Source organism: Azospirillum sp. UENF 211521 (assembly GCF_058780535.1).
Genome location: NZ_JBSNCF010000004.1, coordinates 1 through 115,343 on the forward strand (window position 1 = coordinate 1; position 115,343 = coordinate 115,343).

Below are 115,343 nucleotides of genomic sequence, written 5' to 3' on the forward strand. Positions count from 1 at the left end.
TCTGGATGATCATTCCGGCCATTCTCGCCATCGTTGCCGCTTCCGGACTGGCGATGGCGTCGGGCTCCGGCGCCCCCGTCGACGACGGCATTCCGGCCGAGGACGCGGTGGAACGTGCGATTCCATCGCCGGTGCCCGGGCCGAAGTCATCCGGTTCCTCCCAACGCCTGATCCGGCGAGGACGTGTCCTCCAACGGGCGGGATTGTGTCTCGCCGGATTCGGGCTGCTGTGGGGCGGCAGCCTCGGCGGTTGCGCGATTCTGATGGCATTGCTGGGGGGCATCCTGCACGAGGCCAGCGTGCGCCGGCCGCTGCGCCGGCTCGCCGGTCGAAAGGCATCCGGGCGTTCGCAATCTCCGGCCTCCTAACACAAGAGCCGCTGTCCGGCGTCGACCGCCGGTGCCGCCGACCGTCGACCAGCCATGCCGAACAACGAGGCGAGCGGATTCAGGTCTTCCGACCGTTTCAGGTACATGCCGGCGAGCATCTGCGCGCGCGATGTTCGGATCTCATGCGCCGGACGATCGCCGGCGACCAGCGCGCACAGCGCCGCCCGGACTTCGCCGTGCCGGTCCACCGCCCGGCTCCACGAAACGTCCGACAGCCCCAGGCGCAGGGCGGCGATCCGCCCGACGATCCGAAGATCGTCCAGATCGGCGGATTCCGGCCCGGATTTCCCGGTCCGATACTGCGCGAACACGCTGGCGAAGGTGGGGCTGACGGAAGCGAGCAGGCGTCCGTTCCAGCGTGGAGGGGGCATGGCCGGCTTCTGCGATTCCGGAACGAACGGGAACAGGTCCGGGGACGGTTCGTCGTTCCCGCCACCCTTCTCCCGGGTGGAGTTATCCACAGACCTGGACGCTACATCACCCGCATAGCCATACAGAATACCATCCTGCGGATGGTCTAAGCTTGTAGTGTTATGCGTCTCGTTGCTGGGATGCGCGCATATTGTTTTCTCATCCAAAGCCTTGGAAACGATGGCTTCGGCGAGCGCCCTGGACCTCGTCTCGACCAGCCGGATTTCGGTGTCGATCGCCGCGAGGCGGCCAAGATGCTCGGACTGCCCCTCCTCGTCGACCCTCGCATCGCGGCGCAGGATCATCCTGGCCTCGGCGATCAGCGCGTCCGCGTGCCGTGCGTTGGCGACCAGCTCGACGCACTCCGGCTCATCAGGTCCGGCGCCGGCGGCGGATGCGGCATCCTCGTGCTGGCGGGTCAGATCGGCCCGGCAACGGATGCCGGCGACGATGCTGCGCAGCGCCCGGCCGCGCTCGGCCTGGTGCCGGGCGACTTCGACCATGCGCCGATGAAGATCGACCAGGGGGGACAGGTCGAGCCCGTACAGCTCGACGATCTGGCCCGTACTGTCACGAACGGGCTGACGCCGGTTGCCGGGACCGATCTCCAGCTTCAGCGCGGAGGCCGCGCGCAGCCAGGCAAGGTGACGGTTCACCGTGGCGATCGACAGACCGGTGGCCTGGGCGATTCTCGCGTTGCCCGGCCAGACGACGGGGCGGCCGCCAGGGCGCCAGTCCTCGAGCCTGGTGTGATCGAGCAGGAAGGCCAGCGTATCGAGAGCGCAGCGGGGGAAGGGCAGGTGACGCCCTGCGGCGCGGAGCGGTTCCAGCAATTGTTTAGGATGGGACAGCGAAGCTGGAAGCCCGCCGAACGCGGCGGCGGCGGCGGCGGCGCGGTAGTCGCCCGCAACGAAGCGCGCCCGGCCGGGAGGGGGCTTTCGGACGAAGGAGGATTCTTGCATGCACATCTCTCCCGTGGCGGGACCTTGTCCCGCGATCGGTGGAGCGCTCGGGCACAGAGGCAGCGTTACCGGAACCGTGAAATTCCAGTTGACGGGCACAAATGGCTGGTGCAGTGTCTAGGAGCTGATTACCTGACACTGCTGCCGGTCATGTGTTCATGTCGGCTCGTCTAAGCCCAGGCTCTCCGGAAGGGGGGCTTGGGCTTAGTCGTTTCTCGTGCGCGTTCGATTGGCCGTTGGCATGTCCTGTCCGATGGCGTGATCGGGCCTGCTGAAGACGCGCGCATGAATCGTCATGCAGACGCGCTGAAGGCGCGACCGTAATCAAAGGGGAGTTTGTGATCGACGAGCAGAGCCGTGGCGGGCGAATGTCAGCACCGCGTGAAACCACGGAGTTTCCGAACTGCCGGAAACCCTCGAAAGCTTCTGAATGGATTGCTCGGAGAGAAGGGCGATTACACGGTCATTTGGGTTCTCCAACTCTTCCAGTTTCTGGTGACGGTCATCACCCGAATGCAACTATGGACTGGAGTCCCCACACAGCGCAAGCGTAAGAGTCTATTCCGCCATCACCGCCTGGAATCCGGATGGTCGATTTCCCAGTTCAAGCGGAAAGCGCAGCCTGTCCCCTACTCAACAACGCCGTCCGCTCGCGCAAAAGCGATGTTTTCCATCGCGGGTTCGCCGATAAATCATTCTCTTTTTCCTCGAATCGGCCGTGCATTTCAACACATCGAGCCAGTGCAACCGAATCAACGCAATCGGAGGGTTAGAAACCCTTGTGGGAGCGTGGGCCCCGGGGGACCGCTCCGACCAGGAGTCGCGCGCCACGTCCCCCACTTGGCCCCTGCACCTCACAGCGGTGGCACCTGAACGCGCCACCGCCAAGCCCCTCTCGATCGACGCCATGGCATTGAATCACCGCAGGCTGGCCAGGACGCGGACGGGAGCGGCGCCATCCTGAGCGATGGACCCGGCGGACGAATTCGCCTCGGCGGCGGCGATCCGGACGCGCAGATCGGTATAGCCGGATTGAACGGCGTTGGCGGCGAAGGTGATGGCGGCGACGGCGGCCAGAACGGCAATCGACTTCATGGTCAATCCTTTCAATTTGAGCGGCTGAGTGGCGGCTGGCTGTCCCGGTGCATCCTGTTGCACGACGCCGGGCGGCCTGTCTGACATCAACGATGCGCCGCACCCCCCGCCATTGCAAGAACTTTTTTCGCACTCTCCAAACAAATTATTCGCCGATATTTTAAATAAGCGGCCGTCGTCTTTGGTCAAAGATGATATTTGCATGCGGAATGACAGGACATTACATGAGCTATTCTATTTCCCTCCACTCATTATCATGACATGACGGCACATTTCCTTTCGTCACGATGTATCGACATATCATGCTGACCGTTTCGCAGTGGCCCGGCGGTTCGGCGGCTTTTTTTTGGGGGGGAGAATGGCGAATACATGAGGCCACAACGAATGCCGGCGGATGGACGGACAAGGACCGTGACGTGGCTTATGATCAGAGGCCGACTCCGCGTTGCCGGGGCCCGACGGGCGGCAACCGAAAAAGCGACGTCGGCACCCTGCCGGCACCCTTCGGGCACCGACCTGGGGCACCACCGCCTCCGGCACCCTTTGGGCACCGGAGGCGACTGCGGCTATGGTTGGGCCTCAAACGTGCGCTGCCGGTGCCCGTAGGGTGCCGGCAAGCTGACAGGGACCGCCAAATGCTTGCGGCCCCGAATGCAGCGTCCTGCCGGCGCCCTTCGGAACACCGGCAGGACGCGCCATAGGAAATCCGGACGCCCTCGGCACCCTTCGGGCGCCTGCGGGCATTCCTGGGCACCCTCTGGGCACCCAGGGACGGTGCGGGCCGCGGTCACCAAGCAGGCAAGGCATGCGCCGCCGAATGGCCGGTATGGCCAACAGGAACGCGCGCCGCCGATCATGCGCTGCCGGTGCCCGGAGGGTGCCGGCAGGAAGGATGAACGTCGCGACGGTCGTGCGACGCCGGCGCACCAGCAGACGCTTTTACCACCCCCCTTGCAGCACCCTTCGGGCGCCGCGCCGGGGAAACCGCCCCGCCTCCGGCACCCTTCGGGCACCGGAGGCGGGGGCATTGAAGGCGGAGACAGGCCGACGGCACCGAAGGCACCGTCGGCCTGTCGGAGCATCGTGGCCGATGGTCCGTCAGGGACCGTGCGTCGGCGCCCCATCGGCATGCCCGGGCACCACCACGAGGTGTTGGGCCAAGGCGTGGAACGCAACCCGATGGATCGGGGACGCTATCGCCGCGGGGTCGATGCTGTCCGGTCTCCGGGCCGTCATGATGACGGGTCCGGCAAAACGCTCCACCTCGTTGGCCAAAGCAGCGGATCTGAGCAGATCTTCGTAGCCGGCCGGATAATCCGGCCGAAGCAGCAGAAGATCGGCCGCCTCCACCAGCAGCAATGCGCCGATCCGCTCGGCGCGGTCGATGAACGTCCGGAGATCCTGGTCGCGGAGCGTCCGCACCTCAGACGGCCCCAGTTCCACGACAGGCAGGCCATGGCGATGGGCCAGGGCGCGCGCGCAGGTGCTCTTTCCGCTGCCGGCCGGACCGAGGAAGAGACAACGAGCAGAGCCGTGAAGCCACCGACGGCTCTCGAACCAGGGCTCGACCGCAGGCACCGTCCGCCAGCGGCTCTCGGACAGTTTGTCCGGCAGGGGCCGCTGGGGGAGGGAGGCGGGATCGTGGAGTGCCAGCAGCCGTTCGGCACGCCCGAACAGCGACACGGCCTCCTCGTCGGCCCGGAGTTTGCGCCATTCCATCGGCGAATGCCGGATGCCTCCGAACTGTCGGCCGAGATCGCCGAACGCCAACCGGTCCATCGACGTCGCCGCCCCGGCGCCGATCAGATCGCCCAGGCGGATGATCTCGGCGGCGAGATCGAGACTGGAGCGGCAATCCGCAAGGTCACCCATGCACGGCGGCTCGGCTGCGGCGCCGGAGGAATGCAGCGTCATCCTGCGGGGATCTCCTGGCCATTGGACGCGGGACGCCGAAACGGCAGCGCCCCCTCGCCCCGATCATGCCGATGGCCCGGCCGGCGGGTCGAGCACGCCCATGAACGCCGTCGGCGACCTCGCCCCGATGCCGCTACCTGGGCCGGCCGTTCGTGGAGGCTCGAATTGATGGATTACCACCCGGTACCGTCGTGTGGAGCACACGCACGACGGAGACTCACAGGGCATGACCGACGGACTTCTCACCGAGGAGGAGGCACACACCGCCATCGCGGAGGACATTCTCGGCGCTGTCGAGCGCAACGCCGCCGGGGAGTGGGTCATGCCTTGGGCCGGCTTTTCCGCCCGCCCGACCAACGCGTTCTCCGGCCGCCCCTTCAAGGGACAGAACACGCTCGCTCTGTGGGCGGCTGCGCGACGGAACGGCTATACGGCTCACCTCTGGGCATCCCCGGAGGCATGGGAGCGGAACGGCGGCGCCATCCGGTCCGGCGAAACCGGCACCCTCATCCTGGTCCCGATCTTCGATGAGGAGGCTCCGGCGGCGGCCTGGACCCGTGAGACGCCGGGCATCGCCAGGAAGCTTGGTCCCATCGGTGGGGATGCCCTGGGCGGGCAGCTCCGTCCGATGATCGGCTTCGAACGCCAGCGGTGGTTCAACGTTCACCAGGTCGACGGTGTGCCGATCGCAACGCCGGCGGTGCCGTCACCGACGCAAGCCGCCCTGAAGCTGGAGAATGCGCTGCTGTCCTGGCGGCCCCTGCCGGACGATCCCGTCGGCGGCCCCGCCCTCATCGAGGGGGGCGTCCGGGCGTTCTGGAACCCGGCGACCGACCGGGTCAACATGCCGCCGAAAGCCGCCTTTCAGCCGCGCGGCGGTCTGAGCGGCTACGAATATTACGTGCTGACTTTCGCCCATGAATGCACGCACGCCACCGGGTCGGCATCCCGCCTACGCCGCGACACGCTGCTCAACTATGGCAAGGGCAACAACCGCCCGAAGGAGGAGCTGGTGGCGGAGATCGGCGCGGCCTTCCTCTGCGCGCAATTCGGCCTGCCGGCCCAACTTCTTTCCCATAACACGGCCTACATCGCGAGCTGGATGCAGCATCTCGGGACCCGCGGCAAACGGAAGAGCTTCTTCTGGGCGGTGGGGCAGGCGGAAAGCGCCTGCGCCTACATCCTCCGCCGTGCCGGCGGCGACCGCCATCGGCCTTTGGCCACCGCGGGAGCGTGACGGATGGAGAACGGAATCCACAGTCGGGAACGCAGCACCTTGCCGCCCGCCTTCCTTCAGTTGGCCGCCCAGGTGACGGCAACGGTCTTGCGCAGCCATCCCGGACTGGAGATCGGCACCTCGCCTGACAGCCGGATCGTCCGACTGACCCACGGTCCTCGGGCGCTTCCGCCGCCACCGCCGGCCGCTTGCGAGGGCGGGATGGCTCTCCACCTCGTCGACGTCGCTCTGCGAATGAACGGCGAGGACGCGCTCTACGGGATCGCCAATCTCGGCTGGCACAGATCCGCCCAGGACGTCCTCGACAGCGCCGTGGAGCATCTCCTCCAGAGCCTGCCCGTCCGCTTCGCCGGACCGGACGATCCGGTCGTGCAGCGGCGCATCGTCGGGCGGATCGATCTCTGCGACTGCTGCTACGGGACCGGGCGCCACCCCGTCTTCCAGCCGGACCGGCCGCCGGAGGCGTGCCTGCTGTGTTCGGGGACCGGCGAGAAGATCGTGCCCGACGACGTCTGGCGATCGTTCCTGCGCAGCATGAGGCATGGGCACCATGATCCGGTCGGGGCAGACGCGCCCGCGCCGGTGCTCGAATGGCCGAGATGAGGAGCGGCATGCTGGTCGGCATGCGTTTTCCAACAGCGGAGTTGTCCTCATGACCGTCTCCCCCTTTCCGATCGAACAGGCTTCACTGGTGTCGGCCGGCTTCTTCACCGGCCTTCCGCCTTCGGTCGAGACGGAGGCCCGTGCCGCCCATGCCCGCGCCTACGCGTCCGGCCGCACCTTTGGAGTGGATGAGGCCCATTGGAGGATCACGGCCGAGCATTTCATCGCCGGCGTCGCGCTGCTGGCCGCGGAACGAAGCGACCGCGATGCCGGCGACGCGGACGACGGCCAGATCGCCGCGCTGATCGAGGGCATCGCGTCCGGCGCTTACGGCCTCGACGACCTCATCAAAGAAGGGCAGGCCCTTTCCTATTCCAAGACCGTGATCGATGGCCTTCAGCATGTCCTGCTGTTGCCGTTCGGTGAGCGGTCCGCGGTCATCGCCACCGCCATCTTCGCGTTGAAACACTCCTCCCGTGGCCAAGCGCCGGCGGCGGCATAGCTCTGCCGGTTCGGAGACTGCGTCCCCATGACCAGCCCTTCCGCCGCGCCAGGGCCGGACCGACACACGGCCCTCCTCACCTTTGCCGAAGGATGGTTGAGGATGGACGTGCTGATCGAGTGCTTGGCCACGCCCGAAGAAGCCGAATGGTTCGGCCGATCCGCTCGCGCTCTTCGCATCAGGCCCTCGCGGTGCGGTGTCGTGGCTGAAATGGATCTTGGCGGCCGCTTGATCGAGATCGATCCCGCCACGGTCCGCGTCAGCGCCATGGCGGTCGATGAAGGTGCCCCGTTCGTACCCGACGACATCGAGACCTCGCCGGATGGCGGCGTGACCAGTCTTGCCTGGACAGCCGCCGATGCGTTCAACCGCCTGGGTGGCGCCGTCCGCCTCCTTCATAGACAGGCCGGCGTTGCGCCAGACTGAATGCCGAGACTGTCTTTCTAACCAGGATTACATCATGAAGCCGCAGCACCTCGTCACAACATCCGTCTCTCATGTGGCTGCCTTGGGCATCCCCTCCCGCATCGTGAAACTGGCAGAGGATGGGGACACTGACATGGCTACCCTGCGAGACCGGCTGCGTGCCGTATCGTCGGTCATCACTCTGCGCCCGGCGGACGCCGCTGAGGCTGACGAGTAACGAGGGAGCTGATCCAATGGGACATGCCCTGCCACCGTTCACAATCACATGGCTTTTTGTCGCACTCGCCTGCATGACAGCCATCGCCTTGAAGACTGTCCACGGGCCGCACAGCGACAACCTGCTGAACCCGGTATGGTGGTCGTTCACGACCATCTTTTCCCTGATCGTCGGCGGAGCAATCGCCATTGTTGCCGCTGTCATCCGCCGCCAACGGAAGTCGTAAACGAGCCCCCAGCGGCCAGCCAGCCCCGCACGTCAGCCGACGACGGAGCTTTAGGCGGCAGAGAGACCAGTACGCCTGCGCTGCGCCGCCCGCGGGCACTGGATGTATTACGTTGTCGGCTGAGCAGCTTCACGAACGCGGACAACCAGCATGGCAAAGACCGTCATTCTTGAAGACCCGCCGGCTCCCTTCGCCGGGAAGGCCCCGCCGGGCACCGAGGTTCGGACCTATGCCCCGGTCGAACTGACCGACCAAGGCCGGCGTCAGATCATGGCCGACATCGAGGCCGGCACCATCACGGTCACCGACCTGCGCCTGACATCGCGCCGGTAGGCTCATAACCGAGGGTTCGCCAATGCTCCGTCTGTTCCGACGCAACGAACAGAAACCTCCTGCCGGCATTGGCCCGCACGAGGGACGCGAGCTACAGCTCATGCTCGCCGGCATGAAGCCTCTGGCGCTCGTGTCCAATTCGTACAGGTGGAGCCCTTTCGATAAAGCCGTGGCCAAGGGCCAATTGATCGTCGCTTCGGTGCAGGTCCCCATGCACCAGCTTCGCCGGGACCTGCTCGGGCGTCTCTTCGGACTTTTTGAGCCAGGACTGGCGGAGGTTCGGTTCTACGCGCTTCCGCAGCATGAAGCCCGGCTCAGGGCTCTGTGCGAGATCTACGCGCACCCGCGGCCCGCCTTCGGTGAGTTCCAGCACGCTACCATCGGGTGGTTGCTCGGCTACACGGACGTCGAGATCGCCGCCTTCCTCGACCACTGGCACTGCCAGCCGATCACCTGATCCTCAATTCAGAGCGGACCTGTTACCCAGGTCATCCGCTGCAAACCGACGAAGCCCCACCCTGGTCACGCCGGACCGGCAAATCGCAGGGCCAGGGCATGCGCTCCGGCGCACCGCTCAAGAGCCCCCTCGATGCTGATGGGACGCGCAGAGATGGCGCCGATGCCGTCCAGATCGTCACCCGTTCCGATGCCGGTGAGCATGCCCTGGGGCATCATGCTCACCAGTGAGGGGCAGGCGCGTTCGGGAACCTCAAGATACCAGGTACCGGTTGCCACGTTAAAGCGTTGAGGGCCGCCCCACGGGTTGGCCAGCTCGATCGCCCCGCCATTGTTCAGATGAACCGTGACCGCACCGTCCGGAGCCGTCTCGGCGCCGGCGACGTCGCCGCGCGACAGGGCGTAACCCACGGCCGTGGCCATGGACACGCCCGCCTGCGTGCGTGTCATCGCGCTTATGCCCTCGACGATCTTCTCGGTTTGCTGAAGGTGGTGGGCGCTGAGGAGGCCAATCGTGAGGAAGGCCCCAAACAATGCACTCATCCCCATGAGGCACAGAATGGTGACCAGCTTCGAGGCAGCATCCAGAACAGGTCGCGAGGTGCTGAAGCGCTTGAACATGCCGAACTCCGGTGCGGTGCGTCGAAGCTGCAGCGTAGGGCCCGTGAAATGGCCGCTTCGAGCACCCACACGAGAAGGCACTCATGAGTCCGCGATTTTGCGCCGGCCGAGGTGCTCGCCCATGGGCGGCGATCGCCTGACCAGGGCCTGCTCGGCCTGCTCGAGGAGACGTACCTGGTCGATCGTGACGTAGAAGGCCAGGGTGCGGATCAGCCCTTCGATGTGGCGGTCGCCACCCCAGACGACGCCGCGGCGCCGGAGGAAATCGGCGCGAGCCGTGATCGACCCGAGGGTGCGGCCGGACCGGTCGAGCAACAGAAGGGCGACGTCGGCGGCGTCCGTCCGCCGAAACGCGACGTCGGCGATGCGGTCGCTGACCGCGTTGATCAGCGCTTCGGCGTCCAGGTCGATGCGATGATCATCCGGGCGGCCGTCGGGATGCACATGCTCCATCCGGACATGCCGCCGGCCTTGTGGGAGCAGGCTCAGAGAAAGATCGTCCAGCTCGGCCTCGGCCTGCTCGGTTGGGTGGTCGGGCATCGCAGCATCCGTGAAGGGTTGCGGAAACAGTTGGGTGGTGTGCGGCCAGCACGATGGGCCGAGCGGCAACCCGCGATCCGCCGCGAATACCGGCGCTCGCGGCGCGGCCGGGAAGAGCGCTATTCTCACGTCATGATCCCCCGTCATCGCATGCTCTCCGTCCATCTCATCGCCGCGGTGTGCGTGACCGCCGCCGCGTTGTCCTTCTCCTCGCACGCGGGCGAACCGATCCGGCTCGTCCCGCGGGGAACTGCGGCGTCCGAGGACCCCGGAACGCAGATCGGCCGCTGCGCGCCCATTCCCTTTGCCCCCCGCTCTGCGGCCCTTGATGGACAAGCCGAGACCATCCTGCAAGCCTGCGCCGACGCCTTGCACGGAACGACGCTCGATCTCGTCGTGCAGGCCTGGGCCATACCCGTCCCGGACGCTCCGGAATACGCCGCCGGCCTCGCCGCTTCGCGGGCCGACGCGGTGAGGCGGTGGCTCACCAGCCACCGCGTGCCTCCGGCGCGCGTGACGGTCCGCGGGGAGGTCGGCGGCGTTCACCTCGCGCAGATCCGTTTGCGGCTGCCCGATCTGGACCGTGGGCGCCCCGGCCGCCGTTAGTTCTTTCATGCTCCCGGCGCTCCATTCCCGCGGGTGCCGTGGTACGCCGCTCTGAGACCCGCCGCGATTCCGCGCGCACCGGCCGCTGCGCCGGCGCCGGCCAGCCCGACGAGACCACGCTGCGCGACGACGTCGGCCATCTGCTGACCGCCTTTGGGCAGAGCGTTCAGAATGGCGCCGCTCAAACCGCCCGTCGCGACATTGCCGGCGCTGTCGAAAATCGAATTGCGCGCGCCGCCGCCGAACAATTTCCCGTGGGCCATCCCCCCCGCTTTCGCCGCGCCGGCCTGTCCCGCGGCGGTCACCATGGCGGCGCTGGTGGCGGAGTCCGTAACGCCCGCGATGTTGCTCGCGATGCGCGGAGCCGCGAGGTGCAGCAGGACGGACACCAGCCCGACGATGAAGGTGTACCAGTATTCCGGATTGGTGACGTCGAGCAACTTCTGCAGCGCCGCGGGGGAAGGATCGCCGAGCGACACATTTTGAAACTGCGACTGCAGCATGGCCGATGTCGTGCCCATGGCCACCGCGGCGAACACGAGCGTTAAGCCGCCGCCCAACATGAACTTCAACGCTCCCCAGAGGTAGGACCGCGTTGTTCCCCAGGGAAGCCCGACGACGAGCAGCGGTCCGATCGCCGTCACGGCGGCCGTGTAGAAGATCACCTGCACCATGAAGGCCATGAAGATGCCGAGGACGAAGCCGAACGGCGCGACGATCAGAAGCGTGAGGATGAGCCGAGGAAGTGCCGCGATGTCGTACCAGGCGCCCGGAGCCCCCGCCCGTATCAGCTTCAGCACGAGCGGAAAGACCGTGCCCTCGACCTCGCGCCACAGAGCCGTGTACCAGGCGCTGTCACCAACCGGCGGCACGCTCGCCGTTCCGCCGAAGGCCGACTGCGCGGTGCCCAGCACGTAGGCGGCCACACCCATGAAGGTCTGCTCACCCGCCGTCACGATGTTGTCGAGTATCCACTGCGGCGCCGAGAGGATGCCGACCATCGCCAGCAGCCAGCCGACGCGGCCGAGAAAAGTTTCCAGGAAGCGCGGGATCTGGCTCGGCTGGAGAAAGATCTGAACGGCGAACAGGTAGATCCACAGGAGGCCGAGCATGCGTCCGAAACTGGACGCCGGGCCGACAAGGTTTTTGAAGCTCGCCTCGCGGAACGTCCGGCTCGCCTTTTCGATTCGCTCGGTCAGGCCGCAGGCCATGCAGGACACGTCGGAACTCTGCGCCTGCGCGGTGTCGGGAAGCAGGATCACCAGCGCCACGAAAAAGGAGCAGGCGATGGCTGTGGCGAGGACCCGGTCATCGCTTTTCATGTCTGGCTTCCTTCGTCCGGCGGAGACGGGCGTGGATCGCGAATGCGGCGCACGGGCCGAATGATCCAGCGTTCGATGAAGGGCACGCGCAGCATGCCGCGGTCGACCGCGATGACGATGATGGTCAGCACCAGCAGCACGGCGAGCGTGATCGACGCCACGTCGAAGATCCACTGCGCCATCCGGGTCAGCCGGAGAAAACCGTCAACGGGATCGAATGGCCGGGGAATGGTGGTCGCGTCCATGGCGCCGTCATCCCACCAGTTGCCGGGTGAGATCCGCCACCAGCTGCGCATCGCCGGCCCTTTTGGCCGCCGCGAGGCGAAGCAGCAGATCCGCGCTGATCCCGACATCCTCGCAGAGGGCCGCGGCCTGCAGGCGATGCGCGTCGCGCCGGCGGTCACGTTCGGCCTGCAACTCGTCCATGGCCTTGCGCTGATCGTCGCGGGCCTGGCGCAACGTGTCGCGGAACTGCGCCAGCTCATCCGCGAGTTTCCGAACGCGGCGGCTGGTGCGGTAAACGGCACGCTCGCGCCCGTCGGCCGGTTCGTCGCCGTCGAGATCGATTCCCATCACCTCCTTGTCTGCGTCTTCCTCACGGTTCTTCGGTGGCCGGCCGCGCCCCTGACGCGGCCGGTCCATGAGCGTGCCGCCGCTCGGACGATCGTCCTCCTGGCCCGTCTCGTCGCCGTTGTTCCGGATGTCCATATCGCGGATATCTCCTTGGTGCTGACCGATGCCCGGCCAGCCTACGGAGGTGTGCCCGGTGTTTTCGAGCACCGGCGGAACGCTGCGGCGGCGCATCATCGGTTGGCGTTGATCCATGCGCTCATTTCCGCCCGGTCGAGACCATCCGGCACGGACAGGCCGCGACGCTCTGCAATCCTGCGCGCAAAGTTCATCTGATCGGTGCTGGGCGGCTGCCCCGCCGCCGCCCCTTCCACCGAACCGCGCCGCCGCTCAACCGCGCCCCTTCGCTCCATCGCGTCGCCTTCATGCCGGCCCCCGGTGTGACGCCCGTTGCGCAGGGATTCCTCGCCATCGCCGCCGTCCAACGGTGTTGCCGAAAACCTCGCGGGAACTCCGGCGTGATCGGCACGAGTGTTCTCGTCCCCGAAGCCGGCGCCCAGCATGCGGCGCAGGCGGTCACGAAACTCATGATCGTCCGGAGCGTTGCGCAGGCGCCCGATCAGATCCGCAAGCAAGGCTCGATCGTCCGGCCAAACCGCTCCTTCAAAACGCACAAGCCCTCCGGCTTTTGATCGTGCACGGTACCGCCGAACACGCGCGGCGTTCTTGGACAGAAACCGGTCGCCCATCACGCATCCCCGTTCCGCCAAGTACGCCACCACTGCATACCGCTCCTCGGCCATCTCAAGATCCCGGCCTGCGCGTCGCGATCCCCGTCCATCGTCGGTGCCGATAAACTCGCCGCCGCCGCTTCCCCTCGGCCGGCTTCACCGGCGCAATCGCTTTCGTTTCCGAAGCCGTCGCCCAGCATGCTGCGCAGGCGGTCACGAAACTCATGATCGTCCGGAGCGTTGCGCAGGCGCCCGATCAGATCCGCAAGCAAGGCTCGATCGTCCGGCCAAACCGCTCCTTCAAAACGCACAAGCCCTCCGGCTTTCATCCGTGTGCGGCATCGCTCGATGCGTGCGGCGTTCTTGGTCCGCGGCCGGTCGCCCATTACGCACCATGCCGGTCGGTTTTAGGCCGACACGGTCCGCGGACCGCGCCTTTCCGGGGCGTCCACCGCACTACGGCAGTCATCGGCGCCGACCGTGTATTACATGTCATACGGAAGCAAAATGGTGGCATGGGTGTCCTCCACGGTGAAACCTGGCCAGCCTACGGACATGCAACCTCCGTGTTCGAGCACCGGCGGTTTCGAACCGCATGCCGTATGTCGACGCCAAACCTGTGGTCACACCCGACGCCCGGCGGAACACGCCGTGATTTGCCTGTCATGACAGAGCCCAAAGCATTACCGGTAATGACATGATCGCCCCTTGAAGGGCCGTCATGTGTAATGTCAGGGAAGAGGTGTTTGCGCAATTAGCCATTGTCATACAAAGGCGCATTACCGGTAATGGCTTATCACACTACCGATAACATTACCGGTAATGGTTGGAAGGCTCGTGGGCACCCACTTGGCTTCTGTTAGGCGCCCAACTCGTTTTTATTGCCGTGGGCGGCGTGACAAGCAGCCACGGCACCAAGATGGCGAAGGGTAAGGACGGCAGGCATGGTGACGTTCGCGAAGGCGTTGTCATTGATCGGCGAAGCCGAATGGGACGACCGGCACCGGTCCGGGCGACTGGACGAAGGCGACGCGGTGGAGCGCGGGCTGGCGACGGGACGTTACTTCAAGGTCGGCCTGCGATCCCTCCTGCTGCCGGCTCCCCGCGGCCGGAGCGGACCGCCACCGCGCGTCGAACCGCTCCACATCCGGGTGTCGTCGGTGTCGAAGCGGCCGCCGTCGGGAAGCGGTGGCCTCTCGCCGAAGGAGACGGAGGCACGCCGCGGCCGGGTCTATGTGAAGGCGAAGCGCGGACGGGTCCGTGACCTGCAGGCGGCGGGCGGCGCCTACGACCGCAAGGCGCGGAGCTGGTACGTTCCCGAGGCCCAGTTCGCCGCGGCGGCGCGGGCGCTGGGCCCGGCGATCCAGCGCAAGAGCGGCGGAGCGGCGCGAACCAGCCGCGGTCGGGTGCGCGCCGGAGCGGCGGCGTCGTTCCAGCGCTATGTCGAGCGCGCCGACCTGCCGCAAGATGAGCGTGTTGCGGAATTGATGGCCGACGGCGACGGCGTGCTGATCAGCTTCGGCACCATCGGCGACGACGCCGACGAACGCGCCGCCTTCTGGGACGCGGTGGAGGCGCGGGAGCGCGTGGACGGCTGCGTCCAGAACCGCGCCATCATCGCCTTGCCCCACGAGCTGGACGGCGACGAGCTGGCGGCGCTCGCCCGCGACCTGATGCGGCCCCTCGCCGAGCGGGGGCTGCCCCATCACGCCGCGGTTCACCGCCCGGACATCGAGGCCGGGTCCGATCCGCGCAACATTCATCTGCACGCGCTGTGGAGCGAACGCCCGGCGGAACGCACCGCCTCCCACGCCTGGACCTTCGCCGCGCGCAAGGACCGGACGGCGCGCGGGCCGTCCTGGGTCCGCGAATTGCGCGAGCGGTCGGCGGCGACGATCAACCGCCATCTCGACGCCGCCGACGAGCGGCGGCGGGCGGACGGACGGCCGCTTGTCGGCCGGCGGTTCGACGCCCGCTCCTACGCCGAGCGCGGCGAGGCGACCCTGCCCGGCGTGCATCTCGGACCGGGACGCTCGGCCCTGGAGCGGGCCGGCGTGCCGACGGCGGCCGGCGTGGTCAACGCGCTGCGCGCCGCGGTGAACGAGCGTGTCGAGACGGCGAGCCGCGCCAACGGGCGGCGCGGCCGGGCGGCGATCCTTTCCGGGTCCCCCGGCGTGCCGGCGGAGGCGGCGGAACGTCTCGTCCGTGCCCTCGACCGCCTGGACGAGATCGAACGCCGCCCCGATCCGGCGCTTCGCGCGCGGCGGCGCGCGGCGTGGGCGCGCGCTGCCGCCACGCTCGCCGACGGCCGCCAGGAGCTGGCCGCTTCCGCATTTTCCGAAGCGTCGCGGTTGCTCGGCCTGCTCGGGGACGACGCCCGCGCGCCCGACGCGGCGGAAGCTGCCGCGGCGGTGCGGGCCGCGGGCTGGACAGCGGCGCGCGCGGCGGCCGACCATGCCCGCCGGCGGGTCGAAGCGCACCACAACGAACGCGCCGCCGACGCGGATGCCCTTCGTGCCGGGCGGATGTCGCCGGCCGAGGCCATCGCCCGCGAAGGCGAGCGGCGCGGCGACGAGCGGGAGGCGGCGCGGGGGCGCGTGATGCTGTTGGAGATGATGGAGCCGGACGCCGACACCGCCCGCCGCCGGCGCGCGCGGCGCGATCTCGATCGGGCGGAGGAGCGGTGTGCCGTGGTGGCGCGGATCTCCGGGCCGGCACCGCTTGAGCCCGCTGCCGTGCTGCGGGAGCTTGGCGCAACCCCTGCCGGTCCGGATGCGATGCCGGAACCGATCCGGCGCCGTCGGTCCCGCGACGTGGAGCGATGAGCGGAAAAAAACGCATCGCCGGTGCTCGAAACCCGGCGACGCACCTCCGTAGGCTCTGGGGCACCTTCCATTCTTCTGCACAGGTGTCCCTCTCATGAACGAGCGTTTTCCTGATCGCCATGCGTCCATGGCCGCTCTGGTGATCCTGATCACCGTGGCTTTGCCGTCCGCGGCGTTCGCAGTGACCGCGGACCCGTTCGCACCGACGGTCAGCGCGGGCAATGCGGTCACAAACTTCGCGATCTGGGTGGTGCGAATGCTCGGGTTCGGCGGGCTCGTGGTCGCCGCGGTGAAGGCCTACTTCAAGAAATTCGACTTCGTTTTCCTGGCAAGCGTGGTGGCCGGAATCATGCTGGTCGCGTCAGCTCCGCTGCTGATCAACTATGTCTTCGGATTGGGCGGCTTGTCCGACGCGTCGTCGGTCGGCACCTACACGCCGATCAAGTAACGGCGATGGCCGCGGCCCGGCGCCTGACGACCCCGGTGTACACGGCGGTCGCCTATCCGCTCCACATGCTCTGGGTGCCCCTCCAGCTGTGGTGCCTGAACATCGTCGCCGGCACGGTCGCCGGGGTTGCCGTCGGCCTGGCCGACGGCACGCTGGTGCGGACCGAGCTGACGGCAGTGCTGTGCATCGGCATGCACCTCTATTTCGCGCGCTGCTTCCGACGCGACCGCCACATCGTCGCGGTGTGGCGCGCCCGCTTCGATCCCCGCGCGCCGATGTCTCCGGCCTCGCGCCCCCGCATGATCCTGATGCGGCGCGGACTCATAGGAGCCGATCCATGAGCGTCTCGCTGGCCGCCCTGGACGACCTGCTCCGCGGAGGGAGTTCCTGGTGGGAAGTTGCGGCGACCTGGGTGTCGGTCGTCGGCATCGCCGTCGGGTTGGGCATCGCCCTGGTGCCGCCTCTCGGGCGGCTGGCCGTGCCGCCGCTGCGGCGGACGAAGCTCAGCGAGTATGTGCTGTTCGACAAGATCCTGTCCGACGGCCGGACGCTGCGCAGCCGCAACGGCACGCTCAGCGTCGCGATCGAGCTCGCCGGCCTCGACTATTCCGGCGCCAACGAGGAGGTCCGCTACGAGCGGCGCGACCGGCGCCGGCAGATGTTCCAGCTCCTGTCCGAGATCGACGTGCATGTCCGCGTGTTCGACCTGCGGCAGCGCGTCCCGGCATCGCCGCCGCAGCGTAGGCCCGCCCGCGGCAACGCGGCGGGGCTGGCGCTGCGCAGCCGGGTGGTTGGGCGGTGGGAGGCGCAGTTCAAACGCGCCTACCGCAACCGCCACGTCGTCGTGCTCAGCGTGCGCGGCAACGGCGACGACGCGCGCGCCCGGCTCGAGAGCGCGCGCGCCCAGGTGTGGAAGGCGCTGGAGGATTTCCAGCCCATGGACCTGGGCGAGGTGGGCCTGGAGGAGGGAAGCCATCCGGCCAGCACCCTGCTCGAATTCTGGGGGCATCTGGTCAGCCGGGTGACGCGGCCGTCCCCGGTCGGACGCCAGGACGTGGCGCGGCTGGTCGCGGTGGATTCGGTCGACCTGAACCCCGACAGCGGCCTGATGATCCATTCCCATGGCCAGAGCAAGGCTTACGCGCAGGTGATCACCCTCAGCAGCTGGGGCGGGGCGACGCCCGAGGAGCTGGTCGCTCGGCTGCAGGCGTTGGACGGCGAGCTGCTGGTGCTCAACGCCGCCTATGTGCATTCGGAGATGGGCGGGACGTTCACGCTGGACCAGCTCGAACGCGGCGCCGCCTCGACCTGGGTGTCCCAGCAGGCGGCGGCCGAGTTCCTGGAGGTCAAGGAAATGATCGCGCCGAATTCCCGGGAACGGGAGCGGCTGGTCCGCCATGCCCTGACCGTTTTCGCCTTCGGCGACAGCCCGGACGAAGCGGCCCGCGTCCAGAAGCAGGTTGAGGCGGTGTTCCAGACCTTCCATGCGGAAACCGTGGTCGAGCGGGACCTCGCCGGCGTGCTGTGGTGGTCGATGCTGCCCGGATGGGAAGACTGGAGCTTCATCCGCGAGGTTCGCGCCGTTTGCCAGAACGTCGCCGACCTCGTGGTCTTCGAAACGCCGAAGGCCGGGCTTCCCCGCTCGGGCTGGGGGAGCGGCGCCGGCGACAGCTGGATCTTGCGCGCTCTGACCGCGTCCGGAACGCCCTATTACGTCAACCTTCACGAGACGGCCAAGCGCGACGCGCTCGCCCACACCATCATCTTCGGGCGCACGGGGTCGGGCAAGACGACGGTGGCCGACCTTCTGGTGATCGGCGCCCTGGAGCATTTCCCGGGACTGATCGCCACCCTGTTCGATTCGCGGTTCGGCCAGTATGTCGCCACGACGATGTGCGGCGGGCGCTACGTCAGCTTGCTGTCGGATCGCCCGGGCGGGGAAACGGACGCGCAGCTTCAGCCGCTGCAGCGTCCGCCGACCACCGCGGTGCGCGCCCATCTGGCGAAGCTGTTCCGGCTGCTCACCGGCCTGTCGGACCCCGACAGCGAACGGATGTACCAGAAGGCGGTCAACGCGCTCGTGCGCATGGAAAGCGCCGGCACGCCGATGGACGAACGGACTCTGGCCACGGTGGTGGAGGCGGGGTTCGATCCCGGCTCGCCGGCCTTCACCCAGATGCAGCGTTGGCTTCCCGGCGGGACCTACGGATCGGTGTTCTCGGGCACCGAGCGCGTGCCGATCGGTGAGAGCGACCTGCTCGCCTTCGACTTCACCACCGTCCTGAAGGACCCGGTGCTGGCGCCCCCGCTGGTCGAGGATGTGGCCTATCTGGTGACGGAGCGCGTGCGCCGGGAAGGCCGCGGCGGAATCATCCTGATCGACGAGACCGCGGCGCTGTGGAGCAGCGACGAATTCCTGAAGAACGGCATCGACTGGATGCAGCAGGTGCGAAAGGACTTCATCGCGGTGATGACGCTCTGGCAGCGGCCGTCGTCCCTGTCGGAGATCCACCCCAACCTGCCGAAGATCATGCGGTCGCAGACGGCAACGTGGATCTTCCATCCCGACCGCGGGGCGAAGTACGCGGACTACGAGGAGTGGCTGACGCCGGAGGAGTTCGCCTTCGTGGACGGGTCGGACCGCAGCTATGACCACATGGAGCACCCGGTCCTTCTCAAGAAACCGAACGCCGGGGAGTCGGCGGTGCTCGAATTCTCGACGGCCGCTCTGGGAGACTTGGCCTGCTGCTTCGCCTCCGACGTCGGGTGCGTCGAGCGGGCGCGGCATTTGAAGGACTGGGACCCGGTCGATTGGCGCGACGCGTATCTGGACGAATTCGGAACGGAGAGGGCGGCCTCATGACGGCGTGGTGGCGTAGAGCGGTCGGCGGCGCGGGCCGCCTGTTGATGCGGGCGGCCGGCGAGCCGCGGGACGAGGTGGCGAAAGACCATCCCGGCGGGCCGCCCCAAGGCGGCATGGCGGGGGTCGGTCGGCGGGCCGTGCCGGCTCTGCTGCTCGGCGTCGGGGCAACGGCGCTCTTTGCGAAGCCGGCGCAGGCGGTGTGCTGCCCGCCGACGGTCTACGACCCGCAGGTCGATGCGTCGGTCCAGGGTGTCAACGCGACCTTGAAGGGCGTGCTCGACAAGCTGGCGGAAACCCGCGCCCTGCAGTCGCAGATGCTCGATGGCCAGGGGCGCGGCTCCAGCGTCGCCGATCTCGCGCCTCAGGTTCAGAGCATGTTGAAGAGCGTCCTGGGCGGGGCGGGCGCGGTGAGCCTGGGCGCGTTGGGTGGAACGGCGCGGACCGCGTCGGGCGCATCGATGCCGCTCAACCTGCAGCGTGGGCTGACGGCGTTTCAAGGCGAGCCTTCCACCGTCTTCAAGACTCCGGCGGATGGAGCCGTCCGCTCCCGCCAATGCTTCGCCCCGCCCGCCGGCTCCGACTTGGCTGGAATCGAACGGGTGCAGCGCCGACGGGTGGCCGAAGGGAGAAACGCGGCGTTCGACGGTCTGGGCACCGCCTATCACGGCATCGCCAGCAGTCAGGCCGGAAACGAGCGCCTGGCCCAGCTCAGCGACGGGATGAACAACGCGGCGAGCGAACGGGCGCAGAACGCGGCCATCGGAGCGGCGCTGATCGGGCTGGTGGAGGAGACCCAGGCGACGAACCGCCTGCTGGCGGCCCTGCTGCGGGTCCACGCGGCAGAGGCTCTGCGCCGGGAGGACATCGGGCCGGGCTACAAGCCCCTGCTGGAGGATGCGTGAATGCGACGCGCGCTGCTGGCGCTGTGCGCCCTGATCCTGGCGGGCTGCTCGTCCGGCGGGTCCGTCGACCTTCCCCGCCAGAGGATCGGCGGCGGCATGGACGACCGGCAACGCAGCCCCTGCGCCTGCGCCGAACTGCCATTGTCGCGGTCGCCGGCCGGGCTCCTGCCCGCGGCTTCCACCGTCTGACGTCTGGGGTTCTCATGTTCGGCGCCGGTTCACGAAACAGCGAAAGCAACCTCGTCGCGGTCGAGCGGGTGTGGGACAAGCACGACAGCGGCGACGGGATCGGCGTGGTCGGCTGGGTCGCCCGCCTTCTCGGCATCCTGCTGTGCCTGTCGATGGCCCTGAACATCACGCTCGGTCAGGCGCTTGTCCGGCTCACGCCGCTGAAGGAGAAGATCCCCTACGCGATCACCGTCGCCCCGGCGATGGATGCGGTGGTCGAGGCGGCGCCCCTGCGGCGGCAGACCACCAGCTTCGCGGTCACCGAACGGGCGTGGGTCGCCCAGTATGTCCGCATCCGCGAGGGCGTGGTGGCCGACGAGGGGCTGATGAAGGTGCGGATGCGGCCGACGGACGGCTGGGTCGCCCGGCGGTCGACGACGGAGGTCTACGAGGGCTTCCGGGCGCGCAACCAGAAACTGGTGATCCAGGCCTTGGCGCGCGGGGCCGAACGCGCCGTCAAGATCGAGTCCATCAACCTGGCGTCTCCGGGGCTGTACTACGTCGACTTCACGGTGCGCGACACCGAGAAGGGCATGGAGCTGGGCACGCAGTCCCTGCGGGTGCTGCTCCGGATCGGCTATCCGGAGCTGGTGGAGCTGGACGGGACCATCGTGGAAGGCGAGGGGCTTCTGCCACAGGACAGCGACCTCGCCTTCGGATTTCGGGTGATTCAATATGACCTTTCGCGCCGTTCCTGACCGAGGGATGCCGGCAAGGCTCCGGCATGGCTTTGCACTTGGCCTCGCCGCCGTCCTGCTGGCCTCCTTGGTGTTTGCACACCCCGCGAACGCGCAGGCGGTGCCGCCGGGACTGGCGACGCCGGACGGGGCGCCGCTTCCCGGGTTGATCGACAGCGTCGCGGAGCCGGGAATAGCGCTGCCCAAGCCGAAGGCCGAACCCGCCGGATCGCCGGACGGCGGGCTCACCCTGCCGCGGCCCGCCGAACGCTCCGGAGGGGGTGCGACGGCGGCGGTGGCCCCCTCGACACGGCAGCCGCGCGGCCTCGACGCCGACGCGCAGAACCGGGGCGACTATCCGGTGCTGCAACGGTCGGGCGAGGCCGGAGCGGCGCCCGAGGGCACCGGGCCTTACCAGGAGGCGATCCTTCGGGGAGTCTCGCTCGGCCGCATCCAGCCGGCCTGGGACGACGCGGTGCCGGCGCCGGGGCAGGTCGAGCCGGGCACCGTCCGCTTCGCTCACCGGGTCAACCGGGTCATGCCGCTGCGCCTGCGGCTGGGCATGACGACCTCCGTGGTGCTCCCGCCGTGCGAAACGATCAGCCGGGTCTCCTTCGGGGACGAGGAGAGCTTTCCGTGGGAGATCCCCGACGGGCATGCGAACCTGCTCCTCGTCCGGCCCGACCGGGCCGGCGTGGACACCGCGATGCAGGTGATCGCCCGAAGCGGACGGCTCTACACCTTCTACCTGCGGTCGGAGACCGTGAAGGCCGCGCAGGTCACCGACCTGACGGCCTTCATCGACGACGACGCCTATTGCGCCCGCTCGGGGCGCACGGCGCGCAGTCCGCTGAGCGTCGAGGTCGGACTCAACGGGGCAATGGGGGGAGGTTCCGTCCCGCCGCGCGGCGGCTACGACCGCGCCAGCCTGCGGCGGGAGGAGCGGGTCGAGGAGGGCGCTCCCGACGGCGGGGCCGGCGGGGGCGACTTCGCCACGGTGCATCCGTTCCGGGTCGAGGATCTGTCCTTCGACGACATCCGGGTGTTCGCTCCGGACGAGGCCTCGCGCGTGCTGGGTCCGCTGCGCGCCTTCCACGACGGTCGGCGGACCTTCCTCGACTACGGCGAGCGCCTGGGATCGACCCGTCTGCCGGCCGCCTTCCTGCTGGTCGGCGGCGTCGACCAGCCGGTGGCCGTGCGCTGGGGCGGTTCGAAAGGCCAGATCCTGATCATCGACGCGGTCGGCGACCTGACGCTGAAATCCGGCGACCTCTATCTGTGCGTCCGCAACCGCTTCAAGCCGGCGGCGTCACCCGCCGCCACCGTGGACGCCGCCCTCGGCCGCGGGGGGAGCGCGCCATGAACGCCCCGGCGCCGTCCTGGCGCGCGCTCCTGGCCAGAACCTCCCCGCGGCGGCTCGGGCTGGGCGCCGGGCTGCTCGGGGCCCTGGCGGCCCTTGCCCTGTCGCTGGGCGGCGAGGGCGAGAAGCCCGCTCCGCCGCCACCGCCGACGCCGCCACGGGAGGCGCCCGAACCGCTCGAGCTGTCCGCTCCTCCGGTCGCAGCCGCTCCGGCACCTCCGCCGGCGCAGGAACCGGCGCCGGCACCGGGGCGTCTGGTGTCCATTCCGTCGTCGGTCGAGACGATGCCGGGAATGGCCGCACCCATCGTCGTGCGCAACGTCGGCGGAACCGCAGTGGTGCTCGGCGAACTCGTCGTGACCGGCGGCGTGGCGGCGGCGTCGGGATGCGGCGGCGCGCTCGAGCCCGGGGCCTCCTGCCGGATCGAGCTGGCCGCGACGGCCGCCGGCGCCGGCGAGGTGATCGGGGTGGGCGGTTCCGGCGTCGCGCTGCGCGTGCCTTACCGGGTCGCGGTCCCACCGGCCGAAGCGGCGCCGCCGCGCGACCGCTACGCCGAGCTGGTGGAAGCGGCGCGCGCCGACCATCTCGCCGGGCTGGGGCGGAGCCGCATCGTGGACACGGCGGCGCCGCGGAGCGACGGCCGTCTGTCGCGCGGTCCGTCCCGCAGCGCGAAGGCCGCAGCCGCAGCGCCGGAGGCGGCAAACTACGGGGAAGACTATCCACGGGTGGTGTCCAGCCAACCAGTGGACCTCTCCCGGACGGTGCTCCAGGACACGCCGATCCCGCTCGTCCTCACACGGTCGGTGAATTCCCAGATCGACGGGCCGGTCACCGCCATGGTCGAGCGCGACGTCTACGGCGCCGACGGAAAGACCGTGGTCATCCCCGCCGGCAGCACGATGCACGGGCGCTACGAGGGCATGCGTCGGGGCGAGACGCGGCTGCGCACGGAGTTCACCCGGTTGGTGCGGGCCGTCGACCACGCGCAGTTCGACCTGCGCGCCAGCCCGGGCGTCGGCGCCGACCTGATGGGCCGGGCCGGCCTCGTGGACGATCTCAACCAGCGCGTCGCCGAGCGGTACGGCGGGGCCGTGATCGCCGGGGCGATCGAGATCGCCGGCAGCGTCATCGAGCAGCGGTTGGCACGCCAGGGCGAGGGCACGGCCGATGGTCAGACGGTGGTGGTGGCGGGTGGCCAGGCCAACCGGAACGCCCAGTCGATCGCCCGCCTGCTGCTGGAGCGGAATCTCGACCTGACCGACGTCCACATCGTTCATGGGGGCTACCAGTTCCTGGTGTCGCCGTCGGTCGATCTATGGCTGGCCCGCCCCGGCGAACGGTCGGCGGACCAGGCTGTGCGCACCGCCGGGGCAGGAACCGCGACGGGCGCGGGCGCCGCTGCGACGACCAGGCCGGTCGCGCTGCCGCCGCCCCAGTGAGGAGAAGATCATGTCACAGCTCGTCCTGTTGCTAGCCGCCGTCACCGCCGCCACGCTCGTCCCGCCCGCCTCCCAGGCCCAACAGCGGACGTGGTTCGGGTGCGGCGATCAGATCGTCTACGAGAGCGGCGTGGCGCTCGGGCAGTCGCGGATCGTCGAGGCCGGGGCCGGCCACACGGTGTGGAGGACGGCGTGCCAGGCCGACGGCCGACAGTTCGAGATCCGCCGGACGAAGGCGGGCTGTTCCTGGGTTCCCGACCCGGCGCAGGGCGTCGCCCGGCGCGAGGAGCGCGAGGTGTACCGCGACGCCGCCGGCGAGGAGATCGAGGTGAAGCCCTGTTCGCTGCGCGACGGCGCCGAAACGGTGCCGCTGCGCCTCACGGTCTCCGGCTGCCGGATGCGCAACGACTTCGAGGCCGGCGTCACCATGGGGGAGTCGCGGGCGGTCTTCAGCCCTCCGGAGGACGGCGGCGGCGCAGCCCCCCGTCTGGCGCAGGCCTGCGCCGAACGCCGCGACGCGCCGCTGGTCTGGAAGCACCGCGTGGAGACGTGCACCCCGCCGAAGGAGAGTGTCGTGGCCGGCGCTCCGGCGCTGAGCTGGACGCAGGTGACCGTCGAGTCCGATCCGCCGCGGGTCATCCGGTCCTGCCAGCCGCAAGGAGGCGGAACGCTGCGCACCACGACGGAGGGATGTGCGGGGGTGTATGTTCACGATCTGGCAAGCGCCACCTCCTACGGCACCCGCCGCTGGTATCAGGTGACGGTGTCCGGGGAGGCCGGGGAAACCTTCGCCGGTTGGGTCACCCGCTGCGTCCAAAATCCGGACGAGGCCTACCAGCACCTGACCGTCAACACCGGCTGGCGCCATGACGACGCCGCGCGCACCAGCCTGCAGCTGTCGGACACGGTCGTCGATACCCCGACCGGCCGGATCGTGCTGGAGACGGGCGTTGCGCGGGAGCGGGCCCGTCCTTACGCGCTTGAGGAGGACCCGGCGCCGCGGGCGGCAGGGGCGCCGGTGACGATCGGCTGCGAGCGGTGGCAGGCGTGGCGCCGCATCGGCCTGGTCACCCGCGGCGACGGTTCGCGGATCGAGATCGACCGCGGGCCGTTGCCGGCCACCCGCGTCGCGGCCTGCGCCCCATGAGCGCCGTCCCGCCGATGAACGCCGCCCTGCGGGCCACGCTGGACCCGCTGGTGCCGTTGATCTACGGTCGCGACGACGTGGTGGAGGTCTCGCTGAACGGCCCCGGCGACCTCTGGGTCGAGATCGCCGGTCGCGGCTACGAGAAGATGGATGGAGCCGGCCTCGATCTCTCCTGGAGCCGCGACCTCTGCGATCAGCTCAAGAACCTGTTCAAGCGGCCCTACGACCCGAACCGCTTCCCTCTGCTGGCTTCACCGCTTCCCGGCGGGCACCGCCTGCAGGCTGTGCTGGGGGCGAACACGCGCAGCGGCATGGTGCTGAGCATCCGCGTTCAGCGCCACAAGAGTTTCGATTTCAGCGACTTCGGTTTGCTGCCGGGCCGGCCGGTGGAGGGCGGGGCCGCCTATCGGGCGGCGCGGTTCGACAGCGGTCATCCGATCGGGACCGTCGAGGATCTGGAGGCGGTGGTGGCGGCCGAACTGCCCGTGCTGGTGTCGGGTGGAACGAACAGCGGCAAGACCAACTTCCTGAAGCGACTGCTGCGGTGCGTCCGCTCCGACCGGCGCGTGGTGACGGTGGAGGATGTGGAGGAGCTGGTGGTGGCGCAGCCGAACCAGGCCGGGCTCCTGGCGGAGGAATCGCAGACCGGGACCGCCGTCGAGCCGATGCATCTCCTGAAGGCGGTGCTCCGCCTCAACCCCAGTGTGGCGGTGCCGGGCGAACAGCAGCTCGAGAACACGCTGCCGAGCTACCGGCTGCTCAACACCGGCCACAGCGGCTGGATGTCGACCATCCACGCCGACAGCCCGCTGGACGCGCTGGAGGCGTGGCGCACGAACATGACCATGGCGCTGAAGTCGGCCGCCGCCGCCGATGCCGCGCTTCCCGTCCTGGTGCGCAAGATCGCCCGCATCGTGCAGCTTTCGGAGCAGCGCAAGGTGGTCGAGATCGTCCGACCCGCCGATCTGCCCTGGCGGGAGCTGATCGGAAGAGCCGGAGGAGCGGGATGAACTGCTGTACGCCTTCTTACATCCTGGCGGACAAATAAAGGAATAATCAAATGTCAATACATGAAAACTCATACATTTTGATCGATAAATCGATTGCCCAACAAGTAGATTACCCGTATCCCACACCAAATCTCACGTTCGACTTCCCACCACACCTCATTGAAACCTGCAGGGTCCACAGTCGCCCTTGGGTACATAGGGGTGAAACGCTGGCTCGCTTCGCGAATGAGTTTGATCTTCGCGTCATTGTGGAGCTTGGTGTCTGGCGGGGGGAAACCTTCGAACGTCTCTTGGAGCAATGCCCGGCAGCCAAGGTTTATGGTGTCGACCGCTGGGCACCCGCGCCGGAAGCAGCGGCCGGCGCGCCTGAGGATTGGGCCGAATGGCCGCACGAAGATCACTTGGCCAGGGTGCAAGCCATTGCATCCGGCCACCCCGGCCGAGCGCATGTGTTTCGCATGGAAACAGTCACCGCCGCCACATTCTTCAACACCCGTAGTGTGGACATGGTGTTTGTCGATGCCGACCACAGCTATAACGGAGTAATCTCGGATATAGACGCTTGGCTACCAAAGATCAGATCTGGCGGATGGATTGTTGGACACGACATCGACTGGACCACCGTTAGGGCGGCCGTACACGATCGAATTGGTTACGATCTCGAGTACGGCATGGATGCCCTGTGGGCGTGGCAAGTACCTTAACTTCAAGCCCATGTCTCTTGGAAACAGGAGAACGTGTGCGGCAAGTCTTCGGCGCCCTGACAGCATCCCCGATCCTTACTTGCCGCGGCGTGCCGCTGCCTCGAACGCCACATCCGCAATCAGCCCCATCGTCAAGGATGACAGGGCCGATTTGATGGTCGGCCAGTGATTCATGCCCGCCGCGTCTGCCGTCGCGGCAGTGCGCGTCTGGAGGACCAGACGGCGGACGCCATGCGCGACGTCCTCAACCCGCAACGGCGCCAGCTCGTTGAGCAGCGGCGCCGGCACCTTTCCCTTCAGCGCGTGCAGGGCAGCGGCCCACAAGGCGTTCACATCGTCCGCATCGGGGAGCGGCCCCGGCTCGATCGTTGCCGGGATGGCCAGACGTTCGACGGTTCCACTTCGGCGGGCGCGCCGACCAGCGCTGTGCCGCTCACGCTCCAGGAAGGTTTCCACCACCTCCTCCTCGTCCTTGGCGGCAAAGTCCAACGTCACGGCTTCGATTTTTCGCCCGCGCCGTTTGATCTTGTCCTCGGGCATGCTGACCCGGAAGGGAGCGAGATGGTTGACCTCCGCGATGGCGCGGTCGATGGTGCGTGTACGCAGAATGCCAAAATCTTTGTAGGCGCCGTCCGGTACGTTTAGAAGTTTACGCAGAGTGTCGATGTCCAACTCCAGCGACGGGTAGTCCATCTGGTAGCGCTGCATTCCGATTTCGTAGAGCTTCAGCGCATAGGTGCTGGTCACCTTGACCATCGCCGGACCGGACAACTTGGCCCACAGTTGCGAGGTGCGCTGGATCTCCAGGAAGGCGTCGGTGAATTGAAAATGGATGTCAGCGGCGTCGGTGTCGTCCTCCTCTTCCGGACGGACGTAGCTGCTCAGTATCCGCAACTCCGCACGGGATCGGCGCCCACGAAATGGACCGATGACAACAAGGCTTGAGTCGAAAATTTCCTTCAACGCATCGAAGATCCGCTCATTGCCCTTGTGGTTGCCACGGACCACCCGTTTGGGCAGTCGGTACAGTCTGTTCGCGAAATTCTGGCTTCCTGCCAGATGAATCATGAAGTTCAGCATCTTCTGCGCCGGCAGCGACAATCGCGCGCCGTTTGCGGGATAGCTGTAAACGGCTTCCGCCGCCTTGATCAGATGCTTGTAGCCATCGCGCTCGAAGGTGGCGCTTGCGACACGCGCCGTCAGTCCCACCTCGGTCGGAACAGACGCTTCGCCCGAAACGGCAAGAGCGGAATGTGCGGAGCCGGACCCAGGCTCGGGGATTGCATCGATGATCGTTTTGCCGTCAAGGCTGCCAGGTTCGACGATCAACATGGACGGACCGCCGGACTCCGTCCGAGGGGCTTCCGGCGTGTGCAGGTCCTTGGTGCGTCGCGCTTTCGGCATGCCCGTCCTTCCTGTCGGTCGGGCAATGGTAGGTCAATCCTTACGTCGATAACAAGTAAGGAAAGGATTTCCGGATCAAGAATTCGCCATCCTTACGTCTTGGGGGCATTCCCTTACGCCCCGGGGGGTGTGGCAACCGCCCCCGCCAAGTAAGCGATGTGCCCCCGATCCGTAAGGATCACAGCGCGCGACTCGCCAGAATCCGTGGGGTTTCAGGGTTACGAATCTCTTTTGAATCCGAACAGATCAAAAATGACGTTTGTCGAGACGGGATGTGGGAGGTGCTCCGACATCATTCTGAGGCTCTGATCGGCACACAGGCCTTACCGACAGCGACTCAGCCCCAAGATCCTTACCAGCTGGGGGACCATGGCCTGCCGTGCTTCTTTGGCCGGATGGTTCTACCCTTACGTCTTGGGGGCCGTATGACAAAGCAATGCCCCCAAGACGTAAGGATGGCGCTTTAAGCGCCTCGTCGGAAGCCCAAGTCCTGACAGGTCAATGCGCGCCGCGCAGCCCCTCGCCCCCAAGCGGTAAGGATCGCGTCGACCTGACTGGCCCTTTGCCCCCCGAGCGGTAAGGATAGGAGAGGCTGGCCCCCAAGCGGTAAGGATCAAAGCGCCTCCCAGCGGGAGCTGCTTTGGGAAACCAGCCCATTGCTTGTTCTATTTTTGTTCCCATTGTAGCCTTGCGAACCCAGGTCGAGCGCGGGGCGGAGGAGCAGGATGGGTTTGATACCGTTTCCGACCATGCGGATTCGCGACACGTTGCGGATCACGGCCTCTGTCGACCTTTTCTGCCTATCCTGCGACTGGAGCGGGCCGCTGGACGTCGTCGCGCTCATGTGCCGATACGGCCCGAACTGTTCCGTCATGCGGGCCATGGCGGAAAGCGCCTGTCCGCTGCATGGCGCTGAGAGCATCCGCTACCGGACCATCGGAGCGCCTCCTGCGCCTTATTACCACCTTCACCTCGGTGCCGTTGGCGAACCGGCATGCACCGTCGTCGCCCACTGCCGGGCTTGTCACCGGCAGCGTGCGATCGACGTCGTGGAATTGTGCCGGCGCGGGCTTGCCGGGCCGGACGATCCGCTGACCACCCTGCCAGACCGCATGCGTTGTCAAGGTTGCGGTCAGTCGGGGTGGGTGCAGATCAGGCTCGGTCGGTAGCGGCGGACCAAGCCTCCACAGCCCAAGCCGGCTGAAAGCAGCCACGCGGCCCTGTGATAGGTCCCTGTTGCGCGGACGGTGCCGGTCGCGTTAACTCATTTTCGAAAAGCCGGAGGGGATCACACCGGCTTCTTTCGCACATTAAGGGGCAAGAAATGACGAAGGCCGACCTCATCGACGCGATCGCCGGCAAGCTGGGCGGCACGAAGGCCGACGCCGGCAAGGCGCTGGACGCGGTTCTGGAGAGCCTGCAGGACGCACTGGTCAAGGGGGAGACGGTCAAGCTGCCGGGCTTCGGCCAGTTCGAGATCGCCGAGCGCGGCGAGCGCACGGGCCGCAACCCGCAGACCGGTGCGGAGATCAAGATCGCCGCTTCCAAGGCGCCGAAGTTCTCCGCCGGCAAAGCCCTCAAGGAAGCCGTCAACGCCGAAGCCGTCTGATCCTGGGACGCTCCTTGGACGCCGGGTGCGCTGTCGGTCCATTCCTGGATGGGTCAGCGCTCTCGGACGGGTTGGGGCGCCCGCCGTCGGTGGAGTTCTGCCAGCACATATCCAACCGCCAAGATCACCATGCTTAAGCCCCATCTCCCACCCGTTTCCAGCGAGCGCCGGCAGTGCCAGCACCGTGCCGAGGAACAGGAGCAGGAGCGATATTGCCTTTAAGGTCATGGCCTAAGCTTCCCTTTCTGGACGCTCAGGCAGCCTTGCTGACATGCGGCAGCGGTTTGATCGCGTCGATGGCGTCGCCGATCTCCGCGTGGGCCACCTTGGTCTCGTAGATGCTCTGCAGGTTCGCCCAGTAGCGCGGATCGGTCCCGAAGGCCTTGCCAAGTCGTAGAGCCATCGGCGCGGTGACGCGCCGCTCGCCCTTCAGGATCTCTGTCACCGCGTTCGGTGGTACGCCGATGTGCTCTGCGAAGCGCCTGGCGCTGAGGCCGAGCGCCTCCAGTTCGTCGCGCAGCATCTCGCCGGGATGGATCGGCGGCAAGTTGTCGATGGCGGGATAGCTCATGGTGCACCTCAATGGTAATCGGTGATCTCGACGTCGTAGGGCTCCCCCTGGATCGTCAGCAGGTCGACGTCGGCCGGGACGTCGTCCGTGAAGGACCAGCGGAAGCAGACGCGCCATTGGCCGTTGATCCGGATGCTGTACTGGCCGTTGCGGTCGCCGCCCAGCGCCTCGAAGCGATTGGACGGCGGGTGGCGGAGGTCAATCAGCCGGACAGCTGCCTGAAGCTTGGTAAGCGCCTTCGCGGCTTGGCGGTCGAACGCCTGGAATTCTTTCACCCGCTTCCCGGCCATGAAATCGGCCGTCCGCTTGTCTGCACAGCTCCGTATCGGCATCCGCATTCTCCCTGCGATGCATTATGTGTTATGTAACGCATAACAGTCAAGCCCCGTCTGCTGGGCTGGCCTCCTATTTTGGACAGGTGATGTCGTCAATGATCCGATGCGGGACGAAGCGGCTGGTGTTGCCGGTGATCAGGGCGCGATCCTCGCGGATGCCCAAGCCGCAAGGCGTGCCGTTGGCCATCCAGACGCCGAAGACGGCGTGATTGCCGTCGGCTTCCGCCAGCGGTGTGAAGGCCTGATACACCCAGCCGTCATCGACGTAGGGGCCTTCGGTCTGGGCGATCAGAGGCCCATCTGGGAAGCCGGCCGCATCGAGGGTGGCGATGCTGACGTTGCGACCCTCGCGGCCGAGCAACGGCTTGGCCACCACAGTGCTACCGGCCGGAAAAACGGCCCGGTCGAGCGCGGTGGGCAGCAGGTTCGGATGGCCGGGGTTCAATTCCCACAACAGGGCGAAAAGACCCTTCGACGCCATCACCATCTTCCAGGCCGGTTCGATCATCCGGATCCGCCCTTGTGCGGCGGCGGCCACCAGTTCGCGGCCGGTCGCCTCCTGGATCATCCAGTCCCAGGGATACAGCTTCATCAGGTGCCGGATCGGGCGGCCGGAATCGTCTAGGAATCTCCCTGAGGCGTCGTCGTAGCGAATCGCCTGGATCGGCATCGCTTTGGTGGTCATGCCCGCGCGCAGCGCCAGCGTCTGGAGATAGGCGATGGTTGCCTCGTCCTCTGGATGCGGCATCAGGCAGGCGAAATGGACAGCTTCCTCCTGCGACGCGAGGCCGGGGCAAGCCCGCATCCGGGCTTGCCACTGTTCGACCAGCGCCTCTTCCAGGCTGTTGAACTGATCGTCCTCAGGGTGGATGTCCTGGAGCCAGCACCATTGCGCAACGGCCGTCTCGTAAAGCGAGGTTGGCGTTTCAGCGTTTAGCTCCAGCGCCTTGGGCGGCCCGCCCTTGCCGTCCCAGGCGAAGTCGAAGCGTGCGTAAAGCGCCATGTCCGCCCCGTCGCGCCCAGCCCAGCTCGCCTCGATGGCGGGCGCCGCCCAGAGGGGGATTCCGACGGCCTCGTACAGCCTGCGCGTCACCACATGACCGACCGCTTCCTTGCACAGGCGGTAGACCTCCTCGGCGGCGGCCTCCAGCGTTTCGATCTCGGCGAGGGAAAAGCGCCAATGGGCGCTTTCGTCCCAATAGGGCGTGCCGTCGGCGTCCGTGTGGAACGGGAAGCCGATCTCTTCGAGCTTGGCCTGCCAATGCGGGCGGGGCTGCGTCCGGATACGGTCCATCGGGTCAGCTTCCCGAGAAGCCGCGCGCCGAGCCGGTCGAACCGAAACCCGCGCTGCGCCCGGTGGTCGGGACCGTAATGGATTTGCCTGCGGTCCCGTCGCCCGACCGGTAGTAGGATCCGAAACTGCCGACCGAGCCACTGCCGCTGCTTGTCTGCCGCGAATCATCCTGGCGCGCAGGCATGACGGGAACCCGCCCGATCTGCGTGTTGCCGCTGCGGGCGTATCCCTGGCGGTCGAAATAGACCGGCTGCGCATGGCTGCCGGTCAGGCTGCGGCCGATCATGAAACCGACGAGCGCCGGGACGAAGACGTTGCCCGCGCTCGTTCCCTGGTTCTCGTTCGTCGGAGTGCAGGCCCCGTCTCCCATTTCCGCCTCGCAGGCATCACGGCTGGCGAAGCGGGGGGCACTGGCCTGATGCTCGTCGCGGGCGGCGGCGAAAGCCGCCGTGCAATCGCTCGCCGCCTTCTCGGCGGTGCATGCCTCGACAGAGGGATAGACGGTCACAGCGTCGGGATTGTCCTCGCCGCAGGCGACCAGGATCGGGCTGATGCCCCCAAGCAGCAGGGCCGCCACGGTGCGCGAGCGCTTCATCGGAACCCACTCCTTGAGGTCAATAGGTCAGCGATCCGTAGTTCAGCAGCCCGACGGCGATGGACAAGCTGCCGAGAAGAACGCCATAGGCGGTGCGGTCGGCTTCGACCCCGGCGCGGAAGTCGGGCAGCAGCACCCGCGAGCCGATGACGTAGACCACGATCTGAGAAACCAGCGCGATCACCCCCCACACCGTGAGATCGACGAGGCTGGTGGTGTGGGAAGCGACGCTCATCAACGGCAGGGCAAATCCGATCATGGCGCCGCCCAGGGTGAGAGCCGCTGTGGTGTTCCCCTGGCGGACCAGCACCAAATCGCGGTATGGCGTGACCGCGGTGTAGGCCGCGATGAACAGCAGCAGGAAGCCCAGCATCACCGCCGCGAAGAGGAGATAGGACGGAAGGGTCGTCAACGACTGGAGAATCAGAGACATGCGGTCATCCGTGACTAGTTATATACCCGTAGCGTTGCGCCTTTTACGGGTATCCGGCAAGCGCTGACCGGAATGGTGGCTGATTAATCCTTCCTTTGATGGAAAGCAGTGATCAGGCGCCAATGCCGACGCTATAGACGGGCCAGCCGTAGCTCGCCCACCAGATGGGGTCATCTGCCGGCGTGCATGGCTCACGACGTTCTTGGTGAGGCCATGAGTCATGCCACGTCCGGTTTGTCGTAAACACGACCGCGCGTTGCCCAAACTGATCTCCAGTTATGTCGACGATAACGTCAAGCACCTCAATCCAAGCGTGACTTTCTCGTCTGTCTCCTACAGTACGCTCACCACAGACATACGTTGCGGTGATACCCTGGGACCTCAGCGCTTCTGCCAATGCTTCACTGACGATGCCGCAGCAGCCCGCTGGAAAACGTTCGGAGACCAAGCGCGGCAAGCGTTCCCGTGCTGCGTCGAGGTTCGCGCGGAACTTCGTGGCAAGCTTGTTCGCAGCACGGAGCTGATTCCATTCAGCCATCGTCCTTATGATGGCCTCTTCGGGAACTGGAACGCCCCGCGCTGCCCAAAATGCAACGCTGTCGGGGGTCAGTTCGGTCGAGGGCACGATCGGTCGGCCAAAATGCTCTTCAGCTTCCTGATAAATGCGACTTGCAATGCCACGGCGGCGGAATCCCTCAGCCACATCGACACCGGTCGCGAATGGTCCGCGATCCCCCATACAGAAGCTCGCCCACGCAACTTCCTGGTCATCACAAAGCGCGACATAGCTAGCGCGGCCACCCCCGCCGAGACCGCGAGGCATCACTACTATGCTTTTCTTGTCTGGATCTGTGCTGATCATGCTTTTGGCTTTCATTTTTCTTTTTCTGTCGAGTTCCGTCGGTCCGGCATGCTGCGAGCGCGTGAGGGCTATGGCGTGCGATGCCTGCGCTGTGTCAGTTCGGCTGGCATCACATAGACATATTTCATTAAGTCCTTCATAAAGCCAAGCATCTGGCGTGCGTCCTCGATGGATACTTCATCCATAGGATCATAGTGAGCGCCTGCGTTTCCAATAATTCTCATGTCCTTTGCCCATTCAGCCAATGTTCCTAATCTGGACTTCAGACTGCGTCGACGTCGGATTTCGCATCCGCTTCGGCAACGCCAGCGGTCACCTCGAAGCGTGCACGAACGGCTTCAGAGTGTGCAGCCACCACGTTGGTTCCGCTACCTGCCCAGCTGTCGAGCAGCTGGCGGTAGGAGCAGTGGCGGAACTCGACTTCATCTCCAGCGACCAGTTCGGCGAAGCGGCGGATTTCTGCCCGATGCTGAGCCACATCAGGGCCAGGCACTGGCCTGCCATCCGGCCAGATGGTCGGTTCTGCGTGCAGGTAGAGGAGCACCGGCCGTTTGCCCATGGTGCTTCCCGCCCGGTGCACGGCCGTGCGCAGCCCAAAGGCATGCTTGACCAACTGACCTGCGTCGAGGTGACGGAATAAGGGCGCACCGGCACGTAGCCCATCACGGACGAGGCAGAAGCCGGCCATCGCGTTGCCCCACACTGGCCGCCAATACGCGTCCGATAACGCTGTTTCCCCCTTTGATCGAAACGGCTCGAAGCGCTTGGATTCAATGCCGATCAGGGCTGTGGGGGTCTCCACCAGCACATCCAGGCAGGGGTGGCGCCCGCCGGCCCAGGGAAAGCGCACGATGGCCTCCAGACGGACCGATGTCGCGGGCCAACGAAGATCGTCGCAGCCCGGCAAGGGGGGCAGAGCGTCAGGCCGATCAAGGAACAGGCCGAATGCGTTGGCCACCAGCGCCGACGATGATTCAGGGCTGAGGAATTTGCCGCTGGCGATCTCATTGCCCGGCGCAGCTTCATAGGCGGCACGGATCAGGTCGATCGGCAATCCCGGCAGTAGGCTACGGTCCATTCCAGGCCTCCCATGCCGCTCCCACGCGGCCTTCGCTTTCGGCGACCGTAGCTAAGCACGCGCAAATGCGCAATGTTGCAGGTTGTTTCTACCATCAGCATTCACGCTATGAATGTAGTATGGTCAGACGCCCAGAATGGTGCACGGAGATGAGGCACCGGCCTTTTCGTCCCTTCCTATTCTGGACAGTTGAGGTCAATCAGGCGGCGGCTACCGCATGAGCGCTTGGCCAGTACAAGCGTTTGGATTCATTCTTGGCCCTCTCCAGGGGAACGTGGACCGCCTAGACTTGCCAGCACCTCCCTTCGGTCACGCCGCCGGAAGGCAACATCCGACATGGGGGCGCCGAAGGCTCCTGGGTGGCTGAGATGACAGAGCTTACCATTGCGATAGAATTCCACTGCTGCAATGGCAAGAACTGCGATCTCACAGAATAAAATCTGAGCTATGATTAAAGGACTGCAGCGTGTTAAGGAAATTTGCCGCAAGTTAATCGCATACGCCAAATGATGATGCTGAGTGCATGCCCACAAAATCTTAGACGGGTGTCCGGCACATCTATCCCGCAAGTTTTTGATGCCCCGTAGTAAATCAATCATCACCTCCTGTTCCGTACAGAGAGCTATATTGTTTCCACTGCTGAAGTGTAAACCAGTGCAGTTAAGACGCAGAAAGCCACGCGGGGAAAGCTTCTCGCTGCCCCAATTGGAAATGTTAAAGTGTGGGTGCCAAACGCCAAGAACCAACACAACTGCATTCAGCATGAATATGCAGACAGCGGCAGCAAAAAAAATAAGAAAAAGATCAGATCTTGACATACCAGAAAAAAAGAATTCCACTGGATAATTACTCTGAACTACTCTTAAGAATACGATAGCATTAGCCAGGAATCCAAATACTAACGAAAATAATGGGGCTATTATCATTATAGCGGAGATAACACGAAAAATATATGACCACCCTAACCGGCTGGTAACGATGGAATGCCAGAACGCGCGCATGGTATTATTCATGTATAAATCCCCTAATATCATCAAAATGCGCCAAAGAACCTCTCATGGAATGACAGTTGTTAGGCCTTATTGCTCAAAATTTCAATCCCCTCTTTGCTATGTTCCTAAAATCGACGCCAGGATTTTGACCAAATTCGCCACGATCGGTAGTCCGACCAGAATGGACAAACACGCGATGTCGCCGGCACGGCTGGGAAGAAGGAAGCCAAGCCCAACGCCAACCGGCTCCTTGGGAAGCAGCAGCACGGCAGAGACAACCGCCCAGCCTCCCGCCTGAAGCATCAGCCAGAACGCCGCCAGCGTCGAGACGTCCGCAGCATGGTAGGCCGTGACGCCTCCCGACTGCCTGACCACCACCGGCTGGCCGGCGGTCAGGCCGAACAGCATCGCCGCGCCGATCAGGATGAACCCTGTTGTCATGAGACCCGTGGCCCAGCGTTGGCGTCGATTCATCTGTGCTTCCCTTGTTGGACGTCAGCAACAATATCGCACGCCGCTTTGGCCTCAGGTCGTCACCTTCCAGAATGCCAGAACATCCCGAACTTGATCACGCGGGTAGTGGATAAGTTCGGGGTTGGCCAAATCAGCACGCCATTTCGCTTTTCGTTTCGCAATTTCTGCAGCAATCCGCTCGGAGAACGGCGACACACCGGGTGGTACAAGGTTCGGCTGCGCAGGGCTCGGCCACTGGTCAGGATAATGCGGAGGAAGCACCCCACCACGGATTTCAGCAGCCGCATCCGCTACAGAGGGGTGTTCGCAAGCCCACCCGTACAGATGAAAAGCACAGGTCCGAAGGAGTGTCTTCACCTCAGGCAAGGCATCGGTAAACGCCTTAAGTGCAGTTGGAACCCAAACCATATTGGCAATACAGGAGTAGTAGCGTGGATCCTGTACGATGCTGCTGCGCGTGGCGAAAGTTGGATCGTCGTAGCCCCATATATGACAAACAGTCCAATTGTTCGGTTTGGGCGAAGCAACGTCAAGCGCGGCCACTAGAGCTTTCAGCGCGGCAACATTACCTTCGGCTTTTTCCAACGTGATTTGTGAGCCCTTCTTGGTGTTGGTTGCCGGGCGCTGCCATCCAGCGCTGTACAACGGTTGTCCTCGGGCGATTTCTGGGCACCAGACGGGCAAGCGGCAAAATGTGTCAGGAGCTACCCAACGAGCAGTACGAACAATCAATTCGACGACAGCCGGTATATCGTCGTGTATTGCTGCGTTTCCATCGGGAATGATGATACCGCCTCTGGTCAAAATTTTTCGCTCCTTTGCTGAACGCGTCAGAACAGGTGCACGAAAGCTGCCGTGAACGCGGAGAACGTCATCGAGGTTTGTCCATGCTCCGTCTTGGCGCCTCTTCCGCGATACCGGCCGCGGTGGACTCCCCTCGGCTCAGTCAAACACCCTGACGCGGCGTTGATCAAGTGGGTCAGGAACCCAAGGCGGGTGAGTGAAGCCCACGATCCAAGAAGGTGGCACGTCATAGCGCAGACTGAAGCCGAAATCCTGGGGGTACGTGCGCACTTCGTCCCAGGCTGCGATGCGAGCCCAATCCCTGAGTAATAGCTTGGTCAATTCGTCCTGGAGTGTCGGAGCCAAGCGGTCGATCGGCACATCCACCTCGATTATCGTCGGCCGCCCGCGGGTGGTCAGTACCTGCCTTTGACGGCCGAGGCCAGCCGTCAGGAACTCGCTTCCGTAGATCAGGTAGTGGCCGCAATGTTCCACGAGGAAGCGGTCGTCCAACCCGAAATAAACATGCCCTTCCCGTGTCGCCGGATCGACCCGCTCCGTCATGCCGGAAAGCAGCGGAAGCAGGTCGTCATTGCCGGGATCGGCTTCGAGCCATTCCCGCGTTTGTGCGATAATCGCAGCACAATCCAGCACCCGGATTCCGTGCTTCCGATAGCTGTCGAGGTCGACAGGCCTGCATCCGTGATAGACGCGCAGGGTCTGGCTGCTCAGGCGCTCTGCAAGATCATCGACCAATCCATCGGCGTCCTCGTCCAGGCAGTGTGCCAGCAACTCCACCCATTCCGAATCATCGAGGTACCAGTCCTCGGTGTCGGCCAGTTTGATCCGCGGCCCAGCCGCGCAGGCGAGCCTGCCGCCCAGAGCGGCGTCGATCATTCCCATCCACGACGTGGGATCCTTCCAGACGATGGCGGCCATAGTTTGTCCGTGAAATTGTGGTGCCTCAGCACCTGTCATTGGGCTTTCTGAGTGAACAGGATCGTGCCGTTCCGACTGTCCAGAACTTCGAGCGTCACGTCGCGAGCCTTCACCAAGCACATGTCCGTCCAATTCTCCTATTCCATGCGCGGCTCAGAGCGCCTCAGGGTTCCCATTCTGGAGACGTCATTACGTCATGCGCCCCGCGGGCGATCAGCGGCGTCAGGGCCGCGTGGGGACCAGTGCCCTCTACGCTCCGCGTGGTGCGCGTGAAGGTAGGCCTTGAAGTCGATGACCAAGCCGACCAGGGTGACCATGGTGCCATAGAAGAGAATTAGCCTTTCATTACAGGACATCACTTCTTTATCCAATTAACTCCAATAAGAGTTTCTGATATTATAGCTGTCCCAATAACGACGACCACCCAAATCCCCAGGTAAGCCCACGACGCTATGTGTATTTTCAATGATCTAAATCTATTTTTGTTGTTAACTTCCTTATTATTATCGTTTTTGCTTTTCTTGCTGTCTTTCAGGCCGGCGAGGTAATGCTCCCACCCGAATTCCTTTGCTCCTACAATTTCTTCTATCTTCTTGCAGCATTCGCCTGCGCGGCGAACCATATAAAAATTTTCAATTGATTTCACCAAGCCAATACCTGCTATTGCAATTGGCAGTCGCATGATCAATGCAAACGTCCCTGGGTTCTGTGCTTTGATCCACCCACTTTGCAATACTTGCGCTATCACAAAACCGTACACCGCCGCTATAGCAAAAATCGAGTAGATAATAAAAGTATTGCCATCTTTGAAGCGGCTGTCGATTTCTTGTCTCAGCGATTTATACTGCTCAATTGCGAACTCGAATAAAGCGGAATCTTTTTCGAGTGAAGGTTTGCGGTCATCGCCCAAGTTTTTGATTTCCGTCATTTTGCCATTCCCCTTTCGGAAAATCACAGTGTCGCGGGGCGACCGTCGTCACCGAAGCGATAGCCGCCCGGACCGTCGGTCACCTCGATCAGCTCGACGGCGGGCGACAGATCGACTTCCGCCTCAGTGAACAAACGGTCGATGGTGTGGCGGTCGCCCGTGACGATGGCGATCACCGTCAGACCGGACTGCACCAGCGCCGCGAAGGCGCGGATGCGGGCAATCCGGCACGCCGGCGCCGCCTGGCGGTCATCGAGGCGCACCACCACAGGCATGTCGTCGACGTAGAGCTTCGACGGCCACAGGTCGCGCTGCATCTCGAAGGCGCGGGTGTGCTTCGTCTGCCCACATCCCTCCATAGAGGATGTAGGCACCGCCAGCCGGGCCACCTTCCCAATGCCCATAGGTCGTGTTTGTCATCTCTCGTTCCCTTCCCGGACGGTGTCGGTGCGCATTCACCGCCGACACCGTCCGGTGTTGACTCAGATCAGTCTTCGGTCTTCTTTTCGAAGAATGTCGCGAGCTTGTTCGCTTCGTCGTGCAGGGATTGTGCCGCAGTGACATAGCTTCCCTGGCTGCTCTTCAGCCCTATGATGAGGCATTTGAGCAAAGGATTGCCCTCACGAAGCTCGCTATCTGCAATGATTTCAAAATCGGCGATCAACTCCTGCATTCTCTCATGAAACTTGGCGGTGGAGGCATAAATGTCCTGCTCCATCTTCATGACGCCAAGAAGCGAAATGAAGTGATCGATATTTGCACGACGCTTCAATTGTTTCGCGTGACTCTCGTGCCAACGCTGAAGCGTCTTTAGATCAACATCACTCATGAGCTTCTCCTGCTATCATAATGCATGTCTCCTTTGATAGGTCGGCGCCTGATCCGCTCCATAGGCTCATCAGGCCAACAGCCAGCCGTCAATGCTTTCACAGTATACGGCGATCTTGCCGGCCGCCGTCACTTGATTGAGAAACGACTGAACCTGCGCCAGGGGACCGGCACCTAATAGGGCGTTGGCAAGCACGACTGACGAGGCGATGCCTTTGGGAATATGCAGTCGATACCGAATGGTGCCCCAGTTGGCATGCATAACTTCAAAGTATGCTAGCCAGTAGTTGTAATTAGGAGGCGACTCATAAAGCGTGGCATCAATAGTGAACTTCTCACCATCGGGTCGATTGTAGGTGCCAAATGAACTTTTATGTTGTGGCATGTTAGCGAGAAGCATGGTGTACTCCTTTGCTGGATAACTCCTAGACCTTCCTATCCTGGAGTCTGCAAGTCAGTCGAAGACTGGGTCGGAAGTGAGCTTGTAACCTAAAGTAGGATCATTGGGCACATTTGGTTTAACAGAAATAATCTTGTATTTCTGCCCCGTATCTGTGTCAGTATAGATATCTCCATAACGCAGGTTTTCTATGCTCTCAATGATTATGGATTGGCCGTCACGGATAACATGACGCCAATGCCCTTTATCTGGACTGGAAAAGTTACGGGCCATAGTTCTGTTCTTCCTTCCTTTACTGGAACCGGTGTGTGTTGTTGGCGGCTGCCTCGGCGAAACTGATCGCCGCGGTGCGTGTCGGGACTGGGCCGACATCGTGCTCAGGCTGATCGGTCAGCCACTCAGCCATGATTGGCTCGCTCAGAATAGAGTTCCTCGATCGGCTGGTCGCCAAGCAGCTTAAACCCCTCTACTGCCGCGGCGCCGTGCGCCGTCAGGCGGCAGAGCACTCCAGCCGCATCGGCTTTGACCAACTTAAGGGCCACCAGCTCCTCGTACGCCTGCGCATCGGCTGGATCCGGAGCATCCTGCCAGTTGCGCCAGGCGCGCAGATCAAGATGGCGCAAGGCAGCGACGTGTCTGCTGTCGAGATCCCGAGGCATGTCTCGCATGGCGGTGCGGCCAGTGTCCGTAATGGACAGGGTCCATTCGGCCAGATTTCCGTCGCGCTCCCCGTTTTGCGGTAGAGTCCATTCGATCAGCTTTGCCGCAGCGTCGGTCATGCGGAACGCGGTGGACCGTTCACGGTTAGACAGAGATGCCCCAGCCAGCGAACCACCGGCTTCAACCAAGCGCCGAAGCAGAGATCTACGGGCGGCGGTCAATGAACCTCGGAAAAGGTTCAACCGTTGCAGCTCGCGAATGCTCATAGTCGGCTCCTATTTCAGACCGAACGTCTTTTTCGCGGTCTCGGAGGCGACGTCGGCCACCACCTTCACAGCGATGTCGTATAGGGGCTTGCCGAGTTTTGCGAGAACGCCCTTCAGCTTGAAGGCTGCTACCTCTGTTCGAGGCGTATCCCTAAGGACATCGGGCAATGCCTTTTCGGCTGTCGCCAAATCCTGAGCCTCTAGGTTTCCCTCAGCCAGGATTTCATTTAAGCTCGCGACGGCACCGTCCTGCCAAGGAAAGGGTTCCCCGCAATTAATGCAGTAGCGAGGTACCGGTTTCTGACTTGTATGGAAGACTCCGGATATGTGCCGATATCCTTGTATCTTGAAGGTGCACCCTGGACATTCTGTAATGGTGTTTGCGCCACACTCTGCGCAGAACTTTTGAGTAGATTGCGGCTGACTCTCTGCATATTCCGTAATTTTATGTCCGTTTAAGCAGACCTGCATCGTGTCATGCCAGTCGTCACTTTTATGCATTGAGAGTGCTCCTATTCCTGATCAGACTTCACCATCTGGCGTTTCCATGCGTAGATGGTCGACTTGTCCACGCCCCACCGGGCCGCCACTTCGGCCGCCGAAGTCACGCGCGGATCGCGTTCGTCCATTTCCTTTATTGCCTGCCGCTTCTGTGCGTGGCTCAGCGTGGGGCGCCCGAGTTTGGCACCGTTCTTCTGCAACTCCGTTCGCGCACGGCCCATGGCCTCGCGCTTCAGCGTCGCCTCCGCTTCCTTCACCGCGGCGCCGACAGCCAGTGGTGGGGTTTCCGCGCTGTAGACCGTACCGGTCAGGGCGTCCCCGCACTTCCGCCCGGTCGAGAATAGCAGGTCCATCACATCGCGGATGTCCAGCCCGGAGAAGCCGAGCCGAGCCAAGCCGGGCACCCACAGCGTTGCACCGTCGCGCAGGTCAACCAGCACCCGCGCTCGCTCGCCCAACATCTCCGCCGTCATGGCCCGCGGACGCTTCGTGGGCGCCGGGTCGACGTAGAGTAGGCGTTCCTCTGCGATCCGCCGCAGCACCAGGGGGCGCAGTTCGGCATCGGAGGGGCCACGCTTGGTCAGTCGGTAATAGGCTCGGTCCAGCGCCATCTTTTTTGGTGTGGTGAAATCCAATGCGTTGACAGGCTACCACTGCCATCGCTACAGTACAACCCATGAGTTTTGCGAACACTTTTTGTTCGCGCATGTAGTTTTCCGATCCGGCCCAGCATGTACTGTTGCGACGCCTGATCCATTGAGAACCCCAGCCAAAGGACATCCCGCCGATGACCACCGTCGATCACATCGCCGCCGCGGCTGCGGCTCTCGACGAAGCCCGGCGCAAGCTGGAGACCCTGACCGCCTCCCCCTGCGGCGATGACGAAGTGGACGGTGCCATCGCCGGAGCGCTGGACGACATTGAGGGGCAGATCGGCGTCCTTCAGGCCTTCGCCGTCGAGTGCGCTTGATCCTGCAATCCCCCGAGCTGGAGCTTGCCCACTATGGCTGCCTCTCACCAAGTCACCGCCACTATGCCGCCGACGGCCGCCATCACCGAGGAGCAGCGTCTGGCGATCCTGTCCGCCGCCGGCGTCCTGCGCTCGATGGTGGAGCAGCTATCGCCCGTCGCGCATCTGGTCGGTGGCGAGTTGGTTGCGCAGGGGAAACAGGCCCTGGACGGCCTGACCTCCTCCTGGGATGTCGAGACGTCGATCGCCCCGAAGTCGACCACCAGCTCCACCTGATCCAGAATACGCCCGGTATGTGAATTCCGCCGGTGCGCGAAATCGGTTCCAGCCTTCCCGTAGAATGATCGGAGTGAAGCCGCGCTGCAGCGCGCAGCCAGACCGGAGCGGAGACAGGCCAATGCATGGACGCGTGAGTTCCCGGCTTCCCGAAGGGCTGGCGGCATTCGTGCGCGTTGCTCCTACGGACCCTTGGACGCTGGAAGCTATCAGGCTGCTGAACATGAACGATCATGATCGGCATCACGCGATCTCATGCTGGAGCATACCGTATCGCGGCGTGTTCACGACCGAGCTGGAACGGATGGCCAAGGCGTTGCCACAGGATGGACTGGCAATGGCAACCTTGCGCACACTGCGGAACTCCATTCGGTCAGCAACCCCGGCGGATGGTTCGCCTGGTTTGCTGCGCGAATCCGGCTCGGGAAGCGGCTGGTGCTGAACCTTCCTCCAGCCCGACCATAGCAAGTATCCACATCGGCCACACAGACTTGATGAGCAGGGTCACGCGGCCTTGCTCTGATCGTCGCCGGCGACGAAGTCGGCGCCGCTCGCGGGTTGGAAGGTCGAGCCTTGGGAGGGGGGCGCGGCGCCGGCCGGAGCCTGGCCCAGGACGGCGTTCTGGTTGGCCACCTTCTGCTCCTGGGCGGCCACCGCGGCCGCGATCGCCGCGGCGGCGGCGCGCTCGAACTCGTCGTCGGTGCGCGCGGCGCCGACCAGCGGGGCCGGAGAGGCGGTGCGCGGCAGCATAGCCGCGACGAACCGGCCGAACCGGGCGAGGCCGCCGGGCCGCTCGCCGGTAAGCCGCTCGGTCATCACCGGGTCGTTGAACCACGCCGGCGACGAACATTCGATCGGCCGACTCATCATGCCCTGATAGAGGACGTACTGCTCTTCCAGCTTGCGCATGGTGAGCAGCCGCTGCGCGGGCAGGAGCGGAAGCCCGGTGGCCGACCGCGAGGTGTTCCACTGGAACATCTTGACCTCCTTGCCGGCGCCCTCCGTCTGGCTGACGTTGGCGGTGATCGCCGTGTAGTTGCCGACCGCCTTGCTGACGGCTTCCGCGGTCTCGCTGTCGTTCTGCTGCAGGAGGATCTGCGCGCCGACCGCCGATTTGAGGATGCCGACGGCCTCCTTGTTGATCTTGAGCGCGATCTGGCCGTAGCTCTGGCCGACCAGCAAGAGCTGCACCCACTGGCCGCGACCGAGCGCCGGGATCTGCAGGAAGCTCTCCATACCGGTGGGCAGGGTCCAGAACTCGTCGGCGAGGTAGATGATCGGGCGACCCTTGGTTTTGATGTCCTTCTCGTCCTGACTGATGAAACGCGCGGCGCTGCTCTCGAAGAACATGCCGGTGATCTTGCCGAGCGCCACGGCGTCTTCCAGCGGCGTCACGATGAACAGGGCCACGGGCTTCTTGGAGAAGCGCAGCTCGTCCAGCCCGAAATCGGAGGCCGACGTGCGGCTGCGCACGGTGGCCACCTTGAAGATGTCGATGCCGCCTTCCATGGTCGACAGGACGGACCCGCGCTCCTTCGACGGCGTGCGGGACAGCGAGGCCAGCTCGGTGATGACGCGCGCGGGGTAGCCCCGCTGCTCGGCCTCGGCGATCCAGGCCTGGAGCATAGAGGCGACCGCGTCCTGGTCCTCGCCGGCGGTGGGATCGGCCTGGAAGTTCTTCGTCGCCTCCGTCATGAAGTCGATGAGGCGACCGAAGGACGGCTCGCCGAGCTGGGGATCGGCCTCGCAGCGGTAGATGGTGAACAGCGAGAAGCCCTGGAGGGCCGCCCGGCCCTTGTCGCGCCAATGCGGCTCGATCTTCTCGTCGATGGCCATGGTCGCCAGACGCTTGACGTACTGCTCGCGCTGCGCCTGCCAGGTGAACAGCTTCATGATGTCGCCCAGCACGTCCTTCAGAGTGGCGCGGGCCGGCGACGTCCAGGTGGCAAGGGCGTTGGCTTCGAGCGCGATCACCTCATCGCGGATCACCAGGCGGCCGCCGAGCGTCGGGTCGGCTCCCAGAGCGGCGACCCAGTCCGTCCGGTCGCGGACCTCGACCATCAGGATCTCCAGGGCGCGGATGGGATCGGCGTAGACCCGCCCCAGGGCGTCGAGGATGCGGGTGCGGGTCCGCGGCACCTCGCGGCCGCCGGGAAGGCTGTCGAACCCCAGCGGGTTCCAGCGGTCGCCGTCCATCGATCCGAGGCTCAGCTTGATGACCTTGTAGCCGGCCTTGATCAACCATTTGAGGGCCTTGGCGTACAGTTCCCCCTTAGGATCGTTGACCACGAAGGTGGGCTTCGGGCAGTAGGTCTTGCGCCCCAGCGCCCAGCCGAAGGTCTCGAAGCCCAGGATCGGCTGGTATTCGGGCCAGTCGGCCAGCAGGTTGGGGAGGATGATGCCGGCGGATTTGCCGGAGCCGGGCGGCGCGATGAGGATCGCCGACAGCGTCTCCGGCATCCGCAGCAGGCGGCCGTTGGGCGCCCGTCCCAGCACGATGCCCGTCGGCGAGTAGAGCCCGCGCTTCTTGACGTAGCGGTCCTTGGCATCCCAGGCGGCCTTCCGGATGTCGCGGTCGGTGGCGAAACGGGCGCTGCCGTGACTCTTGCGCTGCAGCTCGTAGGGGCAACGCTCGGCCACGCGCAGCGCCACGAGGAGCCCAGCGGCCAGGGACACCATCACGCTCCAGTGCGGCATGCCCCAGACCTCCAGGGGCGCCTGCACGAGCAGCACCCACAGGGGCTTGGCCCAGAGGGTCGGGTATTGCCAGAGCCCGATGGCGTAGTAGGCCCCGGTGTCGCGCAGCCAGCGGAGGGAGAAGCCGGGCCGCCAGCCCGGATCGTGCAGCGCACCCAGCGCCGGCCAGGTCGCTGTCGACCGGGAGAAGTCGAGCCCGTTGAACAGTTTGTAGAGCGGGAAGGCGCAGGTCAGGAGCGCCGCCGCGGCCAGAAGGCCGATCAGGGCGCTCATGACGAACCAGGCGATCGCTTTCTGACGTTCGATTTCTTCGACCATGCCGCCAGTGTGACGGCGGCATGGTCGGGAAATCGAGCACCGGCGTCCTCAGCGCTCGGCGCCGCCGCGCGCCGAGCGCCTCTGCCGTGCCGCCGGCGTCGCCCCCTGAACAGGGGTTTCGCGCCGGTTGGCCTCCTCGAGCATCGTCATGTGGACGCGCTTCAGGTTGATCTCCGCCGCCCGGAACAGCTTGCCCTCGTCGATGTAGGCCTGGGAGCCCTTGGGAAGGCGGGCCATGGCGTCGACGTGGGCGCGCATCGCGTCGACGGTGTCGGCGTATTGCTCCAGCGGCGTGGGGTCCTGGCGGCCGCCCTTCGGGCGGATCTTGCCTTCCTCCTCCAACTGGCGCACATGCGCAGCGAGGCGTTCGCGGACCGGATAGGGGTCCTCGCCGCGGTTGCGGATGGCGGTGTAGGCGTGGATGAGCCCGGACCCGTAGGTGAAGGGAGCCTCGAGGCGCATCCGCTCCAGCAGCGCGTTCGCGTCGACCGCAGGCGGCGGGCCGCCGGATCGCTGGTCAGGTCGCATGACGCATCATCTTTCCATCCCCCCACGCCTCGTCGGCTTCCTGGTGTTGTCCTGAGGCCGGTCGAGAGCGGCCCGGCGCGACGTTTCGCCTTCGAGGACCGCCACGCCGCGCTCCAGCGAGCCGCGCACACCGGCCGAGCCCCCCGCCTCCGACGGTTTGGCGGCCAGCATGGCCTTGGTCATGGCCAGCCGGTTCGCCAGATCGGGAGCCGGGATTCGGCTGGCGCGCAGAACCGCTTCGTTGCGGCCGGCCTCGCCCTCGGCGACGAAGAAGGGCTGGATCGCCTGAAGCCCCGCCTCGCGGCGCCGGACCTCTTCCCCGAGCACTGCCTTGCCCGCGCGCAGCGCCTCCAGCGTCGCCGAGTTGGCGGCCGGGTCGGCCTCGCGGCGGACCAGCAGGGCCGCGGTCACGGCGGCCCGGTTCGCAAGGTCGTCCGACGGGATGCCCTGCGCACGGACGCGAGCCTCGGCAAGGCCCTGCTCATCGTTGCGGGCGTAGAAGGGCTGGATCGCCGCGGGTGCCGGGGTGGAGGCGGACGCCGTGCCGCCACCGGTGGAGAACTGGAGATTGCCGACGCTTTGCGCCACGGCGCGTGCGGCGTCGAGGGCGCCCTCGTACCAGCCCGTCCCACCGTTGCCGGGCTCGAGCGCGCTTCGGATCGTCTCGGTGGCCCTGGCGTCCACTTCGGCGATCACTCCGGCCAGGAGTGGGCCGGTTTCCACCGGTGCGGACTCGGGCACTTCCTGGACGGGAGCGGCGATCCCGGCCCGCACCGCGTCGATCCGGGCCAATATGTCCGCGACGGCCTGCGGTTCAGCAGGGTCGGACGGAGTCAGCAACGCGCCGACGCTGCCATCCCGGATCGCGGCTTCGGCCTCGCTGACCCTGGCCAGGTCAGACGGATCGACCTTGGGCGATTCGGCCGTGACGGCGGGCAGGCCGACCGCAGCGGATGGCGCGGTGCCGGCCAACGCCTCCTCGATCATCCGGCGGGTTTCGGCGAGGGACGCGCCGACGTCGGCCGCATTCCGGGTCAGCCGTTCGGCGATCTGGCCGGCATCGGCGAGCGCGGCTTCGGCCAGCTCGCGCGCGTTCCGGATCGGTTCATCGACGGCTTCGGCCGCGGCGAGCGGCGCCGGAACATCGTCGCGGCCGGCGAGGTGGACGGCTCCGGCCGCGGCCGCCACTCCAACGGCGGCACCGACGCCGGCAAGAGCGGCGCGCGACCAGTTCCGCGACTCCGCGGTGGCGGTCAGATCGGCCTCGACGATCGGGACCGCGCTGAACCCGCGCAGGACGGGCAGGGCAGAGACCGGGACGGCGACGCCCTCGGGCCCATGATCGGCCAGGGGAAGGTTGGCGATCCGCGTAAGGGCGCGCAGTTCGTCCGCCGCGACCCCGGCGGCGAACAATGCGACGTCGTCGCCCTGCGCGAAACGGGCGACGGTCAGCGCTCCTTCATCGCCATCAGCCGCCGTCTGGGCCGCGTCGGCGTAGGCGGCGCGCAGGGCCGGATCGGAGAGGGGAAAGCTCTTGCCGGACAAGGGCTCGGGCAAAAGCGAGGGTTCCGCGACGGTGGCGGCGGTCAGTGTGGACATCCGATGAGTCTCCAAGGCAAGTCCGGCGCCCGTGTCTCGGTCCCGGACAGACAGCAATTTACCACAGGCCTCATCCTGCCGGATAGCACGCACCGGACCGCTTTGCGCGTCCATAGCATCCGATCTCATAGCATATTGACGAAGTCCCGCAGCAGGAATGTCGGCAGATGGGGCATAGCCCAGGATGCCGTTCCGCTTCTCGATAGCGGCGGTTTCCTTGTCCTGAACTTGGACCAGGATGGTCTGCGCCTTGATCACGGCGGCCTGGGCCTGCCGCACGGCTTTGCGGGCCTGCCCGACGGCGTGGATCGCCGCACCGGCCTCGCCCCAGCGGTCGGCGGCGGCGCGGTAGGCGGGGCTGCGCAGCAGATCGGGCAGGCGGCCGAAGGTGACCTCCGCCCAGGGCCAGCCCGTTCCGATGGCGTCCACGACCCTCCGGCATTCGTTCTTCGTCGGAACGGCGTGAGCGGCCGTGACGAGGGGCAGGCCGGTCGGCAAATGGGACACCACCCAGCCGCGGCCCGACGTCCGCGTTTCGGTCAGCGGCGCCGCACGGCTGCCGAGCGCCGCCGCAAGGTCGGCGCGCGGCATCGCACCGCGCGCGCGGGCGATTTCCCGGGCGGCGGCGGGCCGATAAGCCGTTCCCCCCTCCATGTCCGCGGCGATGCGGTCCAGGGCCTCGGCGAGCGCCGTGGCCTCGTAGCGGCGCATGGCGCCGTCCACCGCTTCCGACCGTCCGCGGGCGGCTGCGGCGGCGTTCCGCAAGGCGGCGGCGTCCAGGTCCGGTCCGCCGGCCAGGCTCCAACCGACGATGCGGAGGTCGACGGGGCGATGGACCGCGAAGGGGCCCCGGGCCTCGACCGTCATGGTCACCTTCTCCCATCCGTCCGGACCGGACACCGCCAGGACCGCGGGCCGGGATGTCCAGTCCTCACCGGGCTCCGGCTCGTTGACCGGCCGCGCGCGGTCGTTCGGGGCCACCGCGCGCGCCGCGGCGTCCATCTGCACGAGCATCGGGTGCCCGGCGAGCACGCGGTCCGGAACCGGCTCGCCCCGGGCGACGGCGTCGAACACGGCGGCGGCGTGGCGGCGGGCGAGCGGCTTGACCAACCGCGGGTCGATGGCCTGGAGATCGAGATCCGCCAAGTCCGGCAACCGGCGGGCGACGTACTCGCCCCTGGATAGCTGCCAGGGCGGAACGTTGCCGAGCGCGTCTCCTTCATCGAGGACGCGGACCGGCGGCATCGCAGCATCGCCGGCGAAGGATGCGGCGGCCGCCACGGCTTTCTCCATGGCCGGGTGCGCGGGGCGTTTGCCGGGCTCGCCTTGCTCAAGACGGCCGGCCGGCGCGGTCCAGGGCAGAGCCTCCGCCGCGTAGGCGCCGTCCGGTGTGGGCCGGAGCCGCACTTCTCCGACCGCGGCGCTGTAGGTTTTATCGGTGAAGATGCGGCGGCCGCGGGGATCGGCGCCGGGGAGGGTGAAGCCCCAGGACAGGCCGGCGCCGGACAGATGACGCGAGAGCGCCTGGACGGCGTCGCGGTCGGCGGGGGACAGGGGCGCGTCCCGGCCGGTGGCAACGCTGTACTGCCGGGGAGGAACCGACTCGAAATCCTCAGCGCGGAAAATGCCGGGATCGGCCGCGCCGCCGTGCCGTCCCATCTCGCGCAGCCAGAGTTCCCGGGCCTCCGGAACCGCCGGGCGGGCACCGACGGTCCCGTCGGCCAGTGCCTGGAGGACGGCGGATGCCCGGTCCGGGAGGGCGAGATCCGCTACAAGGTGATCACGTAGGGCAGCTCCCCGGACACCACGGACGTCGTCACCCGCGGACCGCCAGGCAACGGGGGTGCGGCCAGCGGGCCCTGCTGCGGCTTCAGCATGCGCGTGTGCGGCAAGTTCCTCAGCGAATCTTCGAACGGGGTATCCGGCGAATCCGAATCGCTCCGCTCCAAGGCGGCAAGATTCGGGATCGCAGAACGGAAGGAATTCGTCGGCGGAGAGGCGGCCTTCCCGGAGGTTGACATGGACGGACTCATGAAAGAGGGCGTTTGCGGGGTTGGCGTCCGTCATCGCGACGAACGCGTGATGATGGACCGAACCGTCGCCGGATCGCAACGGCGCGGTGAGCCCGGAAAGCGGCTCGATCGGCCCGCCGGCACCGCCGACCTTGGCGACAATCGCCCCGGCCACATGGACACGCCCTTCGGCAAGATCGGTCGGCAGGCAGGATGACGCTAACGGACGCAGCGCGGTGGCCAGGAGATTTTGCTGCGCCTGGTACGCCGCGTCGGGATTGACCCATGATCCGACGGCCGCTCCTGGCGTCACCGCACGGTAAAGCCACTTCTGGCCGGCTCCCTCGACGAAAACAATCTCACCAGGAACGGGGATGCGATCTGGAATGGGCGGTTCGGGTTGGCGGCGGTAGGAGACGAGTTCGGGCGGAATGCGTGGAACGGCGCCCAGACTGAATGCGACTGACGGCCCGGAGATCCGCGCACTCCTCCATCCGAGACAGTACTGAGGGTCATCCGTCCCGACGTCCTGCCGCCGTTCCGGACGGCGCTTCGCGATCACCGGGCGCAGGGCCTCGACGGCACGGTTCACCCGGTCCGGGTCCGGGTAGGCGGGCATTTCAGGATGGAAGAGCGCGCGGATCTCCGGCCTCTCCGCGAGCGGCGGTCGCTTTGCGACGGCGCGGGCGGCGGCTCCGCGCGCTTCCTCCAGCCGCGTGTCGGCGATCCCCGCCGCGTCGATGCGCTTCTGCATCCGCCCGGCCGCCTTGGCGAGATCGGCGCCGGCGGACGTCTCCCCGCCCCAGAAGCCGGCGAGGCTGACCGCCTCGTTGCGCAGTTCCAGGACGGTCCGGGCGCCGAGGGCGCGGGACAGAGCCCGCGCGAAGGCGCTGCGCGATCCCGCCGCCTTGTCGATGCGCTTCAGCACCCTCTGCGACCGCCTCCAGCGCTCGTCGAGCACGTCCTGGGCGCGGGCGCGGGCGACCTCGGCCAGCCGCGCCAGCGGGTCGGGGTGGTAGCGGATGCCGGAGGACAGCCGGCGGAACTCCGTGCCGCGTTCGAAGGGCCGGCCGTCGGGCCGTTCGAGGCGCAGCTCGTCGAGCGGCGAACACAGGCGGGCCGCTGGCGGCGGATCGGAACTGGCGATGCGGGCGATCAATTCCTGCGGCCGGCCACCGATGGTGACCGTGATCGGGAAGCGCAGCGGCGCGCTCAGCGCGGCTTGCGCCGCGTCGCGCCCGGTCTCCGGCCGGTCGGGGACCGCGAGGCCGCCGACGGTCCAATCGTCGCGGCGGCAGTCTGGGGCCAGCGGGTCGCAGAGGGGGGAGGGCCGGTCGGGATCGGCCTGCAGCGTCACCGTACGGTGCTCGGCATCCAGGACGGCGGTCAGCCGGTTCCCGGCGACATCGATGACGGCGCGCCGCTCGGCGGGGAAGACTGGGGTCAGGTCGCCGTGACTCCAGCGCAGGCGCCGCACCGCTGCCCCGCTGTTGCGGAGGGCGGCGTAGGCCGCCGCCGCGCCGAACCGGTCCATGACCAGCGCCGGAACCCGGTCGCCGCCGAGAAAGGCGAGGTCCCCATGGCGGCCGGCGAGCCACACCCCGCGCCCGCCGCCGTCCGGCAGGCCGAGAGCCCGGTCGAGCCGCTCGACGTCGCGGCCGACCAGGAGCCAGCGGGGGCCGGGAATCTCCACGAGCCTCGCCCATGGGGCGTCCTCATCCACAGGGGGGAGAGCGGCGGCGTTCTCCAGAGCTTCCCGCAGCTCCTGCTGGTCCGCGTCGAAGGCGGCGAGGTCGCCGGCCGCGACGGCGACGGACAGGCGGGCCAGCAGACGGTCGAGCGGCTGCCCGTCGCGGGCCAGCCACAGGCGGTCGGGCGGGCTGTCCGGCAGCGACGTCCAGTCGGCCAGCGGAGCCGCGCGCTCCGCGAAGAGGCGGGCGGCCTGCCGGGTCTTCTGCCGGCCGACGACGCGTCCCCCGGCCGTCACCATCCAGGGATCGAGGGGGACGCCGTTGCGCTTCAGCCCGGCCCGTCGGGCAACGGCCAGGGGGGTGCCCTCCATCACCATGCCGGCGGCCTCCTCGGTGCGCCCCTCCGGGGTGGTGAAGCGGACCGCCGGCGCCGGCCGCCACCGCGCCGCCGCGGCGCGCGGCGCCGTCCTGGTCTCCATGTCAGCCCATCCCCTGGCCGAGCGCCCGCCCACGGGCGGCCCGTTCGCGCCGTGCCGTTTCGGCGGTCAGGACGTCGAGACCGGCGCGCAGTTCGGCGCGTTGCCGGGCGCGGCCCGGATCGCCGGCGCCGCCCGACCCGCCGGGCAGGGCCAGAAGCATCGCCTCGTTGACGGCGATGCGCGCCGCGAGCTGATCCGCCGGCAGGCCACGCGCCCGCTGGATCGCCTTGGTCCGCGCCTCCTGGTCCGGCCCGTCCGGCGCCGGGGCGTAGAAGGGCTGGGCGGCGGCGCGGACCGGCGCCGGAGCCGGCGGTGGGGGTGGAGCCGCCGCGGCCGATGCCGGGGTCGCCCCCACGGTCGCCTGGTTCTCCCGCAGCGCGTCGGCCACCGCGCGGGCCTGTCCCTCGTCCGCGGCGTGGATCGTCACGGTGGACCGGGTCGGGTCGGTCGTGACGACGGATGCGACCGGCACCCCGACCGCTTCGGCCTGCGACACGAAATCGGCGGTCGGGCGGCTCGACGGGAGGCCGTCCGACCCCGCCGCCGCGACCTTGACCGGGTCGAACCGCACCTCGACCACGGCGCGGTCCTGCAAAGCCGGGGCTCCCCCCGTTTCCGCGGACGCCGGCTCGCGGCGCGGCGCCCCGCGTCGCGGTTCCGTCCGCTCCTCTTCCCGGCGCCCGAGGGAATAGAGGACCGCGCCGCGGCGCTCGTCCAGAGCCTGGGCGGCCGCCGCGGAGTCCAGGCGTCCGGTGGCCGGGAAGCGCCGCTCCAGCCGCTCGATCGCCCGCTCATCCAGGCGTGGGTCGACGTACCAGCCGTCCACCACGGGATCGTGGAGCGCGCCGGCGGCCCGCGCCTCGCGGGCCTCGTGCGGCGGCACGGCCAGCCATTGCCGGCGGGCGAGCGCTTCCTCGTACAGATCGAACCGCGCGTGAAGCATGGCGGCCCGGTCGGAGGACAGGTCCTGGGGCACGTAGACCATGCCGGTGCGGGGGTCGATACGGCCGCCCATCGTCACGGCCTGTTGCCGCTGTCCGGCCTCGACATCGAGGAAGGCGCGGGGCTGGACCGCCGCCTGGGCGTTGGCGATGCGCTGCATCAGGGCATCGGGCGGCTGACCCTGGTTCCGCCGGTCCGCACCGCTCAGGGGGGTGGAGCGCGGGTCGAGCGGCGGCATGGCCTGGACCCTCGGAGCGGCGTCGCGCTCCATGACGGCGACCGCCGGCGCCGGCCCGTGGGGTGTCGGGCTGTGCGGCTCCGGGGCCGCGTAGGACGGGCGGTCCGCCATCGGCCTGTCCGCTGGCCGCCACAGCGGATCGGCTTCGGGTGTCGACGCCGCCAGGGAGCGGCCGTCCGGCGTGCGCGCGGCCACGCGGTCGCCGCCGGGGCGCCGGGCCGCGCCGGGCACCGCCGGACTGTAGGGCTCCGGAGCGCCGAGGCGGGAGGCCGTGTCGATGGCCGCGTCCGCCGCGGCGAGCGCCCGCGGCAGCAGGTCCGGGTGCGCCTCGGCGACGCGGGGCGGAACGGCGTGGCCGGCGTCCAGGGCCTGGCGGAGCACCTGGTGGTGCAGCACCCGCGCCGCGGCGGACGCGTCGCCACGCACCGCGGGGTCGTCAACCCGGACCTCCCATTGCGGCGCGTCCGCCGGCCAGCCGAACACCTCGATCTGGTTCTGGTACCCATGACGGTTGGTGTCGGCGCGGGCGTAGCGGGCGAGCGGTTCGCTCGCGCAGAACTCGACGAGGGTCTTTTCCCAGGCCGGGCGCTCCCCGGTTCGCCCGCCGACACCGAGGCGCACCGGTCCGTCGGCGCCGCGTGCCACCGCCGGCTGCGTGCCTTCGACGGCCACCGGCGTGGCCTGGGAGGCGGTGGTCAGATCCGCCTGGAGCTGGCGGTCGCGGTCGACGAGCAACCCGGTGAGGCGGGCGCCGTCGCGGATGGAGTGATACCCCGCGCCTTCCACCGCCGCGCGGATGTCACGGTCCGAGGCGTAGCGCCGCAGAGCCCGGTAGAGCTGTTCGCCGGTCAGGGGCGGGCCATCGTCCCGCGCCTCCTTGCGCCGGCGGCCGAGCACCGTGTTCATCGCCGAGCGGGCGGCGTTCGCAAGGCCGTTCTGCCAGCGGCCGGTGAAGGTCGCGTAGGCCTCGTAGGTATCGGCCAGCTTCTCCAGCCCGGCGCTGCGGGCGATCTTCGCCGCCTCGCGGACGGGGATCTTCGCCGTCACGTCGAAGACGCGCGCCCGCTCGGCGACGCGGCCCTCCACGGTCCGCTGGTAGATGTCCTCCCAGCTCTGGAAGCCGTTGCCCTCGAAGGCGTTGCGCATGCGGTCGGCGAAGCGGGCAAGCCCGCTCATGCCGGCGGGCGGCTTCTGGCCGGCCTTTCCGGCGAAGTACCGTTTGGCCGCCCATTTGGCGAAGGCCTCGGCCGCCCGGTCGTTGTAGCCGTGCTCCTGCGGGCGACCGAAGGCGGCCTCGACCACCCGCTTCTCCTCCGGCTTCAGCAGACCTTCGATGGAATGGTAGATCTCGTGGTAGCCGGTCTCGACGGGGTCGCCGAGCCGGATGTCCTGGCTGATGGCGCAGACCTTGTGGGTCTCGAACCACAGGCCGAGGAGGGGCCGCCGTCCGGCGTCGGCGATGCCCCCGATCGACACGTCGTCGGAGCCGTACAGCCGGTCGACGACGCGGATTTCCGCGTGCGGGTTGACCTGCCGGGCGATCTGCACCAGCTCCGCCCGGACCTGGCGCAGGGCGGCGGGGAAGGTTTCGTCCATGCCGCGGACGTGTTCGCCGGTGTAGTCGGCGAGCAGATCGAGGGCGGAGGGCGGAACGATGCCGGCCAGTGCCCCGTCCGGCCCCGCGGTCTGGAGGAAGTTGGCGATCGGCGCGCCGCGGTAGCGGCCGTCCAGAGTCGGGTCGCGGTAGAGGACGTAGCCGTTCTGCAGCGGCACCACGGTGCCGAAGGAGGACCCCAGCTCCAAAGCCAGATGTTCGTTGAGCATGCCCGCCTGACGGGTCTCGGTGCGGGCGACCTCGGCGTCTCCCGGGGCCGTGTTGATGCGCGCGAGCAGCGACTGGACTTCTTCCCGGATCATGTGCGCGTCCGTCTGTGGCGGGGTGGGGGGCGGCGGGGCGGACGGCCGGACCGGTCCGCGGTCGGGACGGACGACGGCCGGCGCCGGCGGGGCCGCGGCGGGGCTGCGCGCCGCGGAGGGCGCGCCCGGCGTGATGACGACCGGCGCCGGACCGGACGCCGCCGGGGCGGGCGGGCGTGCGGGCGCCGCGGCCGTGACCGGGCGGGCGGCGGCCGCGCCGCTCTCCGGCGTCCGGACCAGCGGATCGGAACGGCGCTGAAGCGCCTCCAGCCGCTCCGGGGTGGGCGGCATGGCCTGAAGGGCGATGAGCCGGTCGACCCGCGGCGTCACCCCGGTCATCCGGGCCACGGACGCCGCCGGTTCCCCGACGGCCTGGAGGGCGGCCCCGAGATCGCCGGCGAGCCGGCTCCGCGCGGTGGCCAGGGTGTGGGCCGACAGCACCGAGGCGCCACCATGGCCGCGGGCGATGCGGGCAAGGTCGGCGACGGCCAGCAGACCGTGCTCGTCGGCGACATCGTTCCACGGGGCCCCGGCGTGCCGGAGGCCGGCGGCCAGGTCGACCGCGGCCGCCTCGTGCCGGCGGCTGACGGCGTCCGGCCCCTGCTGGACCAGCGGCGCCAGATCGCGCAGCGCGGCGTCGCGCGGCCGTCCGCGCAGATCGGTCTCCACGAGCAGGAGATCGTCGAGCAGGCGGCGAATCTCCGGATGGGTTCCGGCCGGCCAATCGAGGGGCGCCGCCGCTGCGGCGGCGTGGTTCCGCTCGACCGGGCGCGCGGGCTGCGGCGGGTCCAGCGGGAGGGACGTCTGGGCGGGATCGGCGGCGAGAAGGCCATGCCGGCGCAACGCCGCCGCGACGTCCGGCACGGCGCCGGCCACCGACGCGGCGTCGGCCCGCGTGAACCAGGTCTCGACGCGCCCGCTCGGGCCTTCGCCGAGGCGGGGGCGCAGCCAGTCCACGGCGTCGGCGGCCCGTTCGGCCAGACGGCCGTAGAGCACGATCTGCTCGCCGTCCACCTCCAGGTCGGCGGCCGGCTGGGGCGCGGCCTGCGGAGCGGCGGGAGCCCTGGAGCCCGGCGCCGCAGCGGAGGCGGGCGCCGCCGGCACGGGACGGCTTTCCACCGCCTGGTCGGCTGCCCGGCCGGCCGGCGGCGCCGCGCCGTCCACGGCGACGAAGCGCCATTGCCGGCGGTCCGGGGTCTCGGCGAGAGCGAGGCGGGTCTGCGCGGCGGCGAGGTCGCGGGCGACGGCGGGGCCTTCCTCCGCCGCGAAGGCCACCGTCGCCGAAACGCCGGTTCCGACCAGCCGCTCGGCCAGCAGCGGCGAGGCGGCGGCGGCGCGTTCGGCGTTGGTCCCGGCGATGACGTAGCCGCCGGCCTCGGCCAGGGCGGGCATCTCGCCGCGCCGCGCGCCCATGGCGACCGCCCGGTAGCGGTCGGCGACGGGGCGCGGCGGCGCCGCGGACGGCGCGGCGGCCGGCGTTCCGGCCTCCGGACCGAACAGCTCGTCGGCGGTCATCGAGGCGTACAGAACATGCACCGCGCCGGTGCCGACGCGGTCCCAACCGCGCAGCTGGATGTCGGTGGCGTTCTCCTCCAGCGTGGCGACGACGACCGGAACGCCGGCCGCCGTCAACGAACGGGCGGCGGCGAGGGCCTCCTTCAGCTCCAAGGTCATTTCCGCGAAGGAACTGCCGTTCTGCTCCATTTCGGAGAAGCCGGGCAGCGACGGCACCGCGTCGTGCGCCCGCCGCGCGTCGTCGTCGAAGGCCCGCAGGATCGTCGCCGGCGCCGCTCCGGGAGCGACGAAGCCCGCCGATGGGATCTGCCAGAAGATGACGGCGTCCCCGCCGAGCCAACGTTGCACGCCGGCCACCACCTCCTCCGCACGGTCGAGAGGGCTGTTCAGCGGCGGAACGTCCGGCTGCTCCAGGCGGATGCCCAGACGATCGTCGAGCTGGGGCATGACGGCGTCGGCGACCTCGCCGCGGAAGCCGAGGCCGCGCCGCGGCTCCGTCCCGGCGAGGGCGGCCAGCCCGAGGTCGACGCCCGCCTCGTGGGCGCGCTTGGCGAGGCCGAGCGACAGCGTGCCGTTGGCGTCGGTGGCGAGGGCCTGGCCCTCCGCATCCCGTCCGAAACTGCGCCGGTGGGGCCCGACGCCGTCCGGCCGGTCCCAGGCGACGCGCAGCGCCTTGGCCGCGTTGTCCTGGGCGAAGCGCACCACGACGGTGCCCGCTTCGGGACGGTCGTGCATGACGACGCTGTCGAAGCCGGCGTCCTGCAGGCCGTCGAGGAAGCGGTCGGCGAGGTCGCGGCCGTCGGGGATGCGGTGCCAGGACCCGTCGCGGGCGGCGGTCACCAGGGCCTGGAGGTCCGCGACGCCCCGCGCGCGCAGCAGGTCGCCGTTGGTCGGGTGGTTCGACGGGTTCGGCGACATCGGCCGGGCGTCGAGCCAGACCGAGACGGCCTCGCGAAGATCCTGCGGCCATTCGGCGGCGGTGAGATCGGCCCGGCGACCGGCGTCGAGGTAGACGGCGACCGGTGCGGTCAGCCCGTCGGCGGCGCCCGGCGCGAAGGCCAGGCAGTCGGCGCGCTCGGTGTAGAGGGTGATGCGCCGGTCGGCGTCGGCGAGGTCGCGCAGCTCGGGCAGGTCGGGGTTGGGCACGGCGACCCACAGCGGGCGGGCGACGTCGAAGCCCTGGCGGCGCAGCTCGGTGACGTTGAAGGCGGCGATCTCGGCGTCGCGCCGGGCGGTCAGCTCGGCCACCTCGGCCTGCGAGCGGGCGGCGAACCACGCCTGCTCGCGCTCCGCCGCCTCCTGGGCGCCGTACAGCGCCTGCTCCATGGTCTCCGGAAGCTGGTCCGGCGCGAAGGCGAGATTGCCCGGGTCGAACACCGCCAGCATGGTCGGGTTGTCGCGCCAGTAGCAGTCGGTGTAGATGACGCCGCCGAAGCCGGCCGCCTCGAACGATCCGACGACGCTGTCGACCGCGTCGCCGGAGTATTCGTGGTGCATGTCCACCCATTCGCCTTCGGCGACCATGTGCAGAAACTGGTCGAACTCGAAGCCATGGGCGTAGGCGTTGAACAGCGCTTCGTATTTCTGATCGTCCGTCAGTTCCCCGAACGGACCCCAGGTCGCCTCGAGCGTCTGCCGGTCCTCGCCCGGCAGACGCTCGAACAGGTCGTCGTAGTCGTTGTCCTCCAGATGACGAGAGGCGATGGCGTCGGCGACGATCGGGCCGTTGTGCGCAAACCACTCGCGCAGGACGGCCCGGACCTCCGCCTCGCTCCGCATGCGGGACCAATCGGTGAGATCGGCGAAGGGGCGCGTCTGGCGGACATAGACCGGGGCGACGTCCTCCTGACTCTGCTCGGCGGCGTCCTCCTTGTTGTCGTAGAGGAAGACCGGGCGCCGGTGCAGGTCGATCTCCGGCCGTTCGCCGTCGGAAACGCCCACCCACCAGGTGTCGGCGGTGTCGAAGCCGCGGGCATGAAGCGCATCGAGCGCCGATCCGGTGAACGCCGGATCATTCGGAGACACGCGCTCGCGCCAGGCGGCGGCGTCCTCCGTCTGCGCCGCCTCCAAATGCGGGCGCACCTCCTTCATGATGCGGTGGCGCACCAGGGCGTCGTTGCTGAAGGAGCCGTCGGCGTCCAGCCGCAGCCAGTCGGTGACGCCGGCGATGGCGTCCGCCGCCCGCGCCGCGGACTCGGGCAGGCGGAAGTCGCCCGACAGGCTGCCCGACCGCAGGCTGATCACCGATCCCTTGGACTCGTGGACGAGGCCCCAGGTCATGTCCTCGGGGCCGAAGGGCGGCAGCCCTTCCACCGGCGCCACCGTGGCCATGCCGGTGATGCCCTCCGGCGGAACGGTCAGGCTGCAGTAGGGGATGACGGCGATGCCGAGGCCGGGCTTGACGAAGCCGGGCAGGCGCATGTTGCCGTAGCTCGTCGCGATGCCGACGTCGCCGCGCTGGAAGCCGCGGTTCCACATGTGGCCGGCGACGATGTCGCAGGCCTCGGCGTACAGGGCGTAGTCGGGGTCGGCGGGCAGGGCGGCCAGGGCTTCGGCGTGCTGCTGCCAGGCGTCCTGGTAGGCCTGCCGGGCTTCCGCGCCGGCGAGCGCGCCGGTGCGCACGCGCTCCACCGCACCGCCTCCCAGGGAGAATTGCGCCGCGCCGCGCGCCGCCGGTTCGGGGGCCACGGGGGGACGGCGCGCAGCGCCTCCTCGCGGGACACCGGCAGCGCCAGCCCGCCGTCGATCCGCAGGAAGCCGGATTCCCGGCCCGACCGCCCGAAATGCCGGTATTCGTAGACGCCGTCCTCGCCGAGCGCGAAGCGGGCGCGGTCCGGCGTGACCGGCTCCCGCACGACGAACCGGCGCTGCGGCGAACCGTCGGGACGCATCCCCTCGATCCGGGCCAGCCATGGGCGGCGGCCCTCGGCGCGCATCGGCGTCGAGGCGGCCCGCGCCGACACGGCGGCGCCATCGATGGTCAGGGAGGGGGCGATCCAATCGAAACGCCGGTCCTCCTGGACGCGGTCGAGAAGGGCCTTGAGGGCGGCGCCGTCCGGAAGCTCGAGCAGCAGCTCGGCGCTGGGAAGCCGCTCACCGCTTTCCGTGCGGTCCGGGGCGCGCCGCCGAAGGACGCGCGCGCCCCAGCCCACCGCCATCTCGGCCACGCCGTCGAGGGCGGCGGCCTCCGCCGCGCCGAGCGCCAGGCGCGGCGGGGCGACGCGATACTGGACGGGCTCGGGCGGGGCGACCAACTCGGCGACCTGCGCCGCCGTCGCCGATGGCGTCAGGGCCAGTTCACGCCGGGCGCTCCGGAGCAGATCGAGATCCGCGCCGAGCGAGGCGAGCACGGCGGCGGGCACGGCGCCTCCGGCGTCCCGGCGGGCGGCGACGGCGTGGAGATGGATCTGGGCGGCCGCGCGGGCCGGGTCGGCCGGATCGAGGCCGACGGACAGCCGGCCGTCGGCGGCGTAGAGCACGCCGCCCCTGGGAGCGTCGGCGAAGGCGGCGAGATCACCGATGGCCGCCTCGGCGCCGAACTCGGCGGCGCGCCGGCCGGCTTCCTGGACGAACTCGTCACGGGGCAGACGCCAGGGCGCGCTTTCGGCAAGCCAAACCGGCGATGCGAAGGGCAGACGGCCGGTCCATTGGGCGAGCGCGTCGCCGATGCTGAACTGAGGGCGCTCGGTCGTGCCGTCGCGCGGAACGTCTTCCCCGCCCTCGGCGAGCCACAGCGTCGCGCCCACCCCTGCCGGACCCGACAGCGCCGCGGCCGAGGCGGGGTCGAGCTGCGGCAGCAACGGTCCGACCAGGGTGGCGACATGCTCCGCCGCCCGCGCCCGGCGGGCCGCCGGTTGCGCATCGAGGCGCCCGCGGGTGTCCGAGAGCCATCCCGGCTCGCCGACGGCACGCAGCAGCATCTCCGCGGCGGACAGCCCGTGGACCGCGAGATCGCCGGCCAGATCCGGGCGCCCCCGCTCGGCGGCGTCGACCGCCGCGGCCCAGGCGTCCAGCAGACGCGCGTGGTTGGCGATCAGCGCCGCTTCCGCGGCCATCCTTTGGACGTCGCCGCCGAAGGGCACGGACTCATGGGACGCCGACCGGCCGGTGGAGAACTGCACGGTTTGGGCGATGCGCCCGGCCGTGTCGGCCAGCGACGCCGGATCGATCCCGGCCTGCTGGAGCAGGTCGGCGCCCCGCTCGACGGCCTGACGGCCGAAATCGGCAAGGTCATGGCCGAACGCGGCGAGGCGGGCGAACAGACCGCTCGCCGTCTCCCCGGCGGCCCCCGCCTCCAGCCACGCCCGCGCCCCCTGCAGCAGGGTCTCTCCCTCGCGCATCAGGCCGTCGGCCTTGGCGCCCAACTGTTCCAGCAGGCCGGGACGCAGGGCGTCCGCCGCGGCGCCCAGGGCGTCGGACAGGGTCTGGCGGGCCTGGAGGGAGACATCAATGATGGAATTCGCGGCCTGTCCGACCGGGTCACCGGAGAGCCAATGGTGGAGACCGCGAAGGTCGGCTGCGGTGTAGTCCGCCGGCGATGGCCGGATTCCGTCGGCGATGGCCTCGAGAAGGTCGGCGCCGGTCGACCGGGATCCGTGCACAAGCTCGGAGCCGGCAGTCATGGCGCCGTCGAGGTCGACGCCTGGAACGGTGGCGGCCACGGCGTCGAACCCGTCGCGCAGGATGCCGCCGGCTTCGGCGGCCAGACGGTCGAAGTCGGCGGCGTGGGAGGTCCCGCGCGCCCGGTCGATGCTGGCCAGTCCCTCGCGCAGCCGGTCCGCCGTCGGCAGATCGGCGACGTTCAGGAAGGTGCGGGCGAACAGGCGCAGATCGTCGGCGCCGGTCCCGGGCAGCAGATTGCCGAGAACCGCGTGAAGGTCGGCGGCCAGTTCCTCGGGCGAACGGTCGGACCGTTCCATCGCGGTGCGGAGCGCGACGGCCGCCTCGTGGGCCATCGCGGCGGCGGCGTCGATGCCCGCATCGACATGGGGGGAGACCAGAACGACGCCGTGATGAACCAGCTTCCCCGCCTGCACGAGCATCGACACGAGGCCGATCGCGCGCAGCGTCGGCATCGCCCGGTCCAGCAGACCGGCTTCAGGAAGGAACTGGGGGTCGGCGCCGTCAGCACCGAGGGCGAACTGAGTGCGGGCGGCGTCACGGGACCGCGACGGTGAGCGCTGTCGTTCGGACATGGGGGCCTCGAACAGGTTCAGGCGGACGATGGGCTGTCCCGCGGCCGGGACGGTGTAAGGCCGGCGCGACGCCGCTGCGGCCTCGGCCGGCGCCGGCCGGCTCTCCGCGGCGACGGGTTCGGCCGCGCCGCGGTCGAGGCTCGCCGAGCGGACCCGCTGGGCGATGTGGCGCCACAGCGTGCCGAGCGGCGTCGCCGGGTCCTGGACCTCCGCGTCGGTGATGCGGTCGCCGCCGATCGACGACCACAGGCCCGACACGGCGTCGACGGACAAGGGCCGACCGTCGGTCAGCAGCGCCCGGCGCTGTGCGTCGCCGGCGGCGGCGCTGATCACCGCCCAGGCGTAGAGTTCGTAGGCCTCCTTCGAACGGGCGCCGGCGACGATGGCCGGGCGCATGGCCAGGGCGATTTCCGCCGGCGTGGCCGCCGGCCCCGGTTCGCCGTCGGCGGCGCGCTCGGCCATGATCCGCTCGATCCGCTCGGCGGTGATCATCGCCTTGAGAGCCGTCGCGTCCGGGGACTTCAGCTCCGCGTTGGTCCAGCCGCAATCATGGACGGCGATCGGGCCGGTGAGCCAGGCCCGGTGGGCGGGGTGAAGCGGGCCGTGTTCCGGCGAGGCGAGCGCGATCAGGTCGGCGACGGCGGCGCGGTCCATGCCCATGTTGGCCAGCAGGATCAGGCGGGCCATGGTCGGCGGCTCGCCAGTGTCGGTGCCGGTGTCTGCGGCTCCGAGGCTGTATTGAACGCGGGTCCGGGCCGCCCGGCGCCCCTCGTCCGCATCGAGAACCCGCATGGCGGCGTCGATGCCCTCGGCCTCCATGACCTGCATGAGATCCCGATGCCGCTCCAGGTCGGCCTCCTCCCGCCGGGCGCGTTCGACCGCACGGTCGATCACCCCCTTAGTCCGGCCGGCGCGCAGGTCGGCGAGGTCGGCGTCCACCGACGCGGTGTTTCCGCCGGCGCCCAGAATGCCGTCGCGCATCGCCGTCACGCGTTCCGTCAGCAGGTCATGGGCGACGAGGGCTCGGCCCAGCTCCCAGCGCTGCCGCACCATCGCCTGGGGATCGCCCGCGCGGTTGAGGGCGCCGAGCGCGATCGGGGCGTGCATCGCCGTCTCCACCTCGGGATGGGCGATGAGCTGGAGGGCGTGGCTGAGGCCGGGTCGGTAGGGGTGGCGGAGCGCGTCGTCGAGGCTGTCGGGCTCCGGGGCATTGAGGCCGAAGGACTGGAGATGGACCAGTTCCGGGGACGCGTGCAGCGCCTCCGTCGCCACGGCGAGCTGGTGGAGGAGGAGGCGCCCCCGGTCCTGCTCGCCGTGCGGGAGGCCGGCGGCCAGGGCGTCGAGGTCGCGGGCGAGGAAACCGGCGTCGCCGGCGTAGAAGGAGGGAAGCTGCCGCAACGCGCGGGCGGCGCGGCGCGGGTTGGCGGCGTTGTCGGGCTCCGACGCGATGGCGTGGGCGGCCCGGTAGGCGGCGGCCACGCCGCTGTGCTGGCGCGGATCGCCGAGCGCGAGCCCGAAGGGCAGGACACCGTCCCGCGCCGCCTCGCCGATCAGCCGCTCGGCGAGCTTGGCGCCCTCCTCGATGACGCCGGGCGGCGCCAGGTCGGAGACGGCCTTCAGCGGCGCCGGGGTGACGTAGGCGGAGAGGTCGGCCATTCCGTCTTCCGCCGCGGACAGGATCATCCGGTCGAGGTGCGCGGGTCCTCCCAGGCTGTATTGCCGGCGGACCCTGCCGTCCGCACGCCGCGCCTCGGCTTCGGCCGCCTGGGGTTGAGCGCGGGAGGCAACGTCCCGGTCCTGCCCGGCTCCGATCACCAGTCCGAGGTTGCGGGCGAAGCGCGCCTGCGCCTGGGCGCGCAGGACCTCCGGCGCCTCGGGCGACAGGCGGAAAAGGCCGGGGACCCGTGTGGTGACCGCGGTCATCGCCCGCTCGCGGACCTCCCCGGTCAGTGCGTTGCCGTGCGTCACCGTGGCCGGGACGCCGGCGCCCGCCATCTGCAGGTAGGTTGCGTGGTAGAGGGTGGGGTCCTCGACCGTGGCGTCGACGTAAAGGTGCTGATGGGCGTCGATGCCCAGCTCGCGCAGCCGTTCGGCAACGGCGAGCGCGCCGGCACCGGCGCCGGCCGACGGGTCGGCGACGGCGACGTAGCCCTTGTCGTCGATGATCCTCTGCACGGTTTCGGCATCCGGAAACATCATCCGGGCCATGAACTCCGCCACCGGCGGCGGCGTGAGCGCTTCTTGCGCCACGCCGCGTTCCGCCAGGATGGGGGTGAGGAAGTCCCGTCCCGTCGCCTGGACCCCGGCGAGGGTTTCGGCGACCATCTGCGCGACGGCGATGCGGTCCTCGGGCCGTCGGTAGCGGCCCAGCGTCTTCAGGTAGCGCTCTTCCGACCGCCGCCAGGCGTCGCTCGGGCCGAAATAGACGCCGTTGCGCATCGCGTCGTAGCCCATCGACAGCGTGTCGGCGAGCACCTCCCGGTCGGAAAAGCCCGTGCTTTCCGCCACGAGGTCGAGGCGTCGCTCGAAGCTGCGGCGCAAGGCGGCGCCGCCGTCGATGAGGCTGGCGGACGGTTCCGGGGGAGCGCTGACGCTGCGGCGGACGGACTCATGTGCGGCCTGCAGCTGCTCCGGGGTCAGCGGCTCCAGACCGGACAGGCGCTGGGCTTCCCCGGGGAGGAGTTGAACGATCCGCGACCGGCCGTCATCACCATCGCCGAGCAGCGTGTCGAGGTCGATGCGCGCCGTGCCGTCGCCGACGCTGAACTGCGGCGCCGGCGACAGGTGAGCGTCGCGGAAGCCGGCGCTTGCCTTGCTCAGGCGCAGGCGCGCCCAGGTCACCGCGCGGTTCAGGAAGCCTTCCGGCGTTGCGGCCGCATCGGCCGCGGCGCGGACCGCTTCGTCGACGAGCGCCCGGGCGGCCTGCTCGGCCTCGCGCTTGCTGTCCGGCGACAGGGAGGCGAAGCGCCCGACCGGCCAGGCGGCCGGCGCGACCGACGGGGCGTGGCCCCATTCCAGCACCGCCTTCAGGGCGAGCTGCGTCGCCGCCTGCCGGTCCTCGGCGCCGCCGGACGCCAGGACGGCGATGCGCTCCAGCGTGGCGGCCCGGTCGGGCAGCGCCGTGGCGGCGCCGAACCCCTGGCGGGCGAGCGCGGTGGCGAAGTCGTCCATGGTCACCACGCGGGCCTGCCGGCGGGCGGCGGCGAGGGCGGCCTCGTTGACCAGCACGTCGAGGTCGGCGCCGGAGGCCCCGGCGGTCGCCTCGGCCAGCCGGACCACATCGATGTCGTGGCCGGCGATGCGGGCGGTGTGACCGGCCAGAATGTCCCGGCGGTCGTCCATGGTGGGCAGTTCCAGGCGGACCGTGCGGTCGAAGCGCCCGGCCCGGCGGATGGCCGGATCGATGTCGTGCTCGCGGTTGGTGGCGGCGAGCGTGAGGACGCCCGGCGCCGCGTCGAAGCCGTCCATGGCGTCGAGCAGAGCGTTCACCCGCTCGGTCACCGTCTGGGCGTTCGGCCCCTCCGCAGTCTCGCGGTTGCCCAGCGCGTCGATCTCGTCGATGAAGAGGATCGCCGCCCCGTGCTCGCCGGCCTTGTGGCCGACGGTCTCGTAGAGGCGCTTGATGTTCTTCGCGCTCTCGCTGATGTAGCTGCTCATCAGGTCGGTCGCGGTGACGGCGAAGAACGGCACCTGCGCTTCGCCGGCCAGGGCGCGGGCGGACAGGGTCTTGCCGACGCCGGGCGGGCCGACCAGCAGGATGCCCTTCGGCGGCTTGGCGCCGAGCGCGGTGTAGCGGCCGGGGTCGCGCAGAAAGTCGACGACCTCCAGCAGCTCCGACCGCAGCGCGTCGGAGCCGCGCACGTCGGCGATGCGCTCGGCGATGGCCGACGGGTCGATTGGCCGCGGCCCGGTGTCGCCGGCACCGGCGAAGGTCCGGCCCTCCTTTCCAGCGCCACGTTTTGCGGCAGCATCGCGTTCGGCGGCCGCGTCGGGCCGCGGCACGGCCGGCATGGTCGGGAAGACGTTCGGCGGGGGCGCCCAAGGCGAGGGTGGGGCGGCCGGCGCCGCCGAGGCTGCCGGCGGCTGGTTTTGCCAGGGCATCGGCCGTTGCGGCGCCACGGCGAACTGGGGCTGGTGAAGGACGGCGGCGAGCCGCTCCCGGCCGGCGGACGTCAGGCGGACGCCAGCCCCTGCTCCGGCATGGCGCGCGCCGTCGTTGACGATCAGCCCGTTCGTGTAGGCGCTGCGGACGACGCGCGAGTCATGGGCGGTGAGCGTCGCCGGCGGGGCGACGCCGAACGGCGCGGAGGCGGTCGCGACGTCGTGCAGCATCCGCTCCAGGGGGCCGAGGTCGATGTCCCCGACGCTGAATTGCGGACCGTCGATCGCCGAGGCCATCGGAACCTCGGTCACGGCCGCGGCCAGGGCCTTCGGGGTGCCCTGCATGCCGCGAAGCGCGCCGACCGCGCGCCCCAGGTCGGTGGTGTGCAGAACGGCGACGCCGAGGTCGCCGTCCGGGTCGGCGACGAATCGCGTCACGGTGTAGCGGGGCAGCAACCTGCTCTCGCGCATCGGCGCCGGGTCGCCGGGCAGCGGATCGCCGGCGTCCGTGGAGATGGCCAGGTCCGCGCAGTCGGGGGGCGCGAAGTGACGGCCCGCTCCGTAGTTGCGTTGCCGGCCGGCGTCGGTCCATCCGGCCTCATCGACAAAGGCGGCGAGCCGGTCGCCGAGCGGGCGCACCCATCCCTGAATCGTCGGGTCCGAGGACAGGCTGTATTGGGGGCCGTCGATGCTGTTGGCGAGCAGCATCTCGCGGGCGTGGCGCTCGCCGTCCTGACGGGCGAGGACCATCGGGTCGGGATGGAACCCGTACTGCGCGAAGGCGCTTCCGGTCAGGGCCTGCACGACGCCGACGGCGCGGACGAGGCTGGTGGTTTCGAGAACGACGTGATCCCGGAGGTAGCCGAGGTCGTCGATGACCGTCTCCACGACGGTGTAGCGGGGCAATGCACGCGAGTCCTCCCCGTCCCCGTCCCCGGAAATCGGAACGCCGTCGCGGACCGTCACGTTGAAGCGGCTCGCCTTGTCGGGAGCGTAGCCGGTGAGCGGGTCGGGGCCGATCTCGACCCCGTTGGTCATCCAGCCGGCGCTCTCCGCGAACCGCGCCAGCCGGTCCTCCAGTGGCTCGACCCAGGCGCTCAAGGCGTCGAACCGCCCGAGCGAGAACTGCGCCTCGGCGTGGGCCTGAAGCACCGCGGGCTCGCCCGACGCGACCGGGACACCGTTGCGGACGGCGATCCACCCGCCGTCGGCGGGCTTCACCTCGATGGAGAGGCCCTGCGTTTCGGCGAGCATGGCCCCGCTGTCCACATCGTGTTCCCAGGTGATGGGCGCGCTGCCGAGCGGCAACGGCACGCTGTCCGTCGGCGGAGCGTCGGTCAGGCGGGGCAGCGCGGCGGATGCGGCGGGGACCGCCTCGACGACGGCGTCCGCCGCCCCGCTCTTGACCAGACCGAGGTCGTGGGAAACGGCGCGGCCGTTGCGGACGTCCTCCGCGATGGAGGCGAGCAGGCGCCCGGCGATCACCCCCTTGAGGCTGGTCAGCGGGGCTTTGAACGCCCGAGCCTCGGCGGCGCCGACCGGCGACAGGCGGGCCTGCTCCGGCACACGGTCGTGCAGATCCCGCGCCTTCGCCAGGCTGGTCAGGACCAGGGTTGGCTGCGCCCAGGCCGCGTCGCGGTGCGACAGGTCGAGAGCGTCCAGATAATCGGCGCCGAGCGCGACGATGGCGGAGTCGTACCCACCGCCGCTCAGCAGCGCTTTGACCCGCATCGGCGCTCCGGTGCGGACCGCCCAGGCCGTGCGCTCCGGCGGGGTCATGTCGCGCAGCGCGACGTCGTAGGGAACGATCGGGCGGGCGCCCGGCAGGAGGCCGTAGCCGGCGGACAGGATGTGGACGTCGACCGTGGCCCCGGCCGCGCGCAACGCGTCGACGCCCGCCATCAGCGCCTGGTGATGCCGCCCGGCGTACATGCGCTCCGCCGGCATGGCCTGCTCAAACAGGGCGGCCGTCCGGGCCGCCAGATGGTCTTCGCCGGAGCGGAAATCGGCCGGCAGCAGTCGGTCGGGCGAATCCGTCGCCTTGGCGGCGCCGCATTGGGTGATGACGAGCAGGCGCGGCGCCGCCGCTTCGTCATTCGTAGTGATTTCGTTGGTCGTGATTTCGTTGGTTGTGGTTTGGTTCTTCGTGGCTTCGTCGGTGTTCCGGTTCTCGGGATTCCCGTCAATGAATGCGTCGGACGCGATCGGCCCGGCCGCCGTCGCGGCGCGGTCACGGGCGCGGGTCCATTCGGAACGCACGGCGTCCTCGGGCAGGCCGCGGAAGGCGGCCCAGGCCGTCAGCGTCATGTCCGTCGGGCGAGGATGGCGGGACCGGCGCTCACGCTTGCGCGCCGCCGCCAGCGTGGCGTGCACGGCTCGCTGATCGTCCGCTTCCCGCAGGGTGTCCCACGCCGGTCCGCCCAAACCGGTCCCGGGCAGGGCAAGCCAGGACGCAACGGTGGGCCAACCCAGGTCGCCGGGATGGCGGTGCAGCGCCGCCGCCTGCCGGGCGGCCGCCCAGGCGCCGATTTCCCGCGCGAGGTGCCGCGCGTAGGTCTTTTCCGCCGCCGTGGCGCCGTCGTCCAACCAAGCCCGGGAGTCCAGCTCCCGCGGGTCGAGACGGGCCGGATTTCCGGTCAAGCGGGCCTCGACGGCGGAGCGGCGCCCGTCGCGGTCGAGCGTTGCGTTGGCGGCGTCGGTCTGCCGGGGCGACCCGGCGCGGAAGGTGCCGCGGGCGTGGGCCATCAGCGCCGCGGGCACTCCGGTGAGGCGGAGCGGATCGGGGAGGGGGGTGGCCGGATCGGCGCCGAACGCGGCGGCGGCACGGTCGCGCGCGGCGTCCCGGGCCACATCGGCGATCGTCGCGTCGTAGTGGCGGGCGGGAACCGTGGTGCCGTCGGCGAGGCTCTGCGCCGGGAGCGTCGCGCCGACCCAGCCCTTCGTCACCTTGCGCGGCCGATCGGGGTGGCGGCCGTTGACCGACACCCACAGGTCGGGATCGGGACGGTTTCCCGCCATTCCGGAGATCCGCCCCTGCGCGACGACGGTCCGGCCGGCGAGCTCGGCGACCGCCTCCGCGGTGGCCGCGTCGGACCCCGCGGTGTCGATGTGGCCGGCCACGAGCGCGCGCGCCGCGCGCGCCAGGCGCAGATTCACCGCCTCATCGGCGGTGCGATCGCCGGCGGCCGCGGCGCGGGCGAGCGCGGCGCTGCTTGCCGGACCGTCGGCGAGACGGGCCGCGGCGGCGGCGGCGAGAATGCCTTCCGGCCCGCCGGCCAGAGGGTATTCCCGGCGCCAGGGCTTGACGCCGTCCCGCACGGGCATCGCCACGCCGATCTTGCCGCGCGGCACCTTCCGGCCGGTGCGGTCGGCCATGCCGATGGTCACCTCCACGCTCGCCTCCGGATCGTCGGGGGCGCCGTAGGTCCGGGTGAACGGCCCTTCGGCGATGGTCTCCGGGGTCAGCCCCGCAGCCAGCAGCCGGCCGGCCAGATCGATGGCGAAGCGGTCGCCGGCCGCGTCGGGACCCGCGGAGAACTGGGCGTCGTCGTTCTGCATGGGGGTCACCTCGTTCGCGGCGCCGGTGGAAGGGAGGGGCGCGCGGTTGCGGGGAAGGGGTTCGCCGCCGAACAAACCGAGGCGGCGCGGCGGGGCGGCCTCGGACGGCACGGCGTAGCCGACGGCTCCGGCGCGCGCGGCGTCGGTCGTGGTCACGAGTTCGGCGCGGACACCGTCGCCGGCCTCGGCGAGGCGCAGCGCGAGGGCCCGGGCGACGCCGGCCGCGCCGGTGCCGTCTCCCTCGCGGCCCGGCCCGGACAGCGCGGCGGCCAGGGTGCGCGCGGCGTCGGCATCGCCGGCGAGGAGGGCGTCCTGGAAGGCCAGCTCGGCCAAGGCCCGGCGGCGGGCCGGCTCCGACCGGTCGGCGCCGGAGACCGGATCGCGGTCCAGTTCCAGGAACGCCGTCCGCGGCGCGGTCAGGACGGGCTCGGCCGCCATCCGCTCCAGCAGGGCGATCCGCGGGTCGGCGGGCTCGGCGGCGCTCAGGGCCGCGGCGGCGTGGTGCAGGAAGGACGCCCGCGTGGCCCCCGGCCCCTGGTTCAAGCCGGAATCGATGACATGCGGGACATGGCCAGCGGCGACCGGGGTCTGCCCGGCCTCCAATCGCGCCGCGTAGCGTTCCTGCAGTCCAGCGACCAGCATGGCGCGCGCCCCGGCGAGCGCCGCGAAGCGTGCACGGGGATCGGACACCCGTTCGCCATAGTCGCCGGAGAGGATCGCCGAGCGGTCGCGCTCATGGAGCGGGAAGGGGCTGGAGGAATCGGCCGCTTCGACGCGGAACAGCGGGTAGCCGCGGTTTTCCGACGCCGGGGTGAAGCGGACGCGGATCGGCGAGGCGCCGAACCGGCCGGTCCAGGCACGCTCGGGCGCCGGCGACCACACAGCGTCCGCGTCGACGCCCTTGGTCAGGACACCCCGGACGGATGCCCGGAGCTCGGCGGCGACGCGGTCGAGGCGGTTCCGCACAAGCAGAACCTCGCCGCCGCCGGGCATCGCCACGGCGAAGCGCTCGGCGTCGCTCAGCGCGGCCGCCGCGTCGCGGTCGCCGGCGACCGCCACCATGCCAGGGGCGACGTCGACGACGGCCACGCCGGGGGTGCCGCCGTCCGTCCGGGCGGCGGCGTCCGCCGCGAGCCCGGCGATCTCCGCCTCACGCCCGCGAAGGGCGGCGGCGGCCCGGGACAAGGCGGTCTCCTCCTCGATGACGGCGGCGATGGACGGCCCGCCGGAGCCGCGCTCGGAAAGCCGCCGGGACAGACGACGCATCACGTCGTGCAGGCCGCGCCCGTCCGGCAAGATCTCCGCGGCCAGATGGCGGGAGCGGACGGCGCTCCAGTCGTAGGCCAGGGCGTTGAGGACGGTTGTCCAATCCCGGGCTTCCTGGCGGGTTTCCCACCGGTCGACCGGACCGGCCGCGTAACCGGTCGGCAGATGGGTCACCGTCCACCGGCGCACCGGTTCCTCACCCTCGCCGACGATCATCCGATGCACGCCGAAGCTGCCACAGACCTCAGCGGCGACCTCGGCGGGGGCCTCGACACGCTGCAGGGGCACGCGGATCGTCCGGCGTTCCCAACGGTCGGCGGGGCCGGACTCGTTGAGCGGGTCGGGCCGCTCCGGATCGGTGTCGCCGACCTTGTAGACGGCGGGCGGCGGTGCTGCGGCGGTCAGCTCCTGCTGCTGTCCCCGGCGCGGCGCGCGGGCGCGCTCGACCACCTCGCCGCCGAACAGGCCGAGGCGGCGTGCGGCGGCCGTGCCCGCCACCGGCGCCTCGTAACGGCGTCCGGCCGCCGCGGTCGCGGCCGCCGACCGGCGGAGTGCCTCGGCGATGTCCTCCACCGTCCGGGCGTCGGACAGCGCGCGATGAAGCGCGCCTGCGACCTCCCGGATCGGACGCCCGTCGTCGAGGCGTTCATCGGCGGGGAGCGTGTCGCGGACATCCTCCCATCGGTAGGGCAGCGCCATCAGGCCGTCCGCCCAGGCCCGGGCGGCCTCGACGGTCGGCAGCGGAAGGTTGGCCCGCAGGCCGGACGGCAGGTGCGAGACCGACCAGGACGGGGTTTCGGGCCGGGGGTCCTCCTCAGGAGCCCAGGTTTCATGCACGGCGAAGCTGCCGCGCACCTCGCCGGACAGGGTACGGCTGTCCACCTGGTGCGGGAAGCCGATCAGGATGCGCACCGTCCCGGCGCGCCACGCGTCGGACGGGGCCGGGTCGTTGAGCGGGGCGCCATCGTCCGGAACGCGGTCGCCGGCCTTGAAGGCCACCGCCGCGCCGGCGGCCGGCGTCACCGCTTCGGGCGCCGCGCGCCCGGTGGCGGTCTTCCACACCGCCGCCGGAACCCGCTCGGCGACGGCGCCGAGGACGTCGTCGACCGGACCGAAGCGGGCCTCGAACTCCTTGACCGCCGCGGCCCAGTCGCGGCGCCGGTCGGCGTCCGGCAGGCCGGACCGCGCTCCGTTGACGATCCGTTCCGCGAGCCAGCCGCGCCGAACGGTGTTCGGCCCGACGGCGGGCTCCCAGCGCAGGGCGACCCGCGACCAGGCGTCCCCGCCGCCGAGGATCTCGCCGAGCGCGGATTCCTCCCCGGACAGGCGGTCGCGGTAAAGCGCGCCGCGGCCGGTGGGCCAGCCCAGCGCGTCCGCCCAGCCATCGCCGCGACGGTCGATCTCGGCGGCGACGGCGTCCACCGGGACGTCGGCGCGGTGGCCGACGCGGGCGAGACCGAGCAGCTGGCCGGCAACCGCTTGGTCGGGGGAGGGGTGCGGCCCTTCGGCGCCGGCCGGTTCCGGCCGGACCATCGTCGGGACATCCGCGTCCGATCCCGCTTCGGCGCCGTCGGGCACGGGCTGCGGCAGGGCATGGCCGACCGGCAGCAGCACCGGCGCAGGCCGGACCTGCTCCGGGTCGAGGCGGCGGACCGCGGCGGCCCAGGCGGCGGCTTCCCGCCGGGTGGCCGGGGCGTTTTCCGCCCCGACCAGGGCGAGGTCGAGCCGGCGCGCGGCCTCGGCGTGATCCAGCATGCGGTTGGCCAGGATCGCGTCGACGCGCTGCGGGTCGGGATCGGGGAGCTGGAGGATCTGTTCGATCTTGCGCAGCTCGGCCTTCATGGCTTCGATGGCCGATGCGTCGCCGAGGCTGCGCAACGGAACGGCGCGCAACTGCGCGATCTCGGCCGCCGCCGCCGCCCGCATCCGCTCCAGCCCTTCCGCCCTCTCCACGACGCCGCGCAAGGCGGCTTCGAGCGACCCCGCGGCCCCAAGGGGCGTGCGGAGATTCAAACGGATGTCCGTGGCCCCGTCCGGCGTCGCCAGCACCATCAGCGGGGTCTGGCGGTGACGCAGCTCCGGATCGGCGGGGAGCAGGATCGGCCAGGGGCCGGCGGCGCCGACGGTGCGTTCGCCCGCCGGAGGCACGGAGACGTCGGCGCGGAACGCCTGCTGCCGGTCGGCCTCCGCCTTGAGCAGGGCGGTGAGCGCCTCGCCGAGCGCGCGGCGGTCGGCCGGCTCGGCGCCGTCGACGGTGACGGGCAGCCGGCCGTCGAGCACCCCGCGCGCCGTTTCGGCGGCGTCGCGGGCGCCGGGCAGACGGGCGTCGAGGTCGGCGACGGTGCGGCCGAGGCGGGCGATCTCGCGGTCGAACCGGTCGCGCTCACGCTCGACGGCCCGCCGCGCAGCCTCTGCCTCGACGATCTCCGCCTCGAGCTGGGCGCGCCTCAGCAGCAGCGGGTTGCCGGTGGCGATGGCCATGATGTGGGCGGGCGACAGCTCCGCCGGGTCCTCGTCGCGCATCGACCGCAGCCCCAGCGTGCCGCGCAGGAACTCGCGGATGAAGCGGTCCTTGGCCGCCTGGAGCTGCCAGCCGAAGGCGTCGAAGGTTCCCTCGGTCACGTAGCGCAGGCTGTGGACCTCGGGCAGGGGGTTGCCCTGGCGCTCCGCCCTGCGGTCGCGCTGGTTGACGTGGGCCGGCAGCCAGGGGCAGTCGAGCTGGTGGACGGCGATGAGGCGGTCCTGGACGTTCACGCCGGTGCCCAGGCGTTCGCTGCTGCCGATGCCGACGCGCATCGTGCCGCGCTTCAGCGCGTCCTTCAGCCGTTCGCGCTCGCGCCCTTCGGCCTCCCAGAAGTCGGCGATGTCTTCGGCGGGCACGCCCGCCTCGACCAGCAGGTCCTTGAAGAGCTGGCGGAGCGTGAAATCGCCGCTGGTCTTCGTCGGGTGGATGCCGACGTCGAAGAAGGCGAGCTGGGTGGTTCCCGGGTTGTCGCGCGCGATGCGGGCGACGTTGTCGGCGGCCTGGTGGATCTTCGACTGGGCGAACTCGCGTCCTGCGGGATCGACCAACCGCATGTCGAGCGCGGCGAGCCGGCCTTCGGTGGCGATCTTCAGCATGTTGTCGTCGCGCGGATCGGCGGACTTCAGGTTCGCCGCGCGCGTGCCCAGGCGGGCGATGAAGTCGCGCTGCGCCTGGCTCGGCGGGGCCGAGACCACCTGCACCAGCTTGCGCGGCCGCTTCACCCCGGGGATGTCCTCGACGAAGACGACGTCCATCACCCGGTCGGACAGGCGGCGCAGCTCGAGGAGGTTGTCGTAGCCGGCCAGGCGGGTCACCGGGCGCAGGCGGCCGACCACGTCGATCTCGAGCGTGGTGTCGATGTCGGCGAAGGTGTGGGCCCAGGCGTCGAAATGCTCGATGCCGGCCCGCGCCAGATCCTCGTACTGGAGGAACCGCTGCAGCGTGTACAGCTCCGCCACGCTGTTGCTCAGCGGCGTGCCGGTGCCGAGGAGGACCCGGTTGCCGTGGTCCTGGAGCCAGCGGCAGCGCGCGAACATCCGGGCGGCCCGCTGGCTGGCCTGCGAGGGCAGGCCGCGGATCTCGCCCAGCGAGGTCGGCACGTAGAGGTTCTTGTAGCGGTGGGCCTCGTCGACCGCGATGTGGTCCACGCCGAGATCGTCGAAATACACCGCGTCGTCGCGGCGCCCCTCCTTCAGCAGGCCTTCGATGCGCGCCTCGATCTCGGCGATGCGCGTTTCCATGTGCTTGACGGTGCGCTCCGACTCGTCCGGGTCGAGCCCGTGCAGAGCCTCGCGGTACGCCGCCTTCTCCTCCTGGAGGAAGCGTTCCTCCTGGGCCGGGGAGAGCGGGATCATGTCGAAGGGGTCGTGGGGGACCACCACGAGATCCCAGTCGCCGGTGGCGACGCGCCCCCAGAAGCGGCGGCGCTCCTCGGGCGTCACGGTCTGCTTGTCCGGCCAGGCGAGGATCTTGGCCGCGGGATACATCGCGCGGGCCGTCTCGACGACGCTGTCCGGCCCGTAGAGCGTGGTGGTCTGCACGGCGAGCAGGGGCTTGCGGTGCAGCCCCATGCGCTTGCCCTCGACGCAGGCCGCCACCAGGGCGAAGGTCTTGCCGGCCCCGGCCTCCCAGCCGAGCAGCGTGGAGCCCTGCAGGGCGCGCCAGACGCCGTTCTTCTGGATGGCGCGCGCCCGGGCGGCCCATTCCGGCGCCATGGTCGGAAAGGTCAGATGGCCGCCGTCGTAGACCCGCGCGACCGACCGGTTGAAGCGTTCGTTGTAGACGCCGGCCAGCTCGGCGCGCCGCTCGGGGTCGCGCCAGATCCAGTCGCGGAACGCCCCCTGGATCTCGCGCACCTTCATCCGCGCGGCCAGGGTCTCCTCGGCGTTGATGACGTGTCCGCCGTCCTTCGTCTTGTCCTTGATCACCGGCGGCCGCCCCGAGAGGGCCGCCAGCATCAGCTCGGCGCCGTCGGCGCGGTCGGTCGCCCAGGTGGTGGCGACGCCGGGCGCCGTCCGGTGGCCGCCGGTGACGCGGAACTCCCAGCGCCCGTCCACCGGCGAGTAGCCGACCTCGACCGCCTCCGGCGGGATCTGGAAAAGCTCGGCGGCGAAGCGGCGGATGTGGGCGGGGGCCACCCAGGGCGCCCCGAGGCGGGCGGCGATCTGGTAGAAGGGGATGGGGTCGGGCTGCACCGCCTCCAGCGCCTGGACGTTGCGGGCGAAGCGCTCCTCCGTCTGGGCGGCGAGACGCGCCACCTCAAGGCGGGACCGCACGTCGCCGGTCAGGTAGTCGTCCCGCGTCACCAGGCGGCGGGTCGCCGGGTCCTCGAAGGCCAGACCGGTGTCGACCAGGCGACTCTCGACCTCCGCCGGCGCGGTGCCGAGCAGAGCGGCCATGCGGGCGCTGTCGATCGCTCCGGACTCGTTGAGGACGATGGCCAGGGCGTCGTCCAGCGTGGCCGCGCGGTCGGGCGGCGTCACGGCGGCCAGCACGTCGCGCTCGAACACGTCCGCCCGGTGGATGGCGCCGTCCGGAGCCACCTGCTCGAGGGCGAACAGCATCGGCCCGTCGGGGGCGGCCGCCAGCAGGCGGACCGCCCGGCGGCCGCGCATGGCGCCGTGCGCGGCGACGAACGCCTCGTAGGCTTCGCGCAGCGCGGTGCGCCCGGCGTCGCGTTCGCCCTGCGGGCGGCCCTCCCGCTGAGCGGCGAACACGCGGCGCAGCGCGTCGCGGACCGCCAGCCCGTCGCGGACGAGCCGCTCCTCGGCGGCGGTGAAGGGGCGATCGCCGATCGCCGGAACGGCGAGGGCACCGTCGACGACGACGCGCAGCGCGCCCGCGGAGTCGAGCAGGTAGGAGCCTTCGCGGGCGGTCGCCGGCGCCGTCTCCACGGCCTGGACCGGAGAGCGCTCCACCGGCTTCCACAGGTCGGTTGGGAGTGCCGCGAGGCGGTCCCGCAACTCGGCGGCGGCGCGCTCCGGCACGTTGGACGGTTTCAACCGCGGAAGGCGGGCGGTGACGTCGGGATGCTCGCCGGCGTGGTTGGTGCCCGATCGCTCCAGGCGTCCGATCACCCGGTCGGGATGGTCGGCGAACCAGCGGTTCACCTTCATCTCCGGCCCGCCGAGCGGGTCGCGCACGGTCTGGACCGCGATCCAGTCCGGCTCGGCGGCGATCACCGCGTCGCGGTCGGCGGCGCGCAGGGACGACAGCGGTTCGGCGCGCTTGCGCAGGACCAGCAGATCCGCGGCGACCTCGGTGCCGGCGGATTGCCCGGCCCAGTTGGCCGGCAGCCGCACGGCGGTGACCAGCTCCGCCTTGTCGCGCAGGGCCTCGCGGACGCCCGTGTCGGCGGCGTCGAGCGTGAAGGTGCTGGTGATCAGCGCCGCGACGCCACCGGGCCGCAGCAGATCCACGCTCTTCAACAGGAAATGGTTGTGGACGGTGGGCTTCAGATCGGCGTAGCGCGCGTCGAACAGGTGGTACTTTCCGAAGGGGACGTTGCCGACGGCCAGGTCGAACCAGTCGTCGGGAATCGCGGTCCGGGCGAAGTTCTCCAGCCGGATGTCGGCGCCGGGATAGAGCAGGCGGGCGATGCGGCCGCTGACGCTGTCGAGCTCGATCCCGGTGACGGCGGCGTCGCGCAGGGCCTCCGGCATCAGGCCGATGAACCAGCCGGGACCGCAGCCCGGCTCGAGCACACGCACCGGGTGATCCGGGCTGGCCGTGACGCCGGCGGCCGCGAGCGCGTCCCACATGGCCGCGGCGACGCGGCCGTCGGTGTAGTGGGCGTTCTTCACGCTTTCGCGGAGCGCCGCGTATTCGTCCGGGTCGAGCAGCGCCTGCAGCGCGTCGGCGTAGGGCTGCCAGCCCTGCTCGGCGGCCCGCCACGGTTCGAAGACCTGGGGCACGCCGCCGAACCCCGAATAGGCGGCGAGAAGCCGGCGCTCGTCGTCGGTCGGCAGCCGCCCGTCGGCCTCGACGAGAAGCAGCGTCTCGATGGCGGCGATGTTGTCGGCGGCGCGGCGCTTGGGGCTGCGGGTGCCGAGCCGGGCGGGGTCGGCGATGACGTGGTTGCGCGGCGCCGCCGGGGCGTCCGACAGCACGCCGGTGCTGTACTGGAGACGCGGGCGGAGACGCGGGGACGGAGCAAGCTCCGCGCTGCGGGCGACCATCTCGGCTGGCCAGGCGGGGGTGTCCGGCATGGCGACGCGCGCGCGTCCGCCCGGATGCTCCATTCCGGCCAGGGCGGCCGGACGCCAGGGCATGATCCCCCAGCGCGGCTCGAGCGGCCACGGCACGGCGTCGTCGCGCAGGTGGAGGCGGACCGGCACGCGCTCGATCCCCATCTCGCGGGCGAGGTGGACGATGCCGATGGCACGGCACCCGATGACCTCGGCGGTGCCCGCCGGGGCGTCCCCTGGCCGGCTGAAACGCCCGGGGGCGGCGGAGAAGCCCTGCGCGCGGGCTTCCGCATCGGGCATGCGCAGGGTCAGTTCGGGAAGCGCTTCGGCGCCGCCGTCGGCGATCTCGCCGCGCAGGCGCTCGAGGTCCGGCGGCGGCCGATCCAGGCCCGGCCGCGGGTCCGCGGTGAGGGCGAGCAGCGCCGAGGGAGCCATGTGCACCAGCGTGTCGCGGCACAGCGGGTCGGCCGCCTGGCGGCGGGCGGCGTCGAGCGCGGCGGCGGCGACGAGGCGGTCGCCGTCGGCCGCCGCCGCCGCCAGACGGGCCTCGGCGGCCCGCCAACGCGGGTCGTCGGAGCCGAAGCGGTCGGGGGGCTGCCAAGGCGCCGCGCCGAGGCTGTATTGGCGGGGGTCGGTGGCGTCGCCGATCAGCGGCCGTTGGGTCCGCAAGGCCTTCGGGTCGCGCCGGGCGAGCTTGGCGGCCCGGCGCCCGTAATCGCCGTCGTAGGCGCGCTCGAACAGGTCTTCGGCCGTCTGGAAGCCGCGGGAGTCCAGCCAGTTGGCCAGCCGCCCGCAGAAGCGTCCGACCCGCTCGAACACCCGCTGGGCACGCGGGCCGCTGCGGTCGCGCCGCGCCGCCCAGGCGCCGAAGGCGTAGGCGACCCGTTCGCGGTGCGACAGCTGCTCGGTGCCCGGGAACTCCTCGGCCAGCACCTGCTGGTCCTTCTCGCTGAGCAGCGCCTCCAGGCTGTGCCAGCCCTCGTGGTAGACGGTGTCGAGCGGGTCGAACCGGGCGACGTCCATGGAGATGGACGCCAGCCCCTTCGCGCGCTCGAACATGCCGGCCACGCGGATGCGGCCGTCGCTCGCCGCACCGCTGGCCACCAGGGCGGCGCCTTCTCCCCACAGCTCCTGGACCGCCGTGACGCCGATGGTCGGGTTGAGGCGCCGCGCCGCCTGCAGCAGTTGCCGGCGGAAGGCGGCGATGTCGCGCGCCGCCTCCTCGGGCACGCGGACGCCGAGATCGCCGAGACGGGCCACGGCGTGCGTCGCCTCGACGCTCGCCGCCCGGTAGAGGTGCGCGGCGTCGTCGAAGGCGGCGACGGCGTCGTGGGGCACGCCGGCGCGTGCCAGCACCCTCTGGGCGCGGCGGCGCGCCTTGGGAAGGCCGCCCTCCGCGAGGACGGCGAGCGCGGCCTCGACCGCCTTCCCGCGGCCCCGCTTCGCCGCCCTCCACACGGCGCGCCGGGCATCCTCGCAGCGCGCCCAGGCCGAAGATTCCGACGTCATGGACAGCGCGTAATCCTCCGCCGGCGTGCGGTGCGGCGGGCGGCGAAGCGCGAACGTGGTGTCCTCCGAGTCGCCGGAAACGGTCATCGAAACGTCGCTCATCGGTCTTCTCCCGCCGCGAAGGCGTTCGTGGGGTCGTCGGAATGGGGGGCATCGCCGGGCATCGGTCCGGCGGCTTCGAAGGCGGCGCGCTCCAGCGCCGCAGCGGGATCGGCCCCGGCGGCCAGGGCGGCGGCGAGGTTGTCGGCGTAAGCGTCGGCCGCCGCCTCGAGTGCGTCCTCGGGCAGGCCGAGACGGCGCAGACGGTGGAGGAGCGGATCGACGGGCGCCGGCTCGCGACGGGAACCCCCGGAAGCGTGCATCCGGCTTGCGTCCTCAACGCGTATCATGCTTTTGCTCATGCCGTTCGGCCCCGCTTGGCCGAGAGACGTGTCAAGGACCCATGCTCAGTTACCTGCCCACCGAGTCCGAGCGCCCGCCGGCCGATCCCCCGCGCCCCTGCCTGCTGCTCATGCCGGCGGAGATGGCGCTGCTGCTGGAGGACCGGCCCGGCCCCCGCGCCCGGCCGGTGGTCACCGAGCGCGCGACGCCGGGCGGACCGCGGCGTTGCTTCCTCGGCTTGGCCGTCAGCGCCCAGACGGCGTGGGAGGTGGCCGCCCATGGACGGATCGATCCCGGCCTCAATCCCGGCCGCCGCAGCGAAAGCGGCCTCGCGCCGCGGACGCTTCAGCCCGCCGCGGACATCCGGCTCGACTGGTGCCGGATCGCGAGCATTCTTCAGCCGGCCCGGGAAATCGCGGCGCTGTCCTGGATCTGCGTGATCGACGAGGACGAGCCGGACGCGACGCTCCGCTCCGGCATTCGCGGCACCCGCTGAAGCGCTCACGGCCGGCGGGTCCCGGAGGACCGCCGCCGCCCGCCGGACGGTTCGTCCCGCCGCCGTCCGCCGCGAGCCGGCCCCGTGCTGCGGGACGAGCGCGAACGCCCGTTTCCACCCCGGCCGGCGCCGCCCGTCCGCCCGCCGCATTCCTCGAAGCGCGCCTTGTGCTCGTCGATGAAGGCGGAGGCCTCGCCCGCGCTCATCGCTGCGAGCCGCTCCGGGGACAGCGTTAGGCCGAGACGCTCCGCGATGGCGGCGACGAACGCCCGCTGACCGGGCGCGGCGGGACGGGACCCCGATGGTTCGGGTGGACGGCCGTTGGCGCGGATCGCCTCGAACTGGCGCAGGATGCGCTCGCGGGCGTCCTCCAGCACCTGTTCGGCCAGCCGGTCGGCGCCGCGCGAGTCGCGCGCCCGCTCGATGCGGTCGAGATCCATCTCGAGAAGCGCCGTCGTCTCGGGCTGCACCAGCTCGGGGACGATGGGCAAGAGGGCCTCCACGAGCATGATGCCCTGGCCGGAGAGGTCGATGGGCGGCGTTCCCTTGCCGCGGGCCCGGCCACGCTCGACCAGCTGGGACGCGATCAGCTCCTTGATCACCGTCTCGCGCGTCGCCGGGGTGCCGACGCCTTTGGAGCTCTTCAGGATCTCGCGCAGATGCTCCTTGTCGGGCGGGACGAGGCGATGCACCTCCAGCATCGCCTCCAGGATGCTGGTCTCGGTGTAGGGGACGGGCGGCCGGGTCCGCTTGTCCTCAAGCCGGGCGGCCGACACGGTGCCGGTCTCGCCGTCGGCCACCGGCGTCAGGCGGTCGGTCTCGCCGCCCTCCTCCGCCTCGCCGTCGTCGGCTCCGAACAGCACGCGCCAGCCCGGCTCCGTCTCGACGGTGCCGGCGGCCCGGAACAGGCGGTCCCGGCAGGGGCCGGACCGCGGAACCATGCTGACCGTCGTGCGCAGACCCTGCGCCGAGGGCATGAAGGCCGCCACGTAGCGCTGTGCGATCAGCCGGTAGGCCTTCGCCTCGTCCTCCGTCAGGCGCAGGCCGTCGGCCGGAACGTCGGTGGGGATGATGGCGGTGTGGCTGGCCTCCGCCACCTCCCGGTCGTTGACCACGGAGCGCCGCACCGTGAGGCGGCCGTCCAGGCGGTCGATCGCCGAGCGGAACGGTTCGCCGAGGCCGCGCAGCTGCTCCATGATCCGTGGCGCCTTCTCCACGTCGGAGGAGGCGACCACCGTCAGCTCGGCGCGCGGGTAGGTGATCAGGCCCTTGTCCTGGTAGAGCCCCTGCAGGATCTCGGCGGACTTGTCGCCCGACCACCCCCACAGCGCGCCGGCCCTGGTCAGAAAGCTGGTCTTGGAGAACAGCTTGGGCGGCGCGGTCTCGACCGGCTTCTGCTCCACGGTCAGCGGTTCGGCGATGCCCCGGACCGCCTCGGCGAGGGCCAGGGCGGCCGCGCGGTCGGTCAGGCGCTCCTCGGCGGACGGGGCGTGGCGCAACGTGACGGTGCCCGCCCGCACCCGGACCTCGGCGAGGATCTCGAAGTAGGCGACCTCGCGGAAGTCGCGGATCTCGACGTGCCGGCGGTGCAGGATACCCAGCACCGCTCCCTTGACCCGGCCCATCGGCCAGTAGCCCTTGCCGAGATCGCCCGGGCGCAGGAAGACCGAACAGGCGACGGTGTGGTTGGTGCCCTCCCACAGGTCGATGACCGACCGGGCCCGGCCGGCGACGAAACGGCCGTAATACTGGTCGGGGTGCTTGAGGGCGAGGAAGGCGGCGCGCTGCGGTCCCGGATTGGATTCCGCGCAGATCATCCTCTTCACGGCGCGCGGTCGGGCGCCGGTCAGCTCGAGAAAATGGCGCCAGATCGTCTCGCCCTCGCGGTCCGGATCGCTGGCGCCGATCACCATGGCGCACTGCGGCAGCAGCTTCTTCGCGGCGGCGATCTGGCGCTTGCACTTGGGATCGTCGGAGGGCAGCACGCGCGGCCGCGCGTTGATGTGCGGCCAGACCTTGGAGCGCCAGTCGCGGAACTCCTCGCCTTCGTCGCGGGGTTCCTCCAGACGGTCGACATGCCCCCAGCCCCAGATGATCACCGCCCGCCCGAGCGGGCTCCTGGCGACCTCGATGTAGCCGTCGCGCATCGCTCCCCCGCCCAGGGCGGCGGCGTACTGCTCGGCCTGGATCTTCTTCTCGGCGAGGATTCCGACATCGAATTGGGGAGCGGCCATCACGGGTCCTTCTTCAGCAACCAGGGGCGTGCGGGGCGGCATCCCGGCGCACGCGGACGAAATGCTTGTAGACGGAGCAGGCGTAGCCCCGTTTGCGGTGCTCGGGACCGGCGCTTCCGGCGTGGTAGCGGCCGATCGCCTCGTCCCAGCTTCCGGTCGACGCGTAGAAGGAGAGCAGGAAGCGCGCTCCATAGGCGGCGTTGAGATCGGGGTCGAAGGCGTCGTCGAGCGTGGCGAAGGCGTCCGGGTGATGCTTCAGGTTGATCTGGACGCAGCCGACATCGATGCTGCGGACGCCGCCGGCGAGCAGCCGGCGCACCGTCTGGACGGCCATGCGCCGGCTGCCGAAGCGCATGGGACGCCCCGCGGCGTTGATGGTCCAGGCCCACACGCGCGGTTCGCCGCCGGTGCTGAGGCCGGACTCGACGCGCCCGACCGCCAGCAGCAGCCCGGACGGAATGCCGACGAGGCGCTCCACCCGTTCGATCGCCTCTTCGCAGGAGCCGGACGGGGAGCGGGCTTGCGTTTCCGTGACGGACGACACCGTTGCGGCGAGAACGGCGGCAAGCAGCCCCGTCACGCGCGGGCGCGCTGCCCGCCGCTCACCGGCTCTGTTCTTCCTGTTCGGCCACCACCATGAGTTCATGCTTTGAGCATGCAGGTACGGCGGTGCGGGGTTCGAGCACCCGCGAACAGCTTTTATCGGCGGGAATTTTAAGCTGGTGGAGGGGCGTCAGGCCTCACCGTTTGGGAGCGGTAGGGGCTGGAGAGGCAAGCTTTAACGGTCGTTGGCGCGTGGTGGAGGCGGTAGCGGCTGGAGCCTCTTGGGGTCACTTAGGCGGCCAGTGCCGGAACCGCTCGGGTTCGGCGCCGTGCAGTCGCGGAAACAAGGGAGATTGAGGATGGCTGAACCGCTTCCCGGCAGCACGGTGCGTATATGCGAAGGCAGCCTCTGGGTGGAGTATTACGAGCATCCTGACGGGCGCCGCTCGATCACATGGCGGTCGCTGCCGGGTGATCGGGAGGCGGCCCAGCGGTGGGTCGATGAAAGGAACGCTCCAGCGGGCCGGTGGGTGCCTGCCGGTGAAATTGCGGCCAGTCTCGAATAGGAGCCCTCTTCGCGACCGCGTACCGGAGTCGGACGTTCTACTTGGTGCAGGTGTAGAGCGCGGTCCAGTGAGTTGCCAGCGTGCCGGGGGGGCCGGGGATTTCCTTGGCGCTGATGACGCTGGCGGAGCTGTCGCTGTCGGCCTTGCAGAAGTAGTTGGCGTACTTGGTGGCGTCCCGCTCGATGCACCCAGGCTGATTGCAGGTGGCGCCTGAGAGATTCCAGAGGACCTTGCCGTCCCTTTCTCCGACAAGGCGTGGGCCGCCGTCGAGGTCGCCGCACGCGGCGAGCCCCACGGAGACGGCGAGAGCGAGGATAATGGTGATGGTACGCATGCTGGGCCTCCCGTTAGGGCGGTAGCTTAGCCGTTGTCGTAGCTTTGTAGAAGCACTGGATGGCGCGGGTTGTCGCCATACTGCCAGCCGCCGAATGGGACGTTTGTGACACGGACAGCCAGAGCGGGGCGGGGCAACCGTGGGCGCTGCCTGTGACACGTGCCAAAACCTGTGTCACAATGGCCGTGCCATGCTATGTTGTCGCCCACGGATTTTGGCACACAGGGCACCATGCTACTGGGCTACGCCAGGGTATCGACGACTGACCAGATTTTGGACGCACAGATCACGGCGCTGACCGAGGCTGGCGTGGACCCGTCGCGCATCTATACCGACAAGATCAGCGGCGCGAAGGCAGAGCGCCCCGGCCTATCCGAACTGATGCGGTCACTGCGCCCTGGCGACGTGGTGGTGATCTATCGACTTGACCGCCTCGGCCGATCGCTGCGAGATCTGCTCGACCTGGTTCACAGGATCGAAGCGGCCGGCGCCGGCTTGCGCAGCCTGTCGGAGGTGCTGGACACCACCACACCCAGCGGGCGGCTGCTGTTCCACCTCTTCGGGGCGGTGGCCGAGTTCGAGCGAGGGGTGACCCGCGAGCGAACCATGGCCGGGCTGGCTGCGGCGCGGGCGCGGGGCGCCAAGCCCGGCCGCAAGTCGGTGCTGACCGGGGAAAAGCTGAAGATGGTACGGGTGCTGTGGAACGATCCCGCTGTGCCGGTCAGCCACATCATCAAGGAATTCAAGGTGTCGCGGCGCACGCTCTATCGGGAGCTGGGGCCGCGTCTGGCTGAATAGTCCTAACAGGGGTGCGAGGGATTCTAGCCGGCGCTTAAGCGCGGCGCCGGCTTTTCTCGTGTTCCATGTAGGCACGGAGCACCGCGTTGATCTTGGTCTGGTAACGGTCGCTGTTGTCGCGGAACCACGTCAGCACGTCCCGATCAAGGCGAATGGAGACGGCTTGCTTGGGACCGGGCTCGACGACCTCTGCAGACTTGAACCACTCCTCGTCGACCAGCGGAGCCGCATCGGGGTCGCGAGCCACTGCGGCCTCGATGTCGGCGTCCGTCTGGGCGTCAAAGCGGGACCAATCAGTCGTCTGGGTTCGGGGTGACGCTAGAGAGCGCCTGGTGATACGCTCGTCGCTCACGGCCGTTCGCCTTCCTTGCTGAAATGATGCGGCAAGCGTTGCCGCGCAGGGTGTAGATGACAACAAGCAAGCGTCCGTCAAGTTCACCGAATGCGATAAACCTGTCTTCGCCCTTGTAGTCGCGGGTATCTGGCTTCTGTAAGACAGTGCCGAGAAAGATGCACATAGCGTCTTCAAAATCAACGCCATGTTTGATAAAGTTATGCTCGCGCTTTTTCTCGTCCCACTCGAAGTCCAATTTCTGATGCTCCGTATCTAATGTGCTGCCTCACCCGCGGCAGCAAGTTTTTTGCCGACATCATAAGCTGGTCCTTACGGTATTGGTCCATGTTCCCCATCACGCGCTTTTGGACAGGTTTCTTCCCGTCTCTGCGAAAACGTGACACGTATGTATATACAGACGGAAAGGATGATTGGCAACCTCCTTGTCGCACGGTGGTGTGGTAGGTCATGGAAGTGGTTTTGCGCGTTACGCTGCGAGTTAAATAGATTGCTCGTGAAACTGGTTGCTATCACGGACAGGGGCGGGCTCGCCCGTCCTGGTGCTGTCGTGAAAGGGCGCGAGCATGGCTGAGACGAACGGGGCGCCGGCGCTGCTGAAGCTGTCGCCGGCGATGGAGCGGGCGTTGATTAGCTGCTATCGGGGAAAGCCATGGGGGCACTTGGTCGGACGGTCAATGCGCGGCGGGTCTGGGCAGACGTGGCGCGTGCTGTATCGTTTGGGTTTGCTGTCGGCCGATAACCAGTTAACCGACCGCGGCCGGTACGAGGCTGCCGCGCGGGCGTCGTGAAAGCGCCGATAGTGTTGAAAAACTCCCCAGCGAGTGCTTCGTACCTGGATTTTCGCAAAAATGTATCTTACATCTGAGGCCAAAAATTTGCGTCATTGCGCAATTTGGTCGCATCAAGACGGGAGGTTGCACGGTATTTCTGATCTGTGGCTTTCATAACTCTATCTTGGAGTGTAATTGGGGGGTGGGCCATGCGGCAGTTGGACGTAGAGAATAAGCTCCGCGACATCGTGAGCCGGATCATCGTGCAGGTCGAGCTGGCGACCGCCCAAGGCCGCACGGACATCAACCTCGCGCTCGAGGATGCGTTCATCCCGATCCTCAGGTCGGTCTACAACCTGCCCCAGCTCGTCAACCTGAACCGCAAGCAGAAGAACTTCCCGGGCATCGACCTCGGCGACGATCACGACCGCGTCTGCTTCCAGGTCACGTCAACCACCTCGCTTGATAAGGTGAAGGCGACCCTTCGCCAGTTCATGGAGCACTCCTACTTCAACAGCTTCGACGAACTCTACGTCCTCACCCTCGTCAAGAAGCAATCCTCCTACAGCCAGGCCGCCGTCAATGAGATCGTCGGAGATCGGTTCGCCTTCAGCACCAAGAAGCACGTCATCGACCTCAGCGACCTGCTCGGATTGGTCGCCGCGCTGCGTTTGCCCGCTCAGGAGCGCGTCCTGGAGGAGTTCCAGCGCATCCTCGGGGAGGTCGACGCCTACATCGCGTATAGCTCGGACAGCATCCCCGACCCGACCGCGATCACGACCAATCTCCAGCGGATCGCGATGCCGCAGGCCGTCTACGTCGCAGAGCTGACCATCGACGACAAAGAGGTGGTCGCGTTGGCTCGCAAGACACTGTCCTACAGGGGCAAGGCGCGGAGTAGGACCTCGGTCGTGAAGATGGCGCTCCTCCTCAACGACGTGCACACCGACGCCTGGGTCTGCTACGACAACAAGCTCTTCACATTCCACGACATGGAGGCCAGTGGCCTGACCAGCATCGTGGACGAGGGTTCGGTCGAGCGGCTCGACGTATCGGATCTCGCGGACTCCCCGGAAATCGACAATGTCAACGTTCTCAAGCAGCTTCTCACCGCCGAAGCCCGAGAGTTGCTCAAGCCGCGTCATGTCCGGATGCATCCCAAGGACCGCTTCTTTTACTTCGTCGCCGACGAGGAGGGGCAGAGCGAGCGCAAGGAGTTCTGGATCGGAAAGCAGAAGGCTATTCGGCGCGTCTACTTCGCACGACCGTCCAAGAAGGACCCCACCAAGGTCGCGCATCATCAGCACCTTTCCTTCGAGCTGACCTTCGCAAGGCTAGGTGAGGACTGGTACGCGCAGATCGTGCCCGGCTGGTTCTACTCCTACGACGGGTTCCGCGAGTCAAACTGGCACGACGACCTTCTGTCCCAGCAGAAGCGGCTCGAGCGCAACTCAAGCGTCCGGAACCAGGTCCGCTTCATCGCCTACTTCCTCGCCTCCACCAGCGATCAGGACGGACTCGCATTCCAGACGCTCATCGAATTCGACGTCGGCGAGGACGCGGACGACGTCGCCGACGACTCCGATGAGACGCTCACCGGCGATGCCGCAGATGATCAGGAGACCGCAGCGTGAGGCTCACCATCCTTGCCGAACCGCTCCTCGAATTCGGCACTGGCACGCACATATGTCCACGCACCGGCATCGAGCACATGGGCGTGTATGACAAGCGCGACGAACTGCGCCGGACCGAGCTTCGCATCGGCATCGTCGGCCGCGGCGAAGGCGTCGACCTGCTCGACGAATGGCTTGTGCAATGCCGCAGCGGCATCGAGCGGAAGAAGGAGTCGAAGCTGCTGAACCTCTTCCGGGGGTTCGGCGGCATCAACCAGAGCTATGGCTTCCTTACCCGCCTCATCAACTCGCCCCAGTACACCCGCACGCTCCAGAAGTCCGAGATCAGCGCCGTCGTGAAGCTCCCGTCGCGCGCCGACCGCGTCGACCGGGCGGTCGAGCTGTATTATGAGCAGATCCGGTTCCTCGCTGAAAACAGGTCCGTCGACGTCATCGTCTGCGTGATGCCGAATGAGATGTTCGACTCCGTCACCTCCTCTAAAGAGGGCGAGGACGGGGAGAGCGAGCTTGAGCACAACTTTCGCCGTATCCTAAAGGCGAAGTGCATGCACCTCGGCACGCCGCTGCAGCTCGTCCGCGAGAAGACCATCCTCATCACCAAGCAGCCCGGTGAGCAGCAGGATCCGGCCACCAAGGCATGGAACTTCTGCACCGCGCTCTACTACAAGGGCAACCGCACTATCCCTTGGCGTCTCGTCGAGGACACCGCCAAGCTGCGCTCTTGCTACATCGGGATCGGCTTCTACAAGAGCCGCGACGGCGAGACTGTCTCGTCTAGCCTCGCTCAAGTCTTCGACGAGTTCGGTCACGGGATTATCCTGCGCGGAACGCCGGTGTCGATCGACAAGAAGAACCGCCATCCGTACCTGAGCGAGGGTCAGGCCTACGAGTTGCTGCGCGACGCGCTGGACGAGTACGACCGCGCGCTGCAGCATATGCCCGCCCGCATCGTCATCCACAAGTCGAGCCACTTTCGCGACAGCGAGCGCAAGGGCTTCCTGCGCGCCCTCTACGAGAAGGGCATCCGCACTAAGGACTTCGTCGCTATCACGGATACAGACATCCGCCTCTTCGGCGACGGCGATTATCCGCCCAAGCGCGGCACAATGCTTGCCATAACCGAGACCGAGGGCCTGCTCTACACGCGCGGCACCGTCGACTTCTACAAGACCTATCCCGGCGCGTACGTTCCTAAGCCCCTCAAGGTCACCGTCTACGAGCAGGACTCGTCCCTCGAGAGCCTCTGCGAGGAGATCCTCGGCCTGACCAAGATGAACTGGAACAACACTCAGATGGACGGCCGACTGCCGATCACTCTCGAATGCGCACGGAAGATTGGCGACATCATGAAGTACGTTAGCCCGACCGAGAAGCCGCAGGTCAGCTACAGCTTCTACATGTGAAGATCCTCACCCGCGCTGTGGCACCGCCTCGGCCAGACCGTTCTCAGCGACTTTGGGGTCCCGCGCCGGCGCGGCAGCCGATCGGAGTTGCGGCGCGTTACTGATTGTCCGGTTTTACCGGCCCAATAGGCAGCTTCCGAGAGGATCGGACGTTCAGCGGAACTTATACGAATGGCCATCTCTGGCGCTTTGCGGAAAAGGAGCGGAATCGCCCGCCCTGGAGCCGCCGCGGCCGGGTGCTGCGCCCGGAATCCACCCTATCCGGTGCTGTCGCGAAAGGGCGCGGAAAGGACAGTTTCACCTTGAAGGGCCCGCTTGCGCCGTGAGGCGAATCAGCCGATATTCGCATCATGATGTGAGGCGAATGTTGCCTCATTCGCCTCATCGGGGAAGCGGATGTACATCTGGCAACGCGACGACTGGCCGAGCTTCCGATGGGACGCCGCCCGCCTGATCCAACCGCTGGCGGCCGCGGCGCGCCGGCATGGAGCCCTTTCCGGGCTGTTCTACCCCTTGGGCGAACAGGACCGGCTGCTCGTCCAGTCCGACGCGGTGACCGAGGACGCGATCCAGTCGTCGCGCATCGAAGGCGAGACGCTGGCCCGCGACAGCGTGCGCGCGTCCGCCCGCCGACGCCTCGGACTCGAAGCCGGTCCCGGAGGATCGAGCGACCGCCGGGCGGATGGGGCCGTCGCGATGCTGCTGGACGCCACCCGGGATCCGAGCCGTCCGCTGACGGACGAAACCCTCTTCGGCTGGCATGCCGCCCTGTTTCCGACCGGTTGGTCGGAGATGAGGCGGATACCGGTCGGGCAATGGCGCCCGGGGCCGGAGCCGATGCAGGTCGTGTCCGGACCGGCGCATAACCCCGTCGTGCATTACGAAGCACCTCCGGCGGACGCCGTGCCGGCGGAGATGGCCCGTTTCCTGACCTGGTTCAACGACCCGGCCGAACGCGCGGCGCTCGACCCGGTGTTGCGGGCCGGCCTGGCGCAGCTGTGGTTCCTGACCATCCACCCCTTCGAAGACGGCAACGGCCGGATCGGGCGCGCCATCGCCGACCGGGCCCTTGCCCAGGACGAGGCGATGCCGCAGCGGCTGCTGAGCCTGTCGCAGGCCATCGCGGGGGACCGTGAGGGGTACTGGGACCGGCTGGAGGAAACCCAGAAGGGCAACGGCGATGTGACCGGCTGGTTGGCGTGGTTCGTCGACGCTTACGACCGCTCGGCCCGCGACGCCGAGGTGGCGATCGGCGGCGTGCTCCGCCGCACGAAGATGCTGGACCAGGCGCGCCAGGCCGGCGTCACGCCGCGTCAGGAGGCTGTGCTTGTTCGCATGCTGGATCCGGAATGGAAAGGCTTCATGACGTCGCCGAAGTGGGCGAAGCTGACGGACTGCAGCATGCCGACGGCGCAGCGCGACATTGCCGACCTCGTGGCCAAAGGGCTTCTGGCCGCCAATCCGGGCGGAAGCAAGAACAGCTCCTATCGCCTCGCCGGTCCCTTGGCCCCGGCCGACATCGCACCGGCGACGCTCCAGCCGTTTTTTGCCGAACCGACGGAGGAAGGCCGCCGGAAGGCGAAGGCGCTGGTTCGGACGATGAGTCCCGATGAGATCCGGCTGCGCCTGACCGTGTCGGAAGCGCTCGCTGGCCGGTGGGAGGGCGACCCCTCGCGGGCCACGGCCCTCCCGGCCTTGCGGGCGGGCATTGAGCTTCTGGCGGGAGAAGGAGCTGGACGGCAGGCGCCGCGGAGCTCGGCACGCTCCTCAGCGCTGGAGAGATAGATCGCCCTGTGCCGCCGGCTCCGTCGCCTTAGGCGCTTCTGGCTGGTATGGCGACACGTTGACCCATGGATTGATCGTTTTCCGGTCAATGGTATACCCCTGAGCCCTCGCGCATGCTTCGGTGAGTATCCGCTGTTGATCGATCATTCGAGCACGGGAAAAATCGGCGATGACGCCAGAGTAAAGTGCTAGCGAGGTCGTGAGAAACAGCACAAAACTGATCGTGTTCAGGATATTAGCGTAATTCCGCTCGGCCCAGGCCTGGATAGCCTCCGCCGAGGCGATGTATGGAGCGATCATCGGGCGATTGCACCATCTGTTGAGAGCGGCTGCAGCCGTCTCGACGCGGAAGCGGACGGACGCGATCCAAGGTGCAGTTCCAGGGCCAATTCTCAACGATACCCGGCGCCACAACGGGTAAAGCACAATGCCGCAAAGCCTTAGACCGATTTGAAGGCAGGCGACCAGTTGCGGCAGGACGGCTATGACGATGCCCAGGAGGAAATACGCGATAATTGGAGCAAGGAGTTCTGTAATCTCGCGTGAGCCGAGGTTGGCCCGACAATCCGACACATAGGTGTACGGCAGCACAGATTGAAAGATGGCGATAGCCGCTCCGATGCCACCCAGGTGGGCCGTTACGACGAGAGACCGGAACCGTTCGACTGTGATAGGGGGTGATGAGGTCATGGTGGGGGTAATCGCGTGAGAAGGGTGGTTAAAAGTAGGTCCAGGGCGCCAGCAGCGTTCCTGCTTTAGGGATGATAAAACCATCGCTTGATGCGTGGCCCAACTGCGCACAGAAGCTCTTCGGATATGACTGCTGCCCTGCGGAATAGGTTCAACACGGGCAACACGTATAATTGGTCACCTCAGGATGAAGGCCATGTAGGAGTTGTCGCCGACTTGGCCGGGAGTGGAAAAGATTGCGCCGGAACCTTTGCCGGTGAAGGTCATGGACTCGTCGATGGTGCCGTTGCCGTCGAGGTCGATGCGGGCGGTGGCACCCTTGAAGCCGTCGGCTCCGGCCAGCTCTTCCCACTTCAGCGTGGACACGCCTGGGCGCCAGCCCCAGGCGGTTACCCACTCGCCCGGTTCCAGGTCGGTGATGGTTGACCAGGTCACGCCACCACCACGCGCATCCACAAAAAAGGTGTCGGCCCCCGCCCCGCCGGTGAGGAAGTTCGATCCCGTGCCGCCGTCCAACACGTCGTCGCCGGCCCCGCCGTCGATCGCGTCGTCACCGGCAACCGAATTGATGAAATCGCTGAGGTCGCTTCCACGTATGGCTTCCGATGAGCTATTGCCGATGTGCATGTTCCGCAAGCCCGCGACCGGGCCGACGTAGGGCTGCATTTCAAGCTCGCGGCTGACCCCTCCCGACCAGACGGCTAAGCGTCGGCTGGGATCGATCACCGGCACGGGCGCTTGTGGGGGCGGAGCCTGCGGGGACGGTGCCGCTGGGGGCGGAGTTTGGGGAGCTGGCGCCTCTGGAGCTGGCGTCGGGGTTGGTGTCGGCGCGAGTTGCGACACCGCATCCACGGCATCGAGGGCTCGGTCAGTGAACGTCATGGAATCAATACGGCGCAGGCGGTCGACGAAACCTGCGCCCGTCACGACGAGATCCGCGCCGTCCTGAGCAATCGTCACTGCGGTCGAGGCAACGCCGAACACTGCGGTGTCGAAGCCATCGCCGCCGTCGAGCAGATTGTTGCCCGAGCCGCCGACCAAAGTGTCATCTCCGGCCAGGCCGAGCAGCGTGTCATTGCCGGCGCCCCCTTCGAGGCGATTGGCGCCATCGCTCCACACCGTTGATCCATCCCCCGCCGTCAGCGTTCCGGGGTCGGTGCCGACGATGAGATCGTCGCCACGGGAGCCGATGGCGTCCTCGATGGCGGCACCATAGGCAACGGCGAAGTGAGGGCTTATGGCGCCCGGCCGCAAATCGAGATGCACGCCGGACCAACCGGAAAACCACCCAGCGAGGGGAAGCGGATCGCCGGGACGCCGAAGAAGCGCCCCGCTCCCCGCTTCACCGGCGAGGGTGACCGACGCAAGAGAGGCGTCGATAGTGTCGCGGCCTCCGGCATCCCAGAGCGCGGCCAAAGGATACCGGCCGTCCACAGTGTAGACGTCGTCGCCCGTGCGCGTGCTGCGGTTGGCTCCATAATAGGCTTGCAGCACCGCGACATCCGCAAGCATCGGGCCGATGGGTTCGACCGTCTGCCCGGAGGCCAGCAGGTCGGGGCCCGGCGCCGTGTACGCCATCATGGTCCAGCCGCGGTGCCATTGCTCCCAAGCCGCACGCGGGTCTCCTGCCGCCGGAGCGGGGTCCCCGCTGTCAAAGGGATGCGTGAGACCGAGTGCATGACCGATTTCATGCACGATGGTGCCGTAAAACAGCCCGCCCCGGCCGAGGTCGTCGGGAATTCCGAAGCGGTCCACGTCGAACGCGACGAGCCCCGACCGCGGACTGTTCATCAGCGGTGACGCCGCGTAGGCCGCCGTATAAGCGTTGGTGTCGAGCGCCCGATCGTCGATGAAGCGCAAAGTCCCGATGGTGTCCGCCGCTTCCGCCACCTCCACGAAGATGATGTTCGCGACATCAGCGAAGGAGGCAAACGCGCTACGAACGGCGGCCCGGTGCGCGGCGTCCAGCGCGGCCGGCTGGACAGGATCGCCGTTGGGAAACGCTGGGCTTCCGGTGTCGTAAAAACTGTAGCTCAGGGTGACCGGAGCGGCTGTTTCCTGCGATCCCCATTTGCCGAATTTGTTCGGCGTTTCCCAAGGCGCTTGGCTTGGTTGAATGGCGGCAAGCGCCGGATCGGGCAGCGTTACCGGGACGGCAATGGCTCCGGCAACCAAGACGCCCGGATCGCGTCCCAACACGCCTCCGTCGACATCGGAGGTCGGTCGATTGGGATCGGTCAGGCCGAAGACCGCTGCGTGCGACGTGGGAACCCAAGTGGAAATGCCGACCATGGGATAACCTGAAATTGTGAGCCACATTTCCAGCATCCGCACGGGTGGTTCACGTCGCTACCGGTATATCTGTGGCGAATTGACGCAGGCGATGATTCGAATAAGAGCGCGGATCAAAACCTCATCTCTATAGGCTCAAGCCATTTATCTTGCTCGAACCAATGGAGGTTTTGATCTGCACTCTAAGTGCAGACTAAATGAGCGCATCATGGATTACAGAAAATAAAGATAAAATGAGGCTCATGCTCTGAATGCCTAGGCCTTTTAATTACACAATCTCATTATAGAAAGTCTCAGCTGAATTAAAATCAATGGAAATAGTAGAAAATAATTTAAATCGGCAGTATCATGAAATCAAAGCTAACGCATGCGCTTCTCGCACCGAAACGAGAGGTATAGAGGAACGTGAATCCTGTCATTTGTGGATAGTTCCGGAAGATGTCTGGCGTCTGTTTCCGTTAGGCTAGCAACGGTCCACCCCGTATCGTTTAGGATGGAAATCCATTGTCCAATTGTGCGGTGATAAATTGTAACTTTGTCATCAAGCCACGTATAGTTCCGAGTTCCGGGCTCACAATAATCTTTTACATTCCACCCTGCGTGATCGGCCCCTTCCCCTGCTGGGTTGCACGTTCGGATAGGATGCCGGGTTGAGAACACAAGATCCCCACTGTTATTCACCCATTTGTGTGCGTTTATCAGTAAGTGTTCTATATCGGCGATGAAGTGGAAGGTCAGCGATGAAATAATAACATCGAATGAGGCGGCAGGAAAGGTGCATTCTTCAATACGCGCGCATCTAAAAGTAATTTCCTTTCTTCCCCAATTTGCGCGTGCATGCCTAATGTGATGTATGCTCCTATCAACAGTATATACGGATTGCGCACCTTCCTCAGCCAGACGGAATGCAAGCTCGCCATTCCCCGTGCCGATTTCGAGAACCCGCCGGCCTTGAACATCCCCAGCTAAACGCATAACCTCTGGAACATCGATCAACGTGTTCAGGCTGCGATTATGGTCGCGATGGATGAGGTACTTTTCAGCAAAGTCCGAACGTTCGAAAGCTATCTCGTCGTGCGCCATCGGCGCGCAATCCTGCTGTGATGATGTTAAATTCCAACCATAATCTTAGGCGCCATGTCAACTGAGAATAGGTATCTCGGAATTGCCCAAGCGATTCTGCGCCAGCGTCGCACTCCGTTGAGTGCCCGTGAGATGATTCGCGACGCTCAAAGACTCGGCCTTATGCCTAGCGACTTGCACGGAAAAACCCAATACAAGACGCTTCAAGCACGGCTTAGTGTTGATATTATTGTTAATAAAGATAGGTCATGCTTTTACCGGGTATCTCCTGGCAGGTTTTTCCTTCGCGAGTTTCTTGATGACCCAGCCATTGATTATCAATGGAAAAAGGAATATCGAGCGCGCAGGCGGCGAAAGGAGCTTCAGAAAGAAAGTGTGCTTTGTCTCTCAAAATCTATATTCGAGCAGTATTTCTTCCATGGCTTAGAGCGAAAAGATCGATTTCCATTCTTTTTGGAGAAAGGGTCGTGGAGTTTTGTTGATCGAAAAACTGCGGAGCGTAGCAAAGATCATAAGCAACTAGTTACTTATGTAGTGGTGCTTAGGCCGGGTGAAATTCTTTCCTACAGACGCGGGCGTTTCAACCTCGCCAGCGATAAGATGCGGGGTCTTCGAAGTATTGGGTTCGGTGGCCATATCGCTGAATCTGATGTTGATTTGATAACCCAAAACGAGGCTGTTGCGCTTCGCAATGCCGCGAGAGAGCTGATGGAGGAGTTGGCGCTTGATAAGCTATACAAAGACGATATGTCACTAATAAGTGATTTGGAAATAATTGGTTATGTTAATGATGAGACATCTGAAGACGGGGAAAAGCACCTTGGTATTGTCATCGCTTTAGAGAAAGAAGACCCGAATTTTTTTGATGCGCCAGAAAGAGGTGAGCTATCTATTCTGGACGTGAGATGGATTTCCAGAAGAGTGCTTCCCAATGATATTGAGAGTTTTGAGGACTGGTCTAGACATATTTTGCAGAAAATTGTTTTTACAGGAGGCTTAAAGGATCATGATGAATAATAGAAGAGACGTTATTTTTCTCCACTTCATTAACAGGGAGCTTTATGAAGCTCTTGAAAGTGAGCCGAACTATGGACTTGTCTATGCCTGGATTGAGGCGCTCGCTATAACTCAAACAGCTGTGTTAACTTGTAATATTGCTCAGGTTTATGAATTCTTATACTCTTCTCCCGATGTGGTTCAGCTAGTTGCAGAATTGGTGGATTCTGACGCTCTAATTACGATGAGTCAGGTTCAGACTCCCCGCGAATTCAAAGAAACACGCAGAGCCATGTATCGGTTCGATAAAAGCCGTTATCCAATGTATTTTGATAATCTTATTTCTGATGCGGATGCTGTTTCAATAAGAAAAGTGAAATCTCAGGAAACCACAAGCCACCTGCAGCGTGATATCATGTCTTGGTATGAAGACGATCTTGTGTCACCGAGCAACATCGTTCTGAGTCCACTAGATAGAAAGATCATTAGTCCAAAAATTGACCTGATAAGAAAAATTACTATGGACCGCGGAGGTAATGCAATTACCCCTGCCCTCTATAAGCATAGCTTAACTGAGAATGATATTAGCATGAGAGAGTTAGGAGTTTTGCCTCGTCTAGTCACAGGGCTATATGTGAGCCACTATGTTCGTACTTTGCATGCTGTTATTCCTTCTGGGGCTCGAGGCATTGAGGTCAATGATCTTGAAAATGGCTACCCAGACGTTGATTTAGACCTTATAACATTTATATTAAAGGTGGTTGGTTTATACGACCAGCCGTTCCGGTCGAATAGGAACTATCGAAAGCAGATTAGCGCTTGTTACATGAGCGCCAATCATGTTGCCGTTTCGGAAATTATCAGGTCTATACTGAACTCTGCGGATTCTTTATTTGATGACACGGTGCCGAGATATGCGCGTAGAAATCAAATTAAGGCATTTCTATCCCCATATTTGACCCATCATAAGGTTCATAATCAGACTGTATCTTTGCATGATTTTTTAGGGTATATGAGACGTTCCTTGGAAAAGGCAGCATCAGTAATATGTGGAAAGAGCGAGCTATTTGCGAAAGCATATAGTTTAAATGGAGGGGCGAAGGGCATGCAGCGTAGAGTACTAATTCACACTTCTACTGACACCGAAGATGACGCTTTAAACTTGGTAATGGCCGAAAACAAGCTTGCAGCTTATGCTTACCATGACGTTTGCGATGTGATGGTTTCCGAGTACGAGCATCCAAACGGTATTGTGTTACTGCACGCTCGAACAAGCATGGGCATGGTAGGGCCGTCTACAGCTGGTTATACCCTTCAGTCAGTAGTTAAAGAGATGAAAATTAATCATATCATATCGGCTGGCCTGTGCTTCGGTTTAGATCCCAATAGCCAATCTCTATGCGATGTGGTTTTCTCAGAGGACATTCAAGATTACGTTACTGGAAAAGAAACTGAAGATGGTTTCGAATCCAGGGGCGGGCGTGTTCCTGCAGATACGTTCCTTCTTTCTCTCGCGCGCGCCGCGAGGCAAGGATTTTCTTTGTGCAAGGCCAAGGGGGGGCTGTATCTCTCTGGACCAATTGTTGTAAATAGCCAAGCTGCTGTTGATGAATTAGTCTCCCGTTATCCAGATGCCAAGGCGGGAGATATGGAGGCATCTGCTGTTTTCAGTGCTGCAGCTAGAGCAAAAATCGGAATGATCACAGTCAAAAGTATTTGTGATTGGGGATTCGGTAAGAATGACAAGGTTCAAGACAAGGCTGCTGAAAATGCATTCAGGTTTGTTTTCCGTATGTTTGAGCTAGCCGGAAAAATTGAAGTCCATACTAGCCGTTAGCGTAGCCGCATAGCATTCGACCTCCGTCCCGCCACTACTGTCCACCTTTCCCATCACGGCGCCTTCTGCTCCGCCTGGATCAGCAGGGACGCCTGCACCGAGGTGAGCTTGGTGTCGATCAGCGACGACAATTTGCTGTACCGCTGCAGCTGCTGCTCAATGTGCCGGCGCACCTCCGGAGAGGCGAGCGCATCGGCCACCAGCGAGGCCAGGTACGGCTTCACGGCCCGGTGCCGCCGGACAAGGTCGGGAGAGCCGGCCCGGATGATCGCGCGCACGCGGTCCGGATCGGCTCCGGCCTTCAGCGCCGCGACGGCGACGACGCGATCGACGGCGTCCGGATCGGTCAGACCGTAATAGCGCGCGATGGCGGCCTGCTGCTCGTAGACCTGCCGAGCCTGCTCCTCGGCGAGCGGGCCGTTGTACCCCGCGATGCCGTCCAGTTCGCCGATGGGGTCCACAGCGCCTTCGTAGGCCATGCTCCGGCTGTCCTCGACCCCCTCCACGACATCCGCGGCCCGCTCCAGAAGCATCCGGCCGGCCGGGGCGAGTCCGCCGTCGTCGGCATACAACTTGACCGGCGGCCCGCCGGAGAGCTGCCTCTTCGTCCCGACGACCATGCCTCCGCGCTGCCAGTGCACGGCGCGCGGGTCCTGACCGGCGATGGCCGTCACGAGCTTGGCGGCGGCGGTCAGAACCCGCGGCGCCGTGCCCAGCGGGTCTCCCTTGGGGGCCAGACGGACGAAAGCGTCGTAGCGGGCGGACCCTCGGACCACACAGGCCGGCTCCAGACCCGCCGCGGACAGCTTGGCTAGGCCGGGCTTGGTGACGCGGCTGATCACGACGAGACCGTCCGGCGCCTCGGGTGCGATGCTCACATCGTAGCCGCTGTCGCTCCACTCCCGGACGAGGCCGACGGTGAGCGCCGCGGCGGGCAAGCGGCGGCTCATCCGGCGCTCCGGATGGAAAGGGTCGGCCAGCCGGACCAGGAGTTTCTCCACCCGCAGGGCCGCGACCTGCTCCGGCACGCCCAAGCCGGCTCCCGGCCGGCGAAAGGAGCGCGCCGACGCAAAAGGCACTGCGGTCTGTTCACTCCCAAACGCCCTGTCCATCCCCATCACCAGTCGTCCGCCAAAGCCTCTGCCGTCATCGACGGCTCGATGTGTCCCGGGAAGGCGGCCACCACCTGGAACTCGTGCGGCGGCGCCACGCGCAACTGCACCAGCCCCATCGCGGCGAGCCCCGAAGCCGCCCGGGTGTGCGCAGCGGCCGACGTCAGGACGTCGCCGCTGTAGCGCCAGTATGCCACCACCGTGTGTTCGCCCGCCACTTCACCGTTCGGCGCGGCCCACGCCCCGTCCCCGAGCAGGAACGCATCGATGTCCTGAACCAGGGCGGAGGGCTCCAGGCGGTCACGGTAGACGGCCACGCAGAGGAAGTCGGAAAAACCGCTTCTTCGTCGCGCCTCGCGGGCCGCCTCGAGCGTGCTGCCGCCGTCGACGTGGTCGACCAGCCCCGTGCGGGCGCCCGGATCGAAGCCGACCACGGTCCACATCATGGCCGGGTCACGCGGCCGGAGCCACGCGGCCGGCCAGATCGTCGGCCATGATCCGGGGAGCGAAGTCCTTGCCGTCACGCCGCGTGGGCATGTACTGCAGGCGCGCGTCGGTGATCTCGACGCGCACGCCGTCGTTGACGAAGCCGTTCGCCTCGATGGCCGCCCGGTCCCACACCACGACCTCATGGCAGGCCCGGCTCTGTCTGCCGTCCGGCGCCTCGACCACGGTTTCCAGATCGAAGGCCAGATAAGCCGCCTTGTCGCCGCGGCCTTCGCTGAAGCGCGGATCGCCGTGGACGACGCCTTCCAGATGAACGCGGTTGCAGTCCTGGACCCCCTTGGCCTCGTCGTCCGGAATCCGGCCGATCGAGCCGAAGTCGGCGTCGACCTTCACCCGGACACGCTGCGGGTCGCGGTCGCCTTCCCCCGGCTCGTAAGCGATCCGGCCATGGACCCGGACGATGTCGCCTTCGCGGAACTCGTCGCGAAGGTCGGTGGCGAGATCGCCCCAGACGCTGATCGGGTGGTAGCCCCGGATGTCCCGGTCGGCGCCCTCGAGCTGGACCTGGGTGTGCACCGACAGCCAGAGCGACGCAACCTTGCGGCCCTGGCTGTAGGTCGGCTCTCCCGCGACGGTGCCGACCAGTTCGATCTCGCTGCGCCCCGGATCGGTCTGCGTCCGGTCGTCGGCACGGCCGCGGTCTCCACGACCTCGCCCGCTGCCGCGATCCTCTCCGCCGCGGCCACGATCGCCCCGTTCGTTCCGGTCGCGGTCGCTCCGACCGCGTGCGCCGCGATCCTCCGCGCTGCGGCCGTGGTCGCCTCGATCGTTCCGGTCTCCCCGCCCTCGGTCGGTCGACCGACCGGAGCGGTCGTCGCTTCCGCCGCGCGCGCTCCGGTCGGCGCCGGAACGCTCCCCCGCACGCCCGTCATCGCGCCGGTCATCTCCCCGGCGGTCACCGCGGCCGTATCCCATGTCTTGCCTCCAGCTCATAGAATGGACGATGGAGGCAGCGTAGCGACGCAGGGATTCGCCGTTCGAGCACCCGCGTGCACCGGTCAGCGGACACGCCCTTCCCAACGTTCCCGGCGTGGCTGCGGGGGTGTGCCGGCACGCTCCGGTGGCATCGCGGCGGCCATGCGTTCCACGCGCGCGCGGATGGCGTGCACGAGATGATCCGCGTCTCCGGCGGGGAAGGTCCGATCCACGGTGTCGGCCAGAACGGCGAGTCCGTGACGGCGGGCGGCGCGGTCGCGCAAGGCTTTCGCATCGGTCGCGCTTGCCCGGGCGGCCTCCCAGCTCAATTCCCCGGGATCGCCGAAGGCCAGCGGGCGATGGGCGGCGTACCACGCCGCCAGCTTCGGGTCTTCCGCCGCCATCGCGTCGCGGGACCGGGCGGCTGCGGTGGGATCGACGGGGTGACCGTCCCGACCGGCCCGCGCCCGCTCGATGTAGCCGGACCCCCACGCGGCGGTCCAGTTCGGGACGCGGCGCTGCAGGTTGTCGAGCTCCTTCATCAGCGGCGGCTCCGCGTCCGGGCGGTCGCAGCGCCGCTCGGCGCTGACGTCGAAGCCGCTGGCCCGGGCGTTGCGGGCAAGCGCCGCGCGCAAGGCGTCGAGTACCAGGCCGTCGCGATCGAGGCGCAGCGGAGCGTCGGGCGGGGTGCCGATCACCGCATGGACATGCGGATGGTCGGCGTGATCGGTGTGCAAGGCCCAGAGCACCGTGTTGTCCCACACCGCCAGAGTCTCGCGGATCGCCGAGGCCACGGCGATCTCCACGCGCGGGGCGTCGGCCGGATGGTCGACGGGAACCGTGAAGACCAGATGGCGCGCGCGGACCCGGTGATCATCGGGGCCCTCCATGGACGGCCAGGACGCCAGAACGGCGTCGATCTCCTGCGGCGGGACCGGGCGGCTCCACTCGTCGAAGACGGCGACGGCATCGCCCGGACGGATCACCGCGCCATCGGCAAGGGCGGCCTTCTGCTCCGCGGCGAAGTCCTCGGGGGCCAGCCGGTCGGCGCGCGCGATGTAGTCCACCAGCCGCGCCACCGAGTCCCTGGTGCGGCGTCCGGCACCGATCGACTTGACGACGCAGGGCCGCAGGCCGCGCCGCTGCGCCCCGGCGGCGATGCCCGCCCGCTCGAGAAGGGCCGCGCGCAACGCGCTTTGCAGGTTCAGGCTCACGTTCGGTCTCCTGATCAGCGGTGCGGCGGACGCCGCACGTAATCGCGCTGCGGTTTCGCCGAAAGACCGCCGGTGCGCCGGAAGCGCTCGGCGGTGCTCGTCACCGCGCCCTCGGGCGCCGGCGTCGCCACGGCGGCGGAGGGTTCCGGCGGACGATCCGTGGAAATGGACGAGGTCACGGGTTTCGGAGGGCGACGTCCGAGAAGGTGGGACAATGGCCCGAGGACGTCCCGCTCGATGGCGACCAGCACGCCCTCGATACGAAGCCCGCTCACCTCCGCCGAGGGCCGCGAGCCGCGTTTCTCCAGATGAACGTCCCGGACGAGCTGGTTGAGGTTGGAGCAGGCACCCGTCACCTGGGCGAGGATGCTGCGCAACGCCTCGGTTGCCGCCGGGGCCAGAGGGGGCGGCGCTGGGCGTGCCGGCGCGGGGTTCAAGGCCGGGGACCGCGTGTCCATGGGCCCGTCCATTGCCGCGCAATCGGCCTTCACGATCGCGCGGAGGTACCCGCTGACGTTGGGCTTCCCATCACCGTCCAGAAAGCCACGCCGGCACGCCGCGTCCTTGAGCTGGGCCCGCTCGCTCGGCGAGATCCGGAACTGCACCAGCTCGTTGCGCTGCTCGCCGCGTGGCAAGGGAGGCCCTTCGGGGCGGGCGCTTGCACGACTGTAATGTGTTGTCACGACATGCACCTAATCTTGCCTGCACAAAACGTCTGTCGCATCGACCGCCTAATGGGGGTTGGGCGCCCACGCCCGCGACCCCGGATTTCGGTCACCGAACCCTAGAGTCCAACCTTCGCGGGCAAACGACAACCCTATGTACGGACAGCGGCGGAAAATGCATCCGTTCGCCGCCCACGCCTCAGAAATCGTTCGGAATCCAGACCTGCCCCTTGGTCAAAGGCACGTCCGGAGGGATGGCCTCCAGAGCCGGGTTCAGGTCGTAGATGCGCTCCAGCCGGACGCCGTGCCGCTGCGCCGCCCGCGCCAGGGTTTCGTCGTCCCGGATGTCGGCCACGCGCCGCCGGGCGTCCGCACGCGGCTTGACGGGGGCCGCCTTGGGGCCGCTGGAAACCGCCTTGGGCGGGTCCTTCGGCTTGTCCGGCGCGGGGGCGGATGCGGCGGGCAGCCCGGCCAGACGCTTGGTCAGTTCCGTCTCCGCCGCGCTCAGCCGCTCCAGCGTCCGGCCGGCCTGGTCCAGCATGTCGGCGAAGCGGCGCACGGCCTCGGGCTCGACCGAAGGGGGGGGCGGCGGCGGCACGGCGATGAAGGGAGGCGACGCTGGAGCCGGTGCGGCGTCCGGCGGCGGCAACGCCGGCGGCGGTGACGGCGAGCGGTCGACCGGCTTGGCCTCGGCCGCGGTCTTCTCCGGCACCGCCGGCGCCGACTGCCCTCCGAAGGCCGGCGATGGTGACGCCGGCGCGGCGGGAGGCAACGAGGCCATCTCGATGGCCGCCGGCGGCGTTGCGGTCGGCGGAGCCGCGAGGCCGGGAAGCACGCTGCGACCGGCATCGCCCTCCCCTCCGGCGGACGACAACCCAAGCAGCATCGGCGCCTCCTGGCTGTCGGCTTCGCTCGGCGGGGCCGTGACGCCGTTGCTTTGGGTCATGACGACGCCGAGGATGGCCATGGCCGCGGTGCTGGCGATGAGGACCATCGCGGCGTTCCTGGTGCCGCGCAGAACCGCCTTGCAGAAGCGGTCGAACTCTGCCGCCCAGCGTCGACTGCGGCGGGGCCGGCGGCGTTACGGGCCGACCGGCGCGGACATCGGTGCCGGCGCGGCCCGCGGCATCCGGAGCGGAATCCATCCCCGGTATACCCCCGGCACCCCCAAAGCGGGCGCTCGGCGACGCATGAACCGGCGTCGCCATCGTCCGCGCGGAGGGATGCTCGGCCGCCATCCGTTCCGCCTGGAGCAGGCTTTGCCGGGCCGCCTCCAGAACCCCCTCCAGCTCGGTGATCCGCGCGTGCGCCGCGCCGAGCGCCTGGTCGGCCACCGTCAGGCGGCGCTGCAGATCGCTCGCATGGGCGGCGTTCTCCTCGCCCCGGCGCCGGACGTCGGCGAGCGCCGCCGCCTTCTCCTCGCTCTGACGCCGAGCATCAGCGAGATCCGCCGCCATCCCGCCCAGGCGGCGCTCCAGCTCCTGCAGCGCGCCTGGCGGATGAAGTTCGACGTCGCCCGGCCCGTCCTTCAGCAGGGCCGCAACCAGTAATCGGACGTTCGCCGCCCCGTCGCGCACCAGATTGGCGACGCGCACGGTCAGCGGATCGCCGACCACGGCCAGTCCCTGATCGGCGGCGAGCAGGTCCAGCAGACCAGCAGCATCGGCCTCGCGGTTCGCCCGTGACAGGTCGGCCAATCGGCGCGCCATCTCCTTCGCGGGAGCCGTTCCCTTGAAGTTGAGGCGGTGGATGCCGTTTTCGTCGTCGGGCGGTGGGCACGGCGCGTCCGCCATCGGGGAGGGTGATGATCGCTTTGCCATGTTGGGGCTATCTGAAGAACCGATGGCAGTACGGTAGCCGGGAGCGGCATAGGCGTTCGAGCACCGGCGGGAGGCTGGGCGCCCAATTTTTCGATTTGGGCGCCCAGCATTTGGAGGTGGGCGCCCACGGTCGCTGGCCGGGCGCCCGGCCTCCACGGACGGAAGACTTTTTCAGGCTCTGCGACCAAGGGAAGGCGCCCGCTTTAGGGATGGATGGGGGAAGCGGACGCCCACCTTTACCACGCCGTCGGACTGGGGGAGGGAGAGCAGGTCGCCGGGGCGTCACTGCGACAACCCGAGCGCGAACACGGGGCGGCAGAAGTGTCCCGTCGGCGCGGGCGTCGGAAGCGGAAGGCGCTGAGCGCGCCCAGCCGGACGGTTGAGGACGTCCGCCGGACGTCCTCAGGAACGGACCAGGCTTTCCAACGAGCCACGTCGTGGAGCCGGTGGCGTGCCGGACGGGCGGAAAAGCCGGGCACCAGGACGGCGGACCGGAGGGCAAGGCGATGCCGCACAGCCCAGGATAGCGGAAGTGGCCGAACACCCGGGGCAGCCGGCGGCCCGGCCCGGGCAGTGCGGCAGCTCCATTTTCAGGTCTTCGGGGCGGACGGGGATGGAAGCGTTCAGGGCGAAAAGCACTCCTGGCGGCGTCGCGGAACGGCCGCGGGCGCCCGCCTCGCCCAGAGCCGACACAAGGGTGGAATGCAGGGCGCCCAGTGGGCGCCTGGACCTCCCGTCACGGGGCGGCGACGGAGCGTTTCTCCGCCTGCGGCCCCTCCCCCGCCCCGTCCCTCTTCGTAACCGGGCGCCCAACATTCCGACGTGGGCGCCTAGCGTTTGGACGTGGGCGCCCACTGGGCGCCCAACGAAACGCGTTGGGCGCCCAAGCATCCAGCCAAGATCGGAAAAGTCGTTTCCCATCATACGGTTACGTTTGGGCGCCCAGGTTTTCGAGCTGGGCGCCCAGAGATCGGGGACGGATCGGAAAAACTGTTTCTGGTCAATGGGTTGCCCTTGGGCGCCCAACATTCCGAAGCGGGCGCCCAGTGTTCGGAACCGGGCATTTTTGCCGAGCGCCGCCCGGCGAGGCGTCCAAGCCAACCGCTGGGGCTCGATTGGCGGCTGCAATGACGGGCATGGTCGACGAAGCCACCTCACCATCCGGGACCCCGACGTGTCATGGTGCCCTTGACCGCCGCCTGCATTGCCGCCGTTGCATTCACCTACGCGCCGCTGCTCGGCGATCCCCCTTCCCTGGTGGAGCAGGACCTCTACACGCTCTTTGGCGCCGAGCGCGGCCGCGTCGGCGAGTGCGTTCCCAACAAGGACCGGAAGACCGGGAAGATCACGTCGTGGGACTGTGGACCGTTCCAGATCAACACCGGGAACGGCCCAGCCCTCGCCAAGCTCTTCGGCACGACACCGGAGGAGGCCATGCGCCGGGTGACGAACGACGGGTGCCTGAACGCGCATGTCGCCGGCTGGCTGCTCGTCGAGAAGCGGCGGGCGGCCAAAGGCGACCGGCACGACGCCCTCGGCCGCTACAACAGCGCCACTCCGGGGATCAAGGAAGCCTATCAGGATCTGCTGGAGCGGAGACGCCGGCAGCTGTTCGGGAGACCGTCTCAAACCTGGGGGGAGAATGGTAAAGGGCGCTGGGAAGGCGGCGAACCGGGGGCGCAATGAAGTGGCGTGTCATGGTGGAGGTGACGGGCGAGGACGGAGCGGTGACGCAGCACGTGATCTCCGAGGGTGAGCGCACCGGGGCCGGTCAGGCGGCAACGCTCGGGCTGAGTCTGAGCGAGGGCAAGGCGACCGTGGCCGGCTTGCAGCGTGTCCTGGTCACGGCCCAGGCCGACGCGCATTGTCGCCTTCGGCGTCGGTGCGGCCACTGCGGAGCGTCGCGCCCGCTCAAGGACCACCGCTCCCGCCGGCTGGTGTCGTTGTTCGGGACGGTGGAGGTGCGCGCACCCCGCTTCGGCCCCTGCCGGTGCGGCGTGGCCTGCCGGCGCAGCCTGACCCCGGTCGCCGAGATCATGCCCGACCGCTGCACCCCGGAGTACGAACGCATCCTATCCGGGATGGGCAGCGCGCTGCCCTATCGGCGGGCGCGGGCGTTGCTGGTCGAGCTGCTGCCCTTGGATGCGGCTCCCGATGTGGAAACGGTCCGCCGGCGCACGCTTCGGGTCGGCGCCCGGCTCGAACGGGCGGCGCTGGTCCCGCCGGACGAGGGTTCGTCGGCCCCGGCAACGGCGATCACGCTGGCCATCGACGCGGGGCATGTGAAGTCGATCAAGACTTATCAGGTGCGCTCGTTCGAGGTGATGCTCGCGCGGGTGGGCAACGATCAGGGGCGGGAGGTCGTTTTCAGCAGCCTGCCGACCGAGGCCGACCGGCAAGTGCGGCAACTCCATCATGTTTTGCGCCGTCTGGGGGCGACGGCGACCACACCGGTCACCATCCTCAGCGACGGCGCGGAGGGTCCACGGTCGCTGGGCGCCGCGGCCAGCGTCGGCCCGATCCGTAACGTCCTCGACTGGTTCCACCTGTCGATGCGGGTCCAGCACGTGGCGCAGGCCGTCAAGGGCTGGGCCACGGCGGTGCCGGCCGCCGCGGAGCGGACGACGATGCTGGACGACGCCGTGACCCGCCTGCGTTGGCGGCTCTGGCACGGCCAGACCGAACGGGCGCTGACCTTGATCGGCGACCTCCTGACCGACCTCGACGCCGCTTTGGAAGCCGCTGACGACCCGCCGGCCCGGAAAGTGGCCGGGCTGCTGCGCGCCTTGGAGACGTACGTCGTCGGGCAAGCCGACCTGATCATCGACTACGCCGCCGCTCGGCATCGGGGCGAGGCCATTTCCACGGCGACGACCGAAAGCACCGTCCAACGTCTGCTGCACCGGCGCATGGGCGCCAATCAGCAAATGCGCTGGTCTCCGCGGGGCGCCCACCGGATGCTGAAGGTACGCACTGCGGTGATGAACGGCACACTCGCCGCGGATCACGTCGCGGCCGAGCCATACGCCCGCCGACCATTTCGTCGGGCGGCGTAACGCCCCCCAGGTTTGCGACGGTCTCCCTCGCAACGGCTGTATCTGCCGGCGCCGAAGGCGGGCGAGGCGTACGCCAACCTCGCCCCGGTCCTGACGCGGCCGATCGATTGGGAGCTGATCCGGACCCAGTACGACGAGATGGTCCGCTACGCGACTGCGCTGCAGGAACGGACGGCGGACCCGGAGGCGCTGCTCCGCCGATTTACCCGGGCAAGCGTCCAGCACCCGACCTACCGCGCCCTTGCGGAACTGGGCAAGGCCGTGAAAACCATTTTTCTGTGTCGCTATTTGGGCTCCGAAGCGCTTCGCCGAGAGATCCACGACGGGCTGAACGTGGTGGAGAACTGGAACAGTGCCAATGGCTTCATCTTCTTCGGCAAGGGCGGCGAGGTGGCGACCAACCGGTTGGAGGACCAGGAGGTCTCGGTGCTGGCGTTGCACCTGCTGCAATCCTGTCTGGTCTACATCAACACCTTGATGCTGCAGCGGGTGCTGGACGAACCGGCGTGGCGGAGCCGGATGACGGAGGCCGACCTGCGTGGGTTGTGCCCGCTCGTCTACAGCCACGTCAGCCCTTACGGCACCTTCGAGTTGGACCTGGAGCAGAGGATCGACATCGAAATGGCGATGGCGGCATGATCCGGCGTGGCCGGCCCACGGACCGACTTTTGACGGAACGTGCATTCTGTTAAGAGTCGGCGACCGGCCGTCCAGTGTTTGCACGGGGTTCCGATGCCGTCCGCACCCCAGCCCGAGGAGCGAACTGTCAAAAGTGCCGCCGCCCAGGCCGTCGACGGTCACGAGCGGGGCAAGGATTTCCTCGGGGAATCCGAAGTGGCGGCGCTGCTGGAGGCTGCCAAGCAGGGGCGTCACGGCATCCGCGATCACCTTCTGATGCTGATGATGTACCGGCACGGCCTGCGCGTCAGCGAAGCGATTGGCCTGCGTCGTGACGACGCCGACCTTGACCGGGCACGGTTGTGGGTGCGGCGGCTGAAGAACGGCCTCGCCGTCGAACAGCCGATTGCCGGCGACGAGCTGCGGGCCATCAAGCGCTACCTCGCCACCCGCACGGACGGACTGCCGTGGCTGTTCGTGTCGGAGCGCGGCCAACCGCTGACCCGGCAGTCCGTCAATTACCTGATCGGCGCTACGGCCTCGCGGGCCGGGTTGCCGCACGTCCATCCCCACATGCTGCGCCATTCCTGCGGCTTTACCCTCGCCAACCGCGGCTACGATCTCCGCCTCATTCAGGATTACCTGGGCCATCGCGATCCCAAGCACACCGTTCACTACACCCGGACCGCCGGCCACCGGTTCGAGGGCCTCTGGCGCTGATCAACTTTGGCCATTTTGCACAGCTATGTGGTCACTGGGCCGAGCTGGAACAACGCCTGTTCTGCTCGTTGGATCGGGCCGGTTTGACCCCGCTCAGCCCGACCTCGGTGGCGCGGATCGTGCGCGCCCGCGCCGCCCAGGGCGGCGAGACGCGGCGCTTCTCCGCCCACTCCACCCGCGTCGGCGCCGCCCAGGACCTCGTCGCCGCCGGCTTCGATTTGCCGGCCATCCAGCAGGCCGGGGGCTGGAAGTCGCCGGTGATGGTGGCGCGCTACGCCGAGCGCCTGCTTGCCGAGCGCGGCGCCGTGGCCCGCCACCGCGCCGGCCGCCAGCGCCGCCAACGCGGCGCGGACGACGGCGCCCCGTGAGGGCGGCCGGCCGGCGCGCCGACCCTCATCCGGACAACCCATTGACCTGCGGTCATCCGGCACCCCACATGATGGTGGTCGGCGCACGGATGCAGCGGTGCACCAAGTGCGTGCCTATGGCGCGTGACCCAGCATGGCGGGGCGGCGGTTTACCCGGCAGGAACTCTACGATCTCGTCTGGTCCCGGCCGATGAGGGCGCTCGCGGCCGAGGTCGGCGTTTGCGGCGCGACCCTGGCGAAGGCGTGCCGCCACGCCAACATCCCGGTTCCGGAGCGCGGCTATTGGGCCCGGCGGCAGGCGGGAAAGCCGGCCAGCAAGCGGCCGCTGCCCCTGCGCTTTCCCGGTGCGTCCGACATTGTCGAGGTGGGCGGCGGGCCATGGCGCGGCCACGGGGCTAACGTCAGCCTGGAAGCACCGCTGCCGCCGCCGCCGGCCTTCGACGAGGACATCGCCGCGCTGGCCGCGCGGGTGCGGACCCTGGTCGGCAAGGCGGGCTGTCCGAAGCTCACCACCCCCCATCGGCTGATCGCCACACTGCTGGACAAGGACCAGACGCGCCGCGAGGAATACGCCAGAACGCGCTTCAGCTTCGACGCTCCGCGCCACGACACGCCCGTTGAAAAGCGGCGTCTCCGCATCCTGAACGCCATCTTCCTGGCAGCGGCCCGCGCCGGCTGCGGCGCCTCGCTGGACACCTCGAAGTATCCGCGGAACCCGAACGAGGCGGGCATCCACGTCGGCGACCAGCACGTGTCCTTCATCCTCGAACCGATCGGAACCCGGGGGAAAGCGTCGGCGTCCACCAAGCGGCCGGATCGGTTGCGGCTGGTCGTTCCGTCCCGTTCTCACGGCACCCCGGTGCTGAAGGCGTGGGAAGACACCGACGCGGCACCGCTCGAGGACCTCGTGGGGACAATCGTCATTGAGTTGATGATCGCCGCCGAGGTCTTTCACCGTGAGAACGCCTTCCGCCGCCACCAGTGGCTGGTCGAACGGAAGGCGGAGTTGGAAGAGGAGGCCCGCCGGCGCAAAATCGAAGAAGACCGCAGACTCCGCGAGCAGCGGGAAGCGGAGGAGAAAGAACGGATCGAGCGTCTCATCGGTCAGGCAACCGACCTGCATCGGGCCGACACGATCAGAGCCTACGTTCAGGCGGTGCTTGACCGGGCGGCGAACATGCCCGTGTCGCCCGAGGACCTGGATCGCTGGGCCGCCTGGGCCTTGGGGGAAGCGGACCGGATCGATCCGGTGAAGAATGGTGCTGTTGTTAGCAGGATCAAAGCCCTGGACTGAGCGGAAAGAACAGCAGACGAGCAATCCGCTGAACAGGTTCTGCCATCGAAACTGAGGCAGTGAACAAAGGTTGTAACGATACGCCCGGAGGTGCTGGACTGGTGCGAGGCCGCGGGGATCGACTATGTGCTGGGTCTGCCGACCAGCCGCACCTTGCGCCGTCACGTCATTACGCTGGAGGCCAGCACCGCCGCCCGCTTCCCGGCCACGTCCGGAGCCGACAAGGTGCGCCGCTTCAAGGAGTTCTACGACGGCGCCAGCACCTGGAGCCGGGTGAGGCGCATCGTCGCGCGGGTCGAGGTCGGCGACCAGGGCACCGGACGCTGGCTGTATGCGGGCCTGTATTGCGCGAGGGGACAGGCGGAAAATCATCTAAAAGCTGGAGATCCCACCTCGCCGCCGACCGCACCTCGCGCACCAAGGCGAGCGCCAACCAGTTCCGCCTGTTCCTGCACACCGGGGCGTACTGGTTGCTGTGGAGCCTGCGCGCTGATGCCGAAGCGCTCCCGCTGGCGCACGGTGCAGTTCGACACCTTGCGGCTGCGCTTGGTGAAGATCGCCGCGCGCATCGTGGAAATGAAGTAAGCGGTGTTCTCAGGCCACGGCGGATTCTGCCTGCCGGGCGTTACTGCGGGGTATTGCCGAGGCTTTCCAGCACGGAGCCGCCTTTTTCGGCAACCTCCGCCTCGATCTCCTCCGCTTCGCGGTCGGCAAGCGTGGCGGCCAGCTCCTGGACGGCCTCCTCCGGCGGGGGCGCCGCCGAGAAGGGATCATCGCCAAGCCGCAAGGTTTCAACCATCAGCAGATCGGATGCACGGGCCGGCAGCGGAAGCGCGGGATAAGCGGCCTCCACCCCTTCCAGCGCCGGCACGCGCATGCGATAGGTGTCCGCCGCCGCGTAACGGGCGAGGTCGAGGCCGGTGAGTTCGGCGATCTCCTCGATGGGGATCAGCCACGCTTCGCCGGCCTTGCCGTCGAAGGGAACGCTGAGCGATTCGAGCGCATCGGGCATGACGCCGTCTGGCTGCCGTTGCCGCCAGCCGACCACGGCCAGCCCGTCTCCCGAGCGCCACGCGACAATCTTCCAGTATTCCAGCGGAATCGGGAACACGCCGTGCAGAAGAGGGGGATTCTCCCCGAAGATCGGACCGGTCAGGACGACGGCGGGTATCCTGAGCGATTCCTTGATGTCGTCGAGGACGATGTTTTCCAGCGTGTTCCACGGTCCCGAATTGAGGCTTTCGGCCTGCGGCGACGCGTTGGTCAGATGGAAGGTCTCGTATTCCGATTGTTCCGCCGCCTGGTCGTCCCCCGGCTCGTCCCAGTTCGGGTCCTGGCGCCGGACGAGGTGCCCGAACCCGAAATCGTTGTGCTTCGGATTGAAGTTGGGATCGGCTTTCTGGAAGAAGTTCTTTTCCGGCTGCTCGTCGTTTTTCAGGCGCGGGTCGGGGTACCAGACATCGGGCTTGCGGCGCTTGATGTTGACCCATTTCGCGCCGTCGATGTCGACCACCGTCAGCAGGGCCTGCCGCCGTTTGCGGTCCATGAGGATCGAGAAATGCGTGTAGTGCAGCCAAGTCTGATGCTCGCCCGCTTCCGGGAGCGGCAGGTCGATTTGTTTGCCCAGGAAGTCCGGCCGGTGGCCGGTGCGGGTGTTCAGAGCCCTTTCCGAGAAAGGGGACGTCGATTTCACACCTTCCAGTCCGCCTTGGACTTCGACCTCATCGACACCATTCTCATCGGACATGCTGGTGTCCTCCCCATTTCGGTTGTGCGTTTAGTCGGCTAGCGGCCTTTCGCGGATTCGTCTTGCAGTTTCATCGAGCAGCTTCGCGTAGGCGTCGTCCCACACCACGAATCCGCTGTGCGCTTCGGCAAGGGGGCGCGACTCCGGACGGGCAGCGCGAATCCGGTCGAGGAATGGGCGCAGCATGCCGGACCGGTCGACATACTCGACCAACTTCACCAGCGTTTCGCGCGGACGCCGCCGGCCGTTGCGGGCAAGCTCCGGCGGGGCGAAATCCGTCGGCCGGATCGGCAGCAGTTCGTGGGCAATCTCGCCAAGAAGGTGAAAGTCGTCTTCCCCTTCAAATGTTTCGAGCAGCGCGCCGCAAATCATCGGCCTCAGTTCCGGGTTGTCGCCGCGCAGCAGGTGGATTAGATCTGGATCACCACAGAACGCAGCAAAGGAAACCTCAATGCCCCCCGTAACGCAATTTGCAAACCACTGCGCTAACGAATCCAGAATAGCCGCGCTCGACTCAGGCAAGCTATGGAATTTCTCATCCACTAACGTTTTATCGAGATTGAGAATGTCTGCAGGCGCTCCAATCTTGATCAGCCAAAAGAAATTATTTGCCCAAAATGGATCAATTCGGAATATTCCTTTAAGCGCTCTACCAGATAAGACGAATTTCTGAGACAATCCGCTCCACCCAAGGACAATGGACCACCTCAGTTGGTCCAATGGAGATCCGTTAATCGACATTATATTGCTATGATCAATGTTACCAGACACGCTATTGGACCATGCGGTCACCGTTCCGCGAAGAACACGGGAATCGAACACCTTATCTAATATTAGGCTATCGAATATAAGATCTGCAAAACGCCGAGAGATGCCGGACATTTTCACTTGGCGAGACAATCTATGTCTGCTTATTTCATGGAAAAGGTATTGAATATAGTTGTCTTTTGGCAAGCGCCGCCGGCTATGCATCAAGCTCATTGCAAAAATGACGTTAAGCGTCTGATATGTTCCGGACACTAAAAATCTTTGCTTATCGAAATACTCAGCCCAACGGCGAGTATCAACGTGCGCTCTGGCAAGCCAAGCCGGTTCTTCATCGCCGGACCACGGTGTGTGTTCGAAAAGTTCGAGAGCCCGGCGCGACTGACCGGATCTGACCAGAGCGGCCCCTCGCTTTTCGAGCCAGATGTTCCGCAGGTACCACGGCAGCAACTTGGCTTCGTCGTCTCCAAGCTGCTCGCCACGAAGCGCGCGCGCCTGCACACGAATGGCCGGCGGCAGATCCTCGATTGAGCTTCCAAGCGCCCGCAGACGGTTCTGCACGGTGCGGTCTTGCGTGTTCCATGCCGAGGTTGACGGGTAACCGCGCTCCAGATCCCCGCCGAGCATCAACTCGTGATAGAAGGCCTCCAGTTCGGCGTCCCCGCCGCGCAGCCCGGCATCCTGCCCCCATTGGTACCACTGCAGCGCGCGCCTGTGGATCGCGCGCGCCAGGACCGCCTTCTCGGGATCGGTGGCCATCATGCCGAGCATCGCCCGGCGGACCTCCTGGTTGTGGCGCAGCCCGTCGGGGGTGCGCTTGACGAGCCACACCTCGGCGGCCAGTTTTTCGAACAGTTCTTTGGCCGTTCCCTCGTCGATGTCGCCGAGGCCGCAGGGCTCGGCGAGCACCTTGCGGACAATCTCGGCCGTCACACGGCGCAGCACGAGGCCGGGATGGGCGAGCCGGCGCACACGTTCATCCGGGATGTGGCGGAGGAAGCGGTCGTAGAGGACTCCCCGGCGCAATTCCTCATCCAGCCCGGCCATCCCCTCGCCGTCCCTCAGGAACCGCTGCCGCGCGTCTTCCGGAAGACCCAGGACGTATCTTGCCGCAATACGCAGGGTCAGCGGATTGCCGCCGGCCATGGCGGCCAGTTGCGGCGCGGCCGCCGCAGGGACTCCCAGCGATGTCAGCATGCGGCGCGCCAGCGTTTCCGTCAGGTTGCCGAGGCGCAACGGTCGTTCGGGGGCAATCCCTTCGGTTCTCTCCACCGGCGCCCGTCCGCTGACAACGACCCGCAAGTTGCGAAGGCGCATGCGGTCGTTCAGCCCCACGATCCATTCGATGATCCGGCGTTCCGGATCATTCCAGTCCCCACGCCGTTCCTCACGGTCCGGCCGGCAGCGCTGCCATTCCTCGAACGTGTCCAGGATCAGGAGCACGGGCCGCCTATCCAACCCATGCTGTTCCACCAGCCAGCTGAACAATTCCTCAAAGCTGCCTTTGCTCCGAGAATCGTGCTCGAACGCCTCCAGCGCGACGTTCGAGGTCGGTTCGTTCCGCCGGTTCTCCTGGCGGACCCCATCGCGCATATCTGCGGCGCGGCCGGACAGAGCCGGCACGGCCATGCCGAGCTGGCGCGACACCTCGAACGACAGCTCAAGCTCGGCACCGGTGCGGAACAGCACCCGGTCGAAGTCGATGACCACCGGCACCGGATCGGGATTGCCTCCAAACGCGTCTTCAAGCAACGGCGTGACGAACCGGGCGAGCACGGTGGATTTGCCGGCCCCGCCGATTCCGATGACCGGAAGAACCGGCACCCGGTTGCCTTGGACCGGCGCCACGGCAAAGGCCCGCAGCCGGCGCAGTGCCTCAGCGCGGCCGACGAAGGCATGATCGACCAGGGTTCGGTATCCCTGGATCATGGCGTTTAGCCCCGTGCGGCGGCGTGCTTCGGCAAGGTAGCCCTTCAGGCCACCCAACGGCTCGGCCCAGGAAAGCGCCTGGACCAGCGCCGGCAGGGAGCTGCGTTCCAGCGCCTCCCATTCCGGCCGTAGCCCCCCGGCCAGCCGGCGCAGCCATTCGCCCGCTCCATCCGTTCCAATCCTGGACGCTTCGCGCAGTCGGTCGCCGAGCTGCCTGCTGTTCACCATCCGCTCCAGCGCCGCTTTCCGCGAAGCGGCGCGCAACGTCCACGTCCAACGGTTTCCGGCCAGGAACCGGTCGAAATCGGGCGCCAGCAGGTCCAGCACCGCGTTCCGTTCGTCGTCGCCGACGCCGGACAGCAATTCCCGCGGCGCGACAGCCCCGGACAGCGCCGCCAGCTCCCTGATGCGGTCCAGAGGCTCGGCGTTCGCGGATCGGACAGGCGCGTTCCGCTCAAGCTGGGCACGGAAGGCGGACTGCTCGCCGTCCGACCGGCCGGACCACGCGGCGGCCATCTCCTGCGCCAGACGCTCGATCTCGGCCGGAGAAAACGGATATCCCGTCATTGGGCAGCCTCCTGCGGGGCATGGGTCCGGAGCGTCTGCGCGAGTTGTCCCGTGAGCGGAGCGAGCAGCTCAATGATCCTTCCGTAAGCCTCGGCGGAGTGCATATCGACGAGGCTCATAAGCGCTGTCACAGCGATCGTCAGCTGCACGGGCTCGGCAGCCGGATCGGCGCCCGGCGGAAACAGGCGCAGCCGCATGTAATCGACCGCGTCCGCCGCCGTGGGCGGCTCCAGCTCCTCCACCGCCGCCGCAAGGCTCTGGTCCACCGTCGCCTTCCACCCGACGAGGACGAGGCGCAGCTTGGGCACGGAATCGAGCTGCGAGATCAGTTCGTCCAACAGCTGCGGCACGCCGGTCACCGCGCTAAGGTTCGCCACGTCGAACCCTTCGAGAATCAGCCATAGAGACTTCGTACCCGCCATTCTCTCGATCTCGCCGGCGAGCGCTGGCACGATCTCGTTGCGGATGTCGCGCATCGCGGTGGTCAGGCGAGTCGGCTCCAGGGGCTGGGAAAGCTTGGTGCCAAGCGCGCCGGCCACGCGCAAGGCAAAGGCTGCCGCGTCGTCCTCCTGCGCGTTGACCATGTCCAGCACCGCCACCAGATCGCCCCG

At 67.7% G+C, this 115,343-nt stretch carries 91 protein-coding genes and 2 pseudogenes (1 of these 93 running past the window's edge); 41 read left to right on the plus strand and 52 right to left on the minus strand.

The window, feature by feature from the left end; all coding sequences use genetic code 11:
• Window positions 1-368 (plus strand): hypothetical protein (locus ACWPN5_RS28410; protein ID WP_492298733.1); only part of this gene is annotated, 368 nt, incomplete at its 5' end.
• Here the strand turns inward: ACWPN5_RS28410 and ACWPN5_RS28415 are convergent.
• The 3 genes from ACWPN5_RS28415 to ACWPN5_RS28425 form a co-directional block, all read right to left on the minus strand.
• A complete protein-coding gene (locus ACWPN5_RS28415) occupies window positions 365-1,762 on the minus strand; it encodes a helix-turn-helix domain-containing protein (RefSeq protein ID WP_492298734.1) in 1,398 nt (465 codons plus the stop codon). The genes ACWPN5_RS28410 and ACWPN5_RS28415 overlap by 4 nt on opposite strands.
• Before the next feature lie 918 nt (window positions 1,763-2,680).
• The gene (locus tag ACWPN5_RS28420) at window positions 2,681-2,857 is read right to left on the minus strand and encodes a hypothetical protein (RefSeq protein WP_014242629.1); all 177 of its coding nucleotides are present in this window, start codon (window positions 2,855-2,857) and stop codon (window positions 2,681-2,683) included.
• Between the two features lie 1,098 nt (window positions 2,858-3,955).
• Window positions 3,956-4,771, minus strand: a complete 816-nt coding sequence (locus ACWPN5_RS28425) for an AAA family ATPase (RefSeq protein ID WP_492298736.1) — start codon at window positions 4,769-4,771, stop codon at window positions 3,956-3,958.
• A gap of 226 nt (window positions 4,772-4,997) precedes the next feature.
• On the opposite strand from ACWPN5_RS28425, the gene ACWPN5_RS28430 reads away from it, so the two are divergent.
• The 7 genes from ACWPN5_RS28430 (at window position 4,998) to ACWPN5_RS28460 (ending at window position 8,772) form a co-directional block, all read left to right on the plus strand.
• Window positions 4,998-6,008 carry a zincin-like metallopeptidase domain-containing protein gene (locus ACWPN5_RS28430; protein WP_492298738.1) on the plus strand — a complete coding sequence of 337 codons (1,011 nt, stop codon included), beginning with the start codon at window positions 4,998-5,000 and terminating at the stop codon, window positions 6,006-6,008.
• 3 nt (window positions 6,009-6,011) lie between these two features.
• On the plus strand, window positions 6,012-6,611 hold the full coding sequence (locus tag ACWPN5_RS28435; protein ID WP_492298740.1) for a hypothetical protein: 600 nt from the start codon (window positions 6,012-6,014) through the stop codon (window positions 6,609-6,611).
• 49 nt (window positions 6,612-6,660) lie between these two features.
• Window positions 6,661-7,113: a hypothetical protein gene (locus tag ACWPN5_RS28440; protein WP_492298741.1), complete on the plus strand. Its 453-nt coding sequence runs from the start codon at window positions 6,661-6,663 to the stop codon at window positions 7,111-7,113.
• 102 nt (window positions 7,114-7,215) lie between these two features.
• Window positions 7,216-7,539: a hypothetical protein gene (locus tag ACWPN5_RS28445; RefSeq protein ID WP_492298743.1), complete on the plus strand. Its 324-nt coding sequence runs from the start codon at window positions 7,216-7,218 to the stop codon at window positions 7,537-7,539.
• A gap of 233 nt (window positions 7,540-7,772) precedes the next feature.
• Window positions 7,773-7,982 carry a hypothetical protein gene (locus ACWPN5_RS28450; RefSeq protein WP_492298745.1) on the plus strand — a complete coding sequence of 70 codons (210 nt, stop codon included), beginning with the start codon at window positions 7,773-7,775 and terminating at the stop codon, window positions 7,980-7,982.
• A 150-nt stretch (window positions 7,983-8,132) separates the two neighbouring features.
• Window positions 8,133-8,315: a hypothetical protein gene (locus ACWPN5_RS28455; RefSeq protein WP_492298746.1), complete on the plus strand. Its 183-nt coding sequence runs from the start codon at window positions 8,133-8,135 to the stop codon at window positions 8,313-8,315.
• 22 nt (window positions 8,316-8,337) lie between these two features.
• Window positions 8,338-8,772 (plus strand): hypothetical protein, encoded by a 435-nt coding sequence (locus tag ACWPN5_RS28460; RefSeq protein WP_492298748.1) that lies wholly within the window; start codon window positions 8,338-8,340, stop codon window positions 8,770-8,772.
• Between the two features lie 65 nt (window positions 8,773-8,837).
• On the opposite strand, the gene ACWPN5_RS28465 is transcribed toward ACWPN5_RS28460, so the two are convergent.
• Window positions 8,838-9,392, minus strand: coding sequence for a hypothetical protein (locus ACWPN5_RS28465; RefSeq protein WP_492298750.1), 555 nt, complete (start codon window positions 9,390-9,392; stop codon window positions 8,838-8,840).
• An 81-nt stretch (window positions 9,393-9,473) separates the two neighbouring features.
• The gene (locus ACWPN5_RS28470) at window positions 9,474-9,845 is read right to left on the minus strand and encodes a hypothetical protein (protein WP_492298751.1); all 372 of its coding nucleotides are present in this window, start codon (window positions 9,843-9,845) and stop codon (window positions 9,474-9,476) included.
• On the opposite strand from ACWPN5_RS28470, the gene ACWPN5_RS28475 reads away from it, so the two are divergent.
• Entirely contained in the window at window positions 9,837-10,538 is a 702-nt protein-coding gene (locus ACWPN5_RS28475; RefSeq protein ID WP_492298753.1) for an OmpA family protein, read from the plus strand. The two genes, ACWPN5_RS28470 and ACWPN5_RS28475, sit on opposite strands and share 9 nt — an antisense overlap.
• Before the next feature lie 5 nt (window positions 10,539-10,543).
• Here ACWPN5_RS28475 and ACWPN5_RS28480 read toward each other — a convergent pair whose 3' ends face one another.
• Genes ACWPN5_RS28480 through ACWPN5_RS28495 form a run of 4 tightly spaced genes read right to left on the minus strand, consistent with a single transcriptional unit; the run spans window position 10,544 to window position 13,233 of the window.
• On the minus strand, window positions 10,544-11,860 hold the full coding sequence (locus ACWPN5_RS28480) for a type IV secretion system protein (RefSeq protein ID WP_492298754.1): 1,317 nt from the start codon (window positions 11,858-11,860) through the stop codon (window positions 10,544-10,546).
• Window positions 11,857-12,105, minus strand: a complete 249-nt coding sequence (locus ACWPN5_RS28485) for a hypothetical protein (protein WP_492298755.1) — start codon at window positions 12,103-12,105, stop codon at window positions 11,857-11,859. Before ACWPN5_RS28485 ends, ACWPN5_RS28480 begins: the two co-directional genes overlap by 4 nt.
• 7 nt (window positions 12,106-12,112) lie before the next feature.
• Entirely contained in the window at window positions 12,113-12,685 is a 573-nt protein-coding gene (locus ACWPN5_RS28490) for a hypothetical protein (protein WP_162801211.1), read from the minus strand.
• Complete coding sequence (locus ACWPN5_RS28495) at window positions 12,664-13,233, minus strand: hypothetical protein (protein WP_492298757.1); 570 nt, start codon at window positions 13,231-13,233, stop codon at window positions 12,664-12,666. Before ACWPN5_RS28495 ends, ACWPN5_RS28490 begins: the two co-directional genes overlap by 22 nt.
• A gap of 872 nt (window positions 13,234-14,105) precedes the next feature.
• On the opposite strand from ACWPN5_RS28495, the gene ACWPN5_RS28500 reads away from it, so the two are divergent.
• From ACWPN5_RS28500 to ACWPN5_RS28555, 12 genes are all read left to right on the plus strand, one after another.
• Window positions 14,106-15,986 (plus strand): MobA/MobL family protein, encoded by a 1,881-nt coding sequence (locus tag ACWPN5_RS28500; RefSeq protein WP_492298759.1) that lies wholly within the window; start codon window positions 14,106-14,108, stop codon window positions 15,984-15,986.
• A 94-nt stretch (window positions 15,987-16,080) separates the two neighbouring features.
• Window positions 16,081-16,434 carry a hypothetical protein gene (locus ACWPN5_RS28505; RefSeq protein ID WP_247877194.1) on the plus strand — a complete coding sequence of 118 codons (354 nt, stop codon included), beginning with the start codon at window positions 16,081-16,083 and terminating at the stop codon, window positions 16,432-16,434.
• Between the two features lie 5 nt (window positions 16,435-16,439).
• The gene (locus ACWPN5_RS28510; RefSeq protein WP_114859513.1) at window positions 16,440-16,775 is read left to right on the plus strand and encodes a hypothetical protein; all 336 of its coding nucleotides are present in this window, start codon (window positions 16,440-16,442) and stop codon (window positions 16,773-16,775) included.
• Window positions 16,772-19,297 (plus strand): VirB4 family type IV secretion system protein, encoded by a 2,526-nt coding sequence (locus ACWPN5_RS28515; protein WP_492298761.1) that lies wholly within the window; start codon window positions 16,772-16,774, stop codon window positions 19,295-19,297. The genes ACWPN5_RS28510 and ACWPN5_RS28515 overlap by 4 nt, the downstream gene beginning before the upstream one ends.
• A complete protein-coding gene (locus ACWPN5_RS28520) occupies window positions 19,294-20,199 on the plus strand; it encodes a hypothetical protein (protein ID WP_492298763.1) in 906 nt (301 codons plus the stop codon). Before ACWPN5_RS28515 ends, ACWPN5_RS28520 begins: the two co-directional genes overlap by 4 nt.
• The gene (locus tag ACWPN5_RS28525) at window positions 20,200-20,388 is read left to right on the plus strand and encodes a hypothetical protein (RefSeq protein WP_114859510.1); all 189 of its coding nucleotides are present in this window, start codon (window positions 20,200-20,202) and stop codon (window positions 20,386-20,388) included. It abuts the gene before it with no gap.
• A gap of 14 nt (window positions 20,389-20,402) precedes the next feature.
• Window positions 20,403-21,125, plus strand: a complete 723-nt coding sequence (locus ACWPN5_RS28530; RefSeq protein WP_492298765.1) for a VirB8/TrbF family protein — start codon at window positions 20,403-20,405, stop codon at window positions 21,123-21,125.
• Window positions 21,126-21,132: 7 nt separating this feature from the next.
• Window positions 21,133-22,467 carry a TrbG/VirB9 family P-type conjugative transfer protein gene (locus ACWPN5_RS28535; RefSeq protein ID WP_492298767.1) on the plus strand — a complete coding sequence of 445 codons (1,335 nt, stop codon included), beginning with the start codon at window positions 21,133-21,135 and terminating at the stop codon, window positions 22,465-22,467.
• Complete coding sequence (locus ACWPN5_RS28540; protein WP_492298769.1) at window positions 22,464-23,903, plus strand: TraB/TrbI/VirB10 family type IV secretion system protein; 1,440 nt, start codon at window positions 22,464-22,466, stop codon at window positions 23,901-23,903. The genes ACWPN5_RS28535 and ACWPN5_RS28540 overlap by 4 nt, the downstream gene beginning before the upstream one ends.
• A 10-nt stretch (window positions 23,904-23,913) precedes the next feature.
• Window positions 23,914-25,050, plus strand: a complete 1,137-nt coding sequence (locus ACWPN5_RS28545) for a hypothetical protein (protein ID WP_492298770.1) — start codon at window positions 23,914-23,916, stop codon at window positions 25,048-25,050.
• Window positions 25,047-26,060, plus strand: a complete 1,014-nt coding sequence (locus tag ACWPN5_RS28550; protein ID WP_492298772.1) for an ATPase, T2SS/T4P/T4SS family — start codon at window positions 25,047-25,049, stop codon at window positions 26,058-26,060. The genes ACWPN5_RS28545 and ACWPN5_RS28550 overlap by 4 nt, the downstream gene beginning before the upstream one ends.
• Before the next feature lie 50 nt (window positions 26,061-26,110).
• The gene (locus ACWPN5_RS28555) at window positions 26,111-26,764 is read left to right on the plus strand and encodes a class I SAM-dependent methyltransferase (RefSeq protein ID WP_492298774.1); all 654 of its coding nucleotides are present in this window, start codon (window positions 26,111-26,113) and stop codon (window positions 26,762-26,764) included.
• A gap of 75 nt (window positions 26,765-26,839) precedes the next feature.
• Here ACWPN5_RS28555 and ACWPN5_RS28560 read toward each other — a convergent pair whose 3' ends face one another.
• Window positions 26,840-28,168 (minus strand): replication initiation protein, encoded by a 1,329-nt coding sequence (locus tag ACWPN5_RS28560; protein ID WP_492298775.1) that lies wholly within the window; start codon window positions 28,166-28,168, stop codon window positions 26,840-26,842.
• Between the two features lie 1,222 nt (window positions 28,169-29,390).
• Here ACWPN5_RS28560 and ACWPN5_RS28565 point away from each other — a divergent pair.
• A complete protein-coding gene (locus tag ACWPN5_RS28565) occupies window positions 29,391-29,777 on the plus strand; it encodes an HU family DNA-binding protein (protein ID WP_492298777.1) in 387 nt (128 codons plus the stop codon).
• A 253-nt stretch (window positions 29,778-30,030) separates the two neighbouring features.
• Here ACWPN5_RS28565 and ACWPN5_RS28570 read toward each other — a convergent pair whose 3' ends face one another.
• The 20 genes from ACWPN5_RS28570 to ACWPN5_RS28665 form a co-directional block, all read right to left on the minus strand.
• The gene (locus ACWPN5_RS28570) at window positions 30,031-30,348 is read right to left on the minus strand and encodes a HigA family addiction module antitoxin (protein ID WP_137118939.1); all 318 of its coding nucleotides are present in this window, start codon (window positions 30,346-30,348) and stop codon (window positions 30,031-30,033) included.
• A gap of 8 nt (window positions 30,349-30,356) precedes the next feature.
• Window positions 30,357-30,680 (minus strand): type II toxin-antitoxin system RelE/ParE family toxin, encoded by a 324-nt coding sequence (locus tag ACWPN5_RS28575; RefSeq protein ID WP_137118938.1) that lies wholly within the window; start codon window positions 30,678-30,680, stop codon window positions 30,357-30,359.
• A 73-nt stretch (window positions 30,681-30,753) separates the two neighbouring features.
• Window positions 30,754-31,977, minus strand: coding sequence for a glutathionylspermidine synthase family protein (locus ACWPN5_RS28580; RefSeq protein WP_492298779.1), 1,224 nt, complete (start codon window positions 31,975-31,977; stop codon window positions 30,754-30,756).
• Between the two features lie 4 nt (window positions 31,978-31,981).
• Window positions 31,982-32,572: a DUF1190 domain-containing protein gene (locus ACWPN5_RS28585; protein ID WP_492298781.1), complete on the minus strand. Its 591-nt coding sequence runs from the start codon at window positions 32,570-32,572 to the stop codon at window positions 31,982-31,984.
• A gap of 19 nt (window positions 32,573-32,591) precedes the next feature.
• Window positions 32,592-33,005, minus strand: coding sequence for a DUF350 domain-containing protein (locus tag ACWPN5_RS28590; protein ID WP_492298783.1), 414 nt, complete (start codon window positions 33,003-33,005; stop codon window positions 32,592-32,594).
• A gap of 112 nt (window positions 33,006-33,117) precedes the next feature.
• Complete coding sequence (locus tag ACWPN5_RS28595; RefSeq protein ID WP_492298785.1) at window positions 33,118-33,882, minus strand: hypothetical protein; 765 nt, start codon at window positions 33,880-33,882, stop codon at window positions 33,118-33,120.
• A 53-nt stretch (window positions 33,883-33,935) separates the two neighbouring features.
• Window positions 33,936-34,112, minus strand: coding sequence for a DUF4145 domain-containing protein (locus ACWPN5_RS28600; RefSeq protein WP_492298786.1), 177 nt, complete (start codon window positions 34,110-34,112; stop codon window positions 33,936-33,938).
• Window positions 34,113-34,129: 17 nt separating this feature from the next.
• A complete protein-coding gene (locus ACWPN5_RS28605) occupies window positions 34,130-34,945 on the minus strand; it encodes a hypothetical protein (RefSeq protein WP_492298788.1) in 816 nt (271 codons plus the stop codon).
• Window positions 34,946-35,193: 248 nt separating this feature from the next.
• A complete protein-coding gene (locus tag ACWPN5_RS28610; protein ID WP_492298790.1) occupies window positions 35,194-35,958 on the minus strand; it encodes a hypothetical protein in 765 nt (254 codons plus the stop codon).
• Window positions 35,959-36,054: 96 nt separating this feature from the next.
• Window positions 36,055-36,411, minus strand: coding sequence for a hypothetical protein (locus ACWPN5_RS28615; protein ID WP_492298791.1), 357 nt, complete (start codon window positions 36,409-36,411; stop codon window positions 36,055-36,057).
• Between the two features lie 51 nt (window positions 36,412-36,462).
• Complete coding sequence (locus tag ACWPN5_RS28620) at window positions 36,463-37,215, minus strand: hypothetical protein (protein ID WP_456511632.1); 753 nt, start codon at window positions 37,213-37,215, stop codon at window positions 36,463-36,465.
• A 138-nt stretch (window positions 37,216-37,353) separates the two neighbouring features.
• Window positions 37,354-38,133: a hypothetical protein gene (locus tag ACWPN5_RS28625; RefSeq protein WP_456511633.1), complete on the minus strand. Its 780-nt coding sequence runs from the start codon at window positions 38,131-38,133 to the stop codon at window positions 37,354-37,356.
• A 355-nt stretch (window positions 38,134-38,488) separates the two neighbouring features.
• On the minus strand, window positions 38,489-39,061 hold the full coding sequence (locus ACWPN5_RS28630; protein ID WP_492298792.1) for a hypothetical protein: 573 nt from the start codon (window positions 39,059-39,061) through the stop codon (window positions 38,489-38,491).
• Window positions 39,062-39,084: 23 nt separating this feature from the next.
• Window positions 39,085-39,465: a hypothetical protein gene (locus tag ACWPN5_RS28635; RefSeq protein ID WP_492298793.1), complete on the minus strand. Its 381-nt coding sequence runs from the start codon at window positions 39,463-39,465 to the stop codon at window positions 39,085-39,087.
• A gap of 83 nt (window positions 39,466-39,548) precedes the next feature.
• Window positions 39,549-39,890 carry a hypothetical protein gene (locus ACWPN5_RS28640; RefSeq protein ID WP_492298794.1) on the minus strand — a complete coding sequence of 114 codons (342 nt, stop codon included), beginning with the start codon at window positions 39,888-39,890 and terminating at the stop codon, window positions 39,549-39,551.
• 69 nt (window positions 39,891-39,959) lie between these two features.
• The gene (locus ACWPN5_RS28645) at window positions 39,960-40,289 is read right to left on the minus strand and encodes a hypothetical protein (RefSeq protein WP_492298796.1); all 330 of its coding nucleotides are present in this window, start codon (window positions 40,287-40,289) and stop codon (window positions 39,960-39,962) included.
• 54 nt (window positions 40,290-40,343) lie between these two features.
• Complete coding sequence (locus tag ACWPN5_RS28650) at window positions 40,344-40,562, minus strand: hypothetical protein (protein ID WP_492298798.1); 219 nt, start codon at window positions 40,560-40,562, stop codon at window positions 40,344-40,346.
• A gap of 125 nt (window positions 40,563-40,687) precedes the next feature.
• Complete coding sequence (locus ACWPN5_RS28655; RefSeq protein WP_492298799.1) at window positions 40,688-41,215, minus strand: hypothetical protein; 528 nt, start codon at window positions 41,213-41,215, stop codon at window positions 40,688-40,690.
• A 9-nt stretch (window positions 41,216-41,224) separates the two neighbouring features.
• Entirely contained in the window at window positions 41,225-41,716 is a 492-nt protein-coding gene (locus ACWPN5_RS28660) for a DUF2321 domain-containing protein (RefSeq protein WP_492298800.1), read from the minus strand.
• Window positions 41,717-41,727: 11 nt separating this feature from the next.
• Window positions 41,728-42,351 (minus strand): hypothetical protein, encoded by a 624-nt coding sequence (locus tag ACWPN5_RS28665; protein ID WP_492298802.1) that lies wholly within the window; start codon window positions 42,349-42,351, stop codon window positions 41,728-41,730.
• A 152-nt stretch (window positions 42,352-42,503) separates the two neighbouring features.
• On the opposite strand from ACWPN5_RS28665, the gene ACWPN5_RS28670 reads away from it, so the two are divergent.
• From ACWPN5_RS28670 to ACWPN5_RS28680, 3 genes are all read left to right on the plus strand, one after another.
• On the plus strand, window positions 42,504-42,686 hold the full coding sequence (locus ACWPN5_RS28670; RefSeq protein WP_492298804.1) for a hypothetical protein: 183 nt from the start codon (window positions 42,504-42,506) through the stop codon (window positions 42,684-42,686).
• Between the two features lie 33 nt (window positions 42,687-42,719).
• The gene (locus tag ACWPN5_RS28675) at window positions 42,720-42,962 is read left to right on the plus strand and encodes a hypothetical protein (RefSeq protein ID WP_492298806.1); all 243 of its coding nucleotides are present in this window, start codon (window positions 42,720-42,722) and stop codon (window positions 42,960-42,962) included.
• A 121-nt stretch (window positions 42,963-43,083) separates the two neighbouring features.
• Window positions 43,084-43,404 (plus strand): hypothetical protein, encoded by a 321-nt coding sequence (locus ACWPN5_RS28680; RefSeq protein WP_492298808.1) that lies wholly within the window; start codon window positions 43,084-43,086, stop codon window positions 43,402-43,404.
• A gap of 62 nt (window positions 43,405-43,466) precedes the next feature.
• On the opposite strand, the gene ACWPN5_RS28685 is transcribed toward ACWPN5_RS28680, so the two are convergent.
• The 5 genes from ACWPN5_RS28685 to ACWPN5_RS28705 form a co-directional block, all read right to left on the minus strand.
• Window positions 43,467-45,977, minus strand: a complete 2,511-nt coding sequence (locus ACWPN5_RS28685; RefSeq protein WP_492298810.1) for a type IV secretory system conjugative DNA transfer family protein — start codon at window positions 45,975-45,977, stop codon at window positions 43,467-43,469.
• Between the two features lie 48 nt (window positions 45,978-46,025).
• Window positions 46,026-46,505, minus strand: coding sequence for a hypothetical protein (locus ACWPN5_RS28690; protein WP_492298812.1), 480 nt, complete (start codon window positions 46,503-46,505; stop codon window positions 46,026-46,028).
• Window positions 46,506-46,511: 6 nt separating this feature from the next.
• Window positions 46,512-52,286, minus strand: coding sequence for a hypothetical protein (locus ACWPN5_RS28695; RefSeq protein WP_492298814.1), 5,775 nt, complete (start codon window positions 52,284-52,286; stop codon window positions 46,512-46,514).
• A gap of 6,969 nt (window positions 52,287-59,255) precedes the next feature.
• Entirely contained in the window at window positions 59,256-79,340 is a 20,085-nt protein-coding gene (locus ACWPN5_RS28700; protein WP_492298816.1) for a helicase-like domain-containing protein, read from the minus strand.
• The gene (locus tag ACWPN5_RS28705) at window positions 79,337-79,600 is read right to left on the minus strand and encodes a hypothetical protein (RefSeq protein ID WP_492298818.1); all 264 of its coding nucleotides are present in this window, start codon (window positions 79,598-79,600) and stop codon (window positions 79,337-79,339) included. The genes ACWPN5_RS28700 and ACWPN5_RS28705 overlap by 4 nt, the downstream gene beginning before the upstream one ends.
• Window positions 79,601-79,680: 80 nt before the next feature.
• Between ACWPN5_RS28705 and ACWPN5_RS28710 the strand changes: the two genes are divergently transcribed.
• Window positions 79,681-80,115 (plus strand): hypothetical protein, encoded by a 435-nt coding sequence (locus ACWPN5_RS28710; protein WP_114858941.1) that lies wholly within the window; start codon window positions 79,681-79,683, stop codon window positions 80,113-80,115.
• 5 nt (window positions 80,116-80,120) lie between these two features.
• On the opposite strand, the gene ACWPN5_RS28715 is transcribed toward ACWPN5_RS28710, so the two are convergent.
• From ACWPN5_RS28715 to ACWPN5_RS28725, 3 genes are all read right to left on the minus strand, one after another.
• Window positions 80,121-82,349 carry a DNA topoisomerase gene (locus ACWPN5_RS28715; RefSeq protein WP_492298820.1) on the minus strand — a complete coding sequence of 743 codons (2,229 nt, stop codon included), beginning with the start codon at window positions 82,347-82,349 and terminating at the stop codon, window positions 80,121-80,123.
• A 13-nt stretch (window positions 82,350-82,362) separates the two neighbouring features.
• Window positions 82,363-82,929 (minus strand): lytic transglycosylase domain-containing protein, encoded by a 567-nt coding sequence (locus ACWPN5_RS28720; RefSeq protein ID WP_492298822.1) that lies wholly within the window; start codon window positions 82,927-82,929, stop codon window positions 82,363-82,365.
• Window positions 82,930-83,495: 566 nt separating this feature from the next.
• A complete protein-coding gene (locus tag ACWPN5_RS28725; protein ID WP_464882576.1) occupies window positions 83,496-83,792 on the minus strand; it encodes a hypothetical protein in 297 nt (98 codons plus the stop codon).
• A 231-nt stretch (window positions 83,793-84,023) separates the two neighbouring features.
• Here ACWPN5_RS28725 and ACWPN5_RS28730 point away from each other — a divergent pair, with 231 nt between their 5' ends.
• Window positions 84,024-84,590, plus strand: a complete 567-nt coding sequence (locus ACWPN5_RS28730; protein ID WP_492298824.1) for a recombinase family protein — start codon at window positions 84,024-84,026, stop codon at window positions 84,588-84,590.
• A gap of 34 nt (window positions 84,591-84,624) precedes the next feature.
• Here the strand turns inward: ACWPN5_RS28730 and ACWPN5_RS28735 are convergent, their stop codons facing one another.
• Complete coding sequence (locus ACWPN5_RS28735; protein ID WP_492298827.1) at window positions 84,625-84,942, minus strand: BrnA antitoxin family protein; 318 nt, start codon at window positions 84,940-84,942, stop codon at window positions 84,625-84,627.
• Window positions 84,884-85,180 carry a BrnT family toxin gene (locus tag ACWPN5_RS28740; protein WP_492298828.1) on the minus strand — a complete coding sequence of 99 codons (297 nt, stop codon included), beginning with the start codon at window positions 85,178-85,180 and terminating at the stop codon, window positions 84,884-84,886. Before ACWPN5_RS28740 ends, ACWPN5_RS28735 begins: the two co-directional genes overlap by 59 nt.
• Window positions 85,181-85,508: 328 nt before the next feature.
• On the opposite strand from ACWPN5_RS28740, the gene ACWPN5_RS28745 reads away from it, so the two are divergent.
• The 4 genes from ACWPN5_RS28745 to ACWPN5_RS28760 all read left to right on the plus strand — a co-directional run bounded on the left by ACWPN5_RS28745 (window position 85,509) and on the right by ACWPN5_RS28760 (window position 90,537).
• Window positions 85,509-85,733, plus strand: a complete 225-nt coding sequence (locus ACWPN5_RS28745) for a hypothetical protein (RefSeq protein WP_492298830.1) — start codon at window positions 85,509-85,511, stop codon at window positions 85,731-85,733.
• Window positions 85,734-85,924: 191 nt separating this feature from the next.
• A complete protein-coding gene (locus tag ACWPN5_RS28750) occupies window positions 85,925-87,349 on the plus strand; it encodes an SMEK domain-containing protein (RefSeq protein ID WP_492298832.1) in 1,425 nt (474 codons plus the stop codon).
• On the plus strand, window positions 87,346-88,752 hold the full coding sequence (locus ACWPN5_RS28755; RefSeq protein ID WP_492298834.1) for an argonaute/piwi family protein: 1,407 nt from the start codon (window positions 87,346-87,348) through the stop codon (window positions 88,750-88,752). The genes ACWPN5_RS28750 and ACWPN5_RS28755 overlap by 4 nt, the downstream gene beginning before the upstream one ends.
• A 396-nt stretch (window positions 88,753-89,148) precedes the next feature.
• Window positions 89,149-90,537 carry a Fic family protein gene (locus ACWPN5_RS28760; protein WP_492298835.1) on the plus strand — a complete coding sequence of 463 codons (1,389 nt, stop codon included), beginning with the start codon at window positions 89,149-89,151 and terminating at the stop codon, window positions 90,535-90,537.
• On the opposite strand, the gene ACWPN5_RS28765 is transcribed toward ACWPN5_RS28760, so the two are convergent.
• The 3 genes from ACWPN5_RS28765 to ACWPN5_RS28775 form a co-directional block, all read right to left on the minus strand.
• A complete protein-coding gene (locus tag ACWPN5_RS28765; protein WP_492298836.1) occupies window positions 90,520-91,227 on the minus strand; it encodes a hypothetical protein in 708 nt (235 codons plus the stop codon). The two genes, ACWPN5_RS28760 and ACWPN5_RS28765, sit on opposite strands and share 18 nt — an antisense overlap.
• 177 nt (window positions 91,228-91,404) lie before the next feature.
• On the minus strand, window positions 91,405-93,555 hold the full coding sequence (locus ACWPN5_RS28770; RefSeq protein WP_492298989.1) for a M10 family metallopeptidase: 2,151 nt from the start codon (window positions 93,553-93,555) through the stop codon (window positions 91,405-91,407).
• Between the two features lie 324 nt (window positions 93,556-93,879).
• On the minus strand, window positions 93,880-94,602 hold the full coding sequence (locus ACWPN5_RS28775) for a class I SAM-dependent methyltransferase (RefSeq protein ID WP_492298838.1): 723 nt from the start codon (window positions 94,600-94,602) through the stop codon (window positions 93,880-93,882).
• Between the two features lie 54 nt (window positions 94,603-94,656).
• On the opposite strand from ACWPN5_RS28775, the gene ACWPN5_RS28780 reads away from it, so the two are divergent.
• Both ACWPN5_RS28780 and ACWPN5_RS28785 read left to right on the plus strand, forming a co-directional pair.
• A complete protein-coding gene (locus ACWPN5_RS28780) occupies window positions 94,657-95,619 on the plus strand; it encodes an HTH domain-containing protein (protein ID WP_492298839.1) in 963 nt (320 codons plus the stop codon).
• Entirely contained in the window at window positions 95,609-97,435 is a 1,827-nt protein-coding gene (locus ACWPN5_RS28785) for a 5'-methylthioadenosine/S-adenosylhomocysteine nucleosidase family protein (protein ID WP_492298841.1), read from the plus strand. Before ACWPN5_RS28780 ends, ACWPN5_RS28785 begins: the two co-directional genes overlap by 11 nt.
• A 53-nt stretch (window positions 97,436-97,488) precedes the next feature.
• Here the strand turns inward: ACWPN5_RS28785 and ACWPN5_RS28790 are convergent, their stop codons facing one another.
• From ACWPN5_RS28790 to ACWPN5_RS28815, 6 genes are all read right to left on the minus strand, one after another.
• Window positions 97,489-98,463: a RepB family DNA primase gene (locus ACWPN5_RS28790; protein ID WP_492298842.1), complete on the minus strand. Its 975-nt coding sequence runs from the start codon at window positions 98,461-98,463 to the stop codon at window positions 97,489-97,491.
• Between the two features lie 89 nt (window positions 98,464-98,552).
• Window positions 98,553-98,993, minus strand: coding sequence for a hypothetical protein (locus tag ACWPN5_RS28795; protein ID WP_492298843.1), 441 nt, complete (start codon window positions 98,991-98,993; stop codon window positions 98,553-98,555).
• Between the two features lie 7 nt (window positions 98,994-99,000).
• Window positions 99,001-99,969: a single-stranded DNA-binding protein gene (locus tag ACWPN5_RS28800; protein ID WP_492298844.1), complete on the minus strand. Its 969-nt coding sequence runs from the start codon at window positions 99,967-99,969 to the stop codon at window positions 99,001-99,003.
• Window positions 99,970-100,052: 83 nt separating this feature from the next.
• Entirely contained in the window at window positions 100,053-101,183 is a 1,131-nt protein-coding gene (locus ACWPN5_RS28805; protein WP_492298846.1) for a hypothetical protein, read from the minus strand.
• A 14-nt stretch (window positions 101,184-101,197) separates the two neighbouring features.
• The gene (locus tag ACWPN5_RS28810; protein WP_492298848.1) at window positions 101,198-101,818 is read right to left on the minus strand and encodes a hypothetical protein; all 621 of its coding nucleotides are present in this window, start codon (window positions 101,816-101,818) and stop codon (window positions 101,198-101,200) included.
• Window positions 101,819-102,047: 229 nt separating this feature from the next.
• Window positions 102,048-102,842, minus strand: coding sequence for a hypothetical protein (locus tag ACWPN5_RS28815; RefSeq protein ID WP_492298850.1), 795 nt, complete (start codon window positions 102,840-102,842; stop codon window positions 102,048-102,050).
• A 229-nt stretch (window positions 102,843-103,071) separates the two neighbouring features.
• Between ACWPN5_RS28815 and ACWPN5_RS28820 the strand changes: the two genes are divergently transcribed.
• From ACWPN5_RS28820 to ACWPN5_RS28855, 8 genes and pseudogenes are all read left to right on the plus strand, one after another.
• On the plus strand, window positions 103,072-103,398 hold the full coding sequence (locus ACWPN5_RS28820) for a hypothetical protein (protein ID WP_492298852.1): 327 nt from the start codon (window positions 103,072-103,074) through the stop codon (window positions 103,396-103,398).
• Between the two features lie 1,449 nt (window positions 103,399-104,847).
• Window positions 104,848-105,354: a lysozyme family protein gene (locus tag ACWPN5_RS28825; RefSeq protein WP_492298853.1), complete on the plus strand. Its 507-nt coding sequence runs from the start codon at window positions 104,848-104,850 to the stop codon at window positions 105,352-105,354.
• Window positions 105,351-106,724 carry an ISKra4 family transposase gene (locus tag ACWPN5_RS28830; RefSeq protein ID WP_492298854.1) on the plus strand — a complete coding sequence of 458 codons (1,374 nt, stop codon included), beginning with the start codon at window positions 105,351-105,353 and terminating at the stop codon, window positions 106,722-106,724. Before ACWPN5_RS28825 ends, ACWPN5_RS28830 begins: the two co-directional genes overlap by 4 nt.
• Window positions 106,725-106,730: 6 nt before the next feature.
• Window positions 106,731-107,363 (plus strand): annotated as a pseudogene (locus ACWPN5_RS28835) (Tn3 family transposase); the annotation flags it as partial.
• Between the two features lie 93 nt (window positions 107,364-107,456).
• On the plus strand, window positions 107,457-108,062 hold the full coding sequence (locus ACWPN5_RS28840; protein WP_492298855.1) for a tyrosine-type recombinase/integrase: 606 nt from the start codon (window positions 107,457-107,459) through the stop codon (window positions 108,060-108,062).
• A gap of 68 nt (window positions 108,063-108,130) precedes the next feature.
• Window positions 108,131-108,430 (plus strand): tyrosine-type recombinase/integrase, encoded by a 300-nt coding sequence (locus ACWPN5_RS28845; RefSeq protein WP_492298856.1) that lies wholly within the window; start codon window positions 108,131-108,133, stop codon window positions 108,428-108,430.
• 133 nt (window positions 108,431-108,563) lie between these two features.
• On the plus strand, window positions 108,564-109,724 hold the full coding sequence (locus tag ACWPN5_RS28850) for a hypothetical protein (protein WP_492298858.1): 1,161 nt from the start codon (window positions 108,564-108,566) through the stop codon (window positions 109,722-109,724).
• Between the two features lie 84 nt (window positions 109,725-109,808).
• Window positions 109,809-110,306, plus strand: a pseudogene (locus ACWPN5_RS28855) (transposase); the annotation flags it as partial.
• A gap of 43 nt (window positions 110,307-110,349) precedes the next feature.
• Here ACWPN5_RS28855 and ACWPN5_RS28860 read toward each other — a convergent pair.
• The 3 genes in view from ACWPN5_RS28860 to ACWPN5_RS28870 are tightly spaced (at most 30 nt apart) and all read right to left on the minus strand, a layout consistent with a single transcriptional unit that may run on beyond the window.
• The gene (locus ACWPN5_RS28860) at window positions 110,350-111,471 is read right to left on the minus strand and encodes a DNA/RNA non-specific endonuclease (protein WP_492298860.1); all 1,122 of its coding nucleotides are present in this window, start codon (window positions 111,469-111,471) and stop codon (window positions 110,350-110,352) included.
• Between the two features lie 30 nt (window positions 111,472-111,501).
• Window positions 111,502-114,732, minus strand: coding sequence for a P-loop NTPase family protein (locus ACWPN5_RS28865; protein WP_492298862.1), 3,231 nt, complete (start codon window positions 114,730-114,732; stop codon window positions 111,502-111,504).
• Window positions 114,729-115,343 carry the end of a trypsin-like serine peptidase gene (locus tag ACWPN5_RS28870; protein WP_492298864.1) on the minus strand. It continues 1,302 nt past the right edge of the window, so the window shows 615 of its 1,917 coding nt (coding positions 1,303-1,917); the start codon falls outside the window, past its right edge; it ends in the stop codon at window positions 114,729-114,731. The genes ACWPN5_RS28865 and ACWPN5_RS28870 overlap by 4 nt, the downstream gene beginning before the upstream one ends.

Excerpts from the sequence above, each read along its gene's own strand:
- ACWPN5_RS28415 (WP_492298734.1), bottom strand. The coding sequence starts at position 1,762 with ATGCAAGAATCCTCCTTCGTCCGAAAGCCCCCTCCCGGCCGGGCGCGC.
- ACWPN5_RS28420 (WP_014242629.1), bottom strand. The coding sequence starts at position 2,857 with ATGAAGTCGATTGCCGTTCTGGCCGCCGTCGCCGCCATCACCTTCGCC.
- ACWPN5_RS28425 (WP_492298736.1), bottom strand. The coding sequence starts at position 4,771 with ATGACGCTGCATTCCTCCGGCGCCGCAGCCGAGCCGCCGTGCATGGGT.
- ACWPN5_RS28430 (WP_492298738.1), top strand. The coding sequence starts at position 4,998 with ATGACCGACGGACTTCTCACCGAGGAGGAGGCACACACCGCCATCGCG.
- ACWPN5_RS28435 (WP_492298740.1), top strand. The coding sequence starts at position 6,012 with ATGGAGAACGGAATCCACAGTCGGGAACGCAGCACCTTGCCGCCCGCC.
- ACWPN5_RS28440 (WP_492298741.1), top strand. The coding sequence starts at position 6,661 with ATGACCGTCTCCCCCTTTCCGATCGAACAGGCTTCACTGGTGTCGGCC.
- ACWPN5_RS28445 (WP_492298743.1), top strand. The coding sequence starts at position 7,216 with ATGGACGTGCTGATCGAGTGCTTGGCCACGCCCGAAGAAGCCGAATGG.
- ACWPN5_RS28450 (WP_492298745.1), top strand. The coding sequence starts at position 7,773 with ATGGGACATGCCCTGCCACCGTTCACAATCACATGGCTTTTTGTCGCA.
- ACWPN5_RS28455 (WP_492298746.1), top strand. The coding sequence starts at position 8,133 with ATGGCAAAGACCGTCATTCTTGAAGACCCGCCGGCTCCCTTCGCCGGG.
- ACWPN5_RS28460 (WP_492298748.1), top strand. The coding sequence starts at position 8,338 with ATGCTCCGTCTGTTCCGACGCAACGAACAGAAACCTCCTGCCGGCATT.
- ACWPN5_RS28465 (WP_492298750.1), bottom strand. The coding sequence starts at position 9,392 with ATGTTCAAGCGCTTCAGCACCTCGCGACCTGTTCTGGATGCTGCCTCG.
- ACWPN5_RS28475 (WP_492298753.1), top strand. The coding sequence starts at position 9,837 with ATGCTCCATCCGGACATGCCGCCGGCCTTGTGGGAGCAGGCTCAGAGA.
- ACWPN5_RS28470 (WP_492298751.1), bottom strand. The coding sequence starts at position 9,845 with ATGGAGCATGTGCATCCCGACGGCCGCCCGGATGATCATCGCATCGAC.
- ACWPN5_RS28480 (WP_492298754.1), bottom strand. The coding sequence starts at position 11,860 with ATGAAAAGCGATGACCGGGTCCTCGCCACAGCCATCGCCTGCTCCTTT.
- ACWPN5_RS28485 (WP_492298755.1), bottom strand. The coding sequence starts at position 12,105 with ATGGACGCGACCACCATTCCCCGGCCATTCGATCCCGTTGACGGTTTT.
- ACWPN5_RS28490 (WP_162801211.1), bottom strand. The coding sequence starts at position 12,685 with ATGGATCAACGCCAACCGATGATGCGCCGCCGCAGCGTTCCGCCGGTG.
- ACWPN5_RS28495 (WP_492298757.1), bottom strand. The coding sequence starts at position 13,233 with ATGGCCGAGGAGCGGTATGCAGTGGTGGCGTACTTGGCGGAACGGGGA.
- ACWPN5_RS28500 (WP_492298759.1), top strand. The coding sequence starts at position 14,106 with ATGGTGACGTTCGCGAAGGCGTTGTCATTGATCGGCGAAGCCGAATGG.
- ACWPN5_RS28505 (WP_247877194.1), top strand. The coding sequence starts at position 16,081 with ATGAACGAGCGTTTTCCTGATCGCCATGCGTCCATGGCCGCTCTGGTG.
- ACWPN5_RS28510 (WP_114859513.1), top strand. The coding sequence starts at position 16,440 with ATGGCCGCGGCCCGGCGCCTGACGACCCCGGTGTACACGGCGGTCGCC.
- ACWPN5_RS28515 (WP_492298761.1), top strand. The coding sequence starts at position 16,772 with ATGAGCGTCTCGCTGGCCGCCCTGGACGACCTGCTCCGCGGAGGGAGT.
- ACWPN5_RS28520 (WP_492298763.1), top strand. The coding sequence starts at position 19,294 with ATGACGGCGTGGTGGCGTAGAGCGGTCGGCGGCGCGGGCCGCCTGTTG.
- ACWPN5_RS28525 (WP_114859510.1), top strand. The coding sequence starts at position 20,200 with ATGCGACGCGCGCTGCTGGCGCTGTGCGCCCTGATCCTGGCGGGCTGC.
- ACWPN5_RS28530 (WP_492298765.1), top strand. The coding sequence starts at position 20,403 with ATGTTCGGCGCCGGTTCACGAAACAGCGAAAGCAACCTCGTCGCGGTC.
- ACWPN5_RS28535 (WP_492298767.1), top strand. The coding sequence starts at position 21,133 with ATGCCGGCAAGGCTCCGGCATGGCTTTGCACTTGGCCTCGCCGCCGTC.
- ACWPN5_RS28540 (WP_492298769.1), top strand. The coding sequence starts at position 22,464 with ATGAACGCCCCGGCGCCGTCCTGGCGCGCGCTCCTGGCCAGAACCTCC.
- ACWPN5_RS28545 (WP_492298770.1), top strand. The coding sequence starts at position 23,914 with ATGTCACAGCTCGTCCTGTTGCTAGCCGCCGTCACCGCCGCCACGCTC.
- ACWPN5_RS28550 (WP_492298772.1), top strand. The coding sequence starts at position 25,047 with ATGAGCGCCGTCCCGCCGATGAACGCCGCCCTGCGGGCCACGCTGGAC.
- ACWPN5_RS28555 (WP_492298774.1), top strand. The coding sequence starts at position 26,111 with ATGTCAATACATGAAAACTCATACATTTTGATCGATAAATCGATTGCC.
- ACWPN5_RS28560 (WP_492298775.1), bottom strand. The coding sequence starts at position 28,168 with ATGCCGAAAGCGCGACGCACCAAGGACCTGCACACGCCGGAAGCCCCT.
- ACWPN5_RS28570 (WP_137118939.1), bottom strand. The coding sequence starts at position 30,348 with ATGAGCTATCCCGCCATCGACAACTTGCCGCCGATCCATCCCGGCGAG.
- ACWPN5_RS28575 (WP_137118938.1), bottom strand. The coding sequence starts at position 30,680 with ATGCCGATACGGAGCTGTGCAGACAAGCGGACGGCCGATTTCATGGCC.
- ACWPN5_RS28580 (WP_492298779.1), bottom strand. The coding sequence starts at position 31,977 with ATGGACCGTATCCGGACGCAGCCCCGCCCGCATTGGCAGGCCAAGCTC.
- ACWPN5_RS28585 (WP_492298781.1), bottom strand. The coding sequence starts at position 32,572 with ATGAAGCGCTCGCGCACCGTGGCGGCCCTGCTGCTTGGGGGCATCAGC.
- ACWPN5_RS28590 (WP_492298783.1), bottom strand. The coding sequence starts at position 33,005 with ATGTCTCTGATTCTCCAGTCGTTGACGACCCTTCCGTCCTATCTCCTC.
- ACWPN5_RS28595 (WP_492298785.1), bottom strand. The coding sequence starts at position 33,882 with ATGAAAGCCAAAAGCATGATCAGCACAGATCCAGACAAGAAAAGCATA.
- ACWPN5_RS28605 (WP_492298788.1), bottom strand. The coding sequence starts at position 34,945 with ATGGACCGTAGCCTACTGCCGGGATTGCCGATCGACCTGATCCGTGCC.
- ACWPN5_RS28610 (WP_492298790.1), bottom strand. The coding sequence starts at position 35,958 with ATGAATAATACCATGCGCGCGTTCTGGCATTCCATCGTTACCAGCCGG.
- ACWPN5_RS28615 (WP_492298791.1), bottom strand. The coding sequence starts at position 36,411 with ATGAATCGACGCCAACGCTGGGCCACGGGTCTCATGACAACAGGGTTC.
- ACWPN5_RS28625 (WP_456511633.1), bottom strand. The coding sequence starts at position 38,133 with ATGGCCGCCATCGTCTGGAAGGATCCCACGTCGTGGATGGGAATGATC.
- ACWPN5_RS28630 (WP_492298792.1), bottom strand. The coding sequence starts at position 39,061 with ATGACGGAAATCAAAAACTTGGGCGATGACCGCAAACCTTCACTCGAA.
- ACWPN5_RS28635 (WP_492298793.1), bottom strand. The coding sequence starts at position 39,465 with ATGGGCATTGGGAAGGTGGCCCGGCTGGCGGTGCCTACATCCTCTATG.
- ACWPN5_RS28640 (WP_492298794.1), bottom strand. The coding sequence starts at position 39,890 with ATGAGTGATGTTGATCTAAAGACGCTTCAGCGTTGGCACGAGAGTCAC.
- ACWPN5_RS28645 (WP_492298796.1), bottom strand. The coding sequence starts at position 40,289 with ATGCTTCTCGCTAACATGCCACAACATAAAAGTTCATTTGGCACCTAC.
- ACWPN5_RS28650 (WP_492298798.1), bottom strand. The coding sequence starts at position 40,562 with ATGGCCCGTAACTTTTCCAGTCCAGATAAAGGGCATTGGCGTCATGTT.
- ACWPN5_RS28655 (WP_492298799.1), bottom strand. The coding sequence starts at position 41,215 with ATGAGCATTCGCGAGCTGCAACGGTTGAACCTTTTCCGAGGTTCATTG.
- ACWPN5_RS28660 (WP_492298800.1), bottom strand. The coding sequence starts at position 41,716 with ATGCATAAAAGTGACGACTGGCATGACACGATGCAGGTCTGCTTAAAC.
- ACWPN5_RS28670 (WP_492298804.1), top strand. The coding sequence starts at position 42,504 with ATGACCACCGTCGATCACATCGCCGCCGCGGCTGCGGCTCTCGACGAA.
- ACWPN5_RS28675 (WP_492298806.1), top strand. The coding sequence starts at position 42,720 with ATGGCTGCCTCTCACCAAGTCACCGCCACTATGCCGCCGACGGCCGCC.
- ACWPN5_RS28680 (WP_492298808.1), top strand. The coding sequence starts at position 43,084 with ATGCATGGACGCGTGAGTTCCCGGCTTCCCGAAGGGCTGGCGGCATTC.
- ACWPN5_RS28685 (WP_492298810.1), bottom strand. The coding sequence starts at position 45,977 with ATGGTCGAAGAAATCGAACGTCAGAAAGCGATCGCCTGGTTCGTCATG.
- ACWPN5_RS28690 (WP_492298812.1), bottom strand. The coding sequence starts at position 46,505 with ATGCGACCTGACCAGCGATCCGGCGGCCCGCCGCCTGCGGTCGACGCG.
- ACWPN5_RS28695 (WP_492298814.1), bottom strand. The coding sequence starts at position 52,286 with ATGGAGACCAGGACGGCGCCGCGCGCCGCGGCGGCGCGGTGGCGGCCG.
- ACWPN5_RS28700 (WP_492298816.1), bottom strand. The coding sequence starts at position 79,340 with ATGAGCGACGTTTCGATGACCGTTTCCGGCGACTCGGAGGACACCACG.
- ACWPN5_RS28705 (WP_492298818.1), bottom strand. The coding sequence starts at position 79,600 with ATGCACGCTTCCGGGGGTTCCCGTCGCGAGCCGGCGCCCGTCGATCCG.
- ACWPN5_RS28710 (WP_114858941.1), top strand. The coding sequence starts at position 79,681 with ATGCTCAGTTACCTGCCCACCGAGTCCGAGCGCCCGCCGGCCGATCCC.
- ACWPN5_RS28715 (WP_492298820.1), bottom strand. The coding sequence starts at position 82,349 with ATGGCCGCTCCCCAATTCGATGTCGGAATCCTCGCCGAGAAGAAGATC.
- ACWPN5_RS28725 (WP_464882576.1), bottom strand. The coding sequence starts at position 83,792 with ATGCGTACCATCACCATTATCCTCGCTCTCGCCGTCTCCGTGGGGCTC.
- ACWPN5_RS28730 (WP_492298824.1), top strand. The coding sequence starts at position 84,024 with ATGCTACTGGGCTACGCCAGGGTATCGACGACTGACCAGATTTTGGAC.
- ACWPN5_RS28745 (WP_492298830.1), top strand. The coding sequence starts at position 85,509 with ATGGCTGAGACGAACGGGGCGCCGGCGCTGCTGAAGCTGTCGCCGGCG.
- ACWPN5_RS28750 (WP_492298832.1), top strand. The coding sequence starts at position 85,925 with ATGCGGCAGTTGGACGTAGAGAATAAGCTCCGCGACATCGTGAGCCGG.
- ACWPN5_RS28760 (WP_492298835.1), top strand. The coding sequence starts at position 89,149 with ATGTACATCTGGCAACGCGACGACTGGCCGAGCTTCCGATGGGACGCC.
- ACWPN5_RS28765 (WP_492298836.1), bottom strand. The coding sequence starts at position 91,227 with ATGACCTCATCACCCCCTATCACAGTCGAACGGTTCCGGTCTCTCGTC.
- ACWPN5_RS28770 (WP_492298989.1), bottom strand. The coding sequence starts at position 93,555 with ATGCTGGAAATGTGGCTCACAATTTCAGGTTATCCCATGGTCGGCATT.
- ACWPN5_RS28775 (WP_492298838.1), bottom strand. The coding sequence starts at position 94,602 with ATGGCGCACGACGAGATAGCTTTCGAACGTTCGGACTTTGCTGAAAAG.
- ACWPN5_RS28780 (WP_492298839.1), top strand. The coding sequence starts at position 94,657 with ATGTCAACTGAGAATAGGTATCTCGGAATTGCCCAAGCGATTCTGCGC.
- ACWPN5_RS28785 (WP_492298841.1), top strand. The coding sequence starts at position 95,609 with ATGATGAATAATAGAAGAGACGTTATTTTTCTCCACTTCATTAACAGG.
- ACWPN5_RS28795 (WP_492298843.1), bottom strand. The coding sequence starts at position 98,993 with ATGATGTGGACCGTGGTCGGCTTCGATCCGGGCGCCCGCACGGGGCTG.
- ACWPN5_RS28800 (WP_492298844.1), bottom strand. The coding sequence starts at position 99,969 with ATGGGATACGGCCGCGGTGACCGCCGGGGAGATGACCGGCGCGATGAC.
- ACWPN5_RS28815 (WP_492298850.1), bottom strand. The coding sequence starts at position 102,842 with ATGGTCCTCATCGCCAGCACCGCGGCCATGGCCATCCTCGGCGTCGTC.
- ACWPN5_RS28820 (WP_492298852.1), top strand. The coding sequence starts at position 103,072 with ATGCTCGGCCGCCATCCGTTCCGCCTGGAGCAGGCTTTGCCGGGCCGC.
- ACWPN5_RS28825 (WP_492298853.1), top strand. The coding sequence starts at position 104,848 with ATGGTGCCCTTGACCGCCGCCTGCATTGCCGCCGTTGCATTCACCTAC.
- ACWPN5_RS28830 (WP_492298854.1), top strand. The coding sequence starts at position 105,351 with ATGAAGTGGCGTGTCATGGTGGAGGTGACGGGCGAGGACGGAGCGGTG.
- ACWPN5_RS28840 (WP_492298855.1), top strand. The coding sequence starts at position 107,457 with ATGCCGTCCGCACCCCAGCCCGAGGAGCGAACTGTCAAAAGTGCCGCC.
- ACWPN5_RS28850 (WP_492298858.1), top strand. The coding sequence starts at position 108,564 with ATGGCGGGGCGGCGGTTTACCCGGCAGGAACTCTACGATCTCGTCTGG.
- ACWPN5_RS28860 (WP_492298860.1), bottom strand. The coding sequence starts at position 111,471 with ATGTCCGATGAGAATGGTGTCGATGAGGTCGAAGTCCAAGGCGGACTG.
- ACWPN5_RS28865 (WP_492298862.1), bottom strand. The coding sequence starts at position 114,732 with ATGACGGGATATCCGTTTTCTCCGGCCGAGATCGAGCGTCTGGCGCAG.